Origin of the sequence: Paenibacillus taichungensis, assembly GCF_003287275.1 — a bacterium.
In the GTDB taxonomy this organism is placed as follows: Bacteria; Bacillota; Bacilli; order Paenibacillales; family Paenibacillaceae; genus Paenibacillus; species Paenibacillus taichungensis_A.
Window position 1 is genome coordinate 230,687 of sequence record NZ_QEVW01000012.1, and the last position, 115,343, is coordinate 346,029.

The following is a 115,343-nucleotide window of genomic DNA, read 5'->3' on the forward strand; positions in this document are numbered from 1 at the left end:
AGGGGGACTCCACCTTGCAAGAGCGATATGACATGTTCACGGAACGCAAGGCGAGTGTAGAGGCGCAAATGGAAGAACTTAGAAAGACTATGGAAGTTATTGAACATAAACGTGCTTATTACAGGACTGCTCTCGATGCTGGAACGGAAGAGATTCATAAAAGCAATCGAATGGGGAATTTCATTGCTAACTAAGTATGTTATATTCAACTCACATCAAAGAGCCTAAACATCTATAGATGTTTAGGCTCTTTTTGCTCAATCCCTTTATAAATGACGTTTTCCTGTTAATAACCCATATCCTTTAATATTTTGGACAATGTACGCAAACGCTCGCCGATCATTTCATCGTCATCACTCAGAGCTTGGCTGAACAGCTTAATATCTTCATTTATTCTCTCATTGTCCGTACAAATCTCCACGGACATTGCATCCCCTTGCAGTCCAACACGATCGATGACAGGCTGCTCCGGGTCATATAAATGCTCATATCTATAGGCCTCGCGAAAATGTTCCAAAGACCGACAGATCAGAATGGACAAATCCAACACGCGATGGAGAGGCAGCTCTTCGGATTGTCTGGACCACTTTTCTCCGGTATATCTCCATACTTTGGCTGAAATATCAACCTTTCCTCTATCGTTCCACTGGGCCAATCCCAGGGAAAGACCTTTTGCGTCCGTGTTCCCGGCCATTCGGCCATCAACCTTTTCATAATTATCCGATACGACAACAGGTTTATGTTTTAACGTTGTAGGTATTTTCAATTTCATTCCCTCATTCCGTTTACCTTTTTACTAATTTACTAAACGACGGTTTCATCTTATCTTGATTTTAACCGTTAGTCAAATCAGTCTCCTGTTACAAGATCTAATTCTTTGGAGGTCTATTATAGCCTTTTTCTCCATAGGGCTGTAACTTCTGAAGCCACGGCTTCAGGATTTGTTTTTGTTCCCAACGCACATCCGTCACCTTATCGATGTCTTTCTGTTCCAGTACCTCATAAGTGAATGCCTCTTCTCCGAATTCTTTCCATTCTTTTTGTAACTCGGCATTCGCAAATCTTCCTTGATCCAGTTGCATCTGTAGAGTAAACCATTTGTTTTTCAAGTTGGGATAGCTGTCGATATAGATTTTCCCGTTAACTTTGTTTTTAATTTGGGCTACACCCATATACGTCTTGATCTGCTTATATTCCTCCAGCAGCTCCCTGCGCTTATTCATATCCATCTCTCTCTCTCCTTATCGTAGTTAATATACATTGGTAAAATTATAAATAGCGAGCGATAATCCGAACTAATTTTGCAGGAAATTCACGTAAATTGGTAATATCCAAAAATCGTTCATGACCATAAATCTCGCTAATGACATCTTTGTCTTGACCAATTGCAGATGCAAGGAAAGTAACTCCTTTCCGTTCATATGCCTCTATGGTTTGCTGCATGTCTCTGATGGCATAGCTTCCAGTGTAATTTTCCATTGCTTTGGGCTGTCCATCACTGATACTAATTAGCAACTTGGTCTGCTGCGGTGCAAGCACTAATCGTTCTGCCATAATTCTAAGAGCCATTCCATCACGATTGTTACTTCTGGCCTGAATTCCCATGAGTCTGAATCGATCGTTAATATTCGGTTGATCGAGATCAGTATAAGCAAAGATCGACATCTGCTCCATTCTGGAAACATCCGCGGTATCACCGTAGATTAATACTGGAATATTGCTGATTTGACAAAATTCATATACCGCGATGACTGCACGCTTAGCTGCTTCTAATCTCCCAAACGCTGACATCGATGCTGATTCATCCACTCTTAGACCTACTACAAGGGATGGCAATTCCGTCGGAGGGCTTTTTTTTGCAAAATGCCTGTAATCCTTATATACGACGCTGTCTGCATGAAACTTGCTGCCATAGTACCTATTCTTCTCAAATTCAGATGAAGACTCATGTTCCAGCAGCGGGAGTGTCTTTCTCGCAATCTCCTGTATTACGGGTATAAGCTTTCTGCTTAGATTGTAATATTCCTCTTGGAAGTCATAATCGTAAGCCGGGCGGTGAACGATGAGTTTTACTTTTTCATGAATCGAATCCGCCACGCTCTCTCTTGTGACTTGATTAAGCTTTTTACGGAAATCGCGCTCTTTTTGTTTTTCTTCCTCTGACTTGGATTCGGGATTGGTCTGATGATACATTGGAGAAGCGTCTTCCCCCGTATCCTCCCTTCCCATATCCGCAGAGTTAACGGATACACAAGCAGCAGACTCTTCACTATCCGCAGATTTCTTTAGTGTGATCCCCTCTTCATCTTCAATACTCTCATGCTCAACGTCAATGTCATCACTGTCTCCCCATATCTTGATCTCTATGGCAGTGTCATCGTTGGATTCCCGTTTTTTTTTACTTCATTCGTGATGCTCTCTACATGGGTAATCAGATCATGCTTGTGGAGTGCTTCTTCCAGGATTTTAATTTCCTCTGAATCGGTCGTTATTTTGTAGATAACCTTGTGATAAAGAGATTCTTTAGCCGAGGCTCCTCCTGCAACTGCATCAGTCCAGTAGAAAAAAGAGCGCATTCCAGCCACACCTTTGATGGCATTGGCTCGGGCTGTAGTGTCCAAAATCATAATCGTATCCGCTAACACACTTAATACCTGCTCATCCTCATAACCAGTTTTGACTTTGGCACGTTCCATCATGATTTCTTTGCTCGGAAGATCCATCTTCTCCGAGTGTTGAACCCTGTCCCGAAGCGCTTCATTTAAATGCCTCGACCCTACATAACTGCGATTGGTTGTAATGACCGCTATGAAGTCCGGATGTCTGTGTATGATTTCAGTAGGTAGATTAATACTACCGTCCAGTTCCAAAGCAGAATTTAACGCCATCAACACTGCTGCATCCCGAATGACATTCGGCTCCTGTATTTCCAGAAGATAACCCTTTTGATAGGCTCTAACGATCTCCGAGGGATAAAATCTGTACTCAACGGCTTCTCCGTCCGTCTGATCTACAACCAGCTTCAGCAATTGTTTCATCTTGTTCGCTGCTTGTTCTTTTGAAATATCCAATGCACTCATTATTATTTGCGTTGTGCTTTGAAAATGATCGCTTTCATACAATGCTTTCAAAGCGGTTTGCTCCGAGGGTTCCAATGTCTCTAATCGTTCAGGAGAAATCACCGGCAAAATAGCACCAATAATATCCGATTTGTCCATATCTGCAAAACAGGTCACTTTCGTATAAGGCAATCCGAAATTAGCGGATAATGCTTTTGCCAATTGTGTTTTGCCAGAACCGGCATCTCCTTCTAGGAGAATATTGGAAATCTTCATTTCCCCACGATGCCAGTTTCGTTTTACTTCTTTAGTAATACGTCGTTCTTCTTCGCTCGACATATGAGACAATGGCTTCTTCCACACCAGCTTTTCTTCTGCATCTGTTAATGCTCTCTGAGGTGATAAGAAATATTCTTCATGTTGATGTTCCTGCATTGTTTTCTCCTCCCTGTCCGTCATGATGTAGTTTCCTCGGCTTTATTTCTTCTTTCAATGACGATAGGAAGCAATAATAACGCACCGATTATCACAAAAACACCACTCCCTATAAATACACTAAGCAGGGAAAACGTATCTTTGAGATATCCAGAGGTAAGCATGCCAATCACCATCATTCCCATAAAAATCGGCATAATTGCTCCGGATACCCGGCCAATAAATGCTCCTTCCGTATTCCGCACAAGAAGCGTCTGAATTCCACCTTGAATACACGGGAAGAACAAACCACTAATTACGAGCAGAATAATGGTTAACCAAATTTGTGTTGATGCGCCCATGCCAACCGTACAGATTGCATTAACAAGTAAACCAACTAGAAGCAATAACTGTGGCTTCACCTTTTTAGCGATTGCGATGATCACTGCACCTCCGACCAACATGGCCGCCCCATTCGCCATCACCAGCCATTGCAAGAACTCTTTATCCTGACCCAAATTTTCAATGACAAGAAAGAGCTGAAGCGGCTGAGTCAGTCCTGATGCCAAACCAACTGCCGAGAATGTTAATCCAAGTGTTCTCAAGGATTTATTCGCCCCGATATACCGCAGGCCATCTGTCAGCTCTCTAACGAAGCCGCCAGTATTCCCTGAGTTCTCCTCCTCTACATCCTGAGGAAGTAATGATAATACAAGCGAAGAACCCACAAACATAGCCGCAGTCAGGATGAGGGATACGCTAATGCCAAACTTTATGAAAATAAAAGTGCCAATGACCGGCCCCAAAACCATAAAGACAGCAACAAGCGTTTGGGACATAGCCATTACGCCCTGCAATTGTTCGGCTGGTACATGCCTTTTGTACAGTTTCATCGCTGAAGGCTGAGAAAACTGTGACAAACTGGCAGAAACGAAAGATCCAATTAGAAGTGCAATCCATCCACCGTTCATGACCGTAAGCAATACAACACCAACGGACAAACCTGATAATAAATCACTCCATACCATTGTTTTTTTCGGTCGCCAGCGATCGGCAAAAGTACCACCAATCAGACCAAATATAAAGATTGGTGAAAATTCCGCTACCGAAATCAGTGATATATCAACCGGATTATTATGCGTCAATTCGGAGACATAAAGAAGAACGGCATAATTTCGGATCCAAATTCCGAGCTGCAAGAGCACCCGGGAAAAAATAATAGTTCGAACATATGGATTGGCAAACATTTCAATACCCCATATCCTTTAAGATTTTTGCTAACGCGCGCAGCCGTTCACTATTCATTTCATCATTATCTTGAAGAGCCTGGCTGAATAACTGAATGTTCTCATTGATGCTCTCATCGTCTATACAAACTCCCACTGTCATGGCACTACCTTGAAGAGCAATGCGATCGATGACAGGCTCCTGTGGATCATAAAGATGTTCATGTCGATAGGCCTCTTGAAAATACTCGAGGGATCTACAGATCAGAATCGACAAATCAAGTACGCGATGGAGAGGCAGCTCTTCTGATTGCATTGAGCATTTTTCTCCCGTATTTTCCCACGCCTTAGCCGATATATTAACCTTTCCCCTATCGCCCCACTGGGTCAAGCCCAGTGAAAGGCCTTTTACGTCCAGGTTGCTGGCCAGTCGACCATCCACCTTTTCATAGTGCTCCGCTACGACAACAGGTTTGTGCTCTGGAGCAACTGCTTCTTTCATTTTTATTCCTCCTATTCTCCAAATTTTTTATTTAGTAATTTAGTAAATTACTAATTTACTAAATTACGGCTTCATTCTATACAGGATATCTTCCTTCGTCAACCGTTTTTTTGAATGCTTCCTTTCCACTTTTGTTTTGAACAAAAAAGTGATCCATGGGAAAAAGATGCTGTTCAGCTTAATTTCACAATAATTTTTTTCTAGAAATGTATCCGAAAAAACAAAAAAAGCCGCTAAATTAGCGGCTTTCCGTGCTCGTACATGTATGGAAATTTCGTTTCAATTTGCTTGCTCAATGAAAAGTCACAATTGTGGACTAGAGAAGCAGACTTCAGGAGCCACTAATTGGTACTTGGAATCGAGTAGTCTACTTTTGGAGCAGTGACACCTTCCGGCTTCAATTGAATGGAACGCTGGCAGATCGCTGTGATCACAAAAGCCATCAAAGCTAATATCACAGCTACTGGTGGCACCCACTTCACACCACCTAAATTGACAGCAAGCCCGCCAACTCCGGAGCCGAGGGCTATCCCCACGTTTGCCGCCACGGGCAGCAACGTGGATGCGAACGGTCTGGAATTCGGCGCGATTGCTCCAGAGACGTCGAACAGATAGAGCTGGGAGGCGGCGCTCATGGATGATGACAGGCAACCGATCAGGAACAAGAACGCCAAGCCCAGCCACAGGTGAGACACAGTGAAGCTGAGTCCCATAAAGATGGCAGCTTGAATGACGAAAAGCCATTTAAGCTTGGGTAAGAAATCTCCTTTAGCTATTTTGGCACCGATCCAGTTGCTCAGTATGCTGCAGGCACCGTAGATGAGGAGTACAGCGCTAATCCAACGCGCAGGTACACCCATGGAATTCCCCAGCAAAGGAGTAATATAAGTGAAAACCACAAAAATACAACTGTTCCCAAGAACCGGAATCAAGCAGGCCAGCAATATGCGCGGCTTCATAAATAGCGTCATCTGATCGCTGAATGAACCGGCAATGGTCGTTGTTTGTCGCGGAAGAATTCGGAACATGAATATGAATGGCACGACCCCGATGCATGCTGTAACAACAAACGTCATGGACCAGTTCAGATGCTGTCCGATGAACGTGCCGAGAGGAACGCCTAGCACATTGGCTATGGAAAATCCGCCCAGTATCCAGGCGATTGCTTCCCCTCTACGTTCCGGGTTAACAGCGTCGCTTGCAATCGAGATCGAAAGCGATATCGTAAGTCCGCATGCTACTGCTGAAACGATCCGAATAACCATCAAGGAATAGAACGTCGTTGAGAAAATGGTAAGTACGTTCAAGGCAAGCACGACTGCAAACCCGATTAAAATGGAGTTTCTTCGGGGAATTTTGGCTAAGAAAGCAACGGCAAACGGTGTTCCGATTGCATAGGCAATGGCGAAGCCGGATACGAGCGCGCCTGCGGCAGCCAGCGATACTTTCATATAGGTTTCGATTTCCTTCAATACGCCCACAATTACGTATTCGGTTGTTCCCAATACAAAGCTAACCAATGTAAGTGTTAAAATAAGTAAATTTTCTCTTTTTCTAGTCAATAATAAGCCCTCACAATTCTCTCTAATGTTGCAAGCGTTTCATTTTCTTAAATGAATTCCATTCTTAACAAATTATGCTTTCACATCCCTTCCATTCGATATATAGTACATATTATTGAATAGTGAAATTGTACTGTCAGACATGCTAAGCGACAATCAAGGTTGTTGTGATCTTCATCCAAAACATTATGTATGTTGTCATTTCACCACAGAATCTTGAAGGGAAGACATTAATGAATACACGCCATGAACCCGACCGACTACATGAAGATCAAGATTGCATTATTATTTATGTAGGGAAGTTGGCAGATAATCCCCATTGGAGTTTTCCCACCCACAAGCATGACGATTTGCATGAGATTATTTATGTTAATGAGGGTCAGGGCTCGTTCACGATTGATGGGACAAAGCACTCGGCTCAAAAGGGAGATGTTCTTGTATATAACAAAGGCACGCTTCACGAGGAAAGATCGGACCCGGAATTCCCTTTATCCACCTTTTATTGCGGCTTTCGTTTCAAAGCGGGCACCCGCACCAACAATGATTGGGTTATTCCTCCTGGCAGCGATCCAGTCGTTCGTGCCAATCGTTATTCGGAAGAGATTCGGTCATTAATGCAGACCATGTTTAATGAATTTTCGATCCGAGAAGAAGGTTATAACTCTATTTCCCATCATCTGCTGAATGCCGTGCTGCTGATTATCGATCGCATGTCTCACCATCAGCGCACAGCAAATGAGATCGTTCAAAGCAATACCCTCGCTGAAAGTATCAAAGATTATCTGGACACGAACTATCGTCAAAATATTAAGCTGAAAGACTTGGCTGATCAATTCCATATCGACTTCTATTACTTGATTCATATGTATAAAAATTGCTACGGTACCTCCCCTTATCATTACCTCATTCAACGAAGAATGGGCGAAGCGACCCGATTGTTGGTTTCAACCAAGAAAAAAGTATGGGAAATCTCCAAGTTGGTTGGGTACGAGAACCCAAACTACTTTACGATTCTATTTACCAAAACAGTCGGTGAATCTCCGAGAAGTTTCCGCAAAAGAAACCAAAAAGACATGTTCGGTGACCCTTCCAACTAAAAAACAGGTAGCCTGAGGGCTACCTGTTTCGTCATAAGTCAATAGAGTATGTCCATGTTTATTGGCAAGTCCTTATATTTGCCTCTCATGATTTATAATTAAAGTGCTTCGTTAGGGGCTTCATCCGAATCTGGTTCGACATGAACATGAACAGTGTATACCTCATGTTCCTTTAACAATTCGTCTTCTACATTTGTTGAAATATCATGAGCTTTCTGAAGATCCAAATCCGATCGTACAAGGATTACCACATCGACAACGGCATTATTACCGTAATTCCGGGCTCTTAAATCTTTAACCGCCTCTACGCCATCTACATTGGCAATTGTGCTCCTGTATTCCTTGATTAGCTCTTCGTCAAATCCATCTGTAAGATGGTGTGTTGCTTCACGAAAAATGTCCCAAGCGGTTTTACATATTAGAAAGCCCACCGCTACAGCTGTTAATGGGTCGAGCCATGGTAGGCCGAATTGTGAACCAATAATTCCTATAACTGTTCCTATACTAACCCAGGCATCAGAGATATTGTCTTTTGCAGCTGCCATAACCGCTTGGCTCTTGATCTTCAAAGCAAGTTTTTTGTTATATCTGTATACCAGATACATCACAGCGGCACATAATATGCCTGTCCAGGCTGCAATGATATCCGGAGATTCGCTTTTCCCCTGGAATACGGATGTAATCGCTCCGTAAAGCACTTGCAGCCCAACTACCATCATTATGAAAGACGCAACCAGTGAGGCAACGGTCTCTGCTTTCCAATGTCCGTATGTATGATCTTTATCAGCAGGTCGTTGAGCAAGTCTCAGACCGATAAGAACCGCGATCGAAGCAATAATATCGGTAGCATTGTTTAAACCATCGGCTTTTAAAGCCTCAGAATTAGACATATAACCAATAATCATTTTGATTGCAGTCAAACAAATATAAGCAATAATACTGATGATTGCTCCCTTTTCACCCAATTTTAAGTTGTCATACTTTATTTGCTCCACTAACGTAATCCCCCTGATTCCAACTGTTTTCTAGCACTTTACGATGGTATCATCACGATGTTGTGTGGGTCTAGAGAAACGTTTTGAACCAAGTAAAACAATGTCTGTACAACGAAAGAGTTTGACCTCGTCCAAAAAAAGTTGCGATAAGTAAACTTTTAAATATTGTGAATCGCCCTCCTTTATCCACTCACAATGCTTTTATCACTTCGGTCTGCCCACCTTTTCCGCCATATTGCTTGACTCTGGTATCGTACCAGGGTTTAACGTGGTTTATAACAAATATGGCTTTACGAATCAGGAGTGGATTAAGATGATGTTGCAAAAACAGTTTGACCAAGCGTTTGAAATTATGAAGAAATCGTTTCCCGAAGCCGAATATCGGGAATATTCAGAACAGAAGAAGTTGCTGTCCCATTCAAGTTATCGCCTTCTTACAGAGGTTAATGAGCAGAATGAAGTGATTGGATTTCTCGCAGGATGGGAGTTCGATTCGTTCAGATATGTTGAGCATTTGGCTGTTTCCCCGAACATTCGTGGGGGCGGCATAGGCAAGCGGTTAATGGAGCGTTTCATGAATCATTCCGCCAAGCCGGTAATATTGGAAGTCGAATTGCCGGAAGATGAGCTTAAGCGGAGAAGGATTGGATTTTATGAGCGCCTGGGATTCTGCCTGGGAGATCATTCTTATGTTCAGCCACCCCTTCGTGCTGTAAGTCAGCAAACCTTACCTTTACAGATCATGAGTTATCCGGCAAAGTTGACCCCGACACAATTTGAAATGGTGAGAAAATTACTGTATAAGGAAGTGTATGGCGCGACTTCAGCATACGCGCACGCATATAATAGCTAAATGCAAACGAGGAAGAAAACCGATGAAAAACGATTATAAAATCAATGAAATCTCGAAGCTTTACGGAATAGGTGTTGACGCGCTGCGTTATTACGAAAAATTAGGATTGCTCGTGCCTCGGCGAGACGGAAACGGATATCGTCTGTACAGCCTTCAAGATATGTATAAGCTGAACATCATCCGGGACCTGCGCCAGTTGGATTTTACCATGCAACAGATCAAAGCGTATTTAGATCAGCAAAGTGTCGAAAACACACTTGAATTGTTATTGACTGAACAGGAACTGATTAAGGAACAAATAGCCAAGCTCAAAACTACGCAGCGTATTATTCAGGGCAGAATCAAGGTATTGACTGACGCAAGCAAAATACAGACAGGAGTTTTCTCCATTAAAACGTATCCCGACCGGCCGTGTCTTCAGCTCAATACACGCATAACTAGGGATGAGGAGATGGATTATGCCATTAAGAAGCTGCATCAAAAACATAAAAGTCTCATTCCAGACTTCGGGAACCAATTATATGGTGCATCCGTGTCCCTTGAGGAACTAAAACATGGCGTGAGGGATGTTTTTAACTCCGTGTTCTTTATTTTTAATCCTGGTGATGCTGCAAGGATTGATTATGATTACATCCTGCCAGCTGGTGAGTATCTTTCCCTTTTTTATAGGGGTAACTACCGTCAAAGTTATGAAAAAATGCTTGAAGTCGTTGCTTATGCGGAGGAAAAAGGGCTCTGTGTAATGGATAATCCTTTTGAAATCTATGAAATTGATAATCGTGATACGATCATCACTGATCAATTTCTGACCGAAATACAGTTGCGGATTGCCAAAGAATGATGAGCTCCTAAAGGTAGAAGTTATTGGATACGACTTGATACCATAACTTCTACCCTAATAACAAAAAAAGCCGCTAAATTAGCGACTTTTTTGTATGATAAATTCTTTTTCTTCGCCACAGTAACTCCAGCTCATTGCAGTGATTAGTGAATATCTTTCTTTTTGAAATTGCCACCCTTAACTTCAGCTACATCATAAACAACTATAAAAGCATTGGGATCAATTTCGTGTATGATATCCTTGATTTTGCTTTCTTCCATACGGTTGATTACACAGGTAATCTCTTTGAATTGTTCATTGGAATAACCACCGTAAGCATCGGTATAGGTTGCTCCACGACCCAATCGGTCACGAATGGTTTCGACCATGATCTCCGGTTGATTGGTAATAATTTTAAAGGTTTTGGAGCCGCTCAAACCTTCTTCAACGATATGTATCACTTTGGAAGCGATGTAATAAGCAAGTGCAGACAAGATCGCCCCTTGCAGACCAAATACAGTTGAAACGACAATAAAGACAAACATGTTCAAGAATAAGATTAGATCACTGGTTCCAAAAGGTAATTTGCGTGAAAGCAGGACAGCCAACATATCGATTCCATCCAATGCCCCACCATTACGCAGCGCCAAACCCATACCAAAACCGATGATAATCCCGCCCACAACGGTAATTAACAGTGTATCCCCTTGAATAATCGTTGGTACATGGTGCATAAGGCTTGTACCAACAGCTAGCGAGGCAATACCGATAATGGAGTAAATAGCAAAGCTCTTACCTATTTGTTTGTAACCTAACCATACAAATGGAATGTTGATGATACCAATCAGCATCCCTAACGGTAAACCAAACAGTTGTGAGCCAACGATACTAAGACCTGTCACACCACCGTCTGATACATTGTTTGGAATTAATACAGCTTCCAGACCATATGAGGTGATGAAAGCCCCGATCATAATCAATAATACTTTGGAGATGATTTTCAGTTTGTTAGACTTCTGCACGTTCCTTTGATTCATTCCTTTTCCCCCTTGGACAATTAACCGATAAAAAATAGTCTATAATAATTATCACTATTTTGGCAAATTAATATGCTCTGGGTTAAAGAACATTTATTATCAATTCAACAATGGAATCGAATTAACCTGTTAACCTTCAAAGCAAAAAAAGCCGCTTTGCAGCGACTTTTAACAGGACAATGAACTTCTTCCCAATGTATCATTTTTTTGCTACATTTTTCTTCACATGATCCTGATGAAACAAAAACAAAGAGGCAGCTCCAATTAATCCTGCTTTATTGCCGAGCCTGGCTGGAATGATCTCTGTATGCTTGAAGCTGTCCAGCAGAAGTTCCCGTGTACAATCGGAAATACGTGAGACAAGCCACTCTTGCTCCATGATTCCCCCTCCAACGATGACTGCGGGAGGATTGAAAATATGGATCAGTGTTGCAATTCCTCTTGAAACCTCACACACCCAGCTGTGCAATAATGTTTCAAGTGCTGCACCTCCCACATCAATCTTTGCGAAAAAATCTTTCCCACTTGTAATGTGAGAATCAATTTCTTGGGCCTTTTTAACGAGTGCTGTCGTGGATGCAAGGTTTTCGTACATGCTATCCCACATGGTATCGGTTGAACGTATGACTGGATGCATAAGCATATGCCCAAACTCCCCTGCAGATCCTTTGAATCCCTTATAGATCTTTCTTTCAATTACAATGGCGCCCCCGATACCCGTCCCGAACGTTAAGCAGATAAAATCATTAAAAGAATGTCCTGCACCTACCCATGCTTCTCCCAGAGCAGCCGCATTCACATCATTTTCCACCATTACGGGTTTATGAAAACGTTCTTCCAGAATACTCTTCACCTGAACGCCTGTATAATTCGGAATATTGGGATTGGCATAACGAATAGATCCATCAACAGGATGAACTTGTCCGGCGGTACTGACCGCAATAGCTTCATATTTACTGTACACCGACATCAGTTCCATTACTCGTTCAATAAGTTGAACACCGCCTCGGATGGCATTTGTTGCGTACTCCTGATATTCTGTAATGTCACCCGCAGTATTGCACAGGCCGAGCTTGATTCTCGTACCGCCAATATCACATGCCAGTATGTTCATTACTCATTCCCTGCAATGGGAGCTTTGCTCTTATGAATGGCATGCACAAATCTTTTAGTGATCTCATAAGGTCTGGTTATTGCAGAACCCACTACTGCTGTATGAACACCGAGTTCGAATAAAAGGGCGAGTTCTTCAGGTGTGGAAATACCTCCTTCGGCGATCAGCGGAACCTTAAGGTTGTTGACCAGCCTTTCGGCCATCTCAAAATCGGGAAGTTGTCTTCCTTTTGTTGCATTCGTATATCCGCTGAGAGTCGTTCCGACACAATCAAAACCAAGGATTTCTGCTTGAATACCTTCATTGTAGGTTGAACAATCGGCCATAAATAACTGATCCGGGTACGTTTCCCGAAGCATCGGAAAAATTTCTGTGATCGTTGTATGATCAGGTCTTATTCGATCTGTGGCATCAAGTGCAATGATGTCAACCCCTGCGCGCACCAATGCGTCTACTTCTCGCTGTGTTGGCGTAATGAAAACATCGGAGTCAGGATGTACTTTCTTGATGATTCCTATGATCGGCAATGAGACATGTTTTCTGATTTCTTCTATATCCTCTATGCTGTTGGCACGAATCCCTGCTGCCCCTCCCAAATAAGCTGCATATGCCATTCTTCCCATAATATAAGAACTATGCAATGGTTCCTCAGGTAGCGCCTGACAGGAAACAATGAGCTTTCCTTTTAAGTTTTGCAGTACATTACGATCTTTGGACATCTTCTCTCTCCTCCATCCTATTCTTTAACCGCTCCAGCTGTAATTCCTTGGGTAAAATATCTCTGGAACAAGATAAATATGAGTAGCATCGGCAGTGCTGCGACAAATGCGCCAGCCATTTTGTAAGCAAAATTCGGATTCATGTCCTGCATTAAGGTCGCCGTTCCCACCATGAGGGTCTTCATGTTCTTCTCTTGTCCCACAATCATTTGCCAAAGGTAATCATTCCACACCTGAACAAAGTTCAGGATGAATAAGGCACCGATCCCCGGCTTTACAATCGGCAGCATAATCTGCAAAAAGGTTCTCCACTCTCCTGCCCCGTCGATTCTCGAAGCTTCACGGAGTGCGCTTGGGGTCTGATCAAAAAATCCTTTTAACATAAACACCCCGAAGGCCGTTGCCACGTTTGGCCAAATCATGCCGCCATAGGAATTAATCAAGCCAAAATCTTGCGTAATCTGAAACAGGGGAACGATCATAATTTCTTTCGGAATCATCAGGCTTGAGATAAAAATAATAAAGATCACATTCTGCCCTGGAAACGTCAATTTTGAAAAAGCGTAAGCCGCCATAGCTCCTATAATGACCACCAGAACGGTACTGACGAATGAGACATACAGACTGTTGAAGGTCCAGCGCAGCGCCGGTTGATTCTGAAAAATGTCCACATAATTGGAGAAGGTGATATCTTTCGGGAACCAGTCCGGGGGCATTTTCACAACATCGGCACTGTTCTTCAGGGAACTGGTCCATAACCAGTACAACGGAAACAAATTGAGAATGGCAAAGAAAGTAACAATTACATTGGTAATCTTGTCGTAAGGCTCTCGTCCGGTTTTTATTCTGTTACGCATCATGATCCTCTCCTCACTTCACCCTGAGCACTGTGCGTAGCTGGGGAATCGACAACAGGAGCGTAATCACAAACATGATGACACCTACCGCGGATGCTACGCCGAGCTGATTGAATTTAAAGGCATTATTGTATAGGTAGTACATCAGGGTAACGGATGCATTGTTCGGACCTCCACCAGTCAGGAGCTGAATGACGACAAAGATCTTAAGTACGGCGATAATGTTAATAATCGTAATATATACCGTCGTCGATTGAACGGAGGGAATCAGGATATGACGAATCATTTGCACCCGACTAACTCCGTCTACTTCAGCGGCTTCCATCAAATCTTTCGGGACTCCGATCATTGCAGCAATATATAAGATAATAGCCTGCCCGACATTTGTAGCAAAGGTTACGAAAATAATGACCGGCATCACGGTAACTTTGTTTCCCAACAGATTGACATTGCCCATTCCCTGCTCACGAGCCAGATAGGAAATCAACCCACTGGAAGGGTTCAGCAGAAAACTCCAAATCATGCTCATGACGACCATCGAAACCATGACTGGTATATAGTAGCTCCCTCGAATAAAGGAGACATACTTTGCATTTTTGTCAAAAACGCTGGAGGCTACGAAAAGAGCAAAGCCTACCGTAAGCACGACAATACAAACAACAAATACGAGGGTGTTGAAGAATGCCTGAAGGAAAACAGGGTCGTTCAACAACGAGATATAGTTATCAAAGCCAATAAACTTTTCGCTGGAGTACTGAATTTGGTACAGACTCATTCGAAAACCTTCCATGATGGGATAGACGAGAAACAACAGGAAAACAATCATTTGCGGTGTGATGAACAGATATCCTGTCAAATGCTCCTTCAGGATGCGGGGTGATTTCATCTCAACATCGTACCTTTCTTATTGAAGCTCATAGAGATGCGAGGTTAGCAATCAAGTAACAGCTTCTAAAGTGTGGTGCGCGCTTCTTTCTTGCCTATTTATTCGAAAAAATGACGGAACTATTTCGATTCGTGTCAATGACCTGATTACCATGATCCTGGTAATCTTTCACGGCTTGTTCCGGGGTTTTGACTCCCGTATACAGGGCTTGCAACTCCGGATAAAGCTGCTCTCTCAGCTGGCTATAGCCTGGAACGTTTCCTGTGAAATTAAATACATATTTCGCATTTTCGTTATATGCTTTGAACAGTGGATACTGCGTTTCGTATTCCGAGATGACGGAGCTTCGAACCGGAATTCCGTTTTTTGAAGATTTCACAAGTTCCGCATCCGTGGAGAAAAACCGCACAAAATCCTTGGCTGCTTCCACACGCTTGGGGTCATTAGACTGAAATACACTGGCTCCTACCACATAAGTAAATGTAAGCGGGTCCCCGCTTTCGGAGGGAATATTGGCAAGTCGCATGTCAAACTTGGTCTGTTTACCGCTATCCATATCCGCTCTGGCATTATTATAAAGAACCGGATTGGTGAAGCTGATGGCTAACTGCTGATTCAGGAACATGCCGTTTGCATCGTTGGAAGTCACCGATTCCGGTCCCGGATTCGTGTACCCGGCATCCACTATTTTTTTGAGCCAGGACACTGCCTTCACACCCTTCTCATCATTTAAGATAATGTGGCCCGTTTCATCAAAAAACGGATTGCCAAACATCCGCAAATAAGCCAGGTTCCAGGTATCTCCCTGATTGTTCATGCCATACAGAGCCATGGGATAGGCATTGGCATACCCGCTGCCAGAAAGATTGTTCTTCAGCTTGCTCAGAATTTCCTCATAATCAGCAAGCGTCCATGTTTTTATTTCCTGCTCCCCGCCGATATAAGCGTCAAGCCCCGCTGCTTTGAACATATCTGCGTTATAGACGAGTGTGCCTGGATTGTTCTGAAATGGGTAGAAGTATACATCCTTATTAAAGGTGACTGCATCCCAATACCCTGAAGCGATATCACTGCGATCCTGATCGTCCACAAGGTCCGTCAGCGGCACAAGTGCTCCTCTGTGAACATAGTCACCCATGGCGAACACACTTTCAAAAAACACATCCGGCGGTGTTCCGCTGCTCAAATTGACATTCAGCATTTGATCGCGTTGATCTCCAGCAATGACCTGAGTATTAATTTTTACATTATATTTGGAATACTGGGCGGCAAATTTCTCCGCTGCTTTTAGAATGAAGCTGTCATAATCAGCACCTTCTTCCGTTGCATCCAGAACTCCTTTCCATTGCGGGGTAAGCCATACGCTCAGCTCCACTGTTTCTTTTCCATTCGCTGCTTCGTTCCCTCCGTCTGATGAGCTTGAATTACTGGAGGAACAGCCTGTGCCTATGATGGATAGCAGTAGCAGTGTGAGCAGTACGGAATAGAATGTGTTGTTTCTCATTAAGTCTCCTCCTTAGCTGGAATGAGTTGAAGTAATGTATCTGCTTTCCACTTGCTCAAGTAGGGAAATGACATCATCGATTCTTGCAGCATCTTGCTCTGTAATGGCTGCTAGTGGAAGTCTGACGCCTCCTATATTTACGCCTCTTCGGCGCAACACTTCTTTGATACCCGCATACATGGAGCCATCCAGCGAGCACAAGGCTACAATAATCTCATTGATGTCGCTCTGAATATGACGTGCTTCTGTGAATTTCCCCTGCTGGATATACTGGTCTGCCAACAAGAACAGTTCAGGCATGGCTCCGTACGTTCCTCCGATGCCGCCATCTGCTCCCATGATTCTGCCAGCCACAAATTGTTCATCCGGACCATTAAATACAATCGAATTTGGACCACCGGATCGCTTGAACCGTTCAATATCAAATGTAGGCATGGAGGAATTTTTGATACCGATGACCTTTTCATTTTGGAGCAGCTGTTCGTACAGAGGCGTACGCAGCGTGTAACCCGTTGTTTGGGGGATGTTATAAATGAGAAAAGGGAGCGGTGTCGCTTCCATAATATCGTTCCAGTAGCGGGATACGGCATGATCCGGCAGCGTGAAATAGATGGGCGGAATGGCAGATAGCGCATCATATCCAAGTGAGGCCGCGTGTTCGGCAAGCGCGATACTGTCTCTTGTGGAAGGTGCGCCCACATGGGCAATTAACGTCATATGCCCTTTCAACCGGGAAGCCACATAGCTTAGAACCGCCTTGCGTTCGTCGAGGTTATGATAGATGCACTCTCCTGAACTGCCACCTACGTATACGCCATGTACTTTCTTCTGAACATAGTAATCGCAAAGAGCATAAGTGCGCTCCTCCGATATCTGTCCATCATCCTCATAGCAGGCATAGAACGCCGGAATAACTCCTTTAAATTTCGTCAAATCAAACGCTGTTGTCATATAAAAGTCCTCTCTTCACAGAAGACATGGGGGCTCAATGATTAATCCATTCAGCTCCCCCTGCCTCCTCATTAGGGTTGGTTAAGGTGCTTCAATCCACGACCTGTTCAGACGCACAAGACTGATTTTGGAAGACGCAGGTTTTTCATAAAAAACAAAGATGGATTGATCAGGGCCTACAGCAATATCCGAATAGCCATTTTCCCCCGGATAGATTTCTTTTGACTTATACCACGTTGCGGCATCATCACTGGATATGCGAATCGTCATATTGGTTCTGGCCGTCGTGCTTGCAGGATTCGTAAATAGAATATGACTGGCATCGTACCGTTCGATGCTTGCCTGTACGACAGGATCGATCAGTGTGGTATCCGAGACAGGTGTGCTCCACGCACTGGTTACTTGATCCGTTGTCGAGATGGCTCTATAGCTGCTGCCTGGGTTTCGCATGTTCGTCATCAGTTTGCCGTTTGATAATTGAACCATCATGTTCTCATGGATCTTCGAAAATCCGGATGGATTGGGTACAAGTGAACCTGCTTTCCACGATGCACCTCCATCGGTACTGTAGATCGTACCAACGGTGCTGTTCGTCCATCCGCTGGTTGTCAGATAGATGGGAATCACCAGCGTTCCGTTCGCGAGCTGAATGCCGTGACCCGGTCCCATTCCTGCACCGGACAGATTGGCAAAATAGTACGGATGATTTGGATTCTGATAGTCGGCCAGCACGGAAGTAATTTCTCGGGTTGCCCCCCAGGTTAGTCCCTGATCGGTACTTGTGCGAATGAAATACTGACATGCCCCCCATTTCCAGCGGCTCCATAAAATGTGAACAACGTTGCTGTTCTTCTCCGCAAGCAGCATTGGATTCATCTCCGCCACTCCTTGAGACTTGCCGGGTGAAATCAAGATCTGATCCGAAAATGTATCCCCCCCATCGGTGCTTCGTCTCAGCACAATATCGGTTGGTGTCTGGTCACCGCCAGTTCGTGCTTCCGCAGCAACAAGAACCGTGTTGTTGCTCGTGACAACAATGCTTGGAATACGGTACTGCCCGTATCCTTTGCCATCCGTGATATCAAAGAGCAGCTTTTCTTCCAGTACAGCGCTAAGCTGTTTAATTTGGGATAAAGACAGTACGCTATCGTAGACGGTGACATGATCGATGGAACCGGAAAAGTACCACTGTGATCCGCCGTTATCCACGTTTTTGCCGACCCACATTCCGTTCAGACCTGTCACATTGGAAAAAAAAGCTTGAGAAGAAGTCGAAGCCTTCTCCTCCCCGTCGACATAAATTTTGCTGCTGCCAGCTCCAATCGTAAGAATGGCGGTATGCCATTTTCCATCATTGTACTTTCCACTGGCACTTAATTTGGTGGCGTAGGCTCCATTATTGCGATTCTCAAAATAAACCGTGCCGTTATTGATCGTAAAGGAAACATTGCTTGAGGGGTTCGTCGTATCGGATGCGCTGAGGAACGTTCCTGCTGCAGCCGAGCTTGAGGTTTTGAATTTTACCGCGACAGAGCCTTGCGTAAGATTGGCTACACGTCCGATATCCGCAGTCTGATCGCGAGCATCTGAGGTGCCATTAAACGCCTGATTAACGGGATAGGCTGCGACAGATGGTGAGACAGCCCCACTGAGCTCCAGCACCTCTGATGAGGCCAACGCACGGTTATACACTTTGACGTAGTCGATCTCTCCATTGAAATACCATTGTCCCCCGCCATTATCCACGTTTCGTCCAATCCACATGCCATTTAAGCTGGTAACCTGAGTAAAAAATGCAGTACTCGTGCTGTTACCTCTCAAGCTTCCGTCAATGTAAATATTCGTTCCCTTGCCATTAACCGTGAGCATTGCGGTATGCCACACCCCGTCGTTAACCTTGCCGGATGTCGTAATCTGGGTTGCATAGACGCCGTTTTCCCGGTTTTCGTAATACACATTTCCTCCGTTTAATGTCAGTGAGAGATTACTGGATGGATCTGCGGTGTGGGATGTACTGAACAGCGTGAGTGCATTAGCCGCGCTTGTTGTTCTGAAGCGGACAGCAATGCTGCCTTGTTGAAGAGCGGCGACCGAACTTACATCTGCCGTCTTGTCGACATAGTCGCTGCTTCCGTTAAACGAACGTGCCACCGAATAATCAAGCGATACAGCATCCTGGGAAATGGCTGCCTCCGTTTGCCCCGGCAGACTGGTGAGACTGGTTAACAGCATGACAGCACATAATGCAATTCTTAGCGTTTTTGGCAAGCGACGATTCATCATGCAACATTTCCTCCTTTGATAAGGTTGCAAAAAATGGTTCCCATCCTTTCATTGAACGAACAGGAAAAAGCGGATGATGCGTAATGCTTGCATTTACTATATAGCAGCCATGGATGCGCCCCAATACCCGGATATTGACATCCAGGGTGCTTTTTTTACCTCTTCCTGCTCTGCAGGTTTTCACTTCGTTCACCCTTTTACGGCTCCCATGGTAATGCCTTGGGTAAAAGCTTTTTGGAACAACAGAAATATGAGAATCATCGGAAGCGAGGCCAGTGCAGCACCTGCCATTAACACGCCGTAAGGAGTCGTATATTCCCCTTGCAGCGTCGCGAGTCCCAAAGGCAGTGTCATCATCGGCGTGGAACGGGTGATAATCAATTGACTGAAATAATCGTTCCAGGCGTTAATAAAAGTGAAAATAGCCAACGCACCGAGTGCAGGTTTCAGCAGTGGCAGGATAATCGTTCCGAATAATCGAACCTCGGAGCATCCATCCATTTTGGCTGCTTCCATCAGCTCGGAAGGAATGGTCTGTGCGAATTGCTTCATCAGAAATACGCCAAATGGCCAGCCAATCGCAGGCAGAACAAGGCCTTTGTACGTGTCAATCCAATTGAGATCAGCAAGCATGGTGAAGAGTGGTACCAGTATCACCTGTTTTGGCAATGCCATCGCAGAGACAAACAGGATGAAAATGAATTTGCGTCCGGGAAAAAACTTCTTGGCAAGCACATAACCCGCCATTGAAGCGGTTAAACATACCCCGATCATCTCGGATGCAGCTACAAAAAAGCTGTTAAACCCCCAGCGCCACACGGGATTTTTAAACAGCACCCTGAAGTTGTCCAGGGTCGGGTCCGTTGGAAACCATTGCGGAGGAATGGCAACGGCCACGTTCTGGACCTTAAATGCTCCGGTAACGATCCAGTAGAATGGAAAGAGAAACAACAGTCCAAGCAAAACGAGTAGTAAGTTCGCAATAATGGTTGAAAAACCAGGCGCTTTTTTTCTCAGGTCCGCTCTGCTGGCCAGAGGACGCGGGCGTTGACTGGTCTTGACATTCGAAGAAAACATCATGCCTTGTACCTCCTAGTACTCAACATCACTGCCGAGATATTTAAACTGAATAAAGGAAATGACGCCAATGACCAGAGCCAGAATAACACCCATGGCTGAAGCAATGCCGAAATTCCCCAGCATAAACGCCTGCTCATATACCCCGTACATGACAGTCGATGTGGAATACATTGGTCCCCCTGAAGTGAGGAGCTGGATGATGGCGAATACCTGGAAGGTATTAATCGTCGTGATGACGATAATGTACAGGTTGGTTGGCATCAGCATAGGCCACAAAATATTTTTGAAAATCTGCCAGCTGTTGGCCCGGTCCATTTGGGCGGCTTCAATATATGATTTGGGGATATTGCCAAGAGAAGCCACATATAGAATAATCGGCTGTCCCACTGACGTTGTTATAAGAACTACAATGATAGAAAGCAGCGCTGTTCGTGTATCACCGAGCCAACTGATCGGCTCCATGCCGAACAAACTGGTGATGTAGTTGAGAATTCCATAATTCGAATGGTAGATGGATGCCCAGACAACGGTAATGCTGACCACGGAAGATACGGCAGGGAGATAAAATACACCTCGAAACAAGGAGCGTAATCCTTCAGATTTTTTATAAATCATCATCGCAACGAAAAGCGAAAAGATCACCACAACGGGAACCGCGATCAGAACAATGAGCAACGTATTCCACATCGATTTACCGAAAGTCGCATCCTGGAAAAGAGTCTGGTAATTCTCCAAACCTATAAAGTCAAAGTCGCGAAGCGTGTATGAGAAAAAGCTGATATAGATGCCCTTCAGCATGGGATAGGCAACGAATACACTAAAGAAGGCCAGTGCTGGAAGCAAGAACAAGTAACTTGCAATCCAGTCACGCCAGATATGCTGCTTCTTTTGAAAGAATGTAAAATCCATTATGTCCCTTCTTTCTTCACTTCTTGACTGAGGAGAAGCGTGTATAGAATCACACGCTGTCTCCATATCTCAGTCTCCTATTTTGCTGCTGTGTTCGCTGTTTTGGCTTTGGCAATGGCATCATTGGCTTTGGTAGCAAATGCGTTCAAAGCTTCTTCTCCTGTAGCAGATCCCAATAAGGCGCGCTGTAATTCAGGGAACCAGAACGTACGAACTTCTGCATATCCATCCGCAATGGTTGGCGGATCTGTTACGAATTTGCGGGCAAGCTCGGAGTACGTGTATTCAGGGTCGTCATACAGTCCGGTCACTGAGTTGCGAACGGATAATCCGCCCGTCTGAATCAGGCTTTTTTTGCCCCACTCCGGATCATTGGCTACAAAATCAATAAATGTTTTGGAAGCTGCAATTTTGGCTTCATCGTCATTATTAAAGATCGCCATCCCGCCAAGATAGGGTTCCAGCTTCGGTTCACTTCCATCCAGTGTCGGATACGGCAGAAGAACATCTTCAAACTCCGCTTGTTTGAGAGGTGCATTTTGTGCGCGGAGTACGGCTGAGTAGTTAATGCTGAACGCCAGCTTCCCCTGAAGGAACAAATCATTGACATCTGCCGCAGCCAGAGAAGCAGAGCCGGATACAACAAGACCATCTTTTTGCGCCTGTACGAGCCAGTCCAGCGCTGCCCCCGTATCTTTTGTATTGATCGCAACGGAAGTTCCTTCTTCATTCAGGAATCTGGATATGCCCAGATTGGCTAGGTAAGCACGCGTCCCTTGGTCCCCTGCCTGGCTTTTCGCGTAGAACCCGGAAGGAATGACGTCGGGTGCTTTTTCTTTTACCGCTTCTAACGCTTTCTTGTATTCATCAAACGTCCAGGTGCGATCGGGTTTATCCAGCGGAAGAAGGTCCAGAGCTCCGATCTTTTCAAAAACGGTCTTGTTGACTGCCATCATGAAAGGAGCGGTGTTAATCGGATACATATAAATTTTTTCATCCGCCATGGATTGCTTCCAAAATGCGGGGGCAATATCATTTTTGTCCTCGTCGGTAAACATGTCATCCAACGGAGCCAGCAGGTCTTTTTTGGCCCAATCAATAATCCGCCCTGGAGCATCATAGATTACATCTGGAGCAGAGTTCGTCGCAATGGCTACGTTCAGTTTTTGAGGTCCCCCGTCAAATGTAATCATCTCAAGGTTTACCTTGATGTCCGGATGCTTCTGATTGAACGCTTCGATTAACTGTTTCTCGTACTTGCCCACCTCTCCATCCAAGGCTTGATATGTAGGAAAGTTCCACCACGTGATTTCAACCGGCTTGCTCGTATCCTCCTGTTTTGAAGAAGTATCCTCTTTTCCCCCGCTGTTTTCGTTTGCCCCTCCGCTCTCCTGATTGGAACTGCACGCTGCGATCATTGAAACCATCAGAAGCAGGGAAACAAAACCGGTTATCCGTTTCTTCACAGCTATCATCGGAATTCCTCCTCGTTTGTAAATACACGAAAAACGTTCTTTTCGTTATCTATCCTCAGAATAATTTAAAATTATGGCATCGCAAATCCCTGGATTTTGATATCAGGGGTTCATTTCTTACTTCTTGACTAAAAATTCGTTTTACATTTCTGTTCTTTTTGTATAATGAATGTAAACGGACTGCTTGTTTCTCTCTTGTGTTTACAAAATCCTTCAGATGCGAGGTGGTACTCATGTGCAAGCTGCTGATCGTAGAAGATGAACTACTCATTCGCACGGGATTAAAGCACTATTTCCCCTGGCATGAACTGAACGTACACGAAATTTATGAAGCAGAGAACGGTGCAGATGGGCTCAAGCTTGCGATTGAAGTTGAACCCGATTTCATTATCAGTGACATCCGTATGCCGGAAATGAACGGACTTGAGATGATTGAACGGCTAAGGCCGCTACTTCCTGACACTGTTTATCTGATCCTGACCGGTTACAACGATTTCGAGTATGCGAGACAAGCGATTCAACTTGGAAATGTTCATGATTATTTGAACAAACCACTTGTATATGAGGAAAGCATCCAATCCGTTCAATCGGTACTGGAGTTAGTTCAACTGAAGAAAAAGGAGCGAGAAAGACGTACATTTCTGGAGAAGGAACATCGAAAATGGAAGGAAAGCCTGTTTATGAAGCAATTATTCGATTCGATGGACGATAACGAATTTCCTGCCGAGATTACGGTTCTTTCCGACCAGAATCACCAAGACGTTATGTATCTCCCCATGGTAATGACGAATATTGCTGTCTATGGCAAGTCTCCTCTGCCTGTTCAGGAATGGACAAACGAGGTACTTGGCCTCATTGAAAAACATATCGAGACAATACCCATAACAATGGAAGGGGTTTCCACACCAATCCTTTCCTATCTGAATGAAAATAAAATGTATGTTATTGTGGCATGTGAATTGGAAAACTTAAATGTAAAACCGATCCGTGAGCATTTACAATACATGAATCTTAATCAGACACACAAAACCTATTTTGCCATCGGTTTCCCCTCTCCTTCATTTCAAAAGATGGGGCAGCAACTCAAGCAGACTGAAGAATTACTGTTATCCCGATATTGCCTACCCGAATGCTACTACTTCTCACCTGAACCCGATCGAGTACCCCTTTCTGTCACGACGACGGGTAGCAAACTTGATGGAATGGAAAAAGCAAACCTCTTGACCGCCTTTGAGAATAAAGACATCCAGAGCATCCGTCAGCTCATTACCGGTTTCTCAAATCATGCTAAAAATCTTCAAGTCATAGTTGACAGTCCGCACCAATGGTTCGCCTTTCTTCAGGAACTTGTCAGTGTTATTCTTCGTTATGCTAGTCGGCATCACATCCCTGCCGCTCAAATCTACAGTGAAGATATTGTAAAACTAAGCTTCATCAACAAATTCCAAAACGCCGAACAGCTGTTCACCTGGCTTGCGGATTGGTCAGTGCAGTTGATTTCCTATACCAATGAAGACGTAAATCTTATGGAAAACGCCAAAGACTCGTACGTTTTTTCGGAAATCGAGAACTTCATGAAGCAGCATCTGGATCATGATTTATCTTTACAGATGGTAGCCGAACGTTTTTTCTATAACCCCTCTTACCTGAGCCGTTTGTTTAAAACAAAATTAAATAAAAATTACATGACCTACGTTACAGAACTGCGAATTCGTCATGCACAGGAATGTCTCAAGGATCCTGGCTTGTTAGTCAGTGACGTGAGTCATATGTGCGGGTACAAAAGCTACAAACATTTTGTAAAAACATTCCGCAGTGTTACCCATATGACGCCCACACATTATCGCAAACGAATAGGGATGTGAATGTTTTGAACCAGCAGCGGTGGTATCAGCGAATGCATTTCAAGCGTGTAAATCATCAAATCTTTGTACTCATGATTTTAATTATCACCATTCCACTTGCCATCATGTCCTGGTTTATTTACCTTTTCTCCGTGCAATCCATCAAAAATGAGTACCAAAATAGCGCCAACCTCATCCTGAACAATTTGTCTTTCAATATTGATCAATATCTGCAGAGCATTGAAAAAGGCACGCTCACCGCTCAACTGGACAGCAGTCTTCAGGATTCTCTTTACCGCTGGCTGCAGCATCCGGAAGAGGATCAAAACTATCAATACCGAAATGTCATTGAGCAATTCGTCAGTACCATTGAGATTACGATTAAAAATGTGGATAGCGTCCAGATTTATGCAGGCAATCGGGTGTTCTACTCCGCCGATTTTAATCGTTACAGCTATGTGGAAACAGACTTTCTGAGCAAACCCTGGTATCAGGAGATCCTAAAAGCAAAGGGGAAAATTGTTCTTTTTGGCACACATAAACCTTTTCATCGTATTGGGGGAGATCAGGATCAGTCGGTCATTTCCATCGGCAGAGTCATTAATGTGACCGGAAGCAAACGTCCGCTAGGTGTCATACTTGTCGATCTGCGCCCGGACTCTCTGAAGGAAATTCTCAAGCTTTCCGAAAATAGCAATCAAAGCTTCATCATTGTTGATGAAAACGGAAATACCGTATATGCATCTGCGAGAAATGATTCAATGAATGTTGCTGATGGCAAGGAAATCATGCTGGAGAAGTCCGTATTGGAACAGGTTAGAAGGGATACATCGGGCAATTTTTACGCAACAATTCAGGGCACCCCCTCGTATCTTAATTTTGTTACTTCCGATTATTCCGGTTGGAAAGTCATTCAGTATGTGGATGAAAAACAAATGACCAAAAACGCGGATCTTCTTCGCTTCATTTTGCTTGGTTTTGCCGTATGCTCGTTACTTGTTGCCTTGTTATTTTTGGTGATTCTGTCTGCCAGAGTTACCAAACCGATTATTTGGCTAAGCAGACAAGTACGCACCGTTGGATCGGGCAACCTGGATATCCAGCTCAATACAAATCGTAAAGATGAGTTCGGGATCTTGTATCAAGGGATAAGCAAAATGGCTGAAGATTTGAAGGACCATATTGAAAAGTCATCACATATGATAGCCCAGCAAAAAATAGCACAATACGGCGCATTAAAGAGTCAGATTAATCCTCATTTTCTGGCGAATGCGCTGGAATCCATCCAAATGAAAGCCGTAATCTCAGGTCAACGTGATATCGGTGAGATGATCGGACTGCTGGGCAGAATGTTCAGGGTCCATATTCAAACCGGCAAGGAATTAGTCCCGTTGGAAGAGGAACTTGCCCATACGCGTCTGTATGTGCAAATCCAGCAAATGCGTTTTGGAGATAAACTGATTTATCGTGAAACATGTGATCCTCAAGCACTCAAATTACCTGTTGTACATTTTTCATTGCAGCCACTTATTGAGAATGCCATTGTCCATGGACTTGAGCATAAAAAAGGAATTGGCCATCTGGAGATCACTGCTGAAATCACAGGCCAAACGATGCGAATTGAAATCAGGGATGATGGGGTTGGCATCCAGGAAGAGCAACTGCTCGAAATGAGGAATACGTTGCAAGATCCGGCAAGCAGCCTGGATATGGAGCATATTGGCATTAAAAATGTTCATGACCGAATCCAATATCATTTTGGTGAAATCTACGGCCTTGAGATTGAAAGTGATCCGGCTGTCGGTACCACGATTACGATTATGTACCCCGCGTAAGAAAGTCGCAGAATGGAGGAACACTTGTTCAGTAGACCTCTTTCTCCCTCCCCTATCACATCAAACAAAGGCAGCCATCCAAATGGATTAGGCTGCCATAACGTTTTATTTATTTCATGCTGTTACATCCCAAACGCTGCTTTCACCGTATCCACCAAAAACGTCAGGTCATCCTCTGTTGAGGAAAGTGGCGGAGCGATAATCAGGACATTGCTGAAGCCAGGAATAGTGTCTCCATTTTTACCGATGATGACCCCTTTTTGCTTGCAAGCGGCGATAATTGAACCAACAAAGGCATCGGATGAAGGTACTTTGGTTACTTTATCTTCGACCAGTTCGATACCGTACAGGAAACCTACTCCGCGAACATCGCCTACATTGGCGTGATCAACAAGTGTACGCAATTCGCTTAATATTTCATTGCTCTGATAATCCACTTTAGCTACAATATTTTCCCGCTCTATGATCTCTATATTTTTAAGTGCTACGGCACAGGAAGCTGGATGTCCCCCATAAGTAGACACATGCCGGAACTGATTATTATGCCCGGAGCCCTTGAAGGACTCGTAGATTTCTGCCTTCACTGCCGTTGCTCCAAGGGGTAAATAACCGCTCGTTAGCCCTTTTGCCATCGTAATGATGTCTGGCTGCACGCCCTCGTAATGCATAAAACCAAACATTTTGCCCGTGCGACCATATCCCGAAACCACTTCATCCATAATGAGCAGTACATCATATTTCTCACAAATCTCGGCGACACGTTGCAAATAACCGTCAGATGGAATAATAACCCCGCCACCCGAAATGAAGGGTTCCATGATGACACCTGCGACGCTATCTGCTCCTTCCCAAACGATCATCTCTTCCAACATGTTAGCTGCAATAATATCTGCTTCCGGCGTATCCCCAAATGGAGAGCGATAGCGATAAGGAGGCTGTACATGCAGGAATCCAGGTGCAGGAGGATCGTACCGATGGCGACGATTAGCTTGCGCTGTTGCACTCAACGCTCCCAACGTATTGCCATGGTATGCCCGGTATCTGGAAATGAATTTATATTTTCCGGGATTTCCGTTTTGCGCATGGTATTGACGAGCAATTTTGAACGCAGTCTCATTCGCTTCTGATCCACTGTTGGAAAAAAAGGTTTTATACTCTCCCCCACCCAACAATTCACTGATTTTTGCCGCAAGCTCGATGGCAGGCTCGTGACTTATGGTTAAGGGAGAATAGGATAATTTCATCATTTGCGCTGCGGCAGCATCAGCGATTTCCTTGCGTCCATGCCCCAGATTTAAGCACCATAGTCCCGATACACCATCGAAATAGCGATTGCCGTCTATATCCGTGAACCACGAGCCTTCACCGGACGTCGCAATGATAGGATTGGCTCCGTCGATGTCTTTATAGAGGGCATGCCATAAATGCTTTTGATCTTTTTCAATCAATGTATGTGTCTCTTCCTTTGTTTTCAAATCATTTCCTCCCCCGGTATGAATTAAGAAACTGCAACGACTTCTTTTGTGACCAACGTTTCAAGAGGTGTAAATGGTAAATTCATGGCTTGTGCTACAGCTTGGAATGTGACCTCGCCCTTAAACGTGTTAACCCCTTTTGCTACTGCCGGATTGTTCAACACTGCTTGTTCAAATCCCTGGTTTGCAATAAACAGCCCATATTGACCTGTTGCATTCGTTAAAGCGTAGGTCGCCGTTCTTGCGACAGCTCCCGGCATGTTGGCCACAGAATAATGTATTACTCCATGCTTCACATAAGTAGGCTGATCGTGGGTGGTTGTATGGTCAACGGTTTCAATGGAACCGCCCTGGTCAATCGCAACATCGACGACTACAGAGCCGGGCTCCATCTCCTTAATCATGCTTTCTGTCACGAGTTGAGGAGCTCTGGCACCCGGAATCAGTACAGCACCGATGAGCAGATCCGCTTTCTTGACCTCCTCAGCAATGTGGAAACGATCCGAGATAACGGTTTGCACGCGTCCTTCAAACAGATCATCGAGCTGTCTGAGCCGCTCCGGATTGACGTCAAGAATCGTCACATTAGCACCCAACCCAACCGCCATCTTCGCTGCGTTTGTTCCGACAACTCCGCCACCAATAATAACCACATTCGCAGGTTTTACTCCGGGAACACCGCTAATGAGCACACCTTTTCCACCTTGGAACTTCTCCAGAGAGTGAATTCCGACTTGAACGGACATTCTTCCAGCGACCTCACTCATCGGTGTTAAGAGTGGCAAGGAGCCATTGTCAAGCTGAATGGTTTCATAGGCGATAGCTGTCACTTTTTTCTCCATAAGCTTATGGGTCAATGCCGATTCAGCCGCAAGATGCAAATACGTAAATAAAATCAAATTTTTGCGAAAATAAATGAATTCCTCTTGTTGAGGCTCTTTCACCTTCATAACCATCTCCGCTGACCAGGCCTCCGCTGCTGATGAAACAATCGTCGCGCCCGCCTGAACATATGCGTCATTGCTAATCCCGCTGCCCAGCCCAGCGCCATCTTCGATCTGTACCTCGTGTCCGGCATTCACAAATGACAAGACGCCTGCCGGGGTTATCGCTACCCGGTTTTCGTTGTTTTTGATTTCTTTCGGTACGCCTATAATCATGTCTCACACACTCCCGATTCAATTTGTATTTAATACAATAATAGAATACCTGTAATAAAAATGATGGAATGGACTACGATTAAAAATGACTTTTCCGATATTTTTTCATTAAGTCGTTTGCCTGCAAAACCACCTGCATATATAAAAGGAATAAATAACAGTACAAGCAGCAGATTTTGAATGGATAGGGTTCCGAGAGCCAAATAAGTCAGGATTTTAATGGAGTCCATAACGGCCAGCAGCATGGCAATATTTGCCGTAAACTGTTTTTTGGAGAATGATGAATCATGGAGAAATAATACGATTAATGGCAAACCACCCGAGTTCGCCGCTGCGCCAACAAATCCGGATGCAAATGCGCCTAGCTGATAAAGAATCCTTTTTGGGGTGCTGTTACTAGCTGTTTCACCACTTGTTACCGTATCTTTCTTTTTACGACTTGCAATGAGCATGACTCCCATAACGATTGCACTAATACCAATGGCTGGTTTCAGAATATGATCAGCTACGTAGGCCAGGATGATACTCCCGAAGAGTGTACCTATTAAAGCCATCGGCAGCATTCTGGCAATTAACCTCCACTGAATCGATGCGCGATGCACTCTTGCACCTGTAAAATTGCTAAACCACAGAATGGGAGCCAACAGCGTCGTCGCTGTGGCAGAAGAAACGAACAACGTAAGAATTGGATTTAATATCATGCCGGCCCCAAAACCAAACCCTACTTTGGCAAGACCGCTAAGTACCGCGAAGAGAATGAGAATTCCTACTAAACCTGCGCCCATTCCTTCTCAGCTCCTTATACGTTCCTTCGATTCAAGTACGTACATAGACGGTTTTCCATTCCGTAAAGAATTTGATAGCATGACTTCCCTGTTCACGGAAACCGCCAATGCCTGTTGCTTTGATCCCACCAAATGGCATATGGGGTTCGCTATAAGTCGAAGGCATATTAATATGAACCAACCCAGACTCAATCTCATCTGTATACTTCATGGCCGTAGCAATATCTCTTGTGTAAATTGTTGAAGATAATCCGTATTCAATGGCATTGGACTGTTTTAGGCAATCCTCAAAATCGGAGAATTGAATTAGCGCCAATACGGGGCCGAAGATTTCTTCATTCGCAATCGTCATCTGCTGTGTAACATGATCAAACAGCTTGGGTTTGATGAAAAAGCCACCTTGCGCCCATTCTTCTTCTGGTTCATCCTCACCATATATGAGAGTTGCACCCTCTGATTTTGCTATCTCAACATACGAGCGGATGGTATCGTATTGCCGTTGATCCACTACCGGGCCAATTATTGATGATTCATCTGTCGGCAGACCCAAGGTTACATTATTTAACGTTGCAATCATGTGATCGCGGAACGTTTCATATATCGAATCATGGACAAAAATACGACTTGTTGCAGTGCAACGCTGTCCCGCGTCCAATAAACCACCTGACACAATATCCAGACAAGCCTGCTTGATATCCGCATCCGGCATAATGATAAATGGATTTTTACCGCCCATCTCCGCCTGAAAACGAACGCCTCGCGGCGCCAATACCTGATGAATCGTTTGTCCTGTCCTCGTCGAGCCTGTAAACGTAACCGCCTTGATCTGTTCATCCGCTGCAAATGTTTCACTGACCAGAGGACCATCGGCAATCAGCATGGTGACTACATTTTTCGGCACACCCGCTTCTTCCAACAAAGACATAAATTTTTGGGAGATCATTAGAGACTGCGGTGCAGGCTTCCACACAATGCTATTGCCTGCGACCAATGCGGGCGCCATTTTCCAAATCGGAATCGCTAGAGGAACATTCCATGGTGTGATGACACCTACAGTCCCCAGAGGTTGTTGTTTGGTATAAGCGAACACGCCGGCTTGTCTGGAAGGGATGGTCTCGCCAGTCATGCGGTAACCTTCTCCTGCGAAGAAACGGAGAAACGAAATACTGCGATGGATCTCAGCTACGCCATCCCGCAGGCATTTCCCCACTTCTGTCGTTACCAGAAGACCCCATTCTTCTGCTCGGTCCTCGAGCAATTGAGCTATCTTTAGCAACAGTTCTCCTCTCACGGGTGCAGGTACTTTACGCCAATTTTTTTGAGCTGCGGCAGCTGCGGCAATGGATTCCTCAATTTCAACCTTGTTCATCAATGGAAATTCAGCTAGCACTTGCTTGGTGGATGGGTTAATTGAAACCAGTTTTTCCTGTTGCATGAATGTACTTGTCATGTCATCTCTCCCACTTGTAAGGATGTATTTACAACTACTTGATGAATTCATCATAAGATATAACGAATTGATTTTGTTTAATTACGTTAGATTTTCTGACATGTTTTTTAAGAGAAATTAAAAAAGTGAAGAGCATCTGCGCTCCTCACTTTTCCTACTAAAAGTGGATCGGTCCAATAGGCATCAATTCCTCATGCATTGACCCAGCCTGGTTTTTTCCAACTTGCTCAATCGTAAAGCGGAATCTTGAACCCAAATATAAAGCTTTATACTTCTCAATCGGCACATTTCTTTCGTTATGCGCTACACCATTCCATAAAATCATTGGCGTTCCTGTGTCCACTTGCAAAAGCTCAGCTTCCTCGGCTAATGCCCCAACAGCCTGAAAGGATTGAGAAGAGCCCATGGCGACATGACCTTTACGCTGCAATAAATCATATAAAGGCACCCCTTCGAGATCTTCCTCCAATAAGCCCGGATAGAGCTGGCAAGGGATAAATGAAGTTCGAATAGCAAGCGGTTCATCATTAGCCAGACGAAGGCGCACGATTTTAAACACATTGCTTCCTGGAATTATCGAGAGTTCTTCCGCAAGGTTGTCAGATGCCTGAATAATCTGGCCATGAATCAGCTTTGCCTGATCCGTCAAACCACTTGCACGCATTCCCTCGGCAAACGTCGTAAATACATTTGCGTTTCCAGTGATAATTGGTGAGGAAACGAATGTTCCCAAACCTCTCTTTTTGATGAGATAACCTTCTTGCACAAGCTCACCAATGGCTTGTCGTACTGTGGGGCGACTAATACCATGCTGCTGTGCCAAATCCATTTCCGAAGGAATTTTCTCCCCTTTTTTTAATATTTCAGTATCAATCTGATGCAAAATCCATTCTTTCAATTGCGTATAATAAGGGAGTTTACTTTTGTTATCAATCAATGTTCACTCACTCCTTTCGCCAATTCTGGAATGATCAATCGTTTCTGGCTGGATTGTAGGCCCAGGAAAGCCAGGAATATAAGGATACCAAAAGCACTCAATAACCAGACGGCACCATTATAGGACCCGTCAAAAAAGTCAATGATAAGTCCCATCCCTACAGGTGCCGCAAATCCCGCGATCTGTGACCCTATATTTACCAGCCCAACGGCAGAGCCAATCGTCTCTTCAGGCAAACGCTTAATGGGAAGGCTGAAAATGATAACTGACAGGAAGGCAGAGAATATAGGCATAATCGATTGGTATATGATTACACCTGTAACCGATGCCGCGTGAAACATTAAATATACTGTTACAGCCAGCGCAATACCGCTAAATGCACCGAACCATTTCTCTTGTCCACCTTTTACTTTGTCCATAACAGCTCCGGCAATCAGGAAGAAAACAATACCTGACACTGCCGGAATCATTTGCAAAATGCCCAATGAAGATAGACTGATGCCACGTTCATTCACCAGATACGTAGGCATCCACGAAGATGTGCCCCAACTGATAAAGCCGTAACCGAACGATGCGATCATCAAACTCCAAATCATTGGTGTTCGCAACAAAGCCTTAATATTACCCTTGGCTTGAGGCCCTTCTTGTTTGATGGGAAGGACATTGTTCGTGACTTGTTGCTTCAAGACGCTTGGTTTTAAGAAAATCCAGTACAATAAGGCAATGCACAGTCCACATGTCCCGATAATTAAAAACATGGTCCGCCAGCCAAATTGCACAAGCATCGTTGTTGTGAGAATAGGTGCGATGACACCTGCTACGGTTAGCGCGGAAAGAAAAATCGACATGGCGCGAGAACGTCTATTTTCATCAATACTGGTTGAGATCAATTTGGAACCTGCTGGGAAGAAACTTCCCTCTGCCAGACCAAAAAGAAAACGGATAACTAGCAGAGAGGCAAAAGACCAGGCTATGGCTGTTAAACCCGTAAATATGGAAAAACCAATAATTGAAATGAATAAAATAATTTTTTCTCCAAATCGGTCCGAAAGCCAGCCACCCGGAATCTGCATGAGAGCATATCCCAAGAAAAAGATACTTAACATCAAACCGCTGGCTGAAGCGCTCAGCTGAAATTCATCAGAAATTTGCACAACCCCGAAGTTGATGACAAACCGATCAAATGCAGAAAACAAATTTCCGATAAACAGCAGAAAAATGATCATTTTGGTATGTTTCAACGCTCCAGCTCTGCTCAAAGCATGTTCCTCCTTCTATTATAGACGTTTCGTTTACACTGTCACTTCTAAACCCTTACAATCTTGTTCTCGTATTCGACTACACCATCAATGATGGTATACAAAACTTCTATATCTTTAATCTCCAGTGGATTGACTGCTGTTAGATCCTTATCCAACACTGCGAAATCCGCAAATTTTCCAATCTCAATGCTTCCGGAATCCTTCTCCTGAAAATTCAATACGGCTCCGTCGATTGTCATTGCTTTCAAGGCCGTAATCACATCGACTTTTTGCTCATGTCCCAATATGTCACCTTCTCTGGTTTGACGGTTCACTGCAGCCCATATTAAGAATAAAGGAGAAATCGGTGTTACAGGACAATCTGAATGAAGGGTGAACAACAGGTTACGATCTACCGCATCTTTCAAAGGACTTATTCTTCTCGCGCGTTCGGGACCCAGAAAAATCTGCTCATGACGTTGGCCCCAATAATAGACATGATTGATGAAAAATGAACCCGCTACGTTCAACTCCGCCATTTTGTCCAAATCTTCGTTCGTCGCCATTTGCACATGCTCAATCCGGTGGCGATGGTCCATTCGTGGCGATTGTTGCAATGCAAATTTAAAACCTTCCAAAATTGAGCCAATGGCCCGGTCGCCGTTGCCGTGAATAGCAATTCGAAATCCTCGTTTGTGCAAGCTGGAAATAATTTCGTTCAGAGCGGCCTGCTCAAAGAATAGATCTCCATACACTTCATCGTTGCAGTAATAAGGTTCTCTCAGAGCACCAGTCAACCCTTGTATTGACCCATCCTGAAACAATTTGGCACTGTCCAGACGAGCTCTTCCATTGGAGCGCTTCTGGATTTCCTGTGCCAACTCACTTGCAGTGTAATTTGAAAATACGCCCTGCTCCGTTAATAAAGAATTCATAATCATAAGCTGTAATCGCATAGGGGTAATGCCGCTTTTCGCCGCTTCGAGTATAATGTCGAGACTCTCCTGATCCCACACACCCGCATCCGTGTTCGTAGTAATGCCTTGCGCGACGTAATCTTGAGATGCTTCCCCCACTCGTTCCAGAAAAGTGGACTTATCCATTACCGGAAGTACCGATTGAAAAGCATTCATCGCAGGAGCTTCATACAGGACCCCGTTTAATCTGCCCGAAATATCACTGCCAAAATGGGGATTATCACCAATCTGTTCAGCATCAATGCCTGCTAGCTCAAACGCCCTGGAATTGGCAACGGCAATATGACCGCTAATATGTGTAATGTAGACGGGGTGATTCGGAGCAACCTGATCCAGATCCATACGGGTTGGATGACGGTTGTCAGCCAGGGATGTATCATCGTAACTATGGCCCTGTATCCACTCTCCAGCAGACGTGCTGTCTACTTTCTCTTCGATCGCATGTAAAATATCCTGAATCGTGGCATTTAGGGGACTGCTGCAATCCACGTTCCCCTTTAAGTAGGCACATGCCAGGATATGATTATGCGTTTCGATAAACCCCGGAATGACCGTTGCGCCTCTTAAATTCATCACTCTGGTTTGTGCTGTCATGTTCAACTCATCTAAAGGCGGCTCCGGCTGGCTCCAAATACCGCTGATTCTGCCCTTGCTTACAGCGACCGACCCTGCAATTTGATTTTTACTGTCCAACGTGATGATATTTGCATTGGTGATTAGTAAATCCACGTTTTTCATTTTGACTGCCCCCTTGCGAATGAATGATGTACTCTCTTTCCCCTGCTGTTTTAGTACCTTCTCTTGTCATCATGTAGTGATGTCATTACAACTGATACTACAGTTATCTTAAAAAAAATCGTTCTTGTTGTCCGTATATGTGTTATATAATCTAACACTGTTTTTCTTTTTCTGATCTTGCTTGATATCGAACGTTCTAAATCCATCCTCTAAATGATTCGCGATTTCCATAAGCATCTCAATATCCTTGAATGAATATTTTCGATTCCCTGTAGTTGATCTTTCGGGAAAGATCAGCCCCCGTTCCTCGTAATATCGAATTTTTCTGGCTGATAAACCTGTCAAATCGCAAACGGTTCCGATGGTAATCACCTTTCTCTCTTTATAATTGTCCTTGTCTTCTACCATTAATATCTCACCTCACTTGTAATATGTGTAAGTTTAACTAACATAAATTTGTTATTCATTATTACATCTCGGTGAGCATGTTGTACATAGTCTGATTTAGAAAACAATAAAAACTTAAAATTATTGCCTTCATAGAGGATTTTGAGCCTTGGATTTGGTTAGGAGGATTGGATGATGAAAATTGGCGGAAATAAAAAAACCGGATTCCTCTTAATGAGGAATCCGGTTGTGTATTCAACTGTATACTGTTTAAGCCAATCTCATTTTGAAGTCCTGATAGCCGAACTCGCGAACCACTTCGCAATCGCCATCTTTTCTTTTCACTGCGATGGCTGGCAGCGGCATGCCATTAAATGTATTGGTTTTGACCATGGAGTAGATCGCCATGTCCTCAAATACTAATCTGTCCCCCGTTTTGAGCGGTTGGTCAAACGAATAATCGCCGATCACATCACCCGACAGGCAAGTTTGTCCACCCAGACGATACAGGTGAGGTTTTTCTCCCGCTTCGCCCGAACCGATAAGCGGCGGGCGATACGGCATTTCAAGCACGTCCGGCATATGACATGTTGCCGAGGTATCAAGAATAGCAATGTCCATACCGTTCTTGTGGAAATCGAGCACAGAAGTCACCAGGAAGCCCGCGTTCAGCGCAACCGCTTCGCCCGGCTCCAGATATACTTCCAGGCCATATTTCTCCTGCATACGTTTGATGCAGGCTTCCAATCTTGCAATGTCGTAATCCTCGCGTGTGATGTGGTGTCCACCGCCGAAGTTGATCCATTCCATTTGTGGCAGCCATTGACCAAACTTCTCTTCTACCGCATTCAGCGTTGTTTCCAGATCGTCTGAATTTTGCTGGCACAAGGTATGGAAATGCAGTCCGGAAACGCCTTCCAACAGCTCCGCGCGGAAATCTTCATGCTTAGCACCGAACCTCGAACCAGGAGAGCATGGATCGTAAATCTCATGCCCCTCCTGAGTCGAGCATTCAGGGTTAATACGCAGGCCTACTTTTCGATCAGCCTGAAGCGCTTTGCCCTTGAATTTCTCCAGTTGGGAGAATGAATTGAAAATAATATGATCGGTAATCGAAAGAATTTCATCGATCTCATCTTCGCGATAAGCTGGGGCAAAGACGTGGTTCTCTTTGCCCATCTCCTCATGACCGAGGCGGGCTTCATACAGCCCGCTTGCCGTTGCACCGCTCAGATATTCTCCAATGAGCGGATACATGGTGGTCATGGAAAATGCTTTCTGAGCCAGCACGATTTTGGCTCCTGTACGTTGCATGACACCGTTCAGAATTTTGAGATTTCTTTCGATAAGTCCTTCGTCAACAACAAAACATGGCGTCGGTAATTGCTCAAACCGCATCTTAACGAACAAGCTCCGATTCTTTGACTTCTTCTGGCAATTCGTCAACGAGTACCGGATTGAAATCTTCAACCCATGGGAGACCCCATTTGTTCAACTCTTCCATGAATGGATCTGGGTTGAACTCTTCAACGTTGTATACGCCTGGTTTGTTCCATTTGCCTGTCATCACCATTGCTGCACCAATCATAGCTGGAACACCTGTTGTGTAAGAGATGGCTTGGGAACCAACTTCTTTGTAGCATTCTTGGTGATCGCAGATGTTGTACACGTAGTACGTTTTGTCTTTGCCGTCTTTTTTACCTTTGAAAATGCAGCCGATGTTCGTTTTGCCCACAGTACGTGGTCCAAGGGACGCCGGATCTGGCAGTACCGCCTTCAGGAATTGCAGCGGAATGATTTGTTTGCCTTCGTATTCGATAGGTTCGATCGAAGTCATGCCAACATTTTCAAGTGCTTTCAAGTGCGTAAGGTAGCTTTGACCAAATGTCATGAAGAAACGAATGCGTTTCAGACCAGGCATGTTTTTAGCCAGGGACTCCAGCTCTTCATGATAAAGAAGATACATGTCTTTCTCGCCAACTTCTTTGAAGTCATAGACACGTTTAATTTCCATTGGTTTTGTTTCGATCCATTCACCTTTTTCCCAGTATCTACCGTTAGCCGAAACTTCGCGGATGTTGATTTCAGGGTTGAAGTTGGTTGCGAACGGATAGCCGTGATCCCCACCGTTGCAGTCCAGAATGTCAATATATTCAATTTCGTCAAAGTAATGCTTCAGGGCATAAGCAGAGAATACACCAGTAACACCTGGGTCAAATCCACTGCCAAGCAGAGCTGTAATTCCCGCTTTTTCAAAACGCTCTTTGTAATCCCATTGCCATTTGTATTCGAATTTTGCCGTATCTTCCGGCTCATAGTTCGCTGTATCCATGTAGTTCGTTTTCGTTGCAAGGCATGCATCCATGATTGTCAGGTCCTGGTAAGGCAATGCCAGGTTCATGACGATATCCGGTTTAACTTCGTTGATCAGAGCGATCAGTTCGTCAACGTTGTCGGCATCCACTTGAGCTGTCGTAATTTTTGTTTTACCGCCGTCCAGCTTGGCTTTAAGATCGTCACATTTGGATTTCGTACGACTTGCGATGCAGATTTCCTCAAATACTTCGCTGTTTTGAACGCATTTATGAACTGCTACTGAAGCTACGCCGCCGGCGCCGATGATTAGTGCTTTTCCCATTTTCCATTCTCCTAACCCAATATGAATTTTTTTTAAATTAACTTCATTATTTTTCTCATTTTTCAACTTGTCGCCCGTTCTGAACCAACAAAAAAAGCAAGGTGAAAAATGCCCCAAACGCGCATCATCACACTTGCTTGTCGATATACATCATTAAAAAGACGCAAAGTTTCCATAACTAAAAAAGTTCAAAAGAACTCCTCTAGCGGAAAGCTTCTTCATGTATATCAATATCAGATCAGAGTCTATATAGCAAATAATTCGCCTTTACCACTCTTATTGACCGTTTCACAAGTTGATGTGCAGATGCACTGGTTGTAAAGTAACCAACTTATAAAATTTGAGCTTTTAACTCAATCAATAAGGCAACATAAGTTGCCAATCGGCGTTTGACCCGGCTGTCCGTATGGCCTTAACTTCCTTAAGAGAAGTGGTCAAAAATTATCTGCTGGAAAGACCTGATTCATGTTGATATATCTGCTTTCCAAAATCACAGGTCTTACAATATCAGATACATAAAAAAAAATCAAGCGATCTCTAAAAATTTATTTATTCATCATTTTGGAACACACATTTCGCTCTTAGGCATATCTGATTATAATGTCAAATCTTTAAGCGTTTCTTCCTAATGTCTCCAGCTATTCCTCAATTTTTAAACTGACATGACAGCGATAACGATGTGTAACATGGAAGTTGGATTACCCTAAAACAAGTTGATTAGGTAGAATAATCCTTTATTTTATTATATCGAAGATAAATTGTTACACGAAGTTATGAAAAATAAAGTATGTCCGAAAATATTTTCTTTCAACTTGAAATTTTATACATTTTTGATAGAGAGATATGATATATTTGGTATGTCATTTAAAATATATCCCAGAAAAGAGGATCTTATGAAAAAAGCCGTTATGCTATTTGCTACAATTTTCATGTTTTTGCTTTCCATCGCTCCATCAGCATCTGCGGCTGGAGACCGCCTCATTTATGACATCATGTATAACAATTCGATTCCACTCGTATCCAACAACGTCAGGTTTTCACTGCAATACAGCGTCTACGGCGACCTACAGCTCTGGGATAACCGCACACGCACGATGTTATGGAACACCAAGACCAGTGACACGAGAATAAATCATTTCAAGATTGATTATTGGAGTGGAAAACTAGTGCTCCAGGATCCCCAAAACACACCTTACTGGACGTCAGACAACAAGGCATGGTCTACATCGTACTATGGTGCGGACAATCTGCCACCCAACCTCAGAGGTAACGTGCTTATCGTTCAAAACGACGGCAATTTGGTGCTGTACAATACAGAAACACCGAGTGCAGGCTGGTATCCTGTCTGGGCTTCCAATACAGGAGGTCATTAAGGTCTATTGTATTAAAGCACAAACTGTTTAATCGAAGCATAATTTAATTGAACTTCCCTCATTCTTATAGGGTCTTAAACTAAAAATACACTCCACACAGCGTAAATGTGTGCGAGTGTATTTTTAGTATGGAGAATGTTTAAACTGCAATGACGCATACTCTTTCATTCGTATCTGTGTATATCTTACTCTCTATACTCCAACTTCTCCAATCAACTGCCGCTCGATCTTCTTCATCTCATAAAAATAACCTTTTTGCTCCATTAACTCCGCAAAGGAGCCTGCTTCCACTACCCTTCCCTGTTCCATTACCACAATCCGATCCATCTCTTCCAGGCCGGTAAGCCGATGACAGATCAAAAGAAGCGTATCCTCTGCCGCTTGTGCGTAGAGATATTTCATCACACGTTCTTCTGTAACGTAATCCATTGAAGAAGTAGGTTCGTCGAGAAGCCATAACCGTCCCTTGCGAAGCATGGCCCGTGCGAGAGCCAGCCTCTGCTTCTCGCCGTCCGACAGGTTTTCCCCTTTTTCATATACTACATCGGTCAATGATGTATTGGGCAGCTGTACTTTTTCCAGGATATCTACCAGTTGTTCATCCGAATGTTCTTCATCATTCAACAAAAGGTTATCCCGGATCGTTCCCCGGAAGAAATGACTTTGCTGCAACACAACATTAGCCGTCTGCCAAATACTCACCTCATCCAGTTCCTTCACCGAAACGTCATTTAATCGGATCTCCCCTGTTGTAGGTGTACGCAGTTTTAACAGCAATTCAATAATCGTTGATTTGCCTGATCCGCTCGGTCCGACAATCGCCGTTTTGGAGCCGGGTAAAATATGGAGCGTAATGTCCTTTAACGCCGGTCTCCACTCCCCTTCATATTGAAACGTAACATCGGTGAGATCAAGAGAAACAGCCTGATTGCCAGATAACGCTCCTTCTTGCCGTGTAGACACAGCCTGCCTATCGGAGGTCTGTATGGTTTCCGTCAATCGTTTGGCTGCGTGTTCGCTATCCTGCTTATACAAGGGCAATGTCGCCATTGCAGCAGCCTCTTCGAATACGGTTAGCGAGGCCATAACCAGCATTGCAAGAAACACGCCAGCAAGCGCTCCATCGATAATCAGATAAGCACCAAGTGTCAGCACGCCCCAGGAAATAAGGAATGTAACCAAAGCATGCATAGATTGCCCGCGCAGCAGGTTACCGGCAGCCCGTTGCTGGTGGACCGTTAACGCAGCAGAAGCCTGCTGCAGCTGCTGCTCCCGATGAGTCAGTTGTCCGTACACTTTCAAATCCCGGAACCCATACAATACTTCGGTGACTTCTGTGGAAAGCAGCGCCCGCTGTTCGCGAACGTGTCCATGTATTTTCCGCTGCCCAAGCAAAACTATTCCAGGTACAACCAATGTCGTTGTGAGCATACCTACTACAAACAAAACTACAATCCATAATGAAAAAGAAGAAGTAAACAACACTGTCGCCAAAAAGACCATAACAACAATAATCGGTGGATAAGCGACGCGCAAAAAATAATGTTGCAGGCTCTCCACATCCCCAACAATGCGGGCTAGCAGGTCCCCGCTTCGCTTTTTGTTCAATATACCCGGCGTCAAAGGAATGAGTCGGGCAAAAAAGGATGTACGCAAACGGCTAAGCATGGAGAACGTCGCCCGGTGGGAATACAAACGCTCTCCGTAACGGCTCGCCGCCCGAAGCAGTCCAAGCAGCTTGACCAGCGAAGTGAGTACAATTAAGGTGTACAGCGGTGGCGCAAATACCGTTTGCGAAATCAGATACCCGCTCGCCGAGAAGAGAGCCACTCCTGCAATCCCTGCAATAAACCCACCAAGAATGGAAAAAATGATATCCTTGCGCTCCTGAATCATGGCTTTGGACAAGATCGCTAGCTCATTCATGCTAAGCCCCCCTTTCGTTGAACGTCAATCATCTCGGCATACTGGGGTAAACGCGCCATAAGCTCTTCATGGCGTCCCGTATCCAATAACACACCTTGGTCCATAAACAATATGCGGTCGGCATGTTGAATCGTATATAACCGGTGAGCCACCGTAATCATCGTGGCCGTGTCTGCCAATGTGGCAATAGAACGTTGCAATATCTGCTCTGTGCGCAGATCCAGTCCTACCGTGGGTTCATCAAACAATATGATGGATGGCCGCTTCAAAAAAGCACGCGCCAAGGCAACTCGTTGCTTTTCCCCACCAGACAGCCCCCGACCTCCTTCACCAACCAAGGTATCGAAGCCATGCTCCAGTTGAGCAACAAGTTCGGCAAGCCCGGCATCCTCTGCCGCCTGCTCGATTTCAGTTCTGGACACGTTCTGCCCCGCACCAATCGCAATGTTCTCAGCAAATGTACCTGCAAAAATATACGGATGCTGTGTAATGTAGCTAATCTGTTCGAACCATGCAGCCTCATCATATTTGGATAGCTGCTGTCCGTTTACCAGAACCTCTCCTGATGTTGGCTTCAGCAAACCCGCAATAAGATGGAGTAACGTCGTTTTCCCTGAGCCACTTTTGCCGACAATGGCAATGTGTTCTCTCGGATCAAGCTGTGCTCGACCCGTCTCAAGCTCGAATGATTCTGGCGCATATCGAAATTGGAGATGGTTCAATATTATGGACGGCGGCATGGAACTTCCATTGGAACGGTCCATTTGCAATGTCCCTATCCCGTTCTCCCTTTCCATCCGATCCATGTTATCGACCTCGTCAATTCCATTGGATGTACCTGATCCTTCTTTGCCATCTGCCGATTTACTCTCCCCAGCTGTTTCCTCAAGCATCTGCTCTACCTTACGAACTGCTCCCATACTTGTTCGCCCGCTGTGAAAAGCCGTTCCCGTATTTTTCAACAGACTGTAGAACTCGGGAACGAGAAGCAACACTAGAAACGCGGTGTGGAACGACATCGATTTGAATACAAGCAGCTGGATTGCCAGTTCAAGAGCCACGATACCGATGCTTAGCATTACGATCGATTCCAGCATGAACGTATTGGTAAATGCAATCCGCAAAATGCCCATCGTGGCATCCCGATATCCCAGGCTGGTGCGTTCAATCTCCTGCTGCTGACGATGAGCCCGTCCAAATATTTTCAACGAAACCAGCCCTTGAAGAGAGTCCAGAAACGTACCGGAGAACTCGGCCAGCTGCGCATATTTCTCCTCTGATTTGTTCTTCGTTTTCAGTCCCACCAAAATCATGAACAAGGGGATAAACGGTGCCGTAAACAGCATAATGAAGCCTGAATTGGCATGCTGCATAAACGTTACCACCAAAATCAGAATTGGAATGATGGCAGCCTCCATCATACGCGGCATATACTGACTGAAATAACTGTCAGCCTCATCCACAGCATCCAGAGCAACACTGACCTTTCCGCCTGTTTGTCCACGAAGGGTTGATGGTATCGATGCATGGGTCAAGTTTTGCAGCACGGCTGCGCGCATATTCTTCTTCGCACTGGAAGCCATATGCAAACCAACTTTTCCGTTCCCATAAGACAACCCCGTACGTACGACCATGACAGCCAAGAGTATCCCTAGCAGTATGACGACCGACGAAAGGGAGGCCTGCTCCACGAAAATCCGTTGCACTGCTTCAGCAAGCAGCGCAGCCTGACTTACAGTTGCTGCACCCAGCGCAAGTGAAATCACTGCAAGGAGCACGAGACGTTTTCGCTGCCCAGACATTTGTTGAGAGATCAAGCTTGTTTTCCTCTTCATGCAAACTCTCCTCCTTTCTATGAACCTGTGAGATTACTCCCTTATGTCACATACTGCATTTAATTATTTTTTTCCCTTAACATAATCCGCATCAAACAGAAACAGTTTGAAAACCAGAATCAAGGAAGGAATCAACATACACATGCCACCGATAAACACAACTACCAGTGCGAAGCCCATCGCTGGTGAGGTCACACTATTTTGAATTGTAATGAACGGATCAAGGATATAAGGATATTGACCAATCCCGTAAGCGAAAAAGGCACAGAAAAATTGCAGCATGATACATATAAACGCTAATCCGTAGCGGCGGCCGTTATAGATCAGCCACATCGCAATCATGAAGAAGGCAACAGAAAGCGCAAGCAGCCACCATAAATCCATCATATTTTGAAAATGTCGCTCATTGTGCTGTCCCAAATAAATAAATGCAGTCAGTGCGATGATAATCGTCGGTGTGCTCCAGAACAGGGCATAGGTTCGCACCAGCTTCAATGCAGAGTGATCCTCTGCCCGCGACGCATAGAAGGCCAGAAAAGAGCTGCTAATGAACAATACGGATACAATTGCCAGTCCAACGATGCTCCAGGATAACGGATTGGTAAACAGCGTCCAGTAATCCAGAGAAACCGTCGAACCCTGCTTCACAATAAAACCACCTTCAGACAGCGTTAGCGCCACTGATAGCGAAGCGGGAATCAGCAATCCCGAAGCTCCATAAAGAAACAGATACACGATGTTATTTTTGGAGCCATAGTTCTCAAAGGCATAAAACGACCCCCGAATAGCGAGTAAAATGACCGCAATGCTTCCCGGTACGAGCAGCGCTGATCCGTAATAATAAGCTGTGTCGGGAAAGAATCCGACGATGCCAATATAGAAAAAGACAAAAAATACATTCGTAATCTCCCATACCGGTGATAAATAACGGGAGATCAGACGATTAATCAGGTGATCCTGCTTCGTCAAGCGTGCGTAAAAGGCAAAGAAACCCGCCCCAAAATCAATGGAGGCTACAATCAAATAGCCATACAAGAACAGCCAGAGTACCGAAATGCCAATCAGTTCGTAACTCATGTACGCTCACCCTTTTCTGTAGACTGATTGCGCTTCTCCTTCATCCATTTCTCCATCTCGACTTCTGCCGGATTATTGTTGAATAAACGTCTTAATACGAGAACACACATCACTCCCAGAACGATGTAGAGGAGCAGGAAGAAGAAAAAGATCATTCTGATGTTGGGTGATGAAGTGGCGGCTTCCTCCACACGCATATATCCCCGGATAATCCAAGGTTGTCGTCCCAGTTCAGCATAGAACCAACCCAGCTCAACCCCGAGAAAAGCCATTGGAGCACCCAGCGCTATGATCCCAAGCAGCCACTTGTTCAGCTCATTGCGCTTTTTCCAGAACACAAACAGGAAGTACAGAACCGAGATAGCCAGCAGCGTAAATCCGATTCCCGCCATTAAATCAAACAGGTAGTGAACGAGCAGTGGCGGCCATTCGTCCTCCGGAAATTCCTCCAGTCCGGTTACCTCGGCATTAAAGTCACTAAAGGCCAGGAAGCTGAGCAGTTTCGGCAGGTGGAGGGCTCCTATAATTTCATGCTCTGCATTCAGCCATCCCAATAAAATCAAATCTGCGCCGCTCTCCGTCTCAAAATGCCATTCCGCAGCTGCAAGTTTCTCCGGCTGATGCTCGGCCAGAAATTTGGCGGACACATCTCCCGCTAATGTGTTCAGTAAGCCGAACAGCAGAACCACCGCCATCATGAGATTCAAGGCTTTTTTGTGGTAGGCGGATGCTCCTTTTCTCAGCATTGCAAAGGCTGCAATTCCGGCTAACAGGGCAGCTCCTGTCAAATAGGCCGAGCTTAATACATGAAACACCTTGGAGAATGTCGCCGTATTCAGCATCGCCTGCACCGGGTTAACCGCTGTGAATTGGCCTGCTTCCATGACAAAGCCTCCAGGCTGGTTCATGAAGCCGTTCACCGTCGTAATAAACACAGCCGACATACCTGCACCGGTGACGATGGGAATCGTCAGCAGCCAGTGGATGTATGGATTTTTGAATCGATCCCACGTATACAAATAAATGCCCAAGAAGATGGCTTCAAAAAAGAACGCAAACACTTCCATGAATAGTGGGAGTGCTATGACATTGCCTGCCAGTTTCATAAAATTCGGCCACACCAGGGCCAGCTGCAGTGAAATCGCTGTACCTGTCACCACACCAACCGCCACAGAAATGACAAACCCTCTTGACCACCTCTTCGCCATCAGTGTGTAATGGGGGTCCTTCTTGCGAATTCCCATGAACTCTGCAATTGCGATCATTAAGGGTACGCCGACGCCTAGCGTCGCAAAAATAGCGTGGAAGCCCAGCGTCATGCCTGTCACCAGCTTGCTCCACATCACCGTATCGATTGCCATTGTTTACTGCCTCCTTTCAAACTCTGTTCGATTTTCGTACTGATTTGAATCTTTTAATTATTAGGTCAGTCAGCCCTCGGACTACGTTTTTTATCAGGTTGATAGAAACCCCACTAGACTGGTTCAGGGTCTATCTATAAAGCGTTCCTCCATCGTTGTATGTACAAAGAGAATTTTTTCACAAAGTATGAGACGAAGGAGCTTTACCACACCATCATTGTGTATTGATACACATCGTTACTGGACTTAGCACGGTTTGGCGAGCAATGTTTTACCTGATACGGAAGAGCCAAAGTACTTAACAGGACCTAATAGTTAAAATTATTATATCTTTGTGAATTAGCAATTCAATCACTGACACGTCTTCGTCCCTAAATGTTCAAGAAAGGATCAACTCTTTCTGACAACTCGGTGAAAAGCGTAAAAAACACCCAAAGGGGCTATTGATTCATTAGGCACAACCGTGGTATTGCAATTTTAAATTCTACTATGCATGCAAGATGTTCTGGAAAACCGTTCGCGGTTGCCCGGATTCTGATAGCATCTTACAAGTAAAACAAAAGAAGCCGCTCGTATAGCGAGCGACTTCTCCACTTCTTTTTGTTCATAAATCTGCATAGCTTCAATTCTATTACTGTACGGTATCCTCCAGCCATTGCTGCAAAGGAGTATCCTTGGTCAACTCACCGAGCAGAATGTGACTGAATATACCCTCCTGATCTATGATTAAGGTCGCTGGCAACCCGGTGATGCGATACAGGCTGGAGACCTTTCCGGTCACATCAATGATAAAAGGGAAATCGAATTGCTGTTTCTCCATGAATTCTCGAATGGTGCCCTTCGCTTCCCCCACGTTGACAAACAGGGTCTCTACATCGTTTTGATACGTCTGAGCGATCTGATTAATCATTGGCATTTCCCTCACACAGGGCGTGCACCATGAAGCCCAGAAGTTAATCATGACGACTTTGCCCCGATAATCGGAGAGCTTGACCTGTTCTCCCTCTGAATTAACCGCAGTGAATTCAGGAGCAATTACACCTGCTTCAATAGTACCGGTTCGTTTGGGCTCGGATGATGAAGTCCCCTGGTAAATTGCCCACACAGCGGCCAACACAGCAGCCATTCCAATCAGGATAGTTATCAAACTTCTCATTTTCGAATTCATTTTAGCACTATTTTTTTTCAATAAATTCACCTTCATTTTAAGCCAAGACTATGATGAAATGCAGCATGAAGCGACCCGAACTGTTGACGAAAGTCTTCAGTAGGACCATTTCCCACATTACGTCCTTGGTTCATAAAAACAATCTGATCGGCAACATCATCTGCAATCTCAAGCTGGTGGGTGGAGAACACGACCATCTGTCCCTCCGCCTTGATCTGTTTGATCAGATTTGCAAACTCCTGCATCCAGAAGGGATCCAGTCCATTCGTCGGCTCATCCATGATCAGCAGCGGAGGCTTGGCCAGCAGAGCCTGGGCAAATAACACACGCTGCCGCATACCTTTGGAAAAGGTCGTGACCCGTTTCTTTTTTTGATCGGCCAAGCCTACCATCGTTAGCACTTCCGTTACTCGCTCTTTGGGCACTCTCCTAAGCGCCGCCCAGAACTGGAGCACTTCCTCTGCGGTCAAGCCCTGGTTGAAATGATAATCATCGGGCATATACCCGATCTGTTCCGAATATCGCTTTCGTTCTTTGGACCAGCGCATCTTGTTTATAATGATTTCACCCGAGGTAGGTTGAAGAATACCTGCAAGCATACGCAGAACGGTGCTTTTTCCCGCCCCATTTCCGCCACATAAGGCAAGCACATGACCGGAAGAAACGCGAAAGGATATATCTTCAACGATCTGTTGTTTTTTTATGGATTTACACAATCCAACAATCTCTGCTTCCACGTTATCCATGAGAACGCCCCCTTTCCCAGATCCCGTAAACTGCCACGATCGAACATGCAATCCACAGCAGGCATATCCCCATAAAGATCCAGCTCCCGCTGGATGGCTGTACCCAATCTACCCACTGATAATATTCAGGTCCCAGTATCGAGCCCCCTCCAAGTTTGATCACCACAAACAAACGTACCAGCTCAGCCGGATTGATGAAGGTTAGAACGGTGAGTAAAGGTTTTATCCACTGATAAGGCATGAGACCCAATACGGAGATTAGAAGCGTAGGCCATCCGATCACAGCAAAAAACCAAACGGAGACGGATATCGTTAACGCTTGCCAGCGATTTTTGGATAACGAACCGATAAACAGTGCAATAGTCAGAAATAGCAGCACCAGTCCACAGGAGAAGACCAGAAACAAAAGGTACGTCATAACATCCAAAGGGCTGCCCACCCATCCACTAAGAAGTCCCATCAGGCCATAACCGAATGTAATGATCGTCATTAATACAACCGACAGACCCAGATATTTGCCAACAATAAAAGACATCGTACCGATAGGGTATGTGGACAACAGCTGCCAGCTGCCCTCTTCCTTTTCAGAAGTCAATGAGAATGAGCCCAGAAAAAGGGTCATCAGCGGCAACAGATAAAGAATCAGATTTAACATGGAACCTGTCGTGCCAGAGTATCCTGCTACAAAATTCTGAGAGTTAATGATCAACAAACTCAGGCTAAATACGCAGAAAAGAATCAAAAATGAATATGCCCAAGGGTTGCGAAATCCCATTTTCATCTCTCGTCGAACGACTTGCAACATATCTCCCATCATGCATCACCATCTTCTTTGGTCATTTACTTATGGCCTGAATCTTCCGTTGATTCACTTTCCTCATGTGTTTCTTCATGCATGCCCTCACCCATTCCCTCTTCGGAATGCCCATGCTCACCCATCATATCCATCGTTTCTGTGTTTTGTTTCCAGTCGTGGGAGGCGAGGTCTTCAGCAGTCATGATCGTTCCCACACCCTGCTCGGCAACAAATGCTTCGGCAGACGGTTTATCCTTGAAATTGAGAATGCCATAAGCCATCGGTGTACGCAGTGAAGCATCATATACATACGTCGCTTTGCTGTACTCAATCCATTCCTTGTCATTATAATCACGAACAAAATCCATCCCGATATTATCTGTTCCGTTCTCTTCTTTCCACTGGTGCATACAACCAATGTCATCAAATTTATAATTTTTACCGTCTTTCGTGGTAAGCTGCGTGGCATAGGCATCATCTTTCACCTGCATTTTGCAAATGGCACAGATATCCACGTCTTCATTGATGGGCAATGCCTCGTATTTTTTTCCGCAAGCTGTTAATAACAGCACCCCAAAGAGAAGCACCATAACTGTTTTCCAATATGTTTTCATTTTCATTTTCGTAATCCCCCCATTTTGATCATAATAAAAGTGGCCATGCCCAGCAAAATGCATCCGATGATCCAAACCCTGGTTGGCTCTTTGTCCGCTTGTGTACCTTGTGTACACGACTTCGTCGTCTGTGATTCCGCTTTCATACTCATTAATGGCGATCTGTCGCTTGTCCACTCTGCCTTCCCTTCCGTAAACAAGTTGCTCATAAAGATCATGCCTGGAGATTGAAAAAAAAGCTGGTAGGCTGAATTTCGGTTGACTACTTGCTCATAAAAAGGATTAATCCCATAGGACAGTTCACTGATCCCATCATTGTTCAAATCAAGACCCTGAAAGGAATCCCAGTAATTTTCCTTCATCTCATTGTTCCGGCTCTCCATCGCTGAAGCTTCAATCACATTCGAAACAAATTGGTTTCCAGTAAACTGATTATCCTCTGCAAGCACGAGCTGAATTCCGATGAAATTCCGAAGCACCGCATTGCCGCGAATTTCATTTCCTGAGGATTCAGCAATGTTCATGCCAACACGATTACCTTCCACGACATTGTTATGAACCGAGGATTGCTGTACGTCATACAACAAAATCCCTTGTGAATGCACATTTTCGTTCTGTTTGCGAAAGGAATTACCCGATACAACCGTATTCTTGACGCCCATGACCATGGCTCCGGTACTGTTGTTCTCCCCCACATTGTCCATAACAGAAGAACCATCGATATACATACAATGAATGCCATACCTGGTATGTAACAGTGTGTTGGCCTTCACCGTAAGATTGCGACTGTTCTCCAGGTAGATACCATCCCGCATACCCGTAATTTTGTTGTCTTCAATGTGGGTACGATGGGAATTGTACAGATCAATGCCATTCCCCTTTTGACCACTGGAAGCAGACTTCGGTCCAGCCCATGAAATGGTATTGCTATGTATGCGCCCGTCGACGGAGCCCCGCAGCACAATTCCAAAACTTTGACTCTGAATAACCAGGCCCGTGATCTCTACACGGTCTCCTTCAACCTGAATCGCTGCAGTGGGTTCGTTTGTTAAGTGTCGTACCGTGAAACCCTGCAAAGTCACTCCTTTTGAACGAATGGTGATTGCGGATTCAGCTTCCGTATTCCATAGCGTTACGGATGAGTCTCCTCGAATGGATATATTCTTGTCTATACTTACCGGACCAGAATAAATACCCGGCTCAAGAACTAGCACATCTCCAGATTTAGCATCATCAATGATTGACTGAAGTGGAATAACGTCTTTGGTTTCAGGAGCAGCGTTTGCAGTGACAAGCGGGTAAGATAGCGGGATCGCCAGTATCCCTATAAACAGCAACATACCCAGGACAATCCGTCCGTTTAACATCATAACCTCCTTTATGAAGCACACTGCTCATAGTGTACATAAAAACAAATTTTTACCATATAGCTCAATCTGGCTATAGGGCTGGACGTTTTGTGTCCAAATTGTGAGATCATTGTGGTGAAAAGCAGAGAAAGTGACATCCTCATCCACTTAACAAAAAAACAGAGAGAACGCTCCTTTATAGTAAAAAAAGCTTATTACAGACGATTGTGGTCTGTAATAAGCCCTTGCTCCAGCGCATAACGTGTCAGTTGAACACGATTTTGAACCTGCAGTTTTTGCAAAATGTTTTTCAAATGATTCTTGACCGTATACTCTGAGATTGTATAATTCACAGCGATTTCTTTGTTGGTCCATCCTGCAGCCACACCATATAGAATATCCTTTTCCCTTGTCGTTAGTGGAACGTCAGGTTCTTTTTTCTCCGTTAGGGAGACATCCTTCAGGATTTGGTAAGCCACCTCCCGGCTCAATGGAGCTTCTTCTGTCACGATGGAATGAAGATATGCCAACCACATGGACGGTTCCAGATTTTTGAGCAGATAACCCTGAGCTCCCCGCTTCAACGCTTCCAGAAGGTGGAGTACATCATCCGAGACGGTAATCATAACAATTTTCACATAAGGAAAGGCCAGTTTGATCCGCTGTGTTGCTTCGAGACCGTTCATAATCGGCATCTGAATGTCCATGAGGATTAGATCGGGAAGCCACTGTTCTGTATAATCAATCGCCTGTTGACCGTCCGATACGACGCCAATCACCTCGAAGCCGGGATCCATGGATAAAATTTCACATATGGCTTCCCTTGCATGAGCGTGATCGTCTACAACAAGTACGCGAGTATGGCTCATAACATCTCACCGTCCTTTGAAAATTCGACAACAGTATACTGCTGCTCCCTACGGATTTGCATGTTAAAGTTCAGCTCATTCATCCGCTCTCTCATGATTTTCAGTCCATATCGATCCTTTCGTTCAAAGGGATTCATCTCAAATCCTTTTCCATTATCTCGAATCGTGACATTCCAGCACTTCTTGTCTCCGTTTCCCTGAATCCATCCATTGGAAGCAGATGCGTGCTTTTGAATATTAAAGAGAGCTTCCCGAATACAAGCTAGCAGTTCTACTTTCTCTTTGTTAGTAAATGCATCCTCCGGGATGCTCCAATCCAGTTCGATTCGCACGGGGATATCTCTGGCAATTCTTTTAATTTGACCAAGTAGTGTGACCGATTCGTTCATAGCCAAGGCATAGTTAGCATTAGGATCATAGCGCAAGTCGGCAATGGCCTGGCGTACATAACGATTGACTTCATGAACCGTTTTTTTGATCGAATACACATCGTCCAGCTGTTGATCCTGCTTGGCCTGTTCCTCCAAACGTCCCACTTTCACCGATAATAAAAAAAGGGATTGGGCGATTCCATCATGAAGTTCTTTTGCCAGCTTTTCACGGGATTCAAGCGCGACTTTGGCCGCACGCTCATGTTCCAGTTCTTTTTGAATACGTTCCAGGATAAGAAACAGCCGAGTTAACAACGTTATACTCACAACATATACAATGACTGGCGTAAGCCAGTTGCCCAAATTCATTGATATATAGGGGAGCAGAAACTGATGTCGTACATATTCCCAGAGACCAACGGTCAAAGTCGGAATGAGCAAGATCATCCACTTGATTTGTTTGTAAGACATATTCTCCTCCTCTGAACTGCAATATAAGAATCAGTGAGGCAAACGAAGAATATAGCCGAACCCCCACAGGGTGTGAATCAGATCTTCCCGATTCGGCACATGCTCGGATAGTTTGTCACGCAAACGTTTCACATGGGTATCCACGGTTCGATAATCGAGATCTTCCTCATGCTCCACTTTCCAAACAATTCTCAGCAAATCCTGTCTGGAGAATGCGATTTCCGCGTGTGTCGCCAGATGAAAAAGCAAATCAAATTCTTTGGGAGTCATATGAATCTCCTCATCTTCTACTGTGACTTTTCGGGAAGTAGGATTGATTAAAATAGAGGAGATCAACACTTCGCTTGCTGAATGGTCTTTTGGTACAGGTTTGATTAATCCGTTATAACGAGCCATCATGGTTTTGATGCGCAGCACAACTTCCCTCGGACTAAACGGTTTCATGACAAAGTCATCCGCTCCAGCTTTGAAAGCTTCAAGACGATTCCCCTCTTCTGACTTGGCAGTCAGAAACATGACGGGTATGCTTAAGTTGGCCGTAGAGATATTGGCATATTTCAATCCCCTTAATATCGGGGAGAATCCAATCCAGAATGATCATGGCATACGAGTCATGATGAAGCTTGCTTAAGGCTTGCCAGCCCAGCGAAGCCTCCTCAACGATAAATTGTTCTTTCTCCAAATACTTTCGAAGAAGTCCACGGACCCGTTTATCATCATCCACAATCAATATTCTATTTTGCTGCAAGGTCCCGTTCATGGCTTACCTCCAAATCTTTGCGATATTCGGGTCATTTTCTTAGTTTCTCATTGTAAAGCCTCAAGCCAGTGAGTGAGCTTGATGTAATCAGCATACCTTCAACGAACTCAAAAGGCATGACTCCATGGAGCCATGCCTTTAATAATCTATCTCTGAATTGTAGACAATGTATGAACGAGATTATGTTCAGGCTTATTTCTTGCCGGTGACGGCTGTTACCACATCGTCGGCAACCTTGCCGTCTGCAATTGGGCCGGACATCATCCAATGTCTCGCTGACACTTTGAACACATGGTTTTCCTTCACGGCTGGCATCGACTTCCACACATGGAGTTTCTCAATTTCCGTCGCTGCGGCGCTGTTCTTGTTGAAATCTTCTTCCGTGCTAATCGATCCTCCGTAGATGGCAAACACATAATCAGCTCCAATGGAGGGCAGCTTCTCCAGCGATGTCGTGACTCCCCAATCGTCCTTAGTATCCTTCTGGAATGCTGTAACGCTTTCGTCGGGAATTAACCCCAATTCAGTGTAGATAAGTGGAACGAAGCTCGGAAAGAACACCTGAAGATCCTTGTCCGACGGACGCATGAAGACAACGGTTTTGTCCAGGCCCACAGCCGAAGTGATATCTTCCTTGGCCTGGTTCAGTTTATCAGTATTCGCCTGAAGCACCTCCTGCGCTTTATCTTCAAGGCCGGTTGCCTTGCCGATTTCCACAATGGTTGTCTTCCAATCATCCGGTGAATAGGCAACGGTAGGTGCTATCTTGCTCAGTTCCTCGTACGCTTTGTCGTCGATGGCGTTTCGCTGTACGATGATAAGGTCAGGCTGGGTTGCCAGGATAGCCTCCAGATTCGGATTGAAATCCGCATTTCCAGCGAGGGGGATGTTCAATGCTTTGAGTTGGTCATCCAAGTAATAGCCATCAAAGTCGTATGCATAAACCATCGGTACGCCCAGGGACAACGTAAGATCCTCAAGACCAAATACGGCAACACGTTTTGGATGCAGCGGAACTTCCGTTTTGCCCATGGCATGTTCGATGACCTGAGTCTGAGGCTCTTCAGCAGTTTGAGTGACTGCGTCTGCGTTTGTCTTCGGCGTTTCTGTTGCGGCTAGCTCCCCTGCTGTATTTGTTTTATTTCCACAGGCAACTAGCATAAGTGAAAATACCAACAGCATGAGCATCAAACCTGCAAATCCGCGTTTCCTTCCGTTTGTAGTCTTTTCCAAACGACCTCTTCTAAAGAGATCATAATTTTCTGTGTGAGACATGAGTTCCCCTCCGCATTTCTGTATTGAGAATGATTATCACATGATGATTATACAGATGTTCTTTGGCGAAGAAAATAGAAGAAGATGTCTACTTTGACCCATTACCGGGCACTAAATAGCAAGTTTACTTCCTGGAGCAGAAGTTCATGCCGATTGGCTGTATGTTCCAGGATCGGTTCGCTTAACCAATGGCCTCCCTGTGTAAGATAGACGTGGCGGTTTCGTACGGCATGCAGCTGCTTCCAGCTTTCCGCATGTTGGAGCCTCTCCCACACCATTTGGGAAAGGTGATCCTTCATAACACTAACGATGATGACGTCCGCATCAAATGCGGCAAGCTGTTCGGCTTCTACGTATCTGGTAAATTCAATCTGTTCCACACCTGAAGCCGGGGCAATCTTCAAATCGTCATAAAATACGGTTCCTGCCCTTCTGCCCCAGATCTGAATGCCCCGGGGAGACACACTTAATGAGATTAACTTTCCTTGTTGAAACGAATGAGGAAGATGATGAAGAACCGATTTCACTTTTTCCTCATATCGAAGAAGCCATCTTTCACCCTCATTCTCACGATCCAGAAAACGAGCCGTTCGCCGCAAATGTTGCCGCCAGTCTTCTCCGTGCCAACTTAGAAACAGCACCGGTGCGATATGCCGCAGCTTCTCCTTCTCCTCTTCGGGGATCATTTCGTCCAAGGCAACAATCCGGTCTGGCCTGGCCCGCATCAATGCTTTGAGATTGAAATCATAGTCGTGGCTGAGTGCCACCTTGACGTCATAACGATATTTTCGATGGTAATCATCTGTCCAAAACTGATCAATGGGCGCTGCGAAGGGGATCATCTGCAGGGTCAGCAAATGCCCGATATTGGGCCAGCTGTACGCAGCTGTTTTGCATTTCCTGTTCGCAATATATGTACGAGGCGGTAGCCCGACCTGCTTTTTGAATTGGCTGCTGAAGTAGTGCTGGTCCTTGAAACCTGCCAATAGTGCGATGTCTTTCAGTGGTTGTCCTGCTTCCATCAGACGTTTGGCCTCGTTGGTGCGAATTTCTGCCAGATAGTCCATCGAACTCTGACCGAACTTCTCTTTAAATGATCTCATGAAATAATAGCGGCTCATGCCCGCTTCATCGGCCAGGTTCTCGATCGTGATTGTATCCTGATAGTGATGCAGCATATATTCCCTTGCTCTCTCGAGTGCGTTCTCGTGCTGGTTCTGCTTCTTGAACAGCAGATGCAGCAGGTCCTGGAAACCCGCTTGGCTTGCGAAACGATCTGTTGAATCACCCGTATGCCAGTAACCGACAATTTTTTCGCAAAATTGCTGCACCTGTGCATCTGGAAACGTGATCGACCGACCAAGCTCGGTCAACAAACTCACAGAGGACTCCTTCTGTCCATCAGATGGAATGATGCCGAAATGAATCCGGTATACGACCTGCTCTCCATCTGTTAAGTAAACGGTCTCGACTCGTTGTCCTGGTAATACACAATGGGCACTATTCGGAACGAACGGATGCGGTATGCCATCGATGACGATTTTGCCATGACGATTTGCAGCAACAAGAATGACATGATCTGGTGTTTCTTCGTATACCAAACGATAGGCTTTGTTGACCGAATCCTTGAATACGTTCTTTAACCCATACCATGCGAGATCTGCTGCTGTCTGTCCTTCACCCTCCGGGTGATTTTGTTGTACATGTGTCATCCTAGCGCATCCCTCTTTTCGAATCTTCTTCAAAATTCTAAATGATAACAATTCTCATTGTCAATCACAATTCTCTCATGCACCAAATATCATGTCTTCGAATATGGATATCTACTAAGCCACAAATTTTTTAAACCTAGTAATAGAGCCCATTCATCAGGTTTTTCACAAAATTGATACCAATATGCATTTGACAAAGCTATATATTGATATAAAATTAAGAAAGCAATCTATATATAGTGTTTGTTTTTGATCACCTTTCATTTGTCAAGGAGGAAATGATAGTGCTAATTGTGTATGATTCGATAACCGGGAATGTTAAGAGGTTTATTTCCAAGCTTCAACTGCCGGCTGTTCAGATTCAGCATCAAATGACGATTGATGAACCGTACGTACTTGTGACATATACAACAGGTTTTGGACAGATACCTGATAAGGTGTCTTCTTTTTTGCAAAAAAACTCTAAATACCTGATTGGCGTGGCCGCCAGCGGTAACCGTAACTGGGGTGAGCGTTTTGCCAAAAGTGCGGATTTGATATCTGCATCGTATAACGTCCCGGTTATTAGTAAATTTGAATTATCTGGCTCCAAGAGAGATGTGGAGTATTTTGAACAGGAGGTGAGCCGCATTGCGTCATATTGAATTAAATAACATGCTACTAAAGCGCGACTCTGATGGCTTCTTCCAGTTACATAAGGATAAAGAGGCTGTAGAGGAGTTTATGAAAGAAATCAAAGATAAAAGTATGGCTTTTGCCAACATTGATGATCAGGTCCAATTCATGATTGATCATGATTATTACGAGGATTTCTATGCTTCCTATACAGCTGACCAAGTTAGAACCGTATTTGAAATTACGCGTGGCTATCAATATAACTTTCCTTCCTATATGGCAGCGTCCAAGTTCTATACTGATTATGCATTGAGAACATATGACCGCAAAACATACCTTGAGCAATATGCGGATCGAGTAGCAGCCGTAGCACTTCATCTGGGTCAAGGACACTTCGATACGGCTTGTTTGCTGTCTCGTTCTATGATGGAACAGCGTCTTCAACCCGCAACCCCTACTTTTCTAAATGCGGGAAAAAGCCGGCGCGGTGAACTGGTTTCCTGCTTCCTGCTTGAAATGGATGATTCACTGAACTCCATAAACTATGTACTAAACACTTGTATGCAGTTATCCAAAATCGGTGGTGGCGTTGCTGTCAACCTGTCAAAGTTGCGTGCTCGTGGCGAAGCCATTAAAGGTGTTGAAGGTGCTGCTAAAGGCATCACTCCGGTTCTCAAGCTGATGGAAGACGGCTTCTCCTACGCCGATCAGATGGGTCAACGTAAAGGTTCCGGCGCTGCATACTATAATATTTTCGGTTGGGACGTTATGGAACTGCTGGATAGCAAAAAAATTAATGCGGATGAGAAAATCCGGCTGAAAACTCTCTCTATCGGACTTATTGTTCCTAATCGTTTCTATAAGCTGGCTCAAGATAATGAGCCTCTGTACCTCTTCGCACCTTATAGTGTCTATAAGGCATATGGAACACATTTGGATGATATGGATCTGGACGTAATGTATGATACCTTGCTGGCTGACGACCGGGTGAAGAAGAAAAAATCGCTCAGCGCTCGGGATATGTTGACCAAAATAGCCATGACACAACTTGAATCCGGCTATCCCTATATCATTAATAAAACCAATGCCAATCAAGCGCATGCGTTGAAAAACGTAGGACAAGTCAAAATGTCAAACCTCTGCACAGAGATTTTCCAGCTCCAGGAGACTTCTGAAATTACAGACTATGGTCAACCGGATATTATCCGCAAAGATATCAGCTGCAACCTGGCCTCCCTCAATATTGTTAATGTCATGGAGAGTGGCAAAATCAAGGAATCCGTTCATGAGGGCATGATCGCACTGACCTCCGTCAGCGACATGACGCATGTTGCCAATGCTCCCGGTGTAGCAAAAGCCAATTCCGAAATGCATTCCGTTGGATTGGGTGCCATGAATCTGCACGGTTACTTAGCCAAAAACAGGATTGCTTATGAAAGCTCTGAAGCCAAGGATTTTGTACGTACCTTCTTTATGACCATGAATTATCATTCTCTGGAGAAAAGTATGGAGTTTGCAGAGCAAACGGGTCAACGGTTCTATGGATTTGAACAATCGGATTATGCGACTGGGGTATATTTTGATCGTTATGTGACTACGGATTACCGTCCTAACACGTCCAAAGTACAGGAATTGTTTAAAGGCATTGTTGTTCCGTCTCCCGAGGATTGGAAGCAGCTTAAGGCTAAAGTGATGAAAAAGGGGCTCTATCATGCCTATCGGATGGCTATTGCTCCAACGGCCAGCATCTCTTATATCCAAAACGCAACATCCAGTGTAATGCCCATCGTGGAACAGATCGAGACACGGACCTATGCCAATTCAACCACGTATTATCCGATGCCCTATTTGCAAAAGGATAACGTCTTCTATTACAAATCAGCGTATCAAATGGATCAATTCAAAGTAATTGACTTGATTGCGGAGATTCAGCCGCATGTGGATCAGGGGATTTCAATCATTCTTCATGTAAACAGTGATGTATCCACGCGAGAATTGGCTCGCTGCTACCTGTATGCTGCTCATAAAGGGTTGAAATCTCTGTATTATACAAGAACCAACAAACTGACGATGGAAGAATGCATTGCTTGTTCAATATAAACAAAATTCCCTTTTGGGTATGACGATTGGAGTTTGATATACCATGCCGGCAATTCAAGCTGTGAACTGGAATCGGGCGGATGATGATTTCACACTGATGTTCTGGAATCAGAATATTATGCAATTTTGGACCGATGACGAGATTCCTTTATCCGATGATAAAATGACCTGGGGCATGCTCAGCGACATAGAAAAAGACGCTTATATGAAAGTTTTGGGAGGCTTAACCCTTCTGGATACGATCCAGGGCGGTGTAGGTATGCCGCAGATTATGGAGCATGTCGATGGACTGCAACGCAAGGCCGTACTTAGTTTTATGGCAATGATGGAACAAATTCATGCGAAATCATACAGCAGTATTTTTACCACATTGGCATCAACCGAAGAAATCGACAGTGTATTTAAATGGGTGGAAGAAAATCCATATCTGCAAACCAAAGCGACGGTTATACGTCAGTATTACATGAACATTGAAACTTCAAAAGATCTGTATATGGCAATGGCTGCTTCCGTTCTTTTGGAAAGTTATTTGTTTTACAGCGGCTTTTTCTATCCGCTCTATTTAGCCGGACAAGGCAAACTCACATGCAGTGGTGAGATCATTGATCTGATTCTGCGGGATGAAAGTATTCATGGTGTATATGTGGGCGTGTTGGCCCAGGAAATATACGCAAGCTTTGATGAAACCCAGCGGAACGATGTGTACCAAAGTCTAGTTGATCTAGTACAGCTTCTTCATCAAAATGAGTTGCAATATACGGAGGAATTATATACACCTATTCATTTGACCGAAGAAGTGGAAACCTTCCTTCGTTATAACGCTAATAAAGCGATGATGAACCTCGGGTTTGAGCCATTATTTGATGACGAGGAAGTTAATCCGATTGTGTTAAATGGCATCAGTACACATACCAAGCAGCATGACTTTTTCTCTAAAAAAGGCAATGGGTATATTCGGACTCTGAATGTAGAACCTCTGACGGATGATGATTTCAAGTTTGAATAAGTCATAAAGAATCATAATAAGGCTAACGTGTAGCCTATGAATATAAATAAAGAAGGCTGTTCCTCCCAAAGGAATAGCCTTCTTTATTTACTTTTCGAGCAATGAAATCAGTCTTTGCAGCAGAACGGGCTCTTCCTTGCGGAATTGCTCGAACCGGAGTTTTACCTTCGCAAACACGGCTTTGTCTTCACGAATTTCATGACGGATGTATTGATCCCTTAGCTTCATTGCCCTGGTGGTTATATCCTGATAACCATTCACCAGTTCTTCGTCGTAGGGAATCACTCCCTCATCTATCAAGTAGGCAATCCGTTCACTCATCATTTTTTTGTGCTCCCAGAGCACATGAAGATGCCTCACATCATTACGGTCACCAAGACGAGGATCGTTGCTCTCTACCGCATCATAGTACATTTGCAAATAGTCGTAGACGTCAATTCCGAAAGCCTGTTCGTCATCAGGAATGTAATTAATGCGATTCAGATGAGTTTCTCCGTTCAGGTAATCATGCAGTTGGTCGAGTGCTACAATTTTATCAAAAGGATAAGGAGAATGCGGCTCATATTTGTAAAAATAAGTGTGATGATCCGCGGTAAGCCCTTCTCTCAGCAGATGTCTCATGGATTGGACAGCATCCAGGAACTCCGTGAACGGAATCTGTACATTTTGGTACACTCCCGTGTGGTCGAACATGGAAGCATCAAAAACACGTCTCTCCCAATGGAAACCGTATAGAAAAAGATGATGAGGAAACGGTTCCTGCTGATAGGCCGCCGCTGGCGGTAGCTTGGCTTCGTCCAAAAATACGACACAATAATAGCCGCTGCGAATCTGATCCGCGAAAAATTGGGGCCAGGCGTCCAGCGCCAAATGCTCCAAAATCGTATAATTCACAGAGCATGTGAGCAGAAATGGATTGTTGAAATTCAGTTCGTTGGGTTTGCCCCGAAAAAAATCGATATAAAACTGTCTGCCATCCTCTAGAAAGGTTTTCTTGCAGGACAACTGAATGAAATTACTGTAATACCAAGGAATCGTTTCCTCATGTGCACTGGTAATCGAAAGCGTGTAAGCCCAGCGCAGAAATCCTTTAAGCGGCGGATTTAACACCGGCAGCTGTACGGCATTCATTCTTTCTCCCCCTTAACTGCTTGCACTACTATATCCCTTCACAGCCTGTTTCCAGAGCAATCGTATAATTGTGAAGAGTATGAGCGAAGCGACCAGCGCCAGTCCTGTATAGAGCCAGCTGAGCTGTCCTAGCAGGAACATCGGTCCGAAATTGGTAATCAGGAACAGTGGAATGGCAAAGGTACCGATCCGCCGGACCCAAGTTGGATATATTGCCATTGGAAAATTGTTGGCGTCCCAGGCGGAATGGGCAATCTCCGATGCAGAGCCCGTCTGAACGAATCGAAATGACAGCAATGCAGGGATAATCATTAGACAGTATGTGATGATAACAGAGACGAATAACAGCAACACAAATCCAGCAAGCTGGAGAAACGTCAGAGGTATGTCCATAGCATGCCAGCCAATGCCAATCATGACGAAACCAACTAAAATATCAGGGATTGGCAGCGCCAGATCGACATAACGCAAGGAAGCCATAAATTGAAGAGAAACCGGCTTCGTTAGCATTAGATCAAGTGACCCGTCCTTAATATATTCCGGAATTTTCGTAAAATTGGTGAAAAACAGCCCGACATACATTCCTGTCACCACGGTGTGCATGCCTATAAATAGAAGCAACCCTTCTGGCGGTATGCCGTCGACGTGAAGATCGGTGCGGAACACAACGAGTACATATAACAGTTTGGCGAGCAGGTAGACGGATTCCACCAGCAGGCTCATCATGAAATTGCCCCGAAACTCCATCTGGGCAATGAGACAATTTTTGATGAACATACCATACAAATGTGCGTATTTTCTCATGGTTCTAAACATATGGGATCTCCGCTACCCCCCAACCGCTGAATATTTCTTCATGGATATGCGCCACGTGAGACGAGATAGCCATAAAAACAGAAGTATCCACCCGCACTGGATGAGCAATCCTTGATACATCGCCGCCACTTCCGTTTTGCCGCTAAGTACATTGACTGGAAAATAAATGGTATACGGAAACGGCGTGTACTGAAGTGCCTCCACTATCGAATCCCCAAAAATCTCCAACGGGAACATACCTCCGCTCAGAATATTCACAAGCAGACTCGTAATGACGAAAAAATAAGAGATTTCGTTCAGATAAAAAGCACTTGCACAGATGCAGTAGGAAATCAAGAAATTGAGCAATAGCGCCGCCGACAACGTAACTACGAACAAGATCAGCCGTATGATCTGGAACTCAAGCACACCACCTGCAGATGAGATCCAGATAATCCCGACGAGCAGCACAGCGGTAACGCCGTAATAGATCGCCTTCTGTCCGAAAAAGGATACTAGCCGATATCCGAAGTAACTAACCGGTTTGATCAAATACTTGTTGAGGCCGCCGTTCTTGATATCATCGACGATCTGGTGCTCGAACTGGGTGGCGATCAGTTTGGATACCAGGCCAGCCAAGATTGTATACAATATGATCTGATTATATGAATACGAGAATAGCGCCGTTTCGCCGGAATGTTGGTACACCGCTGTCCATATAAAATATTGAACAAGAATCGGAAACGCAGCTCCGAGAAGACCGAGAAAGAAGTGAAATCGGTATTCCATCGATTGCTGCACACCCATCGAAAAAACAGCCGTATACAATTTGCGTCCAGTCATCCGACCGATTCCTTTTGGTAGAGCATGGAGATACTCTCTTCGATCGGTACGTCCTCAATCGTCCAGTCAACGATTGGAAACGAATCAAGCACAGCACGCGACACTTCTTTTAGACGGTGTTTGGGCAGCTCCAGAACAACACTGTATTCGTCTGCGCTGATCATTTTCCCAAATTTGGCCAGACGCTGCTCGGCAACCGGCTCCGAGAACTGCAACTTTACAATTTTATGCTCGCCAAACAGATCATTAATCTTATGAAGATCTCCGTCATACAGAAGACTTCCTTCGTTAATGATGATTGTCCGTTTGCACAGGTCCTCTACGTCCTTCATGTAGTGGCTGGTCAGCAGAACCGTGGCACCAAACTGCTCATTATAATATTTCAGAAATTCCCGCACCCTCTTCTGCGAAGGGAAATCCAGGCCGATCGTTGGCTCGTCAAGATACAGCAGCTTTGGTCGGTGGATTAGAGCTGCGATTAGCTCCATTTTCATACGTTCGCCCAAGGACAGCCTGCGAACCTGTACATCCAGCAAGTCTTGCACATCAAGCATCTCTGATAGTTCGGCAAGACTTCGACGATAGAGATCATCCTCGACGTCATAAATACATTTGTTCAAATAAATCGAATCGCTGGCCGGAAGGTCCCACCAAAGTTGATTTTTCTGACCCATTACAATGGAGAACAGCCGTTTGAACTCGTTCTTTCGCTCCCAAGGTACATAACCAAGGACGTCGGCTTCTCCACTTGTGGGATATAGAATACCCGACAACATTTTGAGCGTCGTGGTTTTACCTGCTCCGTTCGGACCCAGAAATCCAACGCACTCCCCAGGGCCGATATCAAAGGAAACGGATTTAACCGCTTCCTTCACAAGTGATTTGCGAGCAAACAAGTTTTTCAGTGAATGTTTGAGTCCTGCTTCTTTCCGGTAATATACAAACGATTTGTGCAGTTCTCGTACACGGATAAAGTCCATCCCCGCTCCTCCTGAATGATTGCATGTTTTCCCTTATTGGTGCTTAAAGTTAAAGCGATTAAACTCCGTTGTTATACAGAAGCACACATTTGGAGCAAATCGGTGTCAAACCGCAGGCTAGAATCTCGCGTTGTTTTCGCAGATCCTCACCATGAAAAATATCGGCCACACTTTCTTCATATAAATTACCAACACTGAATTCCGGAAAAAATTTGCATGGATTGACCTTACCGTCTGGCATCACGTCCATCCGGTTCGAGATCGAGAAACACTTGGTCCGATTCATAGCCGGCTTTTCACTACCTCGAATAAAACCTTCTACTTCTTCGGGCTCCAACGCAGGCTGATAGCGGATACGTACATTCCACACTCGTGAATTGACTCGTTTAAATTCCTCAATTAATGTATCGTAACGATCTGGTGAAATGTGAAAAGTGAACGAGTGCCAGCTGTTCTTGTGGTCGCTTGCAAAGCGGGAGGCAAGGTGCGGAAAGTGCGCATCAAAGTAGGTATCCATTTTTTCCGCCGTATCGGAAGGGATGTACCATGGGAAGCAGAAGTACACGGAATCAACGCCCAACTCTTCAAAGAATTCCATCAAGCTATACAGCTGATCAACCATCTGGTCATTTACGGTCAGAGCAACGGACACTTTACCTTTGTACAAGCCCTGCTTTTGAAGATCCAGCAGCAGCTGTATGGCATGAATTACTTTTTTGAATGTGCCTTTGCCCCGAATCGCGTCATTCTCCTTCTCGAATCCTTCCAGGCTAACCAGCATGACTAAATTCTTAGACATTTTCAAAATGGAATCCAGCTTTTGTTCAATGAGAATCGCGTTTGTACAAATGGTCGTATGCCGGTCTTCCTTGGCCAGCAGTTCTGCCAGTTCATCGAACTTGGAGTAAAATAGCGGTTCTCCGCCCCACAGGAACACACGTGATTTGCGTTCTCTCGTTTCGGCGAGCAGTTTCTCCACGACGGGAATCTCGATTTCGTCTCTCTTCACTTCACTGGCAAAGCCGTGATGAAAACCATCTGGATTCCATTCAAAACAATGCTTGCAGCGCAGGTTACAGCCGTTATTAAGCTTGATTCCGATCTCATAAGGCACGGGCGCGGCATACGTCGGGTCCTCCCGGCGTTTCCTTCCCGTTTCTGCGAGCGGAACGAGGGTTCTTTTCATATTTTGGAATGTCAGCTTATCAAACGTAACTGCTGTTTTCGGCTGCATACGTTTTCCTCCCCAAATGATTGATTTTTGATCGCTGCTCCAGCAAACGTCTGTACAGCTCTTCGAGATGTTGTTCCGAGTAGTGTAGGGCTTTCCATTCTGCGAACCGGATACCAAAACCACAAGACTGCCAATAGTTTGAATTCTGAAGCTCATGGTCGCCGAAAGGCTCCAACATAACAAAAGGTATTCCGTAGGACAACGAATCGTTCAATGTTGCTCCTCCAGGCTTGCTGATAATAGCAGCGCAATTGCGCATCATATCCGTGTAATCAGAGTAATTACGCAGCGGAATTGCCCGAAGAATGCCTTCTTCACGCACATATCGGTTCATTGGTGGAAACGAATGCCGCCCTTGGGCATCCCGACTCCACGGATTCCATGAAGCATCTGTACCGAAGTAGCGTGTGCTTCCATCGTCCTCCTCCACCTCTGAAGCATCGTAGACAATCACATTCAGCAAATAACCAAGTTGGCGAAGCTCACTAATCGTTGACGCGTACGTTCCTATCCCCCAGCCGCCGCCATGGATCAAAATGCGTCCGTCACGCTGTGCATAAGGCAGGAGCTCCTTTTCATCTGAGGCAATATAGCAATCTGGAGACAACCTTGAAGGCTCGTAAAGCCAGACATTATCGTAATCCGGATACAAGGACTTGTGTACTTTAAACGATGGCGTATCGCACGCATCCAAACGGATCAGTTGAATATCCAGAGACGTGTGCGCAATGGATTTGTACCTCTCCAGGATCGGGAGCCAAAAACCGGTAAACACAGCAAACTGGGACACGCCATCACGTAACCAGGATTCCAACAGGAACTGAACTTCTGCTTCATTTAGGGAAGAATCTACAGGCTTGGCCAGCTTATGTCCCATAAGGGCAACGGAGAAATCGGCATGAAATGCTTTTTTGGTAGAATTAATCTTGGACCTGATTTCTTCATGATACAGATTCTCCAGCACGTGAATGCCTGTTTTAACACCTCTATCTTGCAGGTACGTATGCAGATGCATAGCCGGAATGTATGCACCAAGCGAATTGCCCGAAGCAAGCAGGGTAACCGAAGATGAATTCATGCGCAGCCTCCGCATTACAGATTTAGTTGTACACTTTAATGGACAAGTCGGCGAGTACCTGCCTCAGGCTTACGATCAGTTCACTGCGATGTTCTTCGTCACGGCCCACCACCGAGATATACAGTCGTCCCTTCGGCATTCCGCGATGACTCTGAATTCCCTCGGATTTTCGCCGAGAGGTCATAATACCATTCACCATTAAGGTGTTAGAGGAAATAGGTACAATTCCATACTTACCTTGCCCTCTGAATAGAAGACCAGATACATGCAGAGTGTCCATCAGACTTTCAAATGTGAAGCCTTCAGGTAGACCGAGAGACAGAAAGGTAAGCAGGCCACTGTAGCCGTACATTTCCCATCCTTTGTCAAGGTAAGTATTAATAAGACCCATGGATTGGCGGGCGTTAATCTCTACAATGGGCACGATAACCCCGTCCTCCAGAATCATGGAATCGAAGCAAACGAAACCATGGTATCCATCTTCAAATAATATCCGAAGTGCCTTTTCCATTGTATCGAAATAACCCGCGTTCTCCAGCAGAAGAAGCAAAACTTCATCTGCTCTAATAGAACCGCCGTAATTCTGCTGCTGATTCAACATGCGCTGAACCGAAAGAAACTCCCTCTCACCGTTCGTATGAATGAACCAGTGTGAGCTGAAATCAAGTTCTTTTCTCAGTAGTGGTTCCAGTAGAAATTGCGAGCGCATCCCCCTTCTCTCCTGCTTTTCCAGGTGCTCTCCTATCCTTCGCTGCATGGCTTCATTTTCAATGAGCAGGTTGCCCTTGCCGGAAACGCCAAATGGATCTTTTAGCAAATACGCCCCTCGCTTCAGCAACGTGTTTCCGACAGCCTGTACTTCTGCTACACTATTCACTTCCGTACCATAACACTGCTCTCCGATTTTGGTCAGGAGTCGGTTGGAGTAGAATTTGGAATTCACATGTTTAACCGTCTCAAGGTCCGGCAAAGAACCCAATGATCCAGCAACATGCATGTACCGCGCTGTATCAGCCGTAATGGCATATGGAGATAGATGTTTTACGTTGTGGGTCAATATTTCTTCACACTGTCGACTGTCTGAAGCAAGACTGAACATGCACTGCTTGAATACGTCCGGTTCCGGTAGGTAGCTCTTCTCATCGTTCAAATCAAAGTGGTAACGGTTATGAAAAGAAAAACCTAACCCGTTCAGATACTCGTACAGTTTTGGATCGATTTTGCAGCGGGTGTAGTGGATATCGTCAGGCTCGCAAAATGGAAATAACAGCTCGTCCATACATAGGACAATGGTTTCCCGGTCCTGATCAGGCATGGCGGGTAACTTGGCTAAGTTCGGATCTCTCCATCTCGTTTCGGGGTCAAACGTCCCCATAACGATCGCTGGAACCCCCCTGGCCTCACTTCTGGACATCTTCATACAATGATTGCTCTTGCGACTGGCAGCTTTTCAGAAATGTCATAAATGTATCGATCGACTGGAGATGCTCATAATCAAATTCGTCATAGTCAATGATTACGTTTAACTGATCCTCGACTTTGAGCATAAACTGAATCATTTGCAGGGAATCGAGACCAATATCGTTATTGAGTTCCGTTGCTGGGGACAGGGATTGGCGTAGTTCCGGTTGGTCTTCTTTGATAGTGCACAAAATATCTACGATTTTATCGTACATAACTACACTCCTTTAAAGTGTGATAATTGTGGGTACAACCGAAATTATTACGCTTACATATGCCATTCAAAACAAACCTGGTTTGGGTCTGATTTTCTCCTCCCTCTTCCAAAGTTACAATTATTATCTTTATAATGACATTTTATGTCAAGGGATAAAAACCTGTGATTTCGCACTCCCAACCAGGCTTCCAGCAACTATAAAACCGCTATTGTAGCGGCTTCCCAGCGTCGGCTTTCCGCATTTCATTTTAGACGATTTTCTCCCTTTGATAAGATTAAGACAAATTGTTAAAATTTATGTACTAACGTTAGAATCCACCCATTAATAGAAAAGGAGGCGAGAACGTGATTGAAATTAGGATTGAATTGGTACGTCAATTAATCGATAGTCAATTTCCGAAGTGGAAAGGCTTAACGATAACACCTGTAGAAAAAAGCGGGCATGATAACCGTACCTATCGATTAGGTGACGAAATGACGATTCGTTTACCAAGTCACGAACGTTACGCCTCTGCTGTAGAAAAAGAACTGAAGTGGCTTCCAGTTTTCAAACCTCAGCTGTCCTTGCCCATTCCAGCTCCCATTGCAAAAGGTGAACCTTCGGATGACTATCCCCTTCCCTGGTCAATCAACCAATGGATTGCAGGCGAGACTGTCACGCATATCAACGTACTCGACCTAAGCGTTTTTGCCGAAGAACTCGCTACATTTCTGAGAGAACTCGAAGCCATTGATGGTAGTCATGGCATACCCGCAGGCATTCAAAATTTTCATCGCGGTGGGAACTTAGCGGTTTATGATACAGATACAAGGACCGTAATTGAAAAGGTATCTGGCCATTACGATACAAAACTCATGACTGAAATATGGGAGCTTGCTCTGGCAACGAAATATCAAGCTGCACCGTTATGGCTGCATGGTGATGTTGCAGTAGGTAATCTGCTCGTGCAAGATGGACGATTATGCGGAGTTATTGATTTTGGAACTATGGGCGTGGGCGATCCTTCCAGTGATCTTGTGATGGCCTGGAACTTTTTTGATGATGTAAGTCGTGAGATATTCCTAAGCTGCATGAATGTTGACCAAGACACGGTTGATCGTGCCCGTGGTTGGGCTTTGTGGAAAGCACTCATCTCCTACGATTGGAATGAACAAGGCTCGGAAGCCTCGAATTGGGGAAAGCATGTCATAGATGTCATTATTCGTGACTATAAATCGCTCTAAGTATATGAGCCTAACAAATCCCTACGCGGGCGCACAGCCTCGCATAGGGATTTATTTTTGCTTATCCGTAGATTTGTTTTGCATTTATTTCAGCCATCCCATTTAACCCCTAAATCTTGCAATATTAATTACAAATCAGTGTTGACATTGAGCTTAGGATAAAGCAGTTCGTTATAACGGGCTGGTGTGATGATGTGGTGGAGATGCATATATGAACTGGGGAGCGTAAATTGATCTTTCTATTGTGAATTTTTCATATACTGAAATAATAATATAGTGCGCGAAGACAGGGTGCATTGAGTTGATGTTTGAAGTTTCACGATTAAATTCCCCCTTAATTCTTGGATGGAAATCTGGAGGAACCCCCCCCTCTCCATAGATATAGCTAATACGCTTTTATCTTTTATTGTTATGAATTTTTCATATAGTGAAAATATAAGGTTGTTGCGAATAAAAAAAGCCGCCTTTGAGGCGACTTTGGGATAATCACGCTAATTTTATAGCTGAAAGAATCAAGTTCGTCCAGTCCAATCAGTTCCCGCTACTTCTTTCCACCGTTCTCTAATCTCGTCGTATAACTCCTTACTCAGAGCTCCTTTGGCGACAAGATCGGCATTTTGCTGCCAACGGTTAGGTTTGGCTGTACCCACAATTGCCGTGTCTACCCCTTCTGTACTGAGCGTAAAACGTAATGCCGTTTCAACGGCTGATTGTGCATCTTCGCTCAGAAATCCATAACCAAGTTCATTCAAGCGCTTCCAGTATACAAAGGGATATGCTTCTTCCGGAAGCGAGTCATACGTCCATGCCGCATTGGCAATGGGGCGTTTGGAAATAACACCCATATTTCTCTTTCTCGCTTCTGGCAGCGTCAGATCGATGGCTTCCTGATCGGCAATGTTCAGCGAGGTTTCCAAGCTGTCGAACACACCTGTCTGAATCGCATAAAGTGCATCTGTCGTATCGCCACTATATCCAATAAATCTTGTTTTCCCGGCTTCCTTGGCTCGTTGCAGCACTTCTATGACTGCTCCTTGCCGAAGTACTTCTTCAGAGCAGCTATGAAGATGGATTACATCAACGTATTCCGTTCTTAGTCTACGAAGACTACGGTCAATCGTCTGCTCTAATACTTTGGCGTCCCAATCTGGGCCATCTATCCCAGCGGCATGTCCACATTTGGTAAATAAATAATAATCGTCTCTGCGATGTGATAGCACGTCTCCAATTAACTCTTCACTATCCCCATAACATTCAGCCGTATCAATGACGTTTAACCCTGCATCCAACGCACTGTTAAGCAATGTTTCTACATCTGCTTTGGATACGTTCTTGCCGATCTCCGCTCCACCAAACCCAAGTGTACTTACTTTCATGCCAGTGTTTCCGTAATTACGCAGTTCCATGGATCATTTCCTCCAAGCTTCGTGAATTTGGTTACAGATAATGAAAGTTCATATAGTACAAAGTAGTCCTCGGTATGTATTACCCTTATGTTGGGTATTACTCCCACTTGTTCATCTTACTTTATTTACTCCAACACGGATACACCCGTTGAATCAGGTTACGAAAAACTGACTCGGGTTCCCCAGTTCAGGATGAAATTTCTCACGGAAGCGTCCTCCCGTATATTCCCCTATGATTTTTCGCCAGAATGCCTGAGCAATGACATTGTTGCGAACCTGGGTTACTTTCCACCTTCCTGGAAAACGTCCAAACAGCTCATAAGCTGCCCGGGTGCCCACTCCACTACGCCGATATTTTTGCATTACAAAAAACTCGGTCAAATAGTAGTCATTATCTTTGCCGCCTGGTTCACAACGCTCTACTAATGCAAACCCTGATGGTGCCTCATCACTCGTAATCAAAAAAGGAAACTTCCGGTCTTCCTCTGACCAAAACGCGTCCAATCCGGGATACTCCGGGAAAATACCGTTACTATCCACATCAATATTCAAATATTTGGTAAAATCATACAGATAAAATTGCATTAAGTGCCGAATCACCTGACTGCGTTCCCAGGGAACCAGCTCTATGTTTATCTTCATCCGGTTCACCTCCTCTGCTCTACTTATAACTCATACTTTAAAGCTTTACATCGCCAAGGGCAAGGAAGATAGATGTGTGTTATTCCGGTTCCGTGAACAGGCTGTGACGATCTAAATATGGTAAACTAGGATATAGCATATTTTAGAAATTATTTTAACATGGGGGTGCCGAACTTGACCAATGTGCAAAAAGAGATTGACCGACGCAAGCTGGATGACAAACTGCCTTCCATGCCTTGGTTCGTTCAGCAATTCATTGACTATAAATTACCCGATTTATCTCCTTCAACTTTGCTTGAATATTTAAGGGATTATGAAGCCTTCTTTGGCTGGTTACGCGCGGAAGGATTATCCGAAGCAAGCTCCAATAAGGAAGTTACATTGCTTGAACTGGAAGTCCTTCGAATGGAATCAGTGACATCATATCGATTATTTTTGGCCACCAAGCGTGAAGGAGCCAACTCCAGAATCACGGTTTCCCGCAAGCTTTCTTCTCTGCGTTCACTCTTTCATTATTTAAGTCAGATTGCGGAAGACGAAGATTTCTACCCCCTGCTGAAACGAAATATTATGGCGAAGATTGAGATCAAACGTACCCATAAACCCAAAGATACAGCAGCCAAACTAAAGGGTAAACTTCTGGAGGAAGAAGAGTTACTGGAGTTTATCGGATACATCCTTGAAGGATATGCCGTGGATATGGAAAAGAACAAACAGGCGATTTACTCGCATGACCTAAACAAAGAACGAGATGCCTGCATCGCCAGCCTCATTCTGAATTCGGGTCTGCGTGTATCTGAAGTGGTGAACCTGAACGTGGATGATCTGGACCTCAACAATAAGCTGCTGTATGTATATCGCAAAGGTAATAATGATGAGACGTTTAAGACGCCAGTGTATTTTAGAGAACAAGCCAAGGATGAACTCGCAACCTATATCAATCTGCGCCAGTCACGTTACCGCACACCCAAACGGGAAAAAGGCTTGTTTATCGCTCTTCGCAATGGAGAGTCAGAAGGAAGTCGGATGACCAAACGAGCCATACAGGCCATGATCATGAAGTACGCCAAACAATTTGGCAAGCCGTACCTGACTGTGCATAAATTGCGCCATTCTTTTGCGACCGACTATTATTTGCAAAATGATATCTATAAAACGAAGGAACAGCTTGGACACGCTTCTACGGAAACAACCGAAATTTACGCGCACCTCACGGATAAAACGATGTCTGAAGCGATTGAACGACGTACAGATGATGGGATGTAGCCTATTGATGCAACTCAGCATGCAGATTTATTAGATCCATTACAAGGTAACTTAAAAAAGCGATTCTTCCAAGAGAATGTCTTGAAAGGATCGCTTCTTCATATTTATTGCTTCGCAAAATTAATAAAACATACTCTTTTCCTTACATTTCATTTCATTAGTTTACATAATAATTATTTCGTCATAATTTTCTTTTTTCTTCGTGACACTCAAGCGAAACCAGCCATCTTGCTATATCCCCTGTCTCAAGAACAGAATGCCAAACAAGGTTCTCTCTTACCTCCATATATTCTTTCTTATCATGCACCAGCCATGAAACAATCCCAATTACATCCTGTAACGTCTCGATCAGAGAAAAGTCTTTTTCTTCACGGACCATGACTAATTTGGGATATGGCGCTTGTTTGTATCCCTCAATGAGAATCCAGTCGTACGCTGATAGATATTTTATCATGTCTTCCAACGAAGTCGCTTGTCTTTCAATGAGTGCGGTACGTTTCTCCGACATAACAACGACTGCATCGGCCCCTGCTTGAGCAAAGCCGTAGGAATCGGTTCCTTCGTGATCCATCTCAAAATGATCATGTCCATCATGTTTAATTACAGCCACTCTTCGTCCAGCAGAAGTAAGGTAGCGAGTAAGTGCAGCAATTAAGGTGCTTTTGCCTGTGTTTTTATATCCAACAATCTGCATGATATATGGTGAACTGCTGCTTATTTCAGACATGTATGACCTACCTGACATGACCCGTGGGAAGTCTGAGAATTTGAACCTGTTCACCAGCAGGAATGCCTTTTTTCTCAGGCGGAACAATGATCAGGCAGTCGCTATCTTTAATAGTAATCATGACACTGGATTCGTCCACACGCGATGCTGAAGGTTTAGCATACACCCTTCCGTTTCGTATCTCTGTCCGTCCGCGTACAAAGCGCGTGAAATTGTTGACCTTCGTATAGTCATCATCCAATATCGCTGTCCATTCTTCCAAATATGGATGAGCATCAGCCTGCATCGTACGAATCGTTGGCCGAACAAATAACTCAAAGCCGACAAAACAAGCCCCCGGATTGCCCGAAAGTGCAAATAGCAGCTTGTCATTAACCACAGCAGCCGTCGTAACACTGCCGGGACGCATGGTCACTTTGTTAAACAGCATCTCCATATTCCCTTCCCGAACCAGGTCACCCATAATATCATAATCCCCAACCGATACCCCACCTGTTGTGACCACCATATCATTATGTTCAAGCGCTTCTGTAAGCTTCATACGTGCCGTATCTACATCATCGGCAATCGAACCATACATAACCGGCTCACCCCCCGCTTCAACGACCAGAGAACGAAGCATATAGCTGTTACTGTTCCGAATACGCCCAGGTTGCAATGGCTCGTCCACCTCCAACAACTCTGTACCTGTTGCAAAAATGGCTACCTTGGGGCGTTTGTATACAGGCACTTGACCTACGCCGAATGTCGCCAGCACGGATTGTTCACCTGCCTGAATAATCGTTCCTGCTTCCAGCAGCAATTGGCCCTCATGAACTTCCAATCCAATTGGCGTAATGTTAGCATCAGGCTGAATATGGCGCTTAAGAGCAATCCATTGTTCCCCATGCTCTTCTTTACTTTCAGTCATCTCCATCATAACAACAGCATCTGCACCTTCCGGCACCTGAGCTCCTGTCATGATCCGAGCAGCTGTACCTGATGTAATCGTAAGATCCGATGTATACCCGCATGGAATTTCATCAATGATACGAAGCCAAATCTGCTGCTCGCTGGATGCTTCAATCGTATCCGAACTCAGAATCGCGAATCCATCCATTCCGGAACGACGAAAGAATGGGTAAGGATGGGGAGCATGAATCGTCTCAGCAAGCGTTCGACCATGTGCTTGCTCAAGTGTTACTTTTTCTGTTGAACCCAAACCGACATGAGCAGCAACTTTCGCCTGCGCATCCGTTACTTGTATAGCTTTACGGATAAATTTCGAAGTCGTCATATCCGTTGAATGTGAATTTATTTTCAATGGTGATAGAACCTCCCTGAGTCATTTGTTCATATTTAAAAAGTGTAGCCCGAAAGCTAGGTCATGACAAGTACTCTCCAACATCCCATTCACATGAAAGACGAATCGTCAGTCCATAATATGTAAGAGAAAAGGAGCTGATCTTATTGAACCAACGATGCGAATTATGTGGAAGGGAGCCCGTCGAGACAACAGTTCATCACCTGACACCTAAAGAAATGGGCGGAACACACATGCCTACTGCCGATCTCTGTATCCCTTGCCACAAACAAATTCATTCTCTATATACGAATCGCGATATTATTACCTTAGGTTTAACCGAGATACAGGCGCTAAGGAAAGATGAGCGCATCGCTCCTTATATCCGCTGGATTCGCAAACAACCTGCCACAACCATTCCTCGTGTTCGAAAGTCTCATCATGTCCGCAAATCGTAAAACAAAAAGAACAGCATCCAAGGTCATGTTCAGTGGCATAGCTCGCTCCACCTTACCTTTTCACTGTTCTTCTGCTAATGCTTTAATATTGCGGGTCCCATTCATGAGAAGTGCTACCTACGCCTCATAATTCGGCCGCCGCCAACCCTCGTTTTGGGCTTTTTATAGGAACTCTTCGGTGAGTCAAATAATCCTCCAAGGCCGCCACTACTTTTATTACGATCAATTGTGCCTTTGCTTTGTTCCTTATTCCGGCTGAATAATCCTCCACCGGAGCCTACGCTTGAATCCTTATCGCTGCCACGACGGGTAATCGATCCTTTTCGGTCAACGGTAATCGGGGGAGCAACCTTTTTATCGCTGCTCGTCGGTGTCCGATAGGATCCTTCCCTTGGCTTATACGTGTCCTTGTTCGTATACCCCCGATACGTACCTGCCCCTCTACCCCCGAACGAATCAAACAAATTACCGATTAATGTTGCGGTTAAGTACCCTTGCAAAAAGGACGAATCATAATTCTGCCGAACATATTCCTTTGAATCCACCTCAACCAAGGTGTCTTCCGCGTTATTCGGGTCTTGCTGCAAATGATAATACTGGTCCTGATACACCAGGAACATCCGCTCTGTATTTTCCGCCGAGATCTGATCCGGCTTCCGCTGTTCAGATAATTCCTGAGCAACCTCTGGAACGGTGCGATCGGCAGCTCGGTACACATAGGATGTCGTATTACCACTGCCGCTGACCGATTCAAGCGGATATGTGTCCTGAACGGAAGGTGCTCCGCACGCGGACAGCAGGGACATCACAAGGCTGAGGACCAGCATTAATTTTAATCCATGTGCCAAGCGCTTTTTCATTGGAACCTCTCCTAGCTCGAACGAATCACTTTGATATCCGCAGGAAGAATGGACTCACCCTCATACAGCGTAAATCTTCTGTCTTGCCACTCCACACGCAATAGCATGTTATCATCAGACTGATATTGCCATACTAATTGTTCCCCAGCCTGACCATAGGGTGTCCTGCCTGCAGTGGTTACCATTCCTCCGTATTCTTCCTCCAGATGATACGCACGTCCATCCAAATCCAGCAATGTAGGCACCTCATCTGGTGCATCGAGACGGCCATCAATTGGTGTATAGAGGGCATACCGGGTCATTTCCCGTTCTTCAATATGCAAATGTCGGATTGCCGTGCCATCCTGCAACGTGAGGACAGCTGCATTTCGCGCTCGATGATGTACCCGCCCAACAACTTCATAGGTGACCAGCGAAACCTCACAGATATCACCAGGCGCCAGCTGAAGCATTGTTTTCTCTACCTTAGGCGGTTCAGGTTTGGCTATTATCCCTTTAATCCGTTTCCACACACTCATACCCATTACTCCTGTTCTTTATCTTATAAACAAGCTGCAATAATTAATGCGCCCACGATATGTAGTGCACCTGAGAACAAACCATAACCTGTCTTGCCCTGCTGTATTCCTGTATCCAGATCCAGGTTAGCCCATCTCCGGATCATAAAGTGAACCACACTCTCCAGTATCAACAAAATGACAAAGGAAACAACGGATACCAGCAACGCTTCTCCAAGATGACCCGCTGTCGAAATGGAGGTAGCGAGTACATACCCTTGAGCAAACAGCTTCATAACCATACGTGTCGTAACGGCCATATTGCCCGCCTTGACTTCGGCAAAATCCTTATACTTCGTGAATAAAGAATCCACATACATTAAGACAAACAGCAAAACCGAACCCGATAACGTCCAGACCAGCATTGCCAAAATGTTCAAATCCATTTACATAGCCCCCACATCTCAACATGAACCGCAATTAAAAGCGAAGGAGAAACGCTGGTCTCTCCTCCGCTGGTGCCCCTGCTTGCTTACAAGGTTTTAGTTCTTATTTTCGTATTGCTTCATCAACGCTGCCAGTTCATCCTCAACAGCCTGATCTTTGCCCAGCTTCTCGAACTCATCATCCAGTGATTTACCTTTGGACGACATCTCATTGCTGGCTTCAGCCTGAGCTTCCATCTGCATCATTTTTTCTTCCATACGCTTCATGCCGGCACTTGCAGTATCGGAGCCAAATCCGTTCAGCGCCTTGTTGATTTCGGTTTGAGCTTTTGCCGCGTTGTAGCGCGCAACCAATGTTTCACGTTTATTTTTCATTTGCGTCAATTGTTTACGCATTTCGTCCAGCTTGCCACGAAGGTTATCGGCAGAAGCCTTGTTTTGGTCATAGCTTGTTTTGTATTCGGCCATCTTCTCTTCAGCGACCTTCTTCTCTTCCAGTGCCCGACGGGCCAAATCCATATTCTGTGCACGCGCTGCTGTATGTGCTTGCTCCTCACGTTTCTTCACGAGAGCTTCCTGTTCTTCAAACAGCTGCTTGAATTTCTTCTCGATGGCAATCTGAGCAGCAACAGCTTTCTCCGCATCTTCCAAATCTTCCTGCATATCCCGGATATATTGATCCGTCATCTTGATCGGATCTTCTGCCTTGTCAATAATAGAGTTAATGTTAGACATCGTTAAATCGCGCAATCTTTTGAAAATGGACATTATGGTATTCCTCCTAGTCGATAGTTCATCCTTGTATATAATCATACATACGTGGCAATGTTCTACTCGTTTCAATTTTAACAAAAAAAATCATAAAAAACGATTTTAGCCTGCCTAGCCTATATGGAACTATTGAATCAATCGACCCGTTTGGCACAGCTCTTCATCAAGCAGTTTCTCTGCAGTCTGCACAATCTCATCAATCTGCATCCGCGTAATTGCATCAAAGTGAATCCCCATCACTACGGTAACGGTTACCTTTAAATGAAGGGCAGCCTTACGTGCTAATCTCTCACACAGTTCTTGTTCTTTATGTCCTGGAATATGGACTGTAGCCCCACTCACTCGTTCACGGTCTGGATAAAATGTGGCTACTGCTCCAATATGTGATCTACCTCCAGTTACCATAAACACTTTGTCTTCCCCTGCCTCAATCACCTGTAAACGAACGGAGTTTAAATCGTAGGTACTCATCCTGCTCCACCTGTCCTTTTAAATATGTAATATGTATATGTAATATGTAATGGTGGAATTATGGCTCCAATTTAATGATTCAGCAGTGAAACATCTCACATCATGCATAAATACGGATGGCCCCGGGCATACCATAGAGAACGCAATTTGGGAAAAGGAGGCACGAACATGCGTATACGCCTCATCATGTTATCCATCATGGTCATTCTTCTGGGAGGAAGTTATGCTCCTGCTCAGTTATGGGCTTCTTCAAGCCCGCAAACCGAACCTGCTTCGAAATCTGATTCTCCTGAAGAAGAACAGTTGACGCTGGGACAACTCAGACAGAAATATGCAGATACGTTCAAAACCAATGGCCCCTCAACAAAAAAGGTTGCTCTGACTTTTGATGACGTACCTGATCCCCGTTTCACCCCGCAGGTCCTGGATATTTTAAAAAAATATAAGGTGCGGGCTACGTTTTTCATCGTGGGACATCGCGCTGAGAAACATCCGGATTTAGTGAAACGCATGGTGAAGGAAGGGCATATTGTTGGCAATCACAGCTACAATCACCCGGAGTTCAGTAAGTTATCCATGAATGCATTTCGCAAACAAATCTTACATACCGGGGACATTATTCGAAATCTGGTGGGTTACACTCCCAAAATGATTCGTCCACCTTATGGTGACATTAACGAGCAACAGCTGCAATGGGCTGCTAAACAACATTACAGCATTGTGAACTGGAACGTCGATTCTCTGGACTGGAAGGGCCTCACCAAAGAGGAAGTCAAACAAAACATCCTGTCCGCCGTCAAACCGGGTTCCATTGTGCTTCAGCATGCAGGTGGAGGTGTAGGATCGAAGCTAAATGGGTCCATCGAGGCGTTGCCTGAAGTTATCGAGGAATTGCGAAACCGCGGGTATGAGCTGGTGACTTTGGACGAAATGCTGGAACTGCCAAAGGGTAAATAGGTCAAGGAATTCAGAAGTCGGATTTTACAAAAGGGTGTTCTTCAATCACGATATCGTGATTGAAGAACACCCTTTATTGTTTAATTTAGATGTAGTTGGAGTCACATATGATGATGTGCAGCTAAGCTTTGATTTTATTTCAAAATGTAAAGTTCAACATCCTGAATACCAAAGGTATTTACGGATTGCTTGCTGCCAGGAATAAAGATATCAATCTTGTGCCCTTTTATGGCACCACCCACATCACGAGCCGTAGCGACGAATGCCTGTTTGGGCAGTCCTGGATGTGTATGACCTGTCACCAGTACCTTTGTACCCAATGGAATAATACTCGGGTCTACTGCGATCGTGCCCAGTTCAAGCGGATTACCGAAGTAATCTACAGCACCCCATCCTCCATTTTCAGAAGCATCAGAAGAGTATGCCGTTGCTTTGACGTCAACAGTTTTGCTGTAATCAAACGTTTTTCCCCAGGCTTGTACAACTTTACTATCTGCATTAACGTCAAGGCTTGCGGCAGTTACCGTTTTAGCTGCTGCAGCAGAAGCTGTGTTCGTTGTTTTACCAGGGATCGTGATTTTCAAACCACCATAAATGTTGTAGGCTGAAATGTCATTATTAGCTTTAATAAGAGCGTTAAGTCCAACTCCATATTGTTTGGATAAGGTGTAGAAGGTATCCCCCTCTTTGGCCACATGAACTGAATCAGCATGAGCCGGAACGGCCTGAATGAGCATTGCTGCTGTCAGCAAAGCTGTTGCTGTTTTGGCTATACGTTTCTTGTTAATCATGGTCTTCCTCCCTCATTATGCCTGCGAAGTTAGTTGTCGGATTCGGATGGAGGAAACCACCCTATAGGTTCAATTACATTAATAATTTTATGTAGCCCTAATTCACCCCAAGCCGTGTGCAAATGAATCTTCCCCAAGCACACTCTGCATCGTTACATCCCCCACACTCCCAACTCCGGAAGTTTCGGCAGGAACAAATATATCACAATTTTGTAACCAAGAGTCGTAGTAAATGTTACCATCTCGCTAATTCACTTCAATACTTTTGCTGAATTCAAGCGGTTTTTTCAAAAAAATGTCTATTTGAGCTTATATCGTTGATGACAGAAACGTTACTTTTTATGTATATCTGTAAGTATCCTCCCATAACAAACAATCCCTGCCGACGGGTCGTCGGCAGGGATCTATGAGGTGATGAAATTCTCATACGCAGTATAGATTTTGCATTTTTATCCTAATCTTCATCCTTAATAACTTGGATGGATTAGAGCACTTTAGCAAGGAAGTCACGTGTACGTGCATGCTTGGGCTCGCCAAACACTTCGGCAGGCGTTCCTTCTTCTACAATTACCCCGCCATCCATGAACAGGATACGATCTCCTACTTCACGTGCGAAGCCCATCTCATGCGTTACTATTACCATAGTCATTCCGCCCTCTGCAAGCCGCTTCATGACATCCAGTACTTCACCGACCATTTCAGGGTCCAGTGCTGAAGTAGGCTCGTCAAACAGCATGACATGCGGCTGCATCGCAAGAGCTCTTGCAATGGCTATCCGTTGTTTTTGTCCACCGGACAGCTGATTTGGATAGGCGTCTTTTTTGTCAAAGAGGCCAACCGTCTTGAGCAAATCTGCGCAAATTTGTTCCGCTTCGTGTGCAGATTGTTTTTTCACTTTAATGGGAGCAATCGTAATGTTCTGCTGCACCGTTTTGTGCGGGAACAGATTGAAATGCTGGAATACCATCCCCATTTTTTCACGAGTTGCATTAATGTTATGTTTGGGGTTAGTAATCGACACACCTTCGAAATTAATTTCACCGGAAGTTGGCTGTTCCAGCAGATTCAGGCAGCGCAAGAAGGTACTTTTCCCCGATCCGGACGGACCGATGACCACGACAACCTCGCCTTTGCCAATTGTTACGTTAATGCCCTTGAGCACATCGTTATTTCCATATGATTTGTGTAATTGTCTAACGTCTATCACTTGCACTCAACTTCCTTTCCAGTCGACCCAGCAGCTTGGACAAAATGAACGTCAGCACAAAGTAAATGGCCGCTGCAATCAGGAATGGATTCATTCCTTGGTACGTAATGTTTTTGACTACACTTGCTTGGTACATAATGTCCACCATACCAATAACTGAGATGATGGAGGATTCCTTGATAATGGTCACGAACTCATTACCGATCGCCGGCAACACCGCTTTGAACGCTTGTGGAAGCACAATGAAGCGCATTGCCGCACCTCTGCCCATTCCCAGGGAACGAGCTGCTTCCAACTGGCCTCGATCCACACCCTGAATACCAGCCCGGAAAATCTCGGCCAGATAGGCACCACTATTGATGGATAGTGTGATAATCCCCGCCTGAAGAGCCGAGAAATTAATCCCAAAGGTCAATGAAACACCGTAATAGATAATCATCAATTGTACCAGCATTGGCGTCCCGCGAATGACCTCAACGTAAGCTGTTCCGATCCAACGCAGAATTGAGACGTCATGCAGACGGAACAGACAGATGATCAACCCGATAATTACCCCGAAGATTACACCGAGTGCAGACAATAAGAGTGTGTAACCTACACCTGTTGCATAAAAGCTTTTGTACTGCCAGAATACTTCGAAAATGTTTTGTTTACTTTTCTCTACCATCAACTTACTTGCTTCAGTAACCATCTGATCGATTTTATTTTCGCTTTTCAGACGCTCGAGCGTCCCGTTCACTGCATTCAGCAATTCCGTATTGCCCTTGCGAATCCCGATTGCCGCTTCGGCCTGCTCTTCATCCGGAATAGCCGGAGCTAATCCAATCACATCATCCAGGTAACCGGCAGCTACCGTATCCTCAACGATTGCAGCATTTACACGATTGGTCTGCAATTGCAGTACGATATCAGATATTTTATCAAGTGCTGTCAGTTTTGCGCCTGGGATTCCCTGGCCAATCGTTTCCTGAATGGAGCCTTTTTGGACACCAATTTTTTCATTTTCCAGATCTGCCATGGTTGGATATTTATCTTTATCCGCATTGCGAATCATGATGACTTGCTTGGATTTATAATAGGTATCGGAGAAGTCAATGCTTTGTCTACGATCATCCGTTGGCGTCATTCCCGAGATGACCATATCCACACGACCACTCTGCAACGCAGGAAGAAGTCCGTCAAAACCCATATCCTCTATTACAAGTTCTACGCCAAGATCCGCAGCAATTTCTTTAGCAATCGAAATATCAAATCCGACAATTTGGTCTTTACCATCAATCACTTTATGGAATTCATATGGTGCAAAATCGGCACTTGTACCGAGCACCAGCTTTTTACTGCCTGAATTGTTTGTAGTTCCCGTTGCGAACGCAACAGGTGCAACCGTAGTTAGCACGACCACAAAAGCTAGCAGCATCATGGTGTAACGACTAATCAATTTCAACCCTGTTCTCCCCTTATAATACTTTGTATGCTTTCTGTTGTTGATGCCTGAGTCATTATAAAGTAGAATGCATGATTATGCAATGCATTTCGACAGGATTCGATTCCATCTCATTTCTGAAAAATAACCGCAACTATGATATAATTATTGAATTATTTTCATTTTTGCTTAAGGAGTCCACCATGACACATACCAAAACACAAATTCTAACTGTTATTGACCAATATGCTTCCCGTTTTAAGGAGATTTCATCATACATTGGTGCCAATCCCGAACTTGGTAACGAAGAATACCTTGCCTCTGCTCGGTTAAAAGAAGAACTTGCCTACCATGGTTTTTCCGTAGAAGCTCCTGTCCTTGGTTTGGACACTGCATTTATCGGTACGTATGTTGCTTCCAAACCAGGCCCGACTATTGCCCTGTTATGTGAATACGACGCACTTCCCGAAATTGGTCATGCTTGTGGGCACCATCTAATCTGTATGATGAGCCTCGGAGCTGCGGTAGGTCTGAAGTCCATACTGGATGAAGTCGGCGGAACATTAAAAGTGTTCGGTACACCAGCGGAAGAAACGCGTGGAGCCAAAGTGCCTATGGCTGAAGCAGGATTGTTTGATGACTGTGATGTCGCACTAATGGCGCACCCTTATTACGCCTATGAGAAATCTGGCAGTTCCCTGGCTATTGATGCTGTACAATTTGAATTCCATGGGAAATCTTCACATGCTGCTGCAAGTCCACATGAAGGCATTAATGCCTTGGATGCGGTGATCCAGACGTTTAATGGCATTAATGCATTCCGACAACAAGTGAAAAGCACGGTTCGTATTCACGGGGTTATCAATAGCGGAGGACAGGCAGCCAATATTATTCCTGACTACGCTTCTGCTCAATTCTATGTACGTGCCTCAACGAGAAAAGAGTTGAATATTCTCACTCAACGTGTAATTCAGATCGCGGAAGGTTCTGCTCTGCAAACGGGATGCCGGCTTGTTACATCCAATTATGAGACTTCCTATGATGAGATGGTCACGAATGAATCGTTATCTGCTGCTTTTAGTGCTAATCTGCTTGAACTCGGCATTTCTCAAGAGGAGATCGTGAGTGGTAACGACCATGGTTCCATGGATATTGGTAACGTATCCTTGCGTTGTCCTGCGATCCATCCTTATATCCGTGTTGTGGACGAAGTTCATACGCTTCATTCCATTGAATTCCGTGATCTGGCGCTTCAGGAACGGGCCCTGGATGGTATGATACTTGGAGCCAAGGCAATTGCTGCAACTGCTTATGATGTTCTTACACAGCCTGAATTGCTGCATACCATTCAAACAGAATTTAAGCAAGCAAGTCGCTAAGTTTTTCGCAAACTGCTGCGTATTAACAGTAGGGTGTTCTGTAGGACCTGAATTTGGGGTCTTAAGGAGCACCCTTTTAGTTTTATCATAAATACGTATATACGGACACAAGCTGGAGATGCTGTGAAAAGAAAACGTTGAAAAATGTTGAAACCCTTACATTTAGCAACCATACTTATGGTTCATCTGCTCTCTAACTTGGTTATTTATAGCTATAACTTTATCTTGAGTTCAGGAGGTGTTGTCATGCTGCTCGAAGCGATGTATCACGTTCCCCGCGATAAATGGGCTTACGCTTATAATCCCTCGACGATTCATCTGCGTGTACGAACGAAGAGAGACGATGTACAATATGTGACTGCACTGACTGGTGATAAATACGATTGGAATGGAACATATAAGGAAATTCAATTAGAAAAAGCCGCTTCTGACAGTATGTTTGACTACTGGGAAACTGCAGTTAAGCCCAAATTCAAACGTCTGACTTACATCTTCCGTATTACCGCCGGCACCGAAAATATTTATCTGGCTGATAACGGAATTCATTATGCTCACCCGTACCCTACAGGAGGATATTATGAATTTTCCTACATTCATGAAATCGATGTATTCAAGGTTCCCGAATGGGCCAAAGAAGCCGTGTTCTACCAAATCATGACGGAAAGGTTTGCTAATGGAAATCCCGATCTTAACCCCGAAGGAACTCAGGAATGGGGCGGCCGACCTGAACTGGATAACTACTTTGGCGGAGACCTGCAAGGTGTTCTCAATCACCTGGATGATCTGACTAAACTCGGTGTTAATGCCATTTATTTTACCCCGCTGTTCCAAGCAAACTCCTACCATAAATACGATACCGTTGATTATAAAAAAGTAGACCCTCAATTCGGGAACAATGAAATGCTCAAAAAAGTAGCAGAACAATGTCATCGCCGCGGAATCCGTGTCATGCTAGACGCAGTTTTTAACCATTGCAGCGAAGACTTCCCTCCTTTTCAGGATGTCCTGAAGAATGGCAAAAACTCCAAATATGCAGATTGGTTTCATATCAATGAATATCCGGTGCAGATCAAGGATGGTATTCCAACCTACGATACATTTGGGTTTTATGGCAATATGCCCAAGTTCAACACGGCCAATCCCGAAGTAAAAGACTATTTGCTTGATGTGGCTGAATACTGGATCAAAGAGATTAAACTCGACGGTTGGCGGCTCGATGTTGCGAATGAAGTGGATAACCATTTCTGGCGCGATTTCCGCAAAGTAGTCAAAACCGCTAATCCGGAAGCCTATATTGTAGGCGAAGTTTGGAGTGATTCTCTGACCTGGCTCATGGGAGATCAATTTGATTCCGTGATGAACTACCCTTTTGCTGACAAGGTGCTTGAGTTCTTCTGTGGTTCAATGGATGGTTATAACTTCGCTAACGAGATGGGATCTCTGATTATGCGCTACCCGCAGCAGACGAATGAAGTCATTTTCAACATGCTGTGCAGTCATGACACACCTCGTCTGCTTACCCGGGCTGGAGAAGATAAACGCAGATTAAAACTGTCGGTTGTGTTTCTTTTCACTTATATCGGTACACCCTGTATATTTTATGGAGATGAGGTTGGTTTACGCGGAGAAGGTGATCCGGATTGCCGTAAATGCATGCAATGGGATCCTGCCAAGCAAGATAAGGAGCTTTATGACTTCTACCGTCTGATGATTGATTTGCGGAAAAGTAATGAAGCTCTGCGCAAAGGCCGCTTCCGTTTTTTGAAGGCCGATCACAACGATCCATGCATCATTTATGAACGTATGGATGACAGCCTTCATTTTACGGTGTGGATGAACAATACTCCGCAAGAACGTACCCTGTCACATCCGATGGAAACCAAGGACTGGAAGGATGCTCTAACCGAAGATGCTGTTGTTCCCACCAATGGAATGATGAATATTAAACTTGATCCTTACGGATACCGTATTTTGTATAGACAATTGGAACCGAGCTAACCGAGCTAATACCTGCCAGAAACTCCTGAAATATTGAACGACCTTTTTTATCATCGGATGCTTCAGGAGTTTCTGACAAAGAGCAGAGTTTAAGGCTATAATTTCGTCGTTTTCAAATCTCCTTTTGCATCTATGGTTATTTTCCACCGCGTAGAATTTGGACCAAGCATGACAATTTCATTTACTAATTGAAATAACGTTCCATTATTATCTTTAACCAGATCAACGACTACGTTTTTCCCATTCGTAAAAGGACTTGCGCCAAAGAGATAACGTCCCGTCGCACTTGCCGCAACCATCAGCATGTTATCTCTTATGATGTTGCCCTCCACCGTATTATTAACAATATCCAGATGCACAGCCCACCATGTTCCCTCATATTTTAAGCGATTTCCAGTTACGATATTGTTCGAGCCACGCAATTGAATACATGTCCCTTTTCCTGCAACTGAATTATGAGAAAAGGTACAATCATTATGCAAACTGACCATCCGGTCAGGATTGGTCGTCTCAAAGCCGGGCTCAATGATGTTGCTTGATGCAATCACTCCATTGGCAAGATCCATGGCTATGCCTGCTTGAGCAATGTAATTGCCTTTCACGATTATATGACCATCCGCGACAATTCCCCAGTGTTTTCCTCTTGGAATAATGATGTTGTCTGAAATAATTCCAATGTCCATATCTTCTGCACCTGTACTGGTTTTCGCTTCAATGGCAGCAGTAGCGCTTGGTCTTGAAATGGTGTCGATCAGGTTGCCCTGGATAACAAACAGATGATTGCTCAGTCCGTTGGGATTGTATCGGGAGGGAGAGAAAGAAACTGAAATGACTGAAGTGATTTTAATATCCTTAAAGACATTGGAGGTTACAAAGGCTCCTTCAAAACCGATAAGCCCCACACCAAAAGCTGTTCCAATCAGGCTATTGCCATGTATATGCAGATTTTTGGCTCCAGTCTCGCCTCCCTCATTGTTACAGGTAATCCCGCCGCCGACCGCAGGCATATTATTCACTTGTTGTCCGCCTGAAAAAACAACATAATCTGAATCACTGGATAATACAGGAGTATGAAGAAAGTTATCGGTGATCGAAACATGCCATGTGCCCTTGACCAGAATGCCATCCCCAAGATACCGGTAACAGTCATTCTCGCGAATCACTACAAAAACCAAATGACTCCGAACTGCAATCGGTTCTTCTCCCAAGTGATGAAGCTTATTGTTTCTTATCACAACATTTCGGGCGGGATTGTCTTGACTGCTGGAACCATTCACTCCGATCCCATCGGTAAATTTACTAATATCGTTATGCTGCAATAGTACATTGCTCGAATTCCCGATGCTAAGCCCTGTCTTGTTTTTACTCCAAGCTGCTTGAGTGGTACGAACCAAAGTTAAGCCACTAATCTCGACATGATTGCTTCCTTCAATTCGGATTCCCTGATCCGAGACCTCCAATATTGCACCTGGTAATGCCTTGATGATGACAGATCTGCCACTAAACGTATAGAACCAGCCCGTCTTAACAACTTTATAGTGCCCTGGCGTAAATAATAAAACATCACCTTCCTGTGCTGAGTCAAAAAAAGCTTTGATCTGGGCTGTCTGATCGCTTCCATCTCCGGGCGCAAAACTCCTCACATTAATAAAGCTGCCTGTTAGCGTGGATTGCACGGCAGTAATATTTCCCATGATCTGTCCAAATATTTCATTCATTTTGACGGCATTATATCCGTCGGCACTGCTTAGAGCTTGTAAATTCGGATTGTAAGTAGAGGTAAAATTAATGTAGTTGTTCATTTTAAATTCGCCTCCTCTTATGATCGTACAAAAAAAGCCACAGTACGAATATACTGCGGCTCATTAGTGCAAATCTATTATACAGATTCAAGTGTTATGCGGCGATAAATATCCATATACTCTTCAGCTGAGACGTTCCAGCTGTAGTCTCCGCTCATTGCATTTTTTACAATCTTTTTCCAGTGATCTGGCTGACGGTAAAATTCTTCTGCACGACGAATGGTGTTCATCATATCATGGGCGTTAAAGCTGGTAAAAGAGAATCCATTCCCCTCACCGCTGAATTCATTGTATGCCTGCACCGTATCGTTCAGACCCCCTGTTTCCCGGACAAGTGGCACACTGCCATAACGGAGTGCAAGCAATTGGCTAATGCCACATGGCTCGAACCTCGATGGCATCAAGAATAGATCACTGCCGGCATAGAAACGGCGGGATAACCCATCATTGAAGGTAATCTGAGCAGACATTTTCAGCGGATAACGATTAGCTGCCTCGCGGAACCAGTGCTCATAAGCCGGATCCCCGGTACCCAATACAGCGAATTGAATATCGTCATAGTACAATAATTCATCCAATACACGACATACCAAATCCAAACCTTTGGAATCCACTAGCCTTGTAACCATCACCATAAGTGGAGCATCCGGACGTACTGGCAATCCTAATTCCTTTTGCAGCTCGATCTTGTTCTCGATTTTCTTGGACAGGCTGGTTCTGTATTTAACCGCAATTTTATTGTCCGCTGCGGGGTTGTAACTCTTGGTATCAATACCGTTAACAATCCCACTGAAACGATCCCCCAATGAACTGAGCAATCCATCCAGACCATAGCCATAGTAGGAGGTTTGTACTTCCTTGGCGTAGGTAGGGCTGACGGTTGTTACATGATCCGCAAAAACGACTCCTGCTTTCAGGAAATTGACATTGCCATAATATTCTGCCCCATCCACCGTGAAATACCGATCATCCAGCTCAAGCAGATCACTGAATAAATCATGTGGAAACACACCTTGATATAACAGGTTATGTATCGTAAAAACCGTTCTCATTTCACTGTAAAAAGGATCATGAGCATAGTGAGCTTCCAGTAGTAAAGGAATCATACCCGCGTGCCAATCGTGACTGTGCAGCACATCCGGCTTGAATTCAAGTTGCGGCAACACCTCGAGAACAGCACGGTTGAAGAAGGCAAAACGCTCTCCGTCATCCATATAACCATACACGCCATCCCGTCCAAAATAGTATTCATTGTCCACAAAGTAGACAGGAATCCCGTCATGGACCAGCATCTCTACTCCACAATACGGTCTGCGCCAACCAAGAGGAACATCTGTCGTGATGACAGGCTCCATTGCCTCTTTATACTCATCCGGAATGCCCTTATATTTGGGTAAAATGACACGAACATCTGCCCCACTCTTCTTTAATGCCTGTGGTAATGCGCCGATGACGTCAGCAAGGCCTCCTGTTTTGATAAATGGATGTACTTCAGCAGCAGCAAATAGAATATTCATGCCTTCGTCCTCCTTTTGGGTTTAACTGTAGTGCCGTTTGTTGTTTTACTGGTTTTCGTGGTACTGGCTTTTGCTCTGACGGATTGAACTTCAAGGGGCAATGCATCCGTTTTCCGACGTGTGTTCTTTTTTAGAATAACTACGCTTAGCGGTGGCAGAACAACTTCCAAACTATGTGGTTGCCCATGAAAAGGAATCTTTTCAGTAGTAAGCTGCATATCATTGATAATGCCTGATCCGCCGTAATCGGAATGATCACTGTTCAGAACTTCGGTATACATACCGGGACGCATGACACCAATCCGGTAACGCTCCCGCTTGACCGGCTGAAAGTTAATGAGCACAAGGAGTGTATCCGTAGGTTTTTTTCCTTTGCGCACATATGAAATGACACTTTGGTCATGATCATCCGGAGTGATCCATTCATAACCGTCAAAGGAATGATCAAGCTCCCACAAAGCTTTTTCGCCAAAGTATAACTCGGACAGTTCCCGTTCAAACTTGTGGAGTTTACGGTGACTGTCGTAGTTCAGCAAAAACCAGTCCAGTTGATCTTCATCTTTCCATTCGATAAACTGGCCAAATTCTCCACCCATAAACAGCAGTTTTTTGCCTGGGAATGTCATAAAGTACCCCATGAAGGCACGCATGCCGGCAAACTTCTGCTCGTATGTTCCTGGCATCTTGTCTAGGAGCGACTTTTTGCCATGAACGACCTCGTCATGAGACAGAGGAAGCACGTAATTTTCAGCAAAGGAGTATACGACCGGGAATGTCAGCAAATGATGTTTGGAAGGACGTTCGTGAAAATCCGATTCCATGTAATCAAGTGTATCGTTCATCCAACCCATGTTCCATTTGTAGTTGAAACCTAACCCACCCTGATCTACTGGTGAAGTAACCATTGGCCATGCACTGGATTCTTCTGCCATCATCAACGCATAGGGAAAGTACTTGAAGACTGCTTCATTCAACTGCTGCAAAAAAGCAACAGCTTCCTTGTTTTCCAGGCCACCTTCGTTATTCGTTCGGTATTGTCCTGGCTGCTTTTCAAAATCCAACTTAAGCATACTGGTTACGGCATCGACTCGAAGTCCGTCGAAATGGTACATCTCCATCCAGTACAACGCATTAGAGATCAAAAACGAACGAATTTCAGGTTTAGAGTAGTCAAAGCTAAGTGTGCCCCAACCTGGTCTCTCTGCTAACAATGGATCTGCATATTCATACAAAGGCGTTCCATCAAACAAACGCAAGCCATGAGCATCCTTGGCAAAATGTGCGGGGACCCAATCGAGCAACACACCTATGCCTGCCTGATGTAGCGTATCAACCAGATACATCAGATCTTTAGGTTGCCCATAACGGCTAGTTGGCGCAAAAAATCCTGTATTCTGATAGCCCCACGAAAGGTCGTAAGGATGCTCACTCAGGGGCATCATCTCAACATGGGTATATTTCATCTCCAATAAATAAGGAACAAGCAAGTCCGCAAGTTCACGATAACTGTAGAGAGTTCCGTCTTCTTTCCGTTTCCAGGTTCCAGCGTGCATTTCATAAATATGTAAAGGTTTGTTATACACACCTCGTTGTTTGCGTCTCCATGCGCCATCATTCCATTGGTAACCTTCAATGGAGCTGGTGACAGAGGCCGTACGCGGACGAACTTCGGCCTGAAAAGCATAAGGGTCCGCTTTGAGCAATTCAGTACCATCTTCCGTTAATATACGGAATTTGTATAAAGTTCCTTCACTGATTTCCGGAATAAAACGACTCCAAAATCCAGAATCGGGTATCTTATATAAAGGTTCCTGTTCACCTTTCCAACCATTACGGTCTAAAGCCAGTCCGACTTCTGTGGCATTCGGAGCCCACACGGTAAAACGATACCCCTGACGATGATCCTCGATCGCAGGCTGTGCGCCCATTATTCGATAACTGTGATGAAGGTTTCCTTCATGAAACAAATAAATGTGCTCCGGCGAAATTTCCGGGTTTGTTAACGGTTGAATGGCCAAGAGATCACCTTCTTCTCCAGAAAATAGATATAACATTAACCATTACCCCATTCTAGCCAAGTTGAAAAGAAAAATGCGGTGTGTAAAAAAATGTTGTAATTTTTCAGAATTTTTACAGTATACATCGTTTCAATAGCTCCGCATTACGTTTATGTATGTACTACACTGGACAAATATTTTGGGAGGGAAACGATTATGTTTAATAAAGATTGCATCGCTATGCTGTTGGCGGGAGGAGAAGGGAAGCGATTAGCCCCTTTAACCTCAAGTATCGCAAAACCCGCTGTACCGTTTGGCGGGCACTACCGGATTATCGATTTTCCTCTCAGCAACTGCGTAAACTCAGGCATCGACACCGTAGGTGTTCTGACGCAGTATCAAGCTGATTCATTACATGATCACATTGGTGGAGGAGAACCTTGGGGACATGGTACTTCAAGTGAGGCAGGAATTTCCTTACTTCCATCTTATCATACAGGAAATGACGAATACTTGGGAACCGCGGATGCTATTTATAAAAATATTGACTATATTGACCAACAAAACCCCGAAAATGTTCTAATTTTGTCGGGTGACCATATCTATCATATGAATTATCGTGAAATGCTGGAAGCTCATACCGCTAATGAAGCGGTAGCGACGATTTCCGTTATGGAGGTTCCATGGGAGGAAGCGCATCGCTTCGGCATTATGGCAGCGGATGAGCATCTGAGAGTTACAGAGTTTGCCGAGAAACCGGCCGAACCGAAAAGTAATCTGGCTTCCATGGGCATTTACATGTTCAAATGGGAATACCTGAAGCGCCACTTGCTCGAAGATGCCGCTAATCCGGAATCCAGCCATGACTTCGGTAAAGATGTGATTCCTCAAATGTTAAATGAGAATACCCCTCTCTTCGTATATAACTTCAATGGTTATTGGAAAGACGTGGGTACCGTGAAGAGTTTATGGGATGCGCACATGGATCTGCTTCATAATGATGAAGACTGGAGCCTGCAAAAAGAAGACTGGCCGATGTTTACTCGTGACTGGAGAACTAAGCCAAGTGCATACAAAGCACGTCAGACGCGTGCTGAACTCCTGCACTCCATGATCCATGAATCCTGCAATATGGATGGCCGTGCTGAACGCTCTGTTATTTTCTGCGGAGCCGAGGTCGGTAAAGGTTCTGAGGTTAAAGACAGTGTGATCATGCCGAATGCACGGGTTGGTCGCGGTGTTCACATCGAACGTGCCATCATTGGTGAAGGTGCCATTATCAAAGACGGTGCCATTGTTAAAGGCACGGCGGATGAAATCGTGGTTGTCGGACCAAATGAGATTGTCTCCGCCAAACCGGCTGTGCGCACACAACCTGTACGTATGCTGAAAGATGTTTATGAAAAAAGCGGGCGTCTGCGCGCTGGTGAACTTTCTTCATAAGCTTAAAGAAAAGGCGAGCCTATATGGCTCGCCTTTTTGATGCGTTAAATTCAGACATTATTTCAAACAATATACGTAGACTTAACGTTTCCAACAGGCTTAAGTTCTTCCCTTATCAGACTGTGTCTTCTGGGCCTGTGTCTCCTGCACCTCTTCAGCGTTGCTGATATGCTCAGGAGCTTCACCTGCCACAGTCTCTTCCTCAGGCAGTGCTGGCAAAGAAACGGTCACCGTGGTTCCCGAACCCAGCTCACTCTGAATTGTGATCGTACCTTCATGCAGTTCCACAAGTTCCTGCGTAATCGCAAGACCCAGCCCTGTTCCCCCGTTTTGGTGATTGACCTGGAAGAAACGATCACGTACTTTGATGAGATGTTCTTCACTGATACCGATACCTGTATCCTGAACAGCAGCTATGATCTGGCCCTTCTCTTCTTTAACAGAAAGGAAAATCCACGAATTTTCATGAGAAAATTTAATCGCATTGTCCACAATGTTCAGGAAGACTTGTTTCAGTCTGTTACCGTCTCCAAATACGTTAAACGCACGTGTCTCATCCGTGTCCAGCTTGAGATGTACTTGCTTTTGCTCTGCTTTGGCCCAGACGTTCAACATCGTTTCCTGAACAATTTCTCGAATGCTGACCGAGCCTTTTACAAGCTTCATCTGATTTTGCTGCAATTTGGAGAAATCAAGCATTTCTTCAACAAGACCAATTAATCGCTCGGTTTCTTTGGAGATAATGCTCATTCCAATTCTCGTCTCATCGGGATCGTACCCGCCTGAATCCAGTGTTTCGCTCCAGCCTTTGATACTGGTCAGAGGTGTCCGCAATTCATGCGAAATAGATGAAATAAAATCGTCTTTTATCTGGTTACTGCGTACAATCTCATGAGCCATGAAGTTCAAAGTAGATGCCAGTTCACCAAGCTCGTGTTTGTAATTCCCCTTAACTCTGACATCCAGACGTCCTCTTGCCATTTGAGCCGACACCGCTGTAATGTTATTGAGGGGTCGCACAATTGAATTCGCCATTCCAATACTGATAATTAAAACAATGACTAGTACAGCCACACCTACAGCAACGGCAAGCAGGCCCATAACCAGAAGCTTGGAGTTAACCATATCCAGCGAGGTTAGATACCTCACAATATAAGTATTTTCGCCACCCAAATCTAGCTTGTGGGATACAGCCATGACTTGCTCACCCGTAAGGGGTTGTCTTCCCACCCAACGACCAATGCTTCCGTTCATGGCCTGTGATATATCGCTTGTTTGAAGAACGGCATGCTCCGACTCAAAAGCAGTTGAACTAGCCAGGACTCGGCCATCCATATCAAGGATTTGCAGCTCAGTACTACCCAATTGTAAATTAGCGAGCAAATACGATAAATTATTAGCTTCATCCGTACGAGATAATGTTTCTTTAAAATCGTTCGTCGATGTGATCTGCTGATTAATCGTATTATAAATACTCTCGTAATAATACCTTTGCACTGCAATCAAAAATACGAATTCCACCAACAGCAGAGCCAGAAAAACTACAATGAAGTAATGTAGTACGATCTGCCGTGTAATGCCTTTTTTGATCATTGATCCCGGCCCTTCCATTTGTAACCGTGACCCCATACAGTCTGCAGGTATTCAGGCTCGGAAGGATTGTTCTCAATTTTCTGGCGCAGGCGGCGAATGTTTACGTCCACGATTTTGGGATCACCCATATACTCTTTGCCCCACACGTGATCCAGCAGCACATCTCGACTAAGCGGCGTGTTTTCTTTTTCCAGGAAAAATTGAATCAAGGAAAATTCAGTTGGTGTTAACTCAATTAATTCATTTTGTTTCTTGAATTGCTTGGAGATCAGATCCAGCGAGAATGGTCCTGACTGGAATGTTACCTTTGCAGCCGTCTCCCGGTGAACATTGACCCGGCGAAGCAAAGATTGAATACGTGCAATCAGCTCGGTTGGACTGAACGGCTTACTTACGTGATCGTCTGCTCCAACAGATAGCGCATATACTTTGTCCTGCTCCTGAACTTTGGCTGTCAGAAAAATAATACCTAGACGTTCATTCGTTTCACGGATCCGTCGACACACTTCAAAACCGTCAATTCCAGGAACCATAACATCCAGCAAAGCCAAGTCAATATCTGGTACGGATTGCAGAATGCGAAGCGCTTCATGTCCGTCCCCCGCTTCAAGCACTTCGAACCCGTTTCTCTTCAAATTGATAACAATAAAACTGCGGATGGATTCTTCATCCTCAAGAATAAGTACTTTACTCATTTAGTTCTTCCTTTCTGTTCAGGTGCGACATATTGTCCAGTAATCCACCATCGTTATTCGCAGATTGTGCGCTACGATAAGCAATCACTCGATCATTTGATTTGGTAATTTCTTTCCACCCTTTACCTTTGTCTTGTTCCCACTGCGTAAGTGTGAAATATTTAATTTCACCAACCGTTTCATCCGTATCAATCATTTTGAAACGAATATATTTGCCCTTTTCCGATTTGGTATCTATTGTAACTTTTCCATACCAATCCGTTTTCAGGTTAAGATGGAATGCATTCGCTTCATCACGATACTGGAAGGATACAAAATCTTTCCCATCCTTACCATTCCATTGATAGAAAGTATAGAACCACATCCGAGCATCAAATACGTAATGTTCCCAGCCTCTGGGCGTTTCCTTTAATCCAAATTCAATAATACCATCATTATTAAAATCACCGCTTAAAATTTTGTCATCTCTGTATGTTTGATCAGGGGAATTGAATGCATATACTAATTTGTTGTCCTTTACATAAACAATTTGTGTAAAGGTACTTCGGTCGTCCAATTCGGCATCCAATACGAAGCCCACTTTATCTTTGGCAATTTGACCACCAAGTGCATTATAGAATTCTTTTACTGTGTAGTCCGTCTGTATACGGTCCACTTCTTTGAAGCTGCCATCATCATATTGATATAGGGCAATGGAGGCAAATCCGCTGGTATTGAGCGAAACGATTGCAAAATCATTTTTTTTGTCCCCGTTCAGATCCAAAGGGTTCCCTTGCAAATCATCAATGATTAACTCATTATACGGTACTCCGCCCATCACTTGTTCAAGGGCCCCTCCCTTATAGGAATAGGCCATTAAGGCTTTCTGTGCTTCAAGACTCACTCCAAGAACAATATCAGGATTGCCATCGTTCGTGATGTCCAGAAGTTTAAACGATTGCAAGGTATTTCCCGGAACATCAAAAGTCAGTTTTTTCACCCAGGTATCACCCTGCTCTTCGAGAAGCATGCCATGAATCCGTACATTTTCGCTCGGAGTTTCGTAGAAAACAATGGCTTCTCGGGTTCCATCCCCATCCAAATCTGCCACCCGTATCATGCTTGTATTGTTCAAATCTTTGGGACGAATTAATTGGCTTTCAGGAGGTTGTTCTTTCTGAACAATTGTAAGAAGTCTCTCCTTGTCCATCGACATCATGGGTTGTTTCATTAAAAGCTTGGGATCACTCAGGACAGTACATCCGCTAAGGACTGAACCGAGCAAGATACTCACTGCTCCCCCCGCTAACAGGCGTCCCCACCGTGAATTAAGCAAATTCATCACTCTTTTCAGTAGTTTAAATCATATTTTTTTCTTGTTGTGTCAAGCGACGTCCACGTATATCAAAAGCAATCTTGCCTTCCGCAAGACCCCAGATGCGGGTCACATGTTTCTCTGCCATTTCAATCGGCAATACTGCAATCACGGTAGCCCGTTCCTCTTCGCATAATTTACGCAGTGTCTCCAGCACCGTATCTGCTGTATGAGGATCAAGGCCAATGACAGGCTCATCCGCCAAAACAACTTTGGCGCCATGTGCAAGCGCTCTGGCAATCGCAACACGCTGCTTCTCGCCACCACTGAGCTTCTCTGCCGTCTGGTGAGCTTTATCCAGCAAACCTAGCCCTTCCAGATAATCCATCGCACCCATATAATCATCCGAACGAACCATACCTGTTACCATTCTCCACAAAGGAGTTTGACCGGACCGACCGATCAATACATTTTTCAAAGCTGTACGTCTCGGATACAATTGCGGATTCTGTTCCAAGTATGCCCATTCCCGTTTAATTTTCCGTTTTCCGGACCAACCTTCTTTTATAATCTCGGCGCCGTCCACCGTAAATTGACCACTATCCCATTTCTCCATCATAGCAAGGCATTTAAGAAGCATGCTTTTCCCGCTGCCACTCGAACCCACTACACCGATCATTTCTCCCTGTTGCATATCGAATCGTATATCCCGCAGAACCGGAACCCGGTCCGCTCCAACGGATTTGCTTAAACCCTCAACTCTGATCATCGCGATGTCTCCTCTTGTCCATGTTTTTCCCTACTACTAGTGTACTCGGAAATGGACATCAATTTCCATGCGAACACCAGCTTCTATTTTACCACAGATTCGGGCATAGGTTTACGACGAAATAATATACCTGCTGCACCAAAAAGAAGATACATGAATCCAAGCAAAATAAACATGCTTCCTGGTGAAATCCAGTTAATCACTTGCCCACCCAGATTAGGTCCAATGATGCTCCCGATTGTAAAATGAAATGAGGCCACCACGTTCGCTGCAGGCAGCAGAACTTTGGGCAAAATATCTGCGGCGTAGGCTAAGCCGAGCGAGAAAAATGAACCTACCAGACCTCCTGCTATGGTCAGCAGCACAAGTGTCCACAAGAAATGTGTGCCCGCAACAGGAACCAACATGAAGATGATACCTCCAGTAATCCCGGCAAACATTAATGTTTGCTTACGTCCAAAACGGTCACTCAACATGCCTAAAGGTAATTGCAGGAATAAACCACCGATTCCGACAAAAGGCAGCAAGGACGATATCTGATTAGCATCCAAGCCAATCCGCAGTCCGTATACCGGAAAATTGCTGTTCATCCCGGCTTCCATGTACCCGTACAATAACGCAGGCAACAGCGCATACCATGCCCAGGCCAAGCTCCGACGGAAACGGCGTTCAGGCAGTTGTCCATGTTCAGCCTTTTCCGGCTTCGTATCGGGAAGCTTCATTAATACAAGGATAAGTACAGCAGCCATACATACGAATAATACCCAGAATGGAACGGCATCCCCAAACCCAAGCAGTTTGATTCCCAATGGGCCAATACTGAATCCTAAACCATAGGACATGCCATATAAAGAGATGTAACGTCCGCGTTTTTCGGGTGCGGTCACCAGCAGCACCCATAATTGGGCAGAATAATGGAGTGCACTATCCCCGATTCCGACGACGAGACGCAATATGAACCAAATTTTGATATCAGGAAAATAAGGAAACAATATTAGGGGAATCATGACAAATAACAGTCCGCCGATAATCAGCTTTTTAAAACCAATAGCTCCCAGCAGTCGTTCCGCCACAAGTGTCATGGCAAAAGAGCCAACGTACAATGCGGCTGCATTCAATCCGTTCAAACCCGGTGAGACCCCTTTTTGCTCCAAGAAAATCGAGAGCACTGGTAATAAAAGTCCCTGGCTGATCCCCGCCACAACAATAACGGTAATCAGAATGAGATAGTTTGATGTAGAATGTGATAATTTTGGGGTGGTTATAGATGACACAAAAATCATTCCTCCTGCAAGCATACAAAGAAAAATCGCCATCACTGACGACCTTTCAGATGTTATATCTATTCTATTAATCATGTTTGGTTACGCCAGAGTTTGCCCTGGACTTGAACATTATAGTGGACAACGCCCTGCAAAACAAGCCATAATAGTACTTAAGTCGCTGCGTACATTTAGATGTGACGGGAGGATTCTGCATCATATGGCTTATCATGTTAAAATCGATGTTTCACCGATATATGAAATGCTCAACAGCTTTTTGGTATATGTAACGAAGAAGTGGATTCAACATCTGGATGTTGGCCCCGAATGGATCATTGAGGTGGAAGGCAAACTAAGTTCCAATGTCCGAGCAGCTCTCGCACCTGCTGCAACCTGGCCTTTTGATGACTTTGACGTATTATTTGCCTGGGCGGCCTACCGTAACACTTCTAATGAGAATATTGATTTTCTGGATATGCTAGCTGGACTGACAGCCGAAGAGCTGTTCGCACGCGTATCTGTTTTGCTGCCCCATCTTACAATAGAAGAATCTACACGTATTCGGGATAGCTATGTGCCACTTTTGCGACTCTGGGATCAGCATTACTGTCAGAACATGAGTGAGGATTATCGTACCTGGCTTGAGGAAGACGCTGAAGAGAAACGTACATTGCTTGATAAAATGGGACCTGAACTCCTGATTGAATATGCTACTGCGGGTGTTCTCGTTGAACCGATGCCTGGACTGAATGAAGTCATCCTGTTTCCAACCGTCCACAATCGCCCCATTAATATGTACTGCTTCTATGAGGGCATGATGATTATGCAGTATCCTGTAGACGCACCTGAAGAGGATGAAGACCAACCACCAACCTGTCTGCTTCGTTTCACACATGCCCTGGCTGACCCGGAAAGACTCCGTCTGCTCCGCTACGTGTCAGGTGAACCGAAGTCGCTCGCTGAGATGTGTGAGGAGCTGGGCAAAGACGAGGATATGGTTAAAGATCAGGTTATGGCACTGCGCATCGCCGGGCTGCTACGAACCCATCTGCTCGGCAGTAATCGTAAAGAGAAATACAGTATTCGACCAGATGGCGTATCTGAATTGAATATGTTCCTGGAATCTTATATTCGCATATAAAATATGAACAACTGTGCTGCTGCTGCAAGGAGTGAATTGGATATGAAAATAATAAAACAACATATTTTGTTTGATCTCGATGATACACTGGTGTACTGCAATAAATATTTCAACCTGGTACTTGGTGAATTCTTCGAGAACATGCAGGAGTGGTTTGACGGACATGCACTAACAGTTCAACAAATTAGGGAGAAACAGCTGGAGATTGATGTAACCGGGGTCAACAAACTGGGATTTGCAAGTCACCATTTCCCGCAGTCCCTAATTGATACCTACCGTTACTTCTCCCAGAAGTTCTCAAAACCCACCTCTCAACAAGAAGAATCTTACCTCACCAAATTGGGAATGAGTGTATACGACCAAGAGGTTGAGCCTTATCCTCATATGGTCGAAACGCTGGAGAATCTCAAATCAGCTGGACATGCCCTCTACCTGTACACAGGTGGAGAAACCGTAATTCAGCAGCGGAAGATTGACCAGATGAAGCTCTCGGCTTATTTCGATGACCGGATTTACATTCGGCAACATAAGAACATCGAAGCCCTTGAAGGTATTCTCTCTACTGGACCGTTTGAGCGTCGTGCGACTTGGATGATTGGAAACTCACTGCGTACAGACATTATGCCAGCAGTGACGGCCGGCATCCATAGCATATATATCAAACAGCCGAACGAATGGCAATACAATATGGTAGAGCTTCAACCTAATCCCGAGACATCGATGTATACCATTACTGCCCTGGAAGAGGTACCGAAGGTCATCCATGAAAATATACAACAACAGCAGCAACAAAAAAGGACCCTTGGATAGGGTCCTTTTCTTATTGGTGTAATTATCCTTTAAATGGAGGCTCGTATATCAGGCTTCACGTTCTTCTTACCACGGTTTGGAACAAATAAGCTTATGCTTCCTGCCTTTCCGCAGAAAGTTTGCCTGTTGCCTTATCTTGCAAAATAATACGCGCCTTCACCGTACTTCCGTCTTTTCGTTTAAAAGCGAGTACCTGGGTACTGCCCTTTTCAATCAACGCTTTTAACATCGTACTTGTAATTTTTTTGCCGACGTACTCTTTCCAAATGACAAACCCGCAGCCTTCCTTGAAACGTGTGCAGCCATAACCCTTCTTGCCTTCAATAATCTGACCGCTACAACCCGGTGACGGACAGGATGCCAACGTTTCACGAATAGCAGGCTGGCCCGAATTCGAAGATTGCTTTTGCGCCGCTGTCGCATTCGCAGCACTGGCCGTTCTGGATGAAGCTCCCGACGTTTGACGCGAAGTCTTCGAACCTGCACTGGTACCCGAGCCAGTACCTGATGTCTTGGCAGAAGTTGTTCTGGTGCTGGTTTTCTGGGTTTTGGCTCCCTTGTTTTTACCCCGCCCCCCACGTGTATCTTCCCCAAAAGCATCCGCTGGTGCAGGTGCCTGCACACGTACTTTATCAATAATGGACATCGTAAATTTTTTGACGTTCTCCATGAATTTGTCCTGACCCGCTTCACCTTTGGAAATTTGGTACAATCTTCTTTCCCACTGGCCTGTCATTTCAGGCGAGGTCAACAGGTCAACGCCTGCCTTACGGATCAACTCGATGGCTGTCCGACCCTTCAACGTCAGTTGCATCTTTTTGCCCTGCATCGTAATGTAACCCACGTTTTTGAGTCGTTCAATCGTTGCCGCACGAGTCGCCGGTGTACCCAGTCCACTGTCTTTCATTGCATCACGCAGCTCTTCATTTTCGATCTGTTTCCCTGCACTCTCCATTGCTTTTAGCAACGTTCCCTCAGTATAACTCTTGGGAGGCTGTGTCGCCTTCTCCTTGAATTCACTCTTGGTACATTGAACAGGCAATTCAGGTTGAACAGCAAATGCCTTGTCTGTCCATTCCTCTGCTTCCTCTTCTTCGTTGCTGTTTTTCTTTGTCTTTTTCTTGCCTGTCTGTTCCTGATCCGAAGATCCCAGCACCACCTTCCACCCCAGTGACAGCAGTTCTTTCACAGATGTCTTGAACTGGTGCTTCTCAACGTCAGTGAGCACGGTATGCTGTTTATACTCTGCTGGCGGATAGAAATGTGATAAGAAACGTCTTACAATCAGATCATAGATATTCTGTTCATCCTTAGATAACGTACCCGGTCGTTTCAATGTAGGCAAAATCGCATGGTGATCCTCAACTCTGGACGGGTTACATACACCCTTATTACCTTTATGAACAAGTTCGGGTTTCGCTCCTTGCGCCAGTTCACTATAGGGTCCATTTTTAAGCAGATTCAGCGTTTTGTGCATACCTTCAATATTCTGTTCCGTAACATAGTTTGAATTGGTCCGTGGATAAGAGATCACCTTATGTTTCTCGTAAAGCGCCTGTGCAATATCCAACGTTTTCTTCGCCCCATATCCATACTTGGCATTTGCTTCACGTTGCAATAGGGTCAAATCATACAACCGATATGGATACTCCTTGGTCTGTTTTGCTTCATACTTGGTAATCTGTCCTGTCTTCCCCTTCACGCTGGTAGCAATCGATTCAGCAACGACCGGGTCTGTCAGCTTGTCCCCTTGACGTAAACCTCTGTACTCCACTCCTTCTTGACGAAACCATGCGGCTACTTCATAAAAGGTTTGGGACTGGAACGCTTCAATCTCGATTTCCCGATCATAGATCAAGGCCAATACAGGAGTCTGCACCCTGCCTACAGATAGCAAGGCATTGTGCCGGGTAGTGAAAGCCCGGGACGCATTCATGCCAATTAGCCAATCCGCTTCGCTACGAGCTCTGGCAGCATGGGTCAAATTTTCGAATTCCGAGGCATCTTTCAAACCGTCAAAACCACGTTTAATACTCTCAGCGGTCAGATCCGATATCCACAGACGTTTGACAGGCTGACGCAGCTTCAACTGTTGTTGAATTAAGGCAAAAATATACTGCCCTTCACGCCCTGCATCACAAGCATTAACGATGGCCGATGCCCTTTTCGCAAGTTCTCCGATCATTTTCAGTTGATCTTTTGTTCTGGGATTGGGTACAATCTTGAACTGATCCGGAATGATCGGCAGGTCGCCGATATTCCAGCGCTTGTACTTTGAATCATAGGCATCCGGTTCAGCAAGTCCCAATAGATGACCAATCGCCCAGGTGATAATGTAATGCTCACCTTCCAAATAATTGCGATTGTTCTTGGCTCTTGGTTCTATGACGGCGGCAATGGTTCGGCCCATGTCGGGCTTTTCCGCAATAACCAGTGTCTTCATCCGTCCATCTCTCCTCCTTCACCGTCCAGATGACGGCAAAAAGGGGCCTTCCGCCCACGGAAGCCCCTTGCTTCTGAAACTTATTATATCAGATTTTGGTTGCGGGAGCATCCTCCCCATTGGATTTACCCTGCTGCCTGTTCATTCAAAGCCTGCTTCGCTCTGCACTCTTTGCATACGCCCTGAAAATCAAGCCGATGGTCTGTAACGGCAAAGCCATACTGACGCTCAATTTGTTGTTCCAAACGAAGCAAACCATCCTCCATAATCTCTTCTACAGTGCCACACTCTGTGCAGATCAAATGATGATGGTGATGTGAGCCATCCGTACTTCGCAGGTCGAAGCGCGCAGCACCGTCCCCAAAGTTAATCTTTTCTACGACCTGAAGATCACTAAGCAGTTCAAGCGTGCGATATACGGTAGCCAAGCCGATCTCAGGGAATTGCTCCTTCACCAGCAGAAATACTTCCTCTGCGCTAAAATGATCTTTCTCATGCTCAAGTAAAACACGTACTGTAACTTCTCGTTGCTGTGTCAGCTTATAACCTTTTGCAACCAACTGTTTTTTAATGTCATCGATCTGTTCTGAAATGGACTTGTCCCGGTAACTTGCCATAAAGATTGCACCTCCGGATATTATAATTTCACAATTTGTGTAGTTTTCAATTAAGTGTCATTACATTTCTCTTATTTATAATCATTATAATGTAATAATAAATCTTTATGAGATAAAAAGCAATGCTATACCTCACAGTTGTCTAAAATAATTGTAGCTGAACGTCTCATGTTATCATAAAAAAACAACAAAAACCCCCGCTAATTGCGAGAGTTTTGCTGTATCAGTTAAATATTTTATTCAAAATTGCAAATCCACATGCATATGCGGCTTATTAACTCGTTATACGAGAACTGTAGAACCCATCAAGTATTTGTCCACTTCACGGGCAGCTTCACGGCCTTCATTAATTGCCCATACAACCAAACTTTGACCACGACGCATGTCACCTGCTGCAAATACTTTATCCACATTGGTATTGTATTTGCCGTAACGTGCCTTTACGTTGGTACGACGGTCTGTTGCAAGTCCAAGTTGTTCCACCAAAGTCTGTTCCGGTCCGTCAAAACCGATAGCAATCATGGCCATTTGAGCTGGGAAGACACGCTCTGTACCCGGAATCGGCTGATAGATCTTACGTCCCGTCTCATCTACAATACGCTCGATTTGAACGGTGTGAAGTTCTTTGAGATTCCCCTCGTCATCACCCACAAATTTGGTCGTCATGATGGAGAACTCACGCGGGTCGTCACCGAACAATGCTTTCGCTTCTTCCTGTGCATAATCAAGAGTATATACGTTCGGGAATTGCGGCCAAGGGTTGTTAATACGATCCCGTTCCATAGGAGCCTGAGTATGTGTACCAAATTGTGTAATGCTCCGACAACCATGACGAAGCGATGTAGCTACACAGTCGGAACCTGTATCCCCGCCACCGATGACAATAACATCCTTGTCCTGTGCTGACAGGTAATTACCATCCTCCAGATTGGAGTCCAGGTAACTTTTGATGCTACCATTCAGGAAATCCATAGCGTAATGTACGCCTTTCAAGTCACTGCCTTCAATATTGAACTCACGTGGTTTGGTTGCACCGCCGCACAGGACAACAGCATCATAATCATCCACCAGTTGCTGTGCAGCAATATCTTTACCGATCTCGGTGTTTGTTACAAATTGAATGCCTTCTGCTTCCAACAAATCAACACGACGCTGAACGACGTTTTTGTCCAATTTCATCGTAGGGATACCATACATCAGCAACCCGCCGACACGGTCGGAGCGCTCATATACCGTTACCGAGTGACCTGCTTTGTTCAACTGAGCTGCCGTAGCCAGTCCCGCAGGACCTGAACCAACAACTGCTACACGTTTACCCGTACGTTTCTCCGGAGGCTGGGGAACCACCCATCCTTCTTCAAAACCCTTTTCAATAATCGCTTCTTCAATCGTTTTGATGGTTACTGGTTCACCGATAAGTCCCACTGTACATGACCCTTCACAAGGAGCTGGACAGACACGACCTGTAAACTCAGGGAAATTATTCGTTTTGTGCAGACGATCAAGCGCTTCTCTCCACAAACCACGATACACCAGATTATTCCATTCTGGAATCAGGTTATGCACAGGGCAGCCCGACGTTCCGCCAGTCATATCTATACCTGTATGGCAATACGGGGTACCACAATCCATGCATCGTGCACCTTGTGTTCTGAGCTCTTCTTCAGCCATATGTTTATGAAACTCTTCCCAATCCTTAACCCGCTCCGCTGGTTGGCGGTCCGCAGGCAGCTGCCGTTTGTATTCCATAAATCCAGTAGGTGTAGACATCTTACGTTTTCCCCCATCCGTTCTTGTCTTAATCCCTTCATCTGCATGGTTCTATATGAAATGGATTACTCATGTTTGAGTTTTTGTATATTGTATCACAAAATCTTCTCGAAGATATTTCAATTATAGTAGCACTTTGCATGCTGAATATTAAATGGATTATCCGAATAATTATTTGTATTTTATACATCATATCGTCCAAGTCTCCCCATGGTCAATACCCTTAAAATGGTTATTTCTAAGGTGTGGCTACATGAAACCAGGCGTTTAATTAAAGAAAAAACGGACGAAACGTCATTTAAATGTGAGGTAATTTGTCATTAAAAACAACAATTTTTGTTGTTTTAGGCTCCTAAATCCGAACAATAACTGATTTTAGGGCTTTACAACGGTGAAACCCCACAATTTTTATACTTTTTTACCACAGAGTGTTTTAGAGGCTATGTATTTCATTCATTTTTCTGTTAATATAGCGTCACATTCATGTAATTTGTATGTCATTTCATAATTATTTCTTTTAAATTTTAAAAGGAAAGACGCTGTTCACGAATATTTCGTAAATCAGCGCCCTTATATTTCGTTTATAGCGTAAGTTTGGGCTCTCCTACTTCATCTTATGTCCCACTTACCGTTTTCGTTCGTAGAACTCAAACGTATATGCATAAACATTTTTTTCATCTTGCTCGCCTTCGATCTGTTCTGTTAGCTCCCACTCCGACCAATCCACTTCCGGGAAAAAGGTGTCCCCCTCAAAATTCTCATGGATTTTGGTCACCACCAGACGATCTGCGAGCGGCAAAAACTCACGATAGACCTGAGAACCGCCAATAACGCAAAGCTCTTCGCCTTTTGTCATTTCCAGACCCTCTTCAATCGTATGCACCACTTCAGCCTGATTTGCTTTGTAGTTTAGATCTCTTGTTACAACAATATTTCGACGTTGCGGAAGCGGCTTGCCCCCAAAGGACTCCCATGTATTGCGTCCCATAATAATCGTTTTGTTTAGCGTACGTTGTTTGAAAAAGGCCATATCTTTAGGCAAACGCCACGGAATGGAATTATTCAATCCAATGACACCATTCTCGCCCATCGCCCATACAAGTTCAATACTCAAAGATTAACACTCCTTCAATCCGTGTTATACCGCAATGGGGGCTTTAATACCCGGATGATGCTGATAGTTCTCAAACTCAAAATCATCAAACGTATAATCGAAAATGGAATCCGGCTTGCGCTTGATAACTAACTTAGGCAATGCGAATGGCTCACGCTCCAATTGGGTTTTCACTTGTTCCACATGGTTTGAGTAGATGTGTACATCCCCACCGGACCAAATAAACTCCCCAACTTCTAGATCACACTGTTGGGCAATCATATGTGTCAGCAGCGCATAGCTGGCAATGTTAAATGGCAGCCCGAGGAACGTATCTACAGAACGCATGGTGAGCATACACGATAGTTTACCCTCAGCCACGTAGAACTGAAACGCGAAATGACAAGGAGGTAATTTCATGTTGTTAATCTCTGCCACATTCCAAGCGCTAACGAGGTGGCGCCGCGAATCCGGATTATTTTTAATCGAATCAATAACAGCAGCAATCTGATCGATCTTGTCCCCGTTAGGTGCTTCCCAGGTACGCCATTGCGATCCATATACCGGGCCTAGGTCGCCATTCTCGTCTGCCCAATCGTCCCAGATCTTCACGCCGTTTTCCTTCAGATAGGATATATTTGTATCCCCGCTCAAAAACCACAACAACTCATGAATGACTGATTTCAGATGGATTCGTTTGGTTGTTACCAGTGGAAACCCTTCGGATAGGTCGTATCTGAGCTGTCTTCCAAATACCGATTGTGTTCCAGTTCCGGTGCGATCTCCCTTATGCACGCCTGTATCCAGAATATCCTGTAATAAATCGAGATAGTTTTTCAAATTATATTCCCCTCACTAAAGAATATTTACACTTACCACTCCGATGACAGAACAACCTTCCGATCGCTGTTATCCCCAGATTTTTTAGATTTCCTTTTTCAAAAGTATAAAATCGGGGGATAAAGGCGAAGCGTATGCTTCCGATGCAGCTTTCCTTCAGAAAGCTTTTAGCCCCGCTTCTTCAGGTTTTTTCTGTCCTCTACGTTCTCGTGTAAAGGTTTAGTTTAACTAAATTAAACACTAAATAAATAGACCGTGATTGGCTTGGAGCCACATCATAACTGATCATTACTACAGTGTACCACAATTGAGTTGTTGGATAAAATCAATTCACTAAAACTTTTGAGTGTGTAACTTTTCATCATATCATATACACTCGTATCTTGAATTTCTCGGCTTTTGCTCAGAAAAAAGAGACGAACAACGCGTTAACGTCATTCGTCTCTTCTGATTTACGTATAATGCCGGACGAATCCGAAGCTTAGACGATATTAGCGGGAAATGATGTGGATCGGGTGACCCATAACCAGTTCCGCAGCTTCCATCACGATTTCGCCCAAAGTAGGGTGAGCGTGAATAGTCAGCGCCAAATCTTCCAGAGTAGCACCCATTTCAATTGCGAGACCAAGCTCAGCAATCAGGTTGGAAGCTTCCAGACCTACGATTTGGCAACCCAACACGAGGCCGCTTTCTTCGTCAGCTACGATTTTCACGAAACCTTCAGCGTGGTTCAAAGATACAGCACGGCCATTACCCGCATAAGGGAATTTGCCAGCTTTTACTTTGTAACCTTTTTCTTTAGCTTCTTTCTCCGTGTAACCTACGCTGGAGCACTCAGGATCTGTGAACACAACTGCAGGCATACATTTGTAGTCAACTACAGATGGTTGTCCTGCGATCGCTTCAGCAGCCACTTTACCTTCATAAGAAGCTTTGTGGGCAAGTGCCAGACCGGATACGATATCACCGATTGCAAAGATGTGAGGAATGCTAGTACGGCCTTGGTGATCAACTTTAACGAATCCACGCTCGTCAACGTCTACGCCAATCAGGTCCAAACCAAGCTCTCCGTCAGTATTTGGACGACGTCCAACAGTAACCAGCAGGTAATCTGCAGTTACTTCTTTGGATTCACCATTTACGGAATATTTAACAGTTACATCTTTATCCGTTTGCTCAGCACTTTCAGCTTTTGCACCCGTTACGATTTCGATGCCTGTTTTCTTCATGTTTTTAGCTACGAGGCTAGTCATGTCTTTATCGAAACCTGGCAGTACAGTATCCAAACCTTCGATGATTGTTACTTTAGCACCGAATTTAGAGTACATTTGGCCAAGCTCAGCACCGATATAACCGCCACCGATAACGATCATGCTTTTTGGAACTTCAGGCAAGTTCAGAGCTTCTGTAGAAGACAGAATGCGTCCGCCAAACGGGAAAGGTTTCAACTCGATTGGACGGGAACCTGTTGCAATGATTGCATTTTTAAATTTGTAACGTGGAGACTCGTGATCGTTGAATACACGAGCTTCGTTTTCGTTGATGAACATGCACTCACCGTTGAAAACTTCAACTTTGTTGCCTTTGAGCAAACCAGCTACGCCGCCAGTCATTTTCTTAACAACGCCGTTTTTGAATTCTTGAGTTTTGCTGAAATCCACTTTTACGTTCTCAGCAGAGATACCAAAAGCTTCGCCGTGCAATGCAGACTCATATTGGTGTGCAGCCGAGATCAGGGCTTTGGATGGAATACATCCGCGGTTCAAACAAACGCCACCCAGTTCGGATTTGTCTACGATCAATACGCTTTGGCCCAGTTGAGCAGCGCGGATGGCAGCTACATAGCCACCAGGACCCGCACCAATTACTAATGTGTCGATATTGAGAGAAGCGTCGCCTACTACCATATCTTACACCTCCATAACAAGCAGCTCAGGGTTAGCGAGCAGCTGTTTAATGTAGTTCATAAAGTTTTGTGCTGTTGCGCCATCGATGATACGGTGGTCGAAGCTCAAGGAAAGAGCCATTACAGGTGCTGCAACAACTTCGCCATTTTTGATAACGGCTTTTTCGCTGATGCGTCCAGTTCCGAGAATTGCAACTTCAGGGAAGTTGATGATCGGAGTGAAGAACATACCGCCAGCAGAACCGATATTACTGATGGAGATTGTGCTTCCTCTCATTTCGTTCGCGCTCAATTTGCCATCGCGGCCACGAGCTGCCAGATCACGAATGGAATCAGCGATCATCCAGATGGATTTACGATCAGCATCTTTGATAACAGGAACGATCAAGCCGTTGTCTGTATCTGTAGCGATACCGATGTTGTAGTATTTTTTGTATACAATTTCATTAGCTTCTTCATCGATCATAGCGTTCAATGCTGGGAACTCACGGGAAGCTGCAACCAGAGCTTTAACGATGAATGGCAGATAAGTTACTTTTGTACCTTTTTTCTCAGCGATAGGTTTCATGCGAGTACGGAAAGCAACCAGTTCAGTTACGTCCACTTCGTCCATGATTGTAACGTGAGGTGCTGTGTAAGCCGATTTAACCATCGCATTGGAGATCGCTTTACGGATACCTTTGAATGGTACGCGCTCTTCTTCCACACGTTGATCAGCTGCAGCAGCTGCTGGTGCTGCGGATTTTTTCTCTTCTTGAGCCGGAGCTTCGGAAGATGCCGCTACGGAAGAACCGCCACCGTTTTTGAAGGATTCAACATCTTCTTTAGTAACTTTACCGTTGTTGCCAGTACCGTTAACTTGAGCGATGTCTACGCCTTGTTCACGAGCAAATTTACGCACGCTTGGTGTTGCCAGAACGTCTTTGGCAGGTACTGCCGGAACGCTGTTGTTTCCGCCTTCTTTAGCTGCATCCGAGCTGGAAGCTGCTGCGGAAGAACCGCTTGTGTCAGCTCCGCCTTGAGCTGCATCTTTTTCTTGATCGTCTGCAGGAGCGTCGTCTTGCTCAGGAAGCTCGCCTTCAGCATCGATGATTGCAACAACTTCGCCAACGTGGCAAACTTGGCCATCTTTTGCGAATACTTCTGTTACTGTGCCGTTAACCGGGCAAGGTACTTCAACGACCGCTTTGTCATTCTGTACTTCCATGATGATGTCGTCGTCAGTTACTTTGTCACCGACTTTGATGTGCATCTTGATGATTTCGCCTTCGTGAAGGCCTTCGCCCAGTTCAGGGAATTTGTATTCAAATTTAGCCAACTGAAAAACCTCCTTGATTATGTCTCAATCCTGAAAACAACCCTTAACTCCAAGAAACAACCGTTACTGCTAGTGCAATAAACTGTTACTCAAGGGGCTAATGGCTGTTTACAGTGCAGCTTGCGCTGCGGTGTGGATCACCATACTGCGCCTTGCGGCATGTCAGATGATTAAATTAGAAATTTACGACTTTGTTAACCGCAGCAACGATACGTGCTGGGTTAGGAAGCCATGTATCTTCGATTTGTGCAAATGGATATACAGTATCCGGACCAGCTACACGCAGAACCGGTGCTTCCAAGTGCAGGATTGCTTTTTCATTGATTTGGGCAATGACTTCAGCTGCAACACCTGCGCTCTTTTGAGCTTCCTGTACAACAATTGCACGGTTTGTTTTCTTAATGGAAGCAACGATAGTATCGATGTCGATCGGGCTAACCGTACGAAGGTCGATAACTTCAACTTTGATTCCTTGTTTTTCGAGTTCTTCTGCTGCTTTCACAGATGTGTGAACCATCATACCGTAAGTAATGATAGTTACATCAGAACCTTCACGAACAACGTTCGCTTTGCCCAGCTCAACTGTGTAATCTTCTTCAGGTACTTCTGCACGGAATGCATGGTACAAGTTCAAGTGCTCCATGAAGAATACAGGGTCGTTGTCGCGAATAGAAGCGATCATCAGACCTTTTGCATCATAAGGGTTAGAAGGTACTACCACTTTAATACCCGGAGTTTGCGTAAGCAAACCTTCAAGGGAATCTGTGTGCAATTCTGCCGCTTTTACACCGCCACCGAATGGTGTACGGAATACGATTGGAGAATTATATTTACCGCCGGAGCGGAAACGCATACGAGCTGCTTGAACTACCATTTGGTCAAGGGCTTCGAAGATAAAACCAACGAATTGGATCTCGGCAACCGGACGGAAACCTTGAACACCCAAACCTACAGCCAGACCGCCAATAGCGGACTCAGCGAGTGGAGTATCAAATACACGCTCTTCGCCAAACTCTTTTTGCAGACCTTCCGTTACACGGAAAACGCCGCCTACATTACCTACGTCTTCACCGAAAAGCAGAACGTTAGGATCACGTTTCAACTCCACGCGAAGCGCATCACGGATTGCTTCTTTCATGTTCATTTGTGCCATTTGCTTCATTTCCTCCTTAAACATTGACAGTTCACATTTGAATTCATACATGTATACCGGGACACCGGAACCCGTCCCGGATGTTTATGCTTTATCGGAAAAAACTTATTGGAAATCAGCTTTTTGCTCTTCCAAGTGCTTAGGCGTTTGTTCGAACATGCTGTCGATCAAGCCTGAAATCGTCATTTTCTCGGTTTTTTCCGCTTTTTTGATCTCTTCGTTCACTTTTGCTTTTGCTTCTTCTTTCACACGTGCTGTATCTTCTTCAGTCCAAAGACCTTTTTTCTCCAGATATTTAGCAAAACGCGCGATTGGATCTTTAGCATTCCACTCAGCCTCTTCTTCTTTTGTACGATACTTGGAAGCATCGTCAGAAAGGGAGTGAGGACGGAAACGGTAAGTTACTGCTTCGATCAGAGTTGCGCCTTCGCCGTTACGACCACGTTCAGCAGCTTCCTGAACCGCTTTGATAACTGCAAAGATGTCCATACCGTCAACTTTAACACCTTTGATACCTGCCGCTACCGCTTTGTGAGCGATGGACAGAGCTGCCGTTTGTTTGGCAAAAGGAGTTGTGATGGCATAACCATTGTTTTGTACGAAGAAAATAACAGGCAATTTGTAAACACCAGCGTAGTTCAGACCTTCATAGAAGTCACCTTCTGAAGAACCACCATCACCTGTATACGTGATTACAACTTGTTTTTGTTTCTTCAATTTGTAACCCATAGCAATACCCATTGCGTGCAGAATTTGTGCACCAATGATGATTTGCGGCATCAATACATTAACGCCATCTGGGATTTGTCCACCATGTTGGTGTCCACGGGAGTACAGGAACGCTTGATAAAGAGGAAGTCCATGCCACACGAGTTGCGGAATGTCACGATAGCCAGGACATACAAAGTCTTCTTTTTCAATTGCAAATTCACTACCAACCATTGTAGCTTCTTGACCAGATACTGGAGCATAGAAACCAAGACGACCTTGACGGCCCAGGTTTACTGCACGGTCATCCCAAGTACGGGTAAATACCATGCGGTACATAATTTCTTTTAATTGATCGTCGGAAAGTTTAGGCATCATGTCTTTGTTAACGATTTCGCCATCAGGAGACAGCACGGACAGAGCTTCTACATCCTCCGTATATACTTCATAAGGAACCTTGCTCATTTTTTTCTTCACCTCAACAAAAAATTTGAATATCAAGTTCCGCTGTTATAATATTATTATACACCTGTTTCACTGCATACGTCAAAGATATCCGTAATTTTTTTATGTTTCCTTCCGGATTGTATGTATAACAGGGGCTTAATATTGGTATAACAGCATAATACATGTTTGCGTATTTGACCTATCCCCGCACAAGGTTAATCTTACCGTATTGCGCGGTCGAATGCAAAAATTAACCGAGAAAGGTGACGTTTTATGACGGATTCCCGCTATTTGAAACGCACGATTGTGAAGGAAGAGATTGAGAGCCGCTATCTCGGAGAGAAGCGCACACTACGAATTTATCTTCCCCCTGGCTATAACGAATTGTTATCCTACCCTGTCGTTTATTGTCAGGATGGTGAAGAATTTTTCAACTTTGGACGTATCGCCACCACTGCCAACCGTATCATTCTCGACGAAGGAGCCGAACCTTTCATTATAGTAGGAGTTCAGGTGGACGTGTCGGTAAGAACTCAGGAATATGCCCCTTTCGGGGATCGGTTCAAGGCATATACATCATGCTTCGCTGAAGAGATTATTCCCTATGTAGAAGAGAAATATCCTGTTCGCCGCTCTCCGCAGGAACGTGTTCTTGCCGGAGACTCGCTGGGTGGCAGCGTTTCGCTTCATCTTGCTCTGCTTTATCCGGACCTGTTCACACGTGTCATCAGCATGTCTGGAGCTTACTACTCCGCTTCCCAGGAGATCTACGCTGCAGCTGAAGACTTGTCCTGGTTGTCGATCTGGATGATTGTTGGTTTGCAGGAGACTGCATTTGAAGCCGACACCGGCACGTATGACTTTGTTCAATTAAACCGGGATACCCGTGATTTGCTGGAAAAACGAGGTGCGCTTGTCTCCTATCAGGAGAAAGATGGGCATCACCAATGGGGATTCTGGCAAAAGGAACTGCCGGAAGCATTGCTATACTTTCTTCAGGAAAATTAATTGATCATTGAACACGGCGGCTGAAATGCCGCTTTTGTTTTACTACTTTATGATACCGCTTACATTAACACTCAAAAAAGAAGCAGGTTCTCCTGCTTGTCCGTTCCAGCTTCTTCTCTTATAGCACACTTGTCATTCCAAGCAAATATAACTGATTGTTACATCAATGAATATTCCTTTTCAATCCGATCCAACAAGACGTCGCAACCTGCATCAACCAGCCTGTAGACTTCTTCAAAATTGCCCGTATAATACGGGTCGGGTACTTCACGAAGCGTCTCGTCTGGCAGCAGATCCATCATTTTGATAATTTCCGCATCTTCACCGCCCGTTACACTTCTTACATTAGCTGCGTTGGAATCATCCATGCATATAATGTAATTAAATTGTGTGAAGTCTGCACTTTCAAATTGTCTTGCTGCCATATTGGCATAAGAAATTTGATATGAATCCAGCAAGGATCGAGTCCCCTCATGCGGAGGTTTGCCAACATGCCAATCTCCTGTTCCTGCCGAGTCCACAGAAATCTGATGGTCAAGCCCTCTTTCACTCACTTTATGACGGAGAACAGCCTCAGCCATCGGTGAGCGACAAATGTTACCCAAACATACAAATAAAACGTTAATCATGTTATTCCCCCTTACTCAAAGTGCGGTTAAGCGGCGCCGGTGCTGTCTGAGGTTTAACATTCTCCGTTTGTACCAGGGAACGACGGGGCAGCTTCCATTTATAATGAACAGAACACATCCGGAAGAATACAACTGCTGCGAAACATATTAACAGTCCGGCGTTAGTTGTAAACCATCCCATACCTATGGCAAAACCAGCTGTTATTGCCCACACGGCATAAATTTCATCGCGCAGCACCAATGGTTTCCTGCCAGCAAGCAGGTCACGAATGATACCTCCGCCTATACCGGTCATCACAGCAGCTACAATAACTGCACTAATGGGATGTCCCATATTGGTCGCATATAACGCCCCTTGAATCGCAAATGCTGCAAGTCCAATCGCATCGAACAGCGCTTCTGTCCGCTTCCAGTGACTAATCCACTTAAGAGGTAGTACAAATGCAATCGCTACAGAAATAAGGGCGAGCATAATCAGCATTCCCTGGCTCCACAGCATGGTTACGGGTACACCAATGAGTACATTACGAATGACTCCACCTCCAAATGCAGTCACGAGACCCAGCACAAGCACGCCCAAAATGTCATACTCCTCTTCCATTGCCACGAAAGCTCCGGACATTGCAAATGCGATGGTACCTATAATGCTGAATACTTCAAAAATGTGCAAGTCCAACCTGTTCAAACCTCACTTTTCAAGTCATCTCCATGTCGCTCTACCCATTGTATCCGCGCATGCCGAAATTGTGCAACCACATTTTGTAGATTATACTGGTTTTGTGAATGATTTTTGCATCATTCTAACACCTTATATAGAAGTGAATTGTTTCTTTATTGATTAGGAAGGATGAAATAGAATGACTAAGAAGCGAATTGTTATTTTTACAGGCGGACACCTCTCTCCTCAATTTCTAAAAGAAATCGGTAAGGATGACATCATTATCGCAGCAGATCGCGGGGCATTATTCTTAATAGAAAACGGAATTCAGCCACACATCGCAGTAGGAGATTTTGATTCCATTACCGAGCAGGAACGGGAACGTGTACAAGATAACAGCGAACGGATAATCACCTGCGATCCTGTACATAAGGATTTGACAGATACCGAGATGGCATTTGAAACAGCATTGGATCTTGAGCCTACTGACATTCTTATGCTGGGCGCAACGGGCACTCGCATGGATCATACACTGGCTAACGTACATATTATGGTCCGCGCTATGCAGCATCATATTTCCTGTACTTTGCAGGATGAACACAATTATATGATGCTAACGACCTCCCAAGCTTTTGTGGAAGACCGTGGATAT

General features: G+C 44.7%; 103 protein-coding genes, 2 pseudogenes and 1 riboswitch (2 of these 106 running past the window's edge). Of the genes and pseudogenes, 21 read left to right on the top strand and 84 right to left on the bottom strand.

From position 1 onward, the window contains the following. A protein-coding gene (locus DC345_RS19190; RefSeq protein ID WP_076289189.1) for a MerR family transcriptional regulator crosses the window boundary here: on the top strand, nucleotides 1-194 show its final stretch. 220 nt of this gene lie to the left of the window's left edge; only the last 194 of its 414 coding nucleotides appear in the window; its start codon lies beyond the left edge, outside the window; its stop codon occupies nucleotides 192-194. A gap of 92 nt (nucleotides 195-286) precedes the next feature. On the opposite strand, the gene DC345_RS19195 is transcribed toward DC345_RS19190, so the two are convergent. The 7 genes from DC345_RS19195 to DC345_RS19225 all read right to left on the bottom strand — a co-directional run bounded on the left by DC345_RS19195 (nucleotide 287) and on the right by DC345_RS19225 (nucleotide 6,763). Continuing rightward, the gene (locus DC345_RS19195) at nucleotides 287-766 is read right to left on the bottom strand and encodes a DUF6530 family protein (protein WP_113054430.1); all 480 of its coding nucleotides are present in this window, start codon (nucleotides 764-766) and stop codon (nucleotides 287-289) included. Between the two features lie 103 nt (nucleotides 767-869). Continuing rightward, nucleotides 870-1,229, bottom strand: coding sequence for a GIY-YIG nuclease family protein (locus DC345_RS19200; RefSeq protein ID WP_113054431.1), 360 nt, complete (start codon nucleotides 1,227-1,229; stop codon nucleotides 870-872). A 40-nt stretch (nucleotides 1,230-1,269) separates the two neighbouring features. Next, a complete protein-coding gene (locus DC345_RS19205) occupies nucleotides 1,270-2,229 on the bottom strand; it encodes a vWA domain-containing protein (protein ID WP_113054432.1) in 960 nt (319 codons plus the stop codon). 134 nt (nucleotides 2,230-2,363) lie between these two features. Then, nucleotides 2,364-3,494 (bottom strand): AAA family ATPase, encoded by a 1,131-nt coding sequence (locus DC345_RS19210; RefSeq protein WP_113054556.1) that lies wholly within the window; start codon nucleotides 3,492-3,494, stop codon nucleotides 2,364-2,366. A gap of 20 nt (nucleotides 3,495-3,514) precedes the next feature. Then, nucleotides 3,515-4,720 carry an MFS transporter gene (locus tag DC345_RS19215; protein ID WP_113054433.1) on the bottom strand — a complete coding sequence of 402 codons (1,206 nt, stop codon included), beginning with the start codon at nucleotides 4,718-4,720 and terminating at the stop codon, nucleotides 3,515-3,517. Nucleotide 4,721: 1 nt separating this feature from the next. Next, nucleotides 4,722-5,201 (bottom strand): DUF6530 family protein, encoded by a 480-nt coding sequence (locus DC345_RS19220; RefSeq protein ID WP_113054434.1) that lies wholly within the window; start codon nucleotides 5,199-5,201, stop codon nucleotides 4,722-4,724. A 341-nt stretch (nucleotides 5,202-5,542) separates the two neighbouring features. Continuing rightward, nucleotides 5,543-6,763: an MFS transporter gene (locus tag DC345_RS19225; RefSeq protein ID WP_113054435.1), complete on the bottom strand. Its 1,221-nt coding sequence runs from the start codon at nucleotides 6,761-6,763 to the stop codon at nucleotides 5,543-5,545. A 233-nt stretch (nucleotides 6,764-6,996) separates the two neighbouring features. On the opposite strand from DC345_RS19225, the gene DC345_RS19230 reads away from it, so the two are divergent. Next, nucleotides 6,997-7,860, top strand: a complete 864-nt coding sequence (locus tag DC345_RS19230; protein WP_181586648.1) for an AraC family transcriptional regulator — start codon at nucleotides 6,997-6,999, stop codon at nucleotides 7,858-7,860. A gap of 98 nt (nucleotides 7,861-7,958) precedes the next feature. Here DC345_RS19230 and DC345_RS19235 read toward each other — a convergent pair whose 3' ends face one another. Further along, nucleotides 7,959-8,855 carry a cation diffusion facilitator family transporter gene (locus DC345_RS19235; protein ID WP_113054437.1) on the bottom strand — a complete coding sequence of 299 codons (897 nt, stop codon included), beginning with the start codon at nucleotides 8,853-8,855 and terminating at the stop codon, nucleotides 7,959-7,961. Between the two features lie 313 nt (nucleotides 8,856-9,168). On the opposite strand from DC345_RS19235, the gene DC345_RS19240 reads away from it, so the two are divergent. Beyond that, nucleotides 9,169-9,708 carry a GNAT family N-acetyltransferase gene (locus DC345_RS19240; RefSeq protein WP_113054438.1) on the top strand — a complete coding sequence of 180 codons (540 nt, stop codon included), beginning with the start codon at nucleotides 9,169-9,171 and terminating at the stop codon, nucleotides 9,706-9,708. 22 nt (nucleotides 9,709-9,730) lie between these two features. After that, nucleotides 9,731-10,549 carry a MerR family transcriptional regulator gene (locus DC345_RS19245; protein ID WP_113054439.1) on the top strand — a complete coding sequence of 273 codons (819 nt, stop codon included), beginning with the start codon at nucleotides 9,731-9,733 and terminating at the stop codon, nucleotides 10,547-10,549. Between the two features lie 143 nt (nucleotides 10,550-10,692). Here DC345_RS19245 and DC345_RS19250 read toward each other — a convergent pair whose 3' ends face one another. The 11 genes from DC345_RS19250 to DC345_RS19300 form a co-directional block, all read right to left on the bottom strand. Further along, nucleotides 10,693-11,565 carry a YitT family protein gene (locus DC345_RS19250; protein WP_076289180.1) on the bottom strand — a complete coding sequence of 291 codons (873 nt, stop codon included), beginning with the start codon at nucleotides 11,563-11,565 and terminating at the stop codon, nucleotides 10,693-10,695. 199 nt (nucleotides 11,566-11,764) lie between these two features. Next, nucleotides 11,765-12,679 carry an ROK family protein gene (locus tag DC345_RS19255; protein ID WP_113054440.1) on the bottom strand — a complete coding sequence of 305 codons (915 nt, stop codon included), beginning with the start codon at nucleotides 12,677-12,679 and terminating at the stop codon, nucleotides 11,765-11,767. Beyond that, nucleotides 12,679-13,398 carry an N-acetylmannosamine-6-phosphate 2-epimerase gene (locus tag DC345_RS19260; RefSeq protein WP_113054441.1) on the bottom strand — a complete coding sequence of 240 codons (720 nt, stop codon included), beginning with the start codon at nucleotides 13,396-13,398 and terminating at the stop codon, nucleotides 12,679-12,681. Before DC345_RS19260 ends, DC345_RS19255 begins: the two co-directional genes overlap by 1 nt. A 17-nt stretch (nucleotides 13,399-13,415) precedes the next feature. Then, a complete protein-coding gene (locus DC345_RS19265) occupies nucleotides 13,416-14,255 on the bottom strand; it encodes a carbohydrate ABC transporter permease (RefSeq protein WP_113054442.1) in 840 nt (279 codons plus the stop codon). Nucleotides 14,256-14,268: 13 nt separating this feature from the next. After that, nucleotides 14,269-15,141 carry a carbohydrate ABC transporter permease gene (locus DC345_RS19270; RefSeq protein ID WP_113054443.1) on the bottom strand — a complete coding sequence of 291 codons (873 nt, stop codon included), beginning with the start codon at nucleotides 15,139-15,141 and terminating at the stop codon, nucleotides 14,269-14,271. A gap of 94 nt (nucleotides 15,142-15,235) precedes the next feature. After that, nucleotides 15,236-16,645, bottom strand: coding sequence for an ABC transporter substrate-binding protein (locus DC345_RS19275; RefSeq protein ID WP_113054444.1), 1,410 nt, complete (start codon nucleotides 16,643-16,645; stop codon nucleotides 15,236-15,238). A gap of 12 nt (nucleotides 16,646-16,657) precedes the next feature. Next, a complete protein-coding gene (locus DC345_RS19280) occupies nucleotides 16,658-17,596 on the bottom strand; it encodes a dihydrodipicolinate synthase family protein (protein ID WP_113054445.1) in 939 nt (312 codons plus the stop codon). Nucleotides 17,597-17,677: 81 nt separating this feature from the next. Further along, entirely contained in the window at nucleotides 17,678-19,879 is a 2,202-nt protein-coding gene (locus tag DC345_RS19285) for a LamG-like jellyroll fold domain-containing protein (protein ID WP_113054446.1), read from the bottom strand. A gap of 189 nt (nucleotides 19,880-20,068) precedes the next feature. Then, nucleotides 20,069-20,959, bottom strand: coding sequence for a carbohydrate ABC transporter permease (locus DC345_RS19290; RefSeq protein ID WP_258530717.1), 891 nt, complete (start codon nucleotides 20,957-20,959; stop codon nucleotides 20,069-20,071). A 12-nt stretch (nucleotides 20,960-20,971) separates the two neighbouring features. After that, nucleotides 20,972-21,868: a carbohydrate ABC transporter permease gene (locus DC345_RS19295; RefSeq protein WP_113054447.1), complete on the bottom strand. Its 897-nt coding sequence runs from the start codon at nucleotides 21,866-21,868 to the stop codon at nucleotides 20,972-20,974. A gap of 77 nt (nucleotides 21,869-21,945) precedes the next feature. After that, the gene (locus DC345_RS19300) at nucleotides 21,946-23,343 is read right to left on the bottom strand and encodes an ABC transporter substrate-binding protein (protein WP_113054448.1); all 1,398 of its coding nucleotides are present in this window, start codon (nucleotides 23,341-23,343) and stop codon (nucleotides 21,946-21,948) included. Between the two features lie 233 nt (nucleotides 23,344-23,576). Here DC345_RS19300 and DC345_RS19305 point away from each other — a divergent pair, with 233 nt between their 5' ends. Both DC345_RS19305 and DC345_RS19310 read left to right on the top strand, forming a co-directional pair. Then, on the top strand, nucleotides 23,577-25,208 hold the full coding sequence (locus tag DC345_RS19305; RefSeq protein ID WP_113054449.1) for a response regulator transcription factor: 1,632 nt from the start codon (nucleotides 23,577-23,579) through the stop codon (nucleotides 25,206-25,208). 32 nt (nucleotides 25,209-25,240) lie between these two features. Beyond that, nucleotides 25,241-27,022: a cache domain-containing sensor histidine kinase gene (locus tag DC345_RS19310; RefSeq protein ID WP_113054450.1), complete on the top strand. Its 1,782-nt coding sequence runs from the start codon at nucleotides 25,241-25,243 to the stop codon at nucleotides 27,020-27,022. 122 nt (nucleotides 27,023-27,144) lie between these two features. Here the strand turns inward: DC345_RS19310 and DC345_RS19315 are convergent, their stop codons facing one another. From DC345_RS19315 to DC345_RS19360, 10 genes are all read right to left on the bottom strand, one after another. After that, nucleotides 27,145-28,497, bottom strand: a complete 1,353-nt coding sequence (locus tag DC345_RS19315) for an aminotransferase (protein WP_113054451.1) — start codon at nucleotides 28,495-28,497, stop codon at nucleotides 27,145-27,147. 23 nt (nucleotides 28,498-28,520) lie between these two features. Beyond that, nucleotides 28,521-29,657, bottom strand: coding sequence for an alanine dehydrogenase (gene ald, locus DC345_RS19320; protein WP_113054452.1), 1,137 nt, complete (start codon nucleotides 29,655-29,657; stop codon nucleotides 28,521-28,523). Between the two features lie 29 nt (nucleotides 29,658-29,686). Then, a complete protein-coding gene (locus tag DC345_RS19325) occupies nucleotides 29,687-30,442 on the bottom strand; it encodes a sulfite exporter TauE/SafE family protein (RefSeq protein WP_113054453.1) in 756 nt (251 codons plus the stop codon). A gap of 31 nt (nucleotides 30,443-30,473) precedes the next feature. Next, nucleotides 30,474-31,892 carry an aldehyde dehydrogenase family protein gene (locus tag DC345_RS19330; protein WP_181586650.1) on the bottom strand — a complete coding sequence of 473 codons (1,419 nt, stop codon included), beginning with the start codon at nucleotides 31,890-31,892 and terminating at the stop codon, nucleotides 30,474-30,476. A gap of 157 nt (nucleotides 31,893-32,049) precedes the next feature. After that, nucleotides 32,050-32,829: a GntR family transcriptional regulator gene (locus DC345_RS19335; protein ID WP_113054455.1), complete on the bottom strand. Its 780-nt coding sequence runs from the start codon at nucleotides 32,827-32,829 to the stop codon at nucleotides 32,050-32,052. Beyond that, entirely contained in the window at nucleotides 32,826-34,088 is a 1,263-nt protein-coding gene (locus tag DC345_RS19340) for an MFS transporter (RefSeq protein WP_113054456.1), read from the bottom strand. Before DC345_RS19340 ends, DC345_RS19335 begins: the two co-directional genes overlap by 4 nt. A 47-nt stretch (nucleotides 34,089-34,135) precedes the next feature. Further along, nucleotides 34,136-35,785 carry an amidohydrolase gene (locus DC345_RS19345; RefSeq protein WP_113054457.1) on the bottom strand — a complete coding sequence of 550 codons (1,650 nt, stop codon included), beginning with the start codon at nucleotides 35,783-35,785 and terminating at the stop codon, nucleotides 34,136-34,138. A gap of 108 nt (nucleotides 35,786-35,893) precedes the next feature. Then, a complete protein-coding gene (locus DC345_RS19350) occupies nucleotides 35,894-36,193 on the bottom strand; it encodes a MerR family transcriptional regulator (protein WP_113054458.1) in 300 nt (99 codons plus the stop codon). A 249-nt stretch (nucleotides 36,194-36,442) separates the two neighbouring features. Beyond that, nucleotides 36,443-37,570 carry a carboxynorspermidine decarboxylase gene (gene nspC, locus DC345_RS19355; protein ID WP_113054459.1) on the bottom strand — a complete coding sequence of 376 codons (1,128 nt, stop codon included), beginning with the start codon at nucleotides 37,568-37,570 and terminating at the stop codon, nucleotides 36,443-36,445. Between the two features lies 1 nt (nucleotide 37,571). Then, the gene (locus DC345_RS19360) at nucleotides 37,572-38,810 is read right to left on the bottom strand and encodes a saccharopine dehydrogenase family protein (protein ID WP_091001908.1); all 1,239 of its coding nucleotides are present in this window, start codon (nucleotides 38,808-38,810) and stop codon (nucleotides 37,572-37,574) included. Nucleotides 38,811-39,703: 893 nt separating this feature from the next. Between DC345_RS19360 and DC345_RS19365 the strand changes: the two genes are divergently transcribed. After that, complete coding sequence (locus DC345_RS19365; RefSeq protein WP_113054460.1) at nucleotides 39,704-40,183, top strand: immunoglobulin domain-containing protein; 480 nt, start codon at nucleotides 39,704-39,706, stop codon at nucleotides 40,181-40,183. A 192-nt stretch (nucleotides 40,184-40,375) separates the two neighbouring features. Here DC345_RS19365 and cydC read toward each other — a convergent pair whose 3' ends face one another. The 16 genes and pseudogenes from cydC to DC345_RS32460 all read right to left on the bottom strand — a co-directional run. Further along, the gene (gene cydC, locus DC345_RS19370; RefSeq protein ID WP_113054461.1) at nucleotides 40,376-42,109 is read right to left on the bottom strand and encodes a thiol reductant ABC exporter subunit CydC; all 1,734 of its coding nucleotides are present in this window, start codon (nucleotides 42,107-42,109) and stop codon (nucleotides 40,376-40,378) included. Beyond that, nucleotides 42,106-43,944 (bottom strand): thiol reductant ABC exporter subunit CydD, encoded by a 1,839-nt coding sequence (gene cydD, locus DC345_RS19375; RefSeq protein ID WP_113054462.1) that lies wholly within the window; start codon nucleotides 43,942-43,944, stop codon nucleotides 42,106-42,108. Before cydD ends, cydC begins: the two co-directional genes overlap by 4 nt. Nucleotides 43,945-44,007: 63 nt before the next feature. Further along, on the bottom strand, nucleotides 44,008-45,021 hold the full coding sequence (locus DC345_RS19380; protein ID WP_063562783.1) for a cytochrome d ubiquinol oxidase subunit II: 1,014 nt from the start codon (nucleotides 45,019-45,021) through the stop codon (nucleotides 44,008-44,010). Further along, complete coding sequence (locus DC345_RS19385) at nucleotides 45,018-46,382, bottom strand: cytochrome ubiquinol oxidase subunit I (protein ID WP_113054463.1); 1,365 nt, start codon at nucleotides 46,380-46,382, stop codon at nucleotides 45,018-45,020. The genes DC345_RS19380 and DC345_RS19385 overlap by 4 nt, the downstream gene beginning before the upstream one ends. Nucleotides 46,383-47,013: 631 nt before the next feature. Next, on the bottom strand, nucleotides 47,014-47,550 hold the full coding sequence (locus DC345_RS19390; RefSeq protein WP_309304339.1) for a TlpA family protein disulfide reductase: 537 nt from the start codon (nucleotides 47,548-47,550) through the stop codon (nucleotides 47,014-47,016). A 32-nt stretch (nucleotides 47,551-47,582) separates the two neighbouring features. Continuing rightward, nucleotides 47,583-48,296, bottom strand: coding sequence for a heme ABC exporter ATP-binding protein CcmA (ccmA, locus tag DC345_RS19395; RefSeq protein ID WP_113054465.1), 714 nt, complete (start codon nucleotides 48,294-48,296; stop codon nucleotides 47,583-47,585). Continuing rightward, a complete protein-coding gene (locus tag DC345_RS19400) occupies nucleotides 48,289-49,110 on the bottom strand; it encodes an ABC transporter permease (RefSeq protein WP_113054558.1) in 822 nt (273 codons plus the stop codon). Before DC345_RS19400 ends, ccmA begins: the two co-directional genes overlap by 8 nt. A 26-nt stretch (nucleotides 49,111-49,136) precedes the next feature. Further along, nucleotides 49,137-49,712, bottom strand: a complete 576-nt coding sequence (locus tag DC345_RS19405) for a nitrous oxide reductase accessory protein NosL (protein WP_258530718.1) — start codon at nucleotides 49,710-49,712, stop codon at nucleotides 49,137-49,139. Beyond that, a complete protein-coding gene (locus tag DC345_RS19410) occupies nucleotides 49,709-51,073 on the bottom strand; it encodes a right-handed parallel beta-helix repeat-containing protein (RefSeq protein ID WP_181586651.1) in 1,365 nt (454 codons plus the stop codon). The genes DC345_RS19405 and DC345_RS19410 overlap by 4 nt, the downstream gene beginning before the upstream one ends. Nucleotides 51,074-51,270: 197 nt before the next feature. Then, complete coding sequence (locus DC345_RS19415; RefSeq protein ID WP_090899722.1) at nucleotides 51,271-51,924, bottom strand: response regulator; 654 nt, start codon at nucleotides 51,922-51,924, stop codon at nucleotides 51,271-51,273. After that, nucleotides 51,921-52,766 carry a sensor histidine kinase gene (locus DC345_RS19420; RefSeq protein ID WP_113054466.1) on the bottom strand — a complete coding sequence of 282 codons (846 nt, stop codon included), beginning with the start codon at nucleotides 52,764-52,766 and terminating at the stop codon, nucleotides 51,921-51,923. Before DC345_RS19420 ends, DC345_RS19415 begins: the two co-directional genes overlap by 4 nt. Before the next feature lie 30 nt (nucleotides 52,767-52,796). After that, nucleotides 52,797-53,210, bottom strand: coding sequence for a winged helix-turn-helix domain-containing protein (locus DC345_RS19425; RefSeq protein WP_397333691.1), 414 nt, complete (start codon nucleotides 53,208-53,210; stop codon nucleotides 52,797-52,799). A 21-nt stretch (nucleotides 53,211-53,231) separates the two neighbouring features. Continuing rightward, nucleotides 53,232-53,526: pseudogene (locus tag DC345_RS19430) on the bottom strand (response regulator); the annotation flags it as partial. A gap of 192 nt (nucleotides 53,527-53,718) precedes the next feature. Further along, entirely contained in the window at nucleotides 53,719-54,801 is a 1,083-nt protein-coding gene (locus DC345_RS19435; protein WP_113054469.1) for an ABC transporter substrate-binding protein, read from the bottom strand. Between the two features lie 101 nt (nucleotides 54,802-54,902). Next, nucleotides 54,903-55,643, bottom strand: coding sequence for an ABC transporter substrate-binding protein (locus tag DC345_RS32455; RefSeq protein WP_397333692.1), 741 nt, complete (start codon nucleotides 55,641-55,643; stop codon nucleotides 54,903-54,905). A gap of 111 nt (nucleotides 55,644-55,754) precedes the next feature. Next, nucleotides 55,755-56,513 (bottom strand): annotated as a pseudogene (locus DC345_RS32460) (helix-turn-helix transcriptional regulator); the annotation flags it as partial. Between the two features lie 284 nt (nucleotides 56,514-56,797). Here DC345_RS32460 and nrdI point away from each other — a divergent pair. The 3 genes from nrdI to nrdF are packed head-to-tail and all read left to right on the top strand — an operon-like array spanning nucleotide 56,798 to nucleotide 60,234. Continuing rightward, nucleotides 56,798-57,157: a class Ib ribonucleoside-diphosphate reductase assembly flavoprotein NrdI gene (nrdI, locus tag DC345_RS19445; protein WP_113054471.1), complete on the top strand. Its 360-nt coding sequence runs from the start codon at nucleotides 56,798-56,800 to the stop codon at nucleotides 57,155-57,157. After that, entirely contained in the window at nucleotides 57,144-59,228 is a 2,085-nt protein-coding gene (gene nrdE / locus DC345_RS19450) for a class 1b ribonucleoside-diphosphate reductase subunit alpha (RefSeq protein WP_113054472.1), read from the top strand. The genes nrdI and nrdE overlap by 14 nt, the downstream gene beginning before the upstream one ends. Nucleotides 59,229-59,271: 43 nt before the next feature. Next, nucleotides 59,272-60,234, top strand: coding sequence for a class 1b ribonucleoside-diphosphate reductase subunit beta (gene nrdF / locus DC345_RS19455; protein WP_113054473.1), 963 nt, complete (start codon nucleotides 59,272-59,274; stop codon nucleotides 60,232-60,234). A gap of 87 nt (nucleotides 60,235-60,321) precedes the next feature. Here the strand turns inward: nrdF and DC345_RS19460 are convergent, their stop codons facing one another. From DC345_RS19460 to DC345_RS19495, 8 genes are read right to left on the bottom strand one after another with little or no spacing between them, the layout of a single operon-like run. Next, nucleotides 60,322-61,365 (bottom strand): hypothetical protein, encoded by a 1,044-nt coding sequence (locus DC345_RS19460; protein ID WP_113054474.1) that lies wholly within the window; start codon nucleotides 61,363-61,365, stop codon nucleotides 60,322-60,324. A gap of 12 nt (nucleotides 61,366-61,377) precedes the next feature. Beyond that, complete coding sequence (locus tag DC345_RS19465; protein ID WP_258530719.1) at nucleotides 61,378-62,169, bottom strand: ABC transporter permease; 792 nt, start codon at nucleotides 62,167-62,169, stop codon at nucleotides 61,378-61,380. 24 nt (nucleotides 62,170-62,193) lie between these two features. Further along, complete coding sequence (locus tag DC345_RS19470; protein ID WP_113054476.1) at nucleotides 62,194-63,003, bottom strand: ABC transporter permease; 810 nt, start codon at nucleotides 63,001-63,003, stop codon at nucleotides 62,194-62,196. Then, nucleotides 63,000-63,983 carry an ABC transporter ATP-binding protein gene (locus DC345_RS19475; protein WP_113054477.1) on the bottom strand — a complete coding sequence of 328 codons (984 nt, stop codon included), beginning with the start codon at nucleotides 63,981-63,983 and terminating at the stop codon, nucleotides 63,000-63,002. The genes DC345_RS19470 and DC345_RS19475 overlap by 4 nt, the downstream gene beginning before the upstream one ends. A 58-nt stretch (nucleotides 63,984-64,041) precedes the next feature. Next, nucleotides 64,042-65,217, bottom strand: a complete 1,176-nt coding sequence (locus DC345_RS19480; RefSeq protein WP_113054478.1) for a radical SAM protein — start codon at nucleotides 65,215-65,217, stop codon at nucleotides 64,042-64,044. Next, complete coding sequence (locus tag DC345_RS19485; protein ID WP_113054479.1) at nucleotides 65,189-66,295, bottom strand: glycosyltransferase family protein; 1,107 nt, start codon at nucleotides 66,293-66,295, stop codon at nucleotides 65,189-65,191. Before DC345_RS19485 ends, DC345_RS19480 begins: the two co-directional genes overlap by 29 nt. Nucleotides 66,296-66,317: 22 nt before the next feature. Continuing rightward, the gene (locus DC345_RS19490) at nucleotides 66,318-67,709 is read right to left on the bottom strand and encodes a hypothetical protein (RefSeq protein WP_113054561.1); all 1,392 of its coding nucleotides are present in this window, start codon (nucleotides 67,707-67,709) and stop codon (nucleotides 66,318-66,320) included. Then, nucleotides 67,696-67,971 (bottom strand): phosphopantetheine-binding protein, encoded by a 276-nt coding sequence (locus tag DC345_RS19495; RefSeq protein WP_113054480.1) that lies wholly within the window; start codon nucleotides 67,969-67,971, stop codon nucleotides 67,696-67,698. The genes DC345_RS19490 and DC345_RS19495 overlap by 14 nt, the downstream gene beginning before the upstream one ends. Before the next feature lie 347 nt (nucleotides 67,972-68,318). On the opposite strand from DC345_RS19495, the gene DC345_RS19500 reads away from it, so the two are divergent. After that, nucleotides 68,319-69,197, top strand: a complete 879-nt coding sequence (locus tag DC345_RS19500; protein WP_113054481.1) for an aminoglycoside phosphotransferase family protein — start codon at nucleotides 68,319-68,321, stop codon at nucleotides 69,195-69,197. Nucleotides 69,198-69,709: 512 nt separating this feature from the next. Here the strand turns inward: DC345_RS19500 and DC345_RS19505 are convergent. Both DC345_RS19505 and DC345_RS19510 read right to left on the bottom strand, forming a co-directional pair. Further along, nucleotides 69,710-70,603 carry an aldo/keto reductase gene (locus DC345_RS19505; RefSeq protein ID WP_113054482.1) on the bottom strand — a complete coding sequence of 298 codons (894 nt, stop codon included), beginning with the start codon at nucleotides 70,601-70,603 and terminating at the stop codon, nucleotides 69,710-69,712. A gap of 153 nt (nucleotides 70,604-70,756) precedes the next feature. Further along, the gene (locus tag DC345_RS19510; RefSeq protein ID WP_113054483.1) at nucleotides 70,757-71,245 is read right to left on the bottom strand and encodes a GNAT family N-acetyltransferase; all 489 of its coding nucleotides are present in this window, start codon (nucleotides 71,243-71,245) and stop codon (nucleotides 70,757-70,759) included. A 159-nt stretch (nucleotides 71,246-71,404) separates the two neighbouring features. Here DC345_RS19510 and xerS point away from each other — a divergent pair, with 159 nt between their 5' ends. Further along, nucleotides 71,405-72,511, top strand: coding sequence for a tyrosine recombinase XerS (gene xerS, locus DC345_RS19515; RefSeq protein ID WP_113054484.1), 1,107 nt, complete (start codon nucleotides 71,405-71,407; stop codon nucleotides 72,509-72,511). Between the two features lie 181 nt (nucleotides 72,512-72,692). Here xerS and mobB read toward each other — a convergent pair whose 3' ends face one another. Both mobB and DC345_RS19525 read right to left on the bottom strand, forming a co-directional pair. Beyond that, the gene (gene mobB / locus DC345_RS19520; protein ID WP_181586653.1) at nucleotides 72,693-73,238 is read right to left on the bottom strand and encodes a molybdopterin-guanine dinucleotide biosynthesis protein B; all 546 of its coding nucleotides are present in this window, start codon (nucleotides 73,236-73,238) and stop codon (nucleotides 72,693-72,695) included. A gap of 7 nt (nucleotides 73,239-73,245) precedes the next feature. Beyond that, complete coding sequence (locus DC345_RS19525; RefSeq protein ID WP_113054562.1) at nucleotides 73,246-74,514, bottom strand: molybdopterin molybdotransferase MoeA; 1,269 nt, start codon at nucleotides 74,512-74,514, stop codon at nucleotides 73,246-73,248. Nucleotides 74,515-74,687: 173 nt separating this feature from the next. On the opposite strand from DC345_RS19525, the gene DC345_RS19530 reads away from it, so the two are divergent. Continuing rightward, the gene (locus tag DC345_RS19530; RefSeq protein ID WP_076289148.1) at nucleotides 74,688-74,978 is read left to right on the top strand and encodes a restriction endonuclease; all 291 of its coding nucleotides are present in this window, start codon (nucleotides 74,688-74,690) and stop codon (nucleotides 74,976-74,978) included. A 113-nt stretch (nucleotides 74,979-75,091) separates the two neighbouring features. On the opposite strand, the gene DC345_RS19535 is transcribed toward DC345_RS19530, so the two are convergent. The 5 genes from DC345_RS19535 to lpdD all read right to left on the bottom strand — a co-directional run bounded on the left by DC345_RS19535 (nucleotide 75,092) and on the right by lpdD (nucleotide 78,023). Next, nucleotides 75,092-75,838, bottom strand: a complete 747-nt coding sequence (locus DC345_RS19535; RefSeq protein ID WP_113054486.1) for a DUF4247 domain-containing protein — start codon at nucleotides 75,836-75,838, stop codon at nucleotides 75,092-75,094. An 11-nt stretch (nucleotides 75,839-75,849) separates the two neighbouring features. Then, entirely contained in the window at nucleotides 75,850-76,356 is a 507-nt protein-coding gene (locus tag DC345_RS19540) for a DUF4178 domain-containing protein (protein ID WP_076289146.1), read from the bottom strand. A gap of 23 nt (nucleotides 76,357-76,379) precedes the next feature. Continuing rightward, nucleotides 76,380-76,781 (bottom strand): DUF350 domain-containing protein, encoded by a 402-nt coding sequence (locus DC345_RS19545; protein WP_090899776.1) that lies wholly within the window; start codon nucleotides 76,779-76,781, stop codon nucleotides 76,380-76,382. A gap of 96 nt (nucleotides 76,782-76,877) precedes the next feature. Further along, nucleotides 76,878-77,549 carry a PspA/IM30 family protein gene (locus DC345_RS19550; protein ID WP_024634017.1) on the bottom strand — a complete coding sequence of 224 codons (672 nt, stop codon included), beginning with the start codon at nucleotides 77,547-77,549 and terminating at the stop codon, nucleotides 76,878-76,880. 129 nt (nucleotides 77,550-77,678) lie between these two features. Beyond that, nucleotides 77,679-78,023, bottom strand: a complete 345-nt coding sequence (gene lpdD, locus DC345_RS19555) for a prenylated flavin chaperone LpdD (protein WP_113054487.1) — start codon at nucleotides 78,021-78,023, stop codon at nucleotides 77,679-77,681. A 168-nt stretch (nucleotides 78,024-78,191) separates the two neighbouring features. Between lpdD and DC345_RS19560 the strand changes: the two genes are divergently transcribed. After that, the gene (locus tag DC345_RS19560; RefSeq protein ID WP_113054488.1) at nucleotides 78,192-78,980 is read left to right on the top strand and encodes a polysaccharide deacetylase family protein; all 789 of its coding nucleotides are present in this window, start codon (nucleotides 78,192-78,194) and stop codon (nucleotides 78,978-78,980) included. Between the two features lie 134 nt (nucleotides 78,981-79,114). Here the strand turns inward: DC345_RS19560 and DC345_RS19565 are convergent, their stop codons facing one another. The 3 genes from DC345_RS19565 to DC345_RS19575 form a co-directional block, all read right to left on the bottom strand. Next, the gene (locus DC345_RS19565) at nucleotides 79,115-79,771 is read right to left on the bottom strand and encodes a 3D domain-containing protein (RefSeq protein ID WP_113054489.1); all 657 of its coding nucleotides are present in this window, start codon (nucleotides 79,769-79,771) and stop codon (nucleotides 79,115-79,117) included. 2 nt (nucleotides 79,772-79,773) lie between these two features. Next, nucleotides 79,774-79,971, bottom strand: a riboswitch (cyclic di-AMP (ydaO/yuaA leader). A 284-nt stretch (nucleotides 79,972-80,255) separates the two neighbouring features. Next, nucleotides 80,256-80,978: an amino acid ABC transporter ATP-binding protein gene (locus DC345_RS19570; RefSeq protein WP_113054490.1), complete on the bottom strand. Its 723-nt coding sequence runs from the start codon at nucleotides 80,976-80,978 to the stop codon at nucleotides 80,256-80,258. Beyond that, the gene (locus DC345_RS19575; RefSeq protein WP_113054491.1) at nucleotides 80,965-82,422 is read right to left on the bottom strand and encodes an ABC transporter substrate-binding protein/permease; all 1,458 of its coding nucleotides are present in this window, start codon (nucleotides 82,420-82,422) and stop codon (nucleotides 80,965-80,967) included. Before DC345_RS19575 ends, DC345_RS19570 begins: the two co-directional genes overlap by 14 nt. Nucleotides 82,423-82,604: 182 nt before the next feature. On the opposite strand from DC345_RS19575, the gene DC345_RS19580 reads away from it, so the two are divergent. Then, nucleotides 82,605-83,780 carry a M20 family metallopeptidase gene (locus DC345_RS19580; protein WP_113054563.1) on the top strand — a complete coding sequence of 392 codons (1,176 nt, stop codon included), beginning with the start codon at nucleotides 82,605-82,607 and terminating at the stop codon, nucleotides 83,778-83,780. A gap of 246 nt (nucleotides 83,781-84,026) precedes the next feature. Then, nucleotides 84,027-85,778, top strand: a complete 1,752-nt coding sequence (locus DC345_RS19585) for an alpha-glycosidase (protein WP_113054492.1) — start codon at nucleotides 84,027-84,029, stop codon at nucleotides 85,776-85,778. A gap of 95 nt (nucleotides 85,779-85,873) precedes the next feature. Here the strand turns inward: DC345_RS19585 and DC345_RS19590 are convergent, their stop codons facing one another. The 3 genes from DC345_RS19590 to glgB all read right to left on the bottom strand — a co-directional run bounded on the left by DC345_RS19590 (nucleotide 85,874) and on the right by glgB (nucleotide 91,151). Then, complete coding sequence (locus DC345_RS19590; RefSeq protein WP_113054493.1) at nucleotides 85,874-87,580, bottom strand: right-handed parallel beta-helix repeat-containing protein; 1,707 nt, start codon at nucleotides 87,578-87,580, stop codon at nucleotides 85,874-85,876. A gap of 77 nt (nucleotides 87,581-87,657) precedes the next feature. After that, complete coding sequence (gene glgA, locus DC345_RS19595) at nucleotides 87,658-89,097, bottom strand: glycogen synthase GlgA (RefSeq protein WP_113054494.1); 1,440 nt, start codon at nucleotides 89,095-89,097, stop codon at nucleotides 87,658-87,660. After that, nucleotides 89,094-91,151 (bottom strand): 1,4-alpha-glucan branching protein GlgB, encoded by a 2,058-nt coding sequence (gene glgB, locus DC345_RS19600; protein WP_258530720.1) that lies wholly within the window; start codon nucleotides 91,149-91,151, stop codon nucleotides 89,094-89,096. Before glgB ends, glgA begins: the two co-directional genes overlap by 4 nt. A 159-nt stretch (nucleotides 91,152-91,310) precedes the next feature. On the opposite strand from glgB, the gene DC345_RS19605 reads away from it, so the two are divergent. Further along, a complete protein-coding gene (locus tag DC345_RS19605; RefSeq protein ID WP_113054495.1) occupies nucleotides 91,311-92,537 on the top strand; it encodes a glucose-1-phosphate adenylyltransferase in 1,227 nt (408 codons plus the stop codon). A 99-nt stretch (nucleotides 92,538-92,636) separates the two neighbouring features. On the opposite strand, the gene DC345_RS19610 is transcribed toward DC345_RS19605, so the two are convergent. From DC345_RS19610 to DC345_RS19630, 5 genes are all read right to left on the bottom strand, one after another. Continuing rightward, the gene (locus tag DC345_RS19610) at nucleotides 92,637-94,130 is read right to left on the bottom strand and encodes a sensor histidine kinase (RefSeq protein WP_113054496.1); all 1,494 of its coding nucleotides are present in this window, start codon (nucleotides 94,128-94,130) and stop codon (nucleotides 92,637-92,639) included. Further along, nucleotides 94,127-94,825 carry a response regulator transcription factor gene (locus DC345_RS19615; RefSeq protein ID WP_063562821.1) on the bottom strand — a complete coding sequence of 233 codons (699 nt, stop codon included), beginning with the start codon at nucleotides 94,823-94,825 and terminating at the stop codon, nucleotides 94,127-94,129. Before DC345_RS19615 ends, DC345_RS19610 begins: the two co-directional genes overlap by 4 nt. After that, complete coding sequence (locus DC345_RS19620) at nucleotides 94,818-96,146, bottom strand: hypothetical protein (protein ID WP_181586654.1); 1,329 nt, start codon at nucleotides 96,144-96,146, stop codon at nucleotides 94,818-94,820. The genes DC345_RS19615 and DC345_RS19620 overlap by 8 nt, the downstream gene beginning before the upstream one ends. Nucleotides 96,147-96,162: 16 nt before the next feature. Beyond that, nucleotides 96,163-96,888, bottom strand: a complete 726-nt coding sequence (locus DC345_RS19625; protein WP_113054498.1) for a phosphonate ABC transporter ATP-binding protein — start codon at nucleotides 96,886-96,888, stop codon at nucleotides 96,163-96,165. Nucleotides 96,889-96,971: 83 nt separating this feature from the next. Next, nucleotides 96,972-98,171: an MFS transporter gene (locus DC345_RS19630; RefSeq protein ID WP_113054499.1), complete on the bottom strand. Its 1,200-nt coding sequence runs from the start codon at nucleotides 98,169-98,171 to the stop codon at nucleotides 96,972-96,974. Nucleotides 98,172-98,370: 199 nt separating this feature from the next. Between DC345_RS19630 and DC345_RS19635 the strand changes: the two genes are divergently transcribed. Both DC345_RS19635 and DC345_RS19640 read left to right on the top strand, forming a co-directional pair. Continuing rightward, nucleotides 98,371-99,291, top strand: coding sequence for an ArsR/SmtB family transcription factor (locus DC345_RS19635; RefSeq protein ID WP_113054500.1), 921 nt, complete (start codon nucleotides 98,371-98,373; stop codon nucleotides 99,289-99,291). 42 nt (nucleotides 99,292-99,333) lie between these two features. Next, nucleotides 99,334-100,101, top strand: a complete 768-nt coding sequence (locus tag DC345_RS19640) for an HAD family hydrolase (protein WP_113054501.1) — start codon at nucleotides 99,334-99,336, stop codon at nucleotides 100,099-100,101. A 91-nt stretch (nucleotides 100,102-100,192) separates the two neighbouring features. On the opposite strand, the gene DC345_RS19645 is transcribed toward DC345_RS19640, so the two are convergent. From DC345_RS19645 to pdhA, 9 genes are all read right to left on the bottom strand, one after another. Next, entirely contained in the window at nucleotides 100,193-102,544 is a 2,352-nt protein-coding gene (locus DC345_RS19645; RefSeq protein WP_113054502.1) for a type IA DNA topoisomerase, read from the bottom strand. Nucleotides 102,545-102,669: 125 nt separating this feature from the next. Next, nucleotides 102,670-103,137 (bottom strand): ferric iron uptake transcriptional regulator, encoded by a 468-nt coding sequence (gene fur / locus DC345_RS19650; protein WP_024633997.1) that lies wholly within the window; start codon nucleotides 103,135-103,137, stop codon nucleotides 102,670-102,672. A 306-nt stretch (nucleotides 103,138-103,443) separates the two neighbouring features. Further along, nucleotides 103,444-104,931, bottom strand: coding sequence for a glutamate synthase subunit beta (locus tag DC345_RS19655; RefSeq protein ID WP_110001192.1), 1,488 nt, complete (start codon nucleotides 104,929-104,931; stop codon nucleotides 103,444-103,446). A gap of 625 nt (nucleotides 104,932-105,556) precedes the next feature. After that, complete coding sequence (locus tag DC345_RS19660; protein ID WP_113054503.1) at nucleotides 105,557-106,045, bottom strand: dihydrofolate reductase; 489 nt, start codon at nucleotides 106,043-106,045, stop codon at nucleotides 105,557-105,559. A 24-nt stretch (nucleotides 106,046-106,069) separates the two neighbouring features. Then, nucleotides 106,070-106,864 carry a thymidylate synthase gene (thyA, locus tag DC345_RS19665; protein WP_113054504.1) on the bottom strand — a complete coding sequence of 265 codons (795 nt, stop codon included), beginning with the start codon at nucleotides 106,862-106,864 and terminating at the stop codon, nucleotides 106,070-106,072. A gap of 491 nt (nucleotides 106,865-107,355) precedes the next feature. Beyond that, nucleotides 107,356-108,771 carry a dihydrolipoyl dehydrogenase gene (gene lpdA, locus DC345_RS19670; protein ID WP_024630356.1) on the bottom strand — a complete coding sequence of 472 codons (1,416 nt, stop codon included), beginning with the start codon at nucleotides 108,769-108,771 and terminating at the stop codon, nucleotides 107,356-107,358. A gap of 3 nt (nucleotides 108,772-108,774) precedes the next feature. Further along, nucleotides 108,775-110,088, bottom strand: a complete 1,314-nt coding sequence (locus DC345_RS19675) for a dihydrolipoamide acetyltransferase family protein (RefSeq protein ID WP_113054505.1) — start codon at nucleotides 110,086-110,088, stop codon at nucleotides 108,775-108,777. Between the two features lie 175 nt (nucleotides 110,089-110,263). Continuing rightward, nucleotides 110,264-111,241, bottom strand: coding sequence for an alpha-ketoacid dehydrogenase subunit beta (locus DC345_RS19680; protein WP_062325380.1), 978 nt, complete (start codon nucleotides 111,239-111,241; stop codon nucleotides 110,264-110,266). Nucleotides 111,242-111,346: 105 nt separating this feature from the next. Further along, nucleotides 111,347-112,414: a pyruvate dehydrogenase (acetyl-transferring) E1 component subunit alpha gene (pdhA, locus tag DC345_RS19685; RefSeq protein ID WP_062325382.1), complete on the bottom strand. Its 1,068-nt coding sequence runs from the start codon at nucleotides 112,412-112,414 to the stop codon at nucleotides 111,347-111,349. 255 nt (nucleotides 112,415-112,669) lie between these two features. Between pdhA and DC345_RS19690 the strand changes: the two genes are divergently transcribed. Beyond that, the gene (locus DC345_RS19690) at nucleotides 112,670-113,404 is read left to right on the top strand and encodes an alpha/beta hydrolase (RefSeq protein ID WP_113054506.1); all 735 of its coding nucleotides are present in this window, start codon (nucleotides 112,670-112,672) and stop codon (nucleotides 113,402-113,404) included. Between the two features lie 158 nt (nucleotides 113,405-113,562). Here the strand turns inward: DC345_RS19690 and DC345_RS19695 are convergent, their stop codons facing one another. Beyond that, entirely contained in the window at nucleotides 113,563-114,033 is a 471-nt protein-coding gene (locus tag DC345_RS19695; RefSeq protein WP_113054507.1) for a low molecular weight protein-tyrosine-phosphatase, read from the bottom strand. Nucleotide 114,034: 1 nt separating this feature from the next. Further along, entirely contained in the window at nucleotides 114,035-114,703 is a 669-nt protein-coding gene (locus DC345_RS19700; protein WP_113054565.1) for a trimeric intracellular cation channel family protein, read from the bottom strand. A 187-nt stretch (nucleotides 114,704-114,890) separates the two neighbouring features. Between DC345_RS19700 and DC345_RS19705 the strand changes: the two genes are divergently transcribed. Beyond that, nucleotides 114,891-115,343, top strand: the 5' portion of a protein-coding gene (locus tag DC345_RS19705; protein ID WP_113054508.1) for a thiamine diphosphokinase. It continues 189 nt past the right edge of the window; only the first 453 of its 642 coding nucleotides appear in the window; it begins with the start codon at nucleotides 114,891-114,893; its stop codon lies beyond the right edge, outside the window.

Excerpts from the sequence above, each read along its gene's own strand:
- DC345_RS19200 (WP_113054431.1), bottom strand. The coding sequence starts at position 1,229 with ATGGATATGAATAAGCGCAGGGAGCTGCTGGAGGAATATAAGCAGATC.
- DC345_RS19205 (WP_113054432.1), bottom strand. The coding sequence starts at position 2,229 with ATGGGAAGGGAGGATACGGGGGAAGACGCTTCTCCAATGTATCATCAG.
- DC345_RS19210 (WP_113054556.1), bottom strand. The coding sequence starts at position 3,494 with ATGCAGGAACATCAACATGAAGAATATTTCTTATCACCTCAGAGAGCA.
- DC345_RS19215 (WP_113054433.1), bottom strand. The coding sequence starts at position 4,720 with ATGTTTGCCAATCCATATGTTCGAACTATTATTTTTTCCCGGGTGCTC.
- DC345_RS19220 (WP_113054434.1), bottom strand. The coding sequence starts at position 5,201 with ATGAAAGAAGCAGTTGCTCCAGAGCACAAACCTGTTGTCGTAGCGGAG.
- DC345_RS19230 (WP_181586648.1), top strand. The coding sequence starts at position 6,997 with ATGAATACACGCCATGAACCCGACCGACTACATGAAGATCAAGATTGC.
- DC345_RS19240 (WP_113054438.1), top strand. The coding sequence starts at position 9,169 with ATGATGTTGCAAAAACAGTTTGACCAAGCGTTTGAAATTATGAAGAAA.
- DC345_RS19245 (WP_113054439.1), top strand. The coding sequence starts at position 9,731 with ATGAAAAACGATTATAAAATCAATGAAATCTCGAAGCTTTACGGAATA.
- DC345_RS19250 (WP_076289180.1), bottom strand. The coding sequence starts at position 11,565 with ATGAATCAAAGGAACGTGCAGAAGTCTAACAAACTGAAAATCATCTCC.
- DC345_RS19255 (WP_113054440.1), bottom strand. The coding sequence starts at position 12,679 with ATGAACATACTGGCATGTGATATTGGCGGTACGAGAATCAAGCTCGGC.
- DC345_RS19260 (WP_113054441.1), bottom strand. The coding sequence starts at position 13,398 with ATGTCCAAAGATCGTAATGTACTGCAAAACTTAAAAGGAAAGCTCATT.
- DC345_RS19265 (WP_113054442.1), bottom strand. The coding sequence starts at position 14,255 with ATGCGTAACAGAATAAAAACCGGACGAGAGCCTTACGACAAGATTACC.
- DC345_RS19270 (WP_113054443.1), bottom strand. The coding sequence starts at position 15,141 with ATGAAATCACCCCGCATCCTGAAGGAGCATTTGACAGGATATCTGTTC.
- DC345_RS19275 (WP_113054444.1), bottom strand. The coding sequence starts at position 16,645 with ATGAGAAACAACACATTCTATTCCGTACTGCTCACACTGCTACTGCTA.
- DC345_RS19280 (WP_113054445.1), bottom strand. The coding sequence starts at position 17,596 with ATGACAACAGCGTTTGATTTGACGAAATTTAAAGGAGTTATTCCGGCG.
- DC345_RS19285 (WP_113054446.1), bottom strand. The coding sequence starts at position 19,879 with ATGATGAATCGTCGCTTGCCAAAAACGCTAAGAATTGCATTATGTGCT.
- DC345_RS19290 (WP_258530717.1), bottom strand. The coding sequence starts at position 20,959 with ATGATGTTTTCTTCGAATGTCAAGACCAGTCAACGCCCGCGTCCTCTG.
- DC345_RS19295 (WP_113054447.1), bottom strand. The coding sequence starts at position 21,868 with ATGGATTTTACATTCTTTCAAAAGAAGCAGCATATCTGGCGTGACTGG.
- DC345_RS19300 (WP_113054448.1), bottom strand. The coding sequence starts at position 23,343 with ATGATAGCTGTGAAGAAACGGATAACCGGTTTTGTTTCCCTGCTTCTG.
- DC345_RS19305 (WP_113054449.1), top strand. The coding sequence starts at position 23,577 with ATGTGCAAGCTGCTGATCGTAGAAGATGAACTACTCATTCGCACGGGA.
- DC345_RS19310 (WP_113054450.1), top strand. The coding sequence starts at position 25,241 with ATGCATTTCAAGCGTGTAAATCATCAAATCTTTGTACTCATGATTTTA.
- ald (WP_113054452.1), bottom strand. The coding sequence starts at position 29,657 with ATGATTATAGGCGTACCGAAAGAAATCAAAAACAACGAAAACCGGGTA.
- DC345_RS19325 (WP_113054453.1), bottom strand. The coding sequence starts at position 30,442 with ATGGGCGCAGGTTTAGTAGGAATTCTCATTCTCTTCGCGGTACTTAGC.
- DC345_RS19330 (WP_181586650.1), bottom strand. The coding sequence starts at position 31,892 with ATGACAAGTACATTCATGCAACAGGAAAAACTGGTTTCAATTAACCCA.
- DC345_RS19345 (WP_113054457.1), bottom strand. The coding sequence starts at position 35,785 with ATGAAAAACGTGGATTTACTAATCACCAATGCAAATATCATCACGTTG.
- DC345_RS19350 (WP_113054458.1), bottom strand. The coding sequence starts at position 36,193 with ATGGTAGAAGACAAGGACAATTATAAAGAGAGAAAGGTGATTACCATC.
- nspC (WP_113054459.1), bottom strand. The coding sequence starts at position 37,570 with ATGCGGTTTGAGCAATTACCGACGCCATGTTTTGTTGTTGACGAAGGA.
- DC345_RS19360 (WP_091001908.1), bottom strand. The coding sequence starts at position 38,810 with ATGGGAAAAGCACTAATCATCGGCGCCGGCGGCGTAGCTTCAGTAGCA.
- DC345_RS19365 (WP_113054460.1), top strand. The coding sequence starts at position 39,704 with ATGAAAAAAGCCGTTATGCTATTTGCTACAATTTTCATGTTTTTGCTT.
- cydC (WP_113054461.1), bottom strand. The coding sequence starts at position 42,109 with ATGAATGAGCTAGCGATCTTGTCCAAAGCCATGATTCAGGAGCGCAAG.
- cydD (WP_113054462.1), bottom strand. The coding sequence starts at position 43,944 with ATGAAGAGGAAAACAAGCTTGATCTCTCAACAAATGTCTGGGCAGCGA.
- DC345_RS19380 (WP_063562783.1), bottom strand. The coding sequence starts at position 45,021 with ATGAGTTACGAACTGATTGGCATTTCGGTACTCTGGCTGTTCTTGTAT.
- DC345_RS19385 (WP_113054463.1), bottom strand. The coding sequence starts at position 46,382 with ATGGCAATCGATACGGTGATGTGGAGCAAGCTGGTGACAGGCATGACG.
- DC345_RS19390 (WP_309304339.1), bottom strand. The coding sequence starts at position 47,550 with ATGAATTCGAAAATGAGAAGTTTGATAACTATCCTGATTGGAATGGCT.
- ccmA (WP_113054465.1), bottom strand. The coding sequence starts at position 48,296 with ATGGATAACGTGGAAGCAGAGATTGTTGGATTGTGTAAATCCATAAAA.
- DC345_RS19400 (WP_113054558.1), bottom strand. The coding sequence starts at position 49,110 with ATGGGAGATATGTTGCAAGTCGTTCGACGAGAGATGAAAATGGGATTT.
- DC345_RS19405 (WP_258530718.1), bottom strand. The coding sequence starts at position 49,712 with ATGAAAATGAAAACATATTGGAAAACAGTTATGGTGCTTCTCTTTGGG.
- DC345_RS19410 (WP_181586651.1), bottom strand. The coding sequence starts at position 51,073 with ATGTTAAACGGACGGATTGTCCTGGGTATGTTGCTGTTTATAGGGATA.
- DC345_RS19415 (WP_090899722.1), bottom strand. The coding sequence starts at position 51,924 with ATGAGCCATACTCGCGTACTTGTTGTAGACGATCACGCTCATGCAAGG.
- DC345_RS19420 (WP_113054466.1), bottom strand. The coding sequence starts at position 52,766 with ATGTCTTACAAACAAATCAAGTGGATGATCTTGCTCATTCCGACTTTG.
- DC345_RS19425 (WP_397333691.1), bottom strand. The coding sequence starts at position 53,210 with ATGAAACCGTTTAGTCCGAGGGAAGTTGTGCTGCGCATCAAAACCATG.
- DC345_RS19435 (WP_113054469.1), bottom strand. The coding sequence starts at position 54,801 with ATGTCTCACACAGAAAATTATGATCTCTTTAGAAGAGGTCGTTTGGAA.
- DC345_RS32455 (WP_397333692.1), bottom strand. The coding sequence starts at position 55,643 with ATGATCCCCTTCGCAGCGCCCATTGATCAGTTTTGGACAGATGATTAC.
- nrdF (WP_113054473.1), top strand. The coding sequence starts at position 59,272 with ATGCCGGCAATTCAAGCTGTGAACTGGAATCGGGCGGATGATGATTTC.
- DC345_RS19460 (WP_113054474.1), bottom strand. The coding sequence starts at position 61,365 with ATGAATGCCGTACAGCTGCCGGTGTTAAATCCGCCGCTTAAAGGATTT.
- DC345_RS19465 (WP_258530719.1), bottom strand. The coding sequence starts at position 62,169 with ATGAGAAAATACGCACATTTGTATGGTATGTTCATCAAAAATTGTCTC.
- DC345_RS19470 (WP_113054476.1), bottom strand. The coding sequence starts at position 63,003 with ATGACTGGACGCAAATTGTATACGGCTGTTTTTTCGATGGGTGTGCAG.
- DC345_RS19475 (WP_113054477.1), bottom strand. The coding sequence starts at position 63,983 with ATGGACTTTATCCGTGTACGAGAACTGCACAAATCGTTTGTATATTAC.
- DC345_RS19480 (WP_113054478.1), bottom strand. The coding sequence starts at position 65,217 with ATGCAGCCGAAAACAGCAGTTACGTTTGATAAGCTGACATTCCAAAAT.
- DC345_RS19485 (WP_113054479.1), bottom strand. The coding sequence starts at position 66,295 with ATGAATTCATCTTCGGTTACCCTGCTTGCTTCGGGCAATTCGCTTGGT.
- DC345_RS19490 (WP_113054561.1), bottom strand. The coding sequence starts at position 67,709 with ATGTCCAGAAGTGAGGCCAGGGGGGTTCCAGCGATCGTTATGGGGACG.
- DC345_RS19495 (WP_113054480.1), bottom strand. The coding sequence starts at position 67,971 with ATGTACGATAAAATCGTAGATATTTTGTGCACTATCAAAGAAGACCAA.
- DC345_RS19505 (WP_113054482.1), bottom strand. The coding sequence starts at position 70,603 with ATGGAACTGCGTAATTACGGAAACACTGGCATGAAAGTAAGTACACTT.
- DC345_RS19510 (WP_113054483.1), bottom strand. The coding sequence starts at position 71,245 with ATGAAGATAAACATAGAGCTGGTTCCCTGGGAACGCAGTCAGGTGATT.
- xerS (WP_113054484.1), top strand. The coding sequence starts at position 71,405 with ATGGGGGTGCCGAACTTGACCAATGTGCAAAAAGAGATTGACCGACGC.
- mobB (WP_181586653.1), bottom strand. The coding sequence starts at position 73,238 with ATGTCTGAAATAAGCAGCAGTTCACCATATATCATGCAGATTGTTGGA.
- DC345_RS19525 (WP_113054562.1), bottom strand. The coding sequence starts at position 74,514 with ATGACGACTTCGAAATTTATCCGTAAAGCTATACAAGTAACGGATGCG.
- DC345_RS19535 (WP_113054486.1), bottom strand. The coding sequence starts at position 75,838 with ATGAAAAAGCGCTTGGCACATGGATTAAAATTAATGCTGGTCCTCAGC.
- DC345_RS19540 (WP_076289146.1), bottom strand. The coding sequence starts at position 76,356 with ATGAGTGTGTGGAAACGGATTAAAGGGATAATAGCCAAACCTGAACCG.
- DC345_RS19545 (WP_090899776.1), bottom strand. The coding sequence starts at position 76,781 with ATGGATTTGAACATTTTGGCAATGCTGGTCTGGACGTTATCGGGTTCG.
- DC345_RS19550 (WP_024634017.1), bottom strand. The coding sequence starts at position 77,549 with ATGTCCATTTTCAAAAGATTGCGCGATTTAACGATGTCTAACATTAAC.
- lpdD (WP_113054487.1), bottom strand. The coding sequence starts at position 78,023 with ATGAGTACCTACGATTTAAACTCCGTTCGTTTACAGGTGATTGAGGCA.
- DC345_RS19560 (WP_113054488.1), top strand. The coding sequence starts at position 78,192 with ATGCGTATACGCCTCATCATGTTATCCATCATGGTCATTCTTCTGGGA.
- DC345_RS19565 (WP_113054489.1), bottom strand. The coding sequence starts at position 79,771 with ATGATTAACAAGAAACGTATAGCCAAAACAGCAACAGCTTTGCTGACA.
- DC345_RS19580 (WP_113054563.1), top strand. The coding sequence starts at position 82,605 with ATGACACATACCAAAACACAAATTCTAACTGTTATTGACCAATATGCT.
- DC345_RS19585 (WP_113054492.1), top strand. The coding sequence starts at position 84,027 with ATGCTGCTCGAAGCGATGTATCACGTTCCCCGCGATAAATGGGCTTAC.
- DC345_RS19590 (WP_113054493.1), bottom strand. The coding sequence starts at position 87,580 with ATGAACAACTACATTAATTTTACCTCTACTTACAATCCGAATTTACAA.
- glgA (WP_113054494.1), bottom strand. The coding sequence starts at position 89,097 with ATGAATATTCTATTTGCTGCTGCTGAAGTACATCCATTTATCAAAACA.
- glgB (WP_258530720.1), bottom strand. The coding sequence starts at position 91,151 with ATGTTATATCTATTTTCTGGAGAAGAAGGTGATCTCTTGGCCATTCAA.
- DC345_RS19605 (WP_113054495.1), top strand. The coding sequence starts at position 91,311 with ATGTTTAATAAAGATTGCATCGCTATGCTGTTGGCGGGAGGAGAAGGG.
- DC345_RS19610 (WP_113054496.1), bottom strand. The coding sequence starts at position 94,130 with ATGATCAAAAAAGGCATTACACGGCAGATCGTACTACATTACTTCATT.
- DC345_RS19615 (WP_063562821.1), bottom strand. The coding sequence starts at position 94,825 with ATGAGTAAAGTACTTATTCTTGAGGATGAAGAATCCATCCGCAGTTTT.
- DC345_RS19620 (WP_181586654.1), bottom strand. The coding sequence starts at position 96,146 with ATGAATTTGCTTAATTCACGGTGGGGACGCCTGTTAGCGGGGGGAGCA.
- DC345_RS19625 (WP_113054498.1), bottom strand. The coding sequence starts at position 96,888 with ATGATCAGAGTTGAGGGTTTAAGCAAATCCGTTGGAGCGGACCGGGTT.
- DC345_RS19630 (WP_113054499.1), bottom strand. The coding sequence starts at position 98,171 with ATGATTTTTGTGTCATCTATAACCACCCCAAAATTATCACATTCTACA.
- DC345_RS19635 (WP_113054500.1), top strand. The coding sequence starts at position 98,371 with ATGGCTTATCATGTTAAAATCGATGTTTCACCGATATATGAAATGCTC.
- DC345_RS19640 (WP_113054501.1), top strand. The coding sequence starts at position 99,334 with ATGAAAATAATAAAACAACATATTTTGTTTGATCTCGATGATACACTG.
- DC345_RS19645 (WP_113054502.1), bottom strand. The coding sequence starts at position 102,544 with ATGAAGACACTGGTTATTGCGGAAAAGCCCGACATGGGCCGAACCATT.
- DC345_RS19655 (WP_110001192.1), bottom strand. The coding sequence starts at position 104,931 with ATGTCTACACCTACTGGATTTATGGAATACAAACGGCAGCTGCCTGCG.
- lpdA (WP_024630356.1), bottom strand. The coding sequence starts at position 108,771 with ATGGTAGTAGGCGACGCTTCTCTCAATATCGACACATTAGTAATTGGT.
- DC345_RS19680 (WP_062325380.1), bottom strand. The coding sequence starts at position 111,241 with ATGGCACAAATGAACATGAAAGAAGCAATCCGTGATGCGCTTCGCGTG.
- pdhA (WP_062325382.1), bottom strand. The coding sequence starts at position 112,414 with ATGAGCAAGGTTCCTTATGAAGTATATACGGAGGATGTAGAAGCTCTG.
- DC345_RS19690 (WP_113054506.1), top strand. The coding sequence starts at position 112,670 with ATGACGGATTCCCGCTATTTGAAACGCACGATTGTGAAGGAAGAGATT.
- DC345_RS19695 (WP_113054507.1), bottom strand. The coding sequence starts at position 114,033 with ATGATTAACGTTTTATTTGTATGTTTGGGTAACATTTGTCGCTCACCG.